This window comes from Rhodococcus ruitaii (assembly GCF_055230935.1).
This window is the reverse complement of sequence record NZ_JBUYWC010000021.1, coordinates 1-99,608: the sequence shown is the minus strand read 5'-3', so window position 1 is coordinate 99,608 and position 99,608 is coordinate 1. Positions and strand designations below refer to the sequence as shown.

Genomic DNA, 99,608 nt, shown 5'->3' with positions numbered 1-99,608 from the left:
AGTTTCGGTGGTTATAGCGATAGGGAAACGCCCGGTCTCATTCCGAACCCGGAAGCTAAGCCTGTCTGCGCCGATGGTACTGCACTCGTCAGGGTGTGGGAGAGTAGGTCGCTGCCGAACACCCGTTTGCGAAGGGGGACCCACTTGTATGGGTCCCCCTTCGTGCTTTTCATGAAAGGATTTTTCTGTGTCCGACAGTAACGGTGAACGTAGGTCCTTCCGAAGCGGGGGATCCACTCCGTGGTCGGGCCGGAGCGGCGACAACCGTCGGCGAGACGATGAACGCGGTGAAGACCGGAAGGAGGACCGCCGACCGTCTTACGGCGGAGCAGGTCGGCCCGTTCGTGGCCGCGACGACAATCGGGAGCGCGACCGTCGCGGAGACGATCGCCGAGGTGGCGATTCCCGCAGCGTTCGTCCCCACGGCGACCGTCCGCGCCAGGACAGCTCCGGTGCCGAACGGCGCGGTGGAGACCACAGGCGCGATGATGGTCAGGGGCGGCAGGGCTCCGCCTTCGGACGCAGTGAAGACCGGCGCGGGGGCCGCTCCGGGTACTCCGGACGCCCGAACCGTTCGTCCGATGACCGTCGCTCTTCGGACGAACGACGTCCTCGTGACGACACTCGCGGAGGCTACAGTGCTGAGCGTCGAGGTGCCGGGGACGAGCGTCGCAGCAGCGGAGGATCACCCCGTCGGCGAGGTGGAGAAGGCGGATTCGATCCCAAGGGTCGCGAGGGACTCCGGCCGCAACGTCGGGAGGCACGTCCGGACGAACCCGATCTTCCCGAGGACGTCGAGGCCTCGGAGCTCGATCCGTCCATTCGCCGCGACCTGCTGAGCCTGGACAAGGCGAACGCGAACGCTGTCGCACGGCACCTGGTCATGGCCGGACGTCTGATCGACGATGACCCACGGAGTGCGTTGTCCCACGCGCGTGCGGCTCGGCAACGCGCAGGTCGTATCGCGGTGGTACGTGAGGCAGCAGGAATCACGGCGTACCACGCCGGGGAGTGGGCCGAAGCGCTCTCCGAGCTTCGGGCTGCCCGCCGAATGTCGGGTGAAACCGGCCTGCTCGCCGTCATGGCCGACTGTGAGCGTGGCCTCGGCCGTCCCGAGAAGGCCGTCGAACTCGGTCGAGGTGAGGACGCGCGCAAGCTGACAGGCGACGAGGCGGCGGAGTTGCGCATCGTGGTCGCGGGTGCGCGGATGGATCTCGGTCAGATCGATCAGGCTGTAGTGACCCTGCAGACCCCTGATCTCGATCCGGAGCGGACCGGCACTCCTGCAGCACGCCTGTTCTATGCCTATGCCGATGCGCTGGTGGCGGCCGGTCGGACGGATGAGGGTCTGCAATGGTTCCTGCACTCGGCGGCCGCTGATCTCGAGGGTGTGACCGATGCCGAGGATCGGGTGGACGAGCTCACCGGAGACAACCTGTGAGTGCGCAGACCTTGCGTTCCCGGTACGACGTATTACTGCTCGACCTCGATGGCACTGTCTACCGGGGGACCGAAGCGGTGCCCGGGGCGCGCGAGGCACTCGGCGTCGGTGATCGCATGTTCTATGTGACGAACAATGCCAGCCGGCGTCCGCATGAGGTCGCAGAACACCTGCAGGAACTCGGGTTCGTCGCCGATACCGATTCGGTGGTGACCAGCTCCCAGTCTGCTGCGCGGATCCTGTCCGAGCGTGTCCCTGCCGGATCGAGAGTTCTGGTGGTCGGTACGGAGGCGCTCGCGGAGGAGATCGCTGCGGTGTCGCTCGAACCGGTCCGGTCGGCGGACGCGAAGCCGGTCGCGGTGGTCCAGGGGCATTCTCCTGACACCGGATGGCGCGTACTCGCCGAGGCGACCCTCGCCATCAGGGCGGGTGTTTTGTGGGTGGCGACCAATGTCGACTCGACACTCCCGACCGAACGAGGACTTGTCCTCGGCAACGGGTCGATGGTGGCGGCACTGAAATCTGCCACCGGCCGCACACCGATTGTCGCCGGTAAACCCGCGGCGCCCCTGCTCGAGGACGCGATCAGCCGGTCCTCGGCGACTCGCCCCCTCGTCATCGGAGACCGTCTCGACACCGACATCGAAGGTGCGAACGCTGTCGGCGCCGACTCGCTTCTGGTACTGACCGGAGTGAGCACGATCGACGATCTGCTACGTGCACCTTCGCATCAACGGCCCACCTACGTTGCTTCGTCCCTGGCATGCCTGGACACCGAGGAATCGGACCTGCGGGTGAAGCCCGGGCGAGGGTGGACGGTCGCCGTCGACGGCGGTGATCTGCACCTCGCATCCGCTGCACCCGGAGACGGCGCAGCGGATGCGGCCGACGAAATCATGGTTGCGCTGCGGGCCGTGCTCGACATCGCGTGGGCACACCCGAATTTCGGCGCCGTCCTGGGTCGGGACGAGGTCTCTCGCCGGGTGGTTGCTCAGTGGGGTGCGGCGACCTGACATCGGTCGTGCGATGTGTCCGCCGTATCGATCATGGACTAGCGTGGTCGTCGATGAGCATGCCGATTCCACGTCCAGGAGAACACCTTCCCGGCGCCGGCCCCGACGTCGATCCTGATGCTGTGCACGTCGAGGTCGACCGGTTGCTGGCGTGTGTCCAGGAGGAGGATGCCGGTGGCGATCCGGCTGCAGCGATCGGGCGTCAGGCGCAGCTGCTCGAACAGGCGCACGACGTGCTCGTCCAAGCGCTCTCGACCGTGGACAAGATCTGACATGGCGCGTAGAGCACGGGTCGACGCCGAGTTGGTGCGCCGCGGGCTGGCGCGCTCACGGGAGCAGGCACGCGAGTTGATCGCGGCGGGCAGAGTTCTCATTGCCGGAACAGTGGCGACGAAACCGGCGACCGCAGTGGAACCGAACACCCCTCTGATCGTCAACGATGTGGTCGACGAGGTGTCGTGGGCGTCGAGAGGTGCGCACAAGCTGCTGGGTGCACTGGAAGCATTCACCCCGTCCGGTCTGCAGATCTCGGGTCGGCGTTGCCTCGACGCCGGTGCATCGACCGGTGGGTTCACCGATGTACTTCTCCAGGGGGGTGCGTCCGAGGTCGTCGCGGTCGACGTCGGATACGGACAGCTCGTGTGGCGACTGCAGTCGGACGGACGCGTCCACGTGATCGATCGAACGAATGTGCGTAACATCGACGCCGAGACGATCGGGGGAGAGGTCGATGTCGTCGTAGCGGATCTGTCGTTCATTTCGTTGCGCCTTGTGCTCCCGGCGTTCGTCCGGTGCGCCGCGCCCGGCGCCGACCTGCTCCCGATGGTCAAACCGCAGTTCGAAGTGGGAAAGGATCGGGTCGGCAGCGGTGGAGTGGTACGCGATCCGGGGCTGCGGACCGAGGCAGTGTCCGAGGTCGCACGCGACGCGCAGAAACTCGGATTACGCACCTTGGGTGCGGTTGCCAGCCCGCTACCCGGCCCGTCGGGAAACGTGGAGTACTTCCTGTGGCTTCGGGCAGGAGAACCGGACACGGGAGACCTCGACGCGAGCGTGGTCGAACTCATCGAGCAAGCGGTGCAGGAAGGACCTCAGTGACAACAGGGTCGGGCGAAACGACGCCCGGGATGCCGGGCCGCGAGGTGCTGCTCGTATCACATTCGGGCAGGGAGGAGATCGCAGCAACTGCACAGCGGGTCGCGAAACTCTTCGGTGAGGCCGGAATCGTCCTGCGGGTCTTGGACGACGAAGCGATCAGCACCGGACTCGGGGCACTCGACGTTCCCGGCACAAGAATCCGGGTCGTCGAATCCGGCCCCGATGCAGCTATGGGGAGCGAGATGGTCATCGTGCTCGGCGGCGACGGTAGTTTCCTGCGTGCCGCCGAGCTCGCGCAGCAGGCATCTGTGCCGGTGCTCGGTATCAATCTCGGCCGGATCGGATTCCTCGCCGAGGCCGAGGCGGATCATCTCGAAGCAGCACTGCACCAAGTGGTGCGAAAGCAGTACGAGATCGAGAATCGGATGACGCTCGACGTGACGATCCGTGTGGACGATGTGATCGTCGACCGGGGGTGGGCGCTCAACGAGGCGAGTCTCGAGAATCAATCGCGGCTCGGCGTCCTCGAGGTGGTCCTCGAAGTGGACGGACGCCCGGTCTCGTCCTTCGGCGGGGACGGTGTGCTGATCGCCACCCCGACCGGTTCGACGGCGTACGCCTTCTCCGCGGGAGGACCGATCGTGTGGCCTGAACTCGAGGCTCTACTCGTGATCCCGAGCAACGCCCACGCGTTGTTCGCGCGCCCGCTGGTGACCAGCCCGAAGTCGATCGTTGCGGTCGAGACGCTGGCGGGCAGCCATGCCGGGCTCGTGTTCTGCGATGGACGCCGCACGCTCGAGCTCCCGGCAGGAGGGCGCCTCGAGGTTGTCCGCGGGCAGCATCCCGTGCGATGGGTACGGCTGGATTCGGCACCGTTCGCAGATCGGATGGTGCGCAAGTTCGATCTCCCGGTGAAGGGCTGGCGAGGAAGGAAACTCTAGGTGCTCGCAGAGATCCGGATCGACAATCTCGGTGTGATCACCGCGGCAAGTGCCCGGTTCGACGGAGGCTTGACGGTGCTGACCGGCGAGACCGGTGCCGGCAAGACCATGGTGGTGACCAGCTTGCACCTGCTGTCCGGCGTGCGTGCCGACTCCGCACGTGTACGGGTGGGGGCGTCGCGTACAGTCGTCGAAGGGCGCTTCAGTGTCGACGGGGGCAACAGCCACATCGAAAAGGAGGTGGCTCGGCTGCTCGAATCGGCAGGGGCACAACGCGACGACGATGGCAGCATCATCGCGGTGCGCACCGTCAACCGTGACGGAGGGTCCCGAGCGCACCTCGGGGGTCGCAGTATCCCGGTCGGGTTGCTTGCCGAGTTCACCGATCCGCTCCTGACGGTGCACGGGCAGAACGATCAGCTTCGCCTGCTGCGTCCCGATCAGCAGCGCGCCGCGCTCGACCGATTCGGCGGCAAGACGATCACGTCGCTGCGGGAGCGTTACCGCACGCACCGGCGGCAGTGGCTCGACGCGCGCGCCGAACTTCTCGACCGCACGCACCGAGCGCGCGAGTTGGCTCAGGAAGCAGACCGGCTGCAGTTCGGGTTGAAGGAAATCGAGGCGGTAGCCCCCGAACGAGGCGAAGATGCGCGAATCGTCGCCGATGTCCTGCGCCTGTCGGATCTCGATTCGCTGCGTGAAGCGGCGGCGGCCGCACACGGCGTCCTCGCTGGTTACGACAGTGTCGATGCGGGAGAGGCCGCGTCTGCGCTGGACCTGCTCGGCGAAGCCCGATCCCGCGTCGAAGGCAGTGATGATCCGGTGCTGCGCGAACTCGGTCCACGGCTGGCCGAGTCCATTACGGTGATCACCGATGTCGCTGGGGACCTCTCGGGTTATCTGGCCGATCTCCCGTCCGACCCAGGCGCACTCGAATCACTGCTGAGCCGCCAGGCGGAACTCAAGACGCTCACCCGCAAGTACGCCGCCGACATCGACGGTGTCCTCGACTGGGCCGACGATGCGCGCGAACGGCTGTCACGACTCGACGTGTCGTCCGGGGCGCTCGACAAACTCGCAGCCGAAGTGGACAGCGAGGCCGCGGCGACCGCCGACGCGGCCGGTGCGTTGACCACGGCGCGACGCAAAGCGGCAACGAAACTCGCGAAGGCGGTCAGCAAGGAACTGGCCGGGCTCGCGATGGGGCGTGCCGTGCTCGATGTGGACGTCCGCGATCGTGAGGCCAGTGCGGGGGATTCCGCGCCGCTGTCGGCCGGTGACCGCACGGTGCATGCAGGTGAGTCGGGTGTCGACGAGGTCGAGTTCCGTCTGGCCGCTCACTCCGGTGTCCCGGCCCTGCCGCTCGCGCGTAGCGCGTCGGGCGGTGAAATGTCGCGGGTAATGCTGGCACTCGAAGTGGTTCTCGCTGCCTCCGAGCGCGGCGCCACGATGGTGTTCGACGAGGTCGATGCCGGTGTCGGCGGCCGTGCCGCGGTCGAGATCGGTCGTCGTCTGGCGCGACTCTCACGCACGCACCAGGTGATCGTGGTCACGCACTTGCCGCAGGTCGCCGCGTTCGCCGACACTCATCTGGTCGTCGACAAGGTGGACGATGCGGCGGGTGTCGTGAGCAGCGGGGTGCGCGTCTTGACCGACACGGAGCGGGTCGCCGAACTGGCGCGGATGCTCGCGGGGCTCGACGACACCGAGACCGGCCGGGCGCACGCTGAGGAATTGCTTGCCATGGCACACGCCGAGCGGGAGAGCTGAGCAGGGGCGGCGGTCATCGCAGTGTGAAGCGACGCGAAACCGGTGTCGTCCGGCGCGCCTCCACAATCGCATCGCACCTCAGGCGCATCATTCTCACCATGAAGATGCCGGCGCTGCTGTCCCGCAACAACGAAACGCTGCCCGGAGTGAGCGGTATCGCCCGGGTCGACAAGAACACCGCGAAACTGGTGCGCCGGGTGGGCCCCGGCGACATCGTCGTTCTCGACGCCGTCGACCTCGATCGGGTCACCGCCGACGCCCTTGTGGAAGCGGGTGTCTCCGCGGTCGTCAACGCATCTGCGTCCATTTCGGGTCGCTACCCGAATCTTGGCCCGGAAGTCCTCGTCGCCAACGACATCGTGCTGATCGACAGTGTCGGGACGGACCTGTTCAAGAAGATCAAGGACGGCTCCAAGGTCCGGCTACACGACGGCGATGTCTACGCCGGAGAACGGCTGCTCGTCGAGGGCGACGAACAGACCGAAGCGGAGATCTCCGACCGTATGATCGAGGCCAAGACCGGTCTGGTCGACCATCTCGAGGCGTTCTCGGGCAACACCATCGAATTCATCCGGTCGGAGAGTCCGCTGCTCATCGACGGGGTGGGCATCCCCGACATCGACCTCGATCTGCAGGACCGGCACGTCGTGGTGGTTACCGGCGGACCCGGCCATGCGCAGGATCTGAAGAACCTGCGGCCTTTCATCAAGGAATACTCACCGATCCTGGTGGGTGTGGATTCCGGTGCCGATGCCTTGACCAAGGCGGGCTACCGACCCGACCTGATCATCGGCGACCCGGACGGAATCGGCACCGCTACCCTCCAGTCCGGTGCTGAGGTGGTGCTGCCGGCAGACCCGGACGGGCACGCCCCGGGACTCGAACGCATTCAGGATCTCGGGATCGGTGCGATGACGTTCCCCGCCGCTGGCACGTCCACCGACCTCGCGCTTCTCCTCGTCGACCATCACGGTGCGGCACTCGTCGTCACCGTGGGCAGTACGGTCTCGCTCGACGAATTCTTCGATCAGGGGCGCCGCGACACCAACCCGTCGGCGGTCATGACCCGACTGAAGGTCGGTCCGAAACTGGTCGATTCGAAGGCCGTCGCCACCCTGTATCGCAGCCGGGTCTCCGGCGGTGTGATCGCGCTGCTCGTCTTCGCGGCGCTGATCGCTGTGATCGCCGCGTTGGTCGTGTCCAATTTGGGTGGCGATGTCGTCGACTGGGTCACGACCTGGTCGGCCGACTCCGTCGAGTGGGTACGGGGTCAGTTCGAGTGATTTCGATGCGCCAGCACGCGGTGTCCCTGATCGCGGTGTTCTTGGCACTCGGACTCGGCGTCGTTCTCGGCTCCGGGCTGTTGTCGAACAGCCTCGTGGCGGGGCTGCGCGACGACAAAGCGGACATGGGCCGGGAACTGCAGGCGGAACACGACCGAGCCAACCGGCTGGACTCCGAACTGCGTGCCGCCGACGAGTTCGACGCGACCGTCGCGCCACGCGTGGTCCGAGACGAACTCGTCGATCGCACCGTCCTCATGGTGACCACCCCCGACGCCGATCCCGCCGATCTCGACGCGGTCACACGCACCGTTGCCTCCGCAGGCGGCACCGTCACAGGACGACTGTCGCTGACAGAGTCGTTTCTCGACGCGGCCGGCGCCGACATGCTCCGCACCACGGTCACCAACATCATCCCCGCGGGAGTGCAACTGCAGACCGGCGCCGTCGACCCGGGCAGTCTCGCTGGTGATCTGCTCGGTGCGGCGCTGCTCGTCGACCCCGCGACCGGCGCGCCACGCAGCACCCCGGAAGAACGTGAACTCGCGTTGTCTGCGCTCCGCAGCGGAGGGTTCATCACCTACGACGGCGCAATCGATCCCGCTCAGTCCGTCCTGATGCTGACCGGTGGTGGTGCCGAGGACGTCGACGGAGGAAACCGGGGCGCACTGATCGCCCGTTTCGCGGCAGCCGTCGACGCTCGGGGTGCGGGCGCCGTGCTCGCCGGACGCTCCGAATCGGCTGTCGGCAACGGTCCACTCGCTGTGGTCCGAGCCGACGCGGCACTGTCCGGAGGGCTGTCGACCGTCGACAATCTCGGCCGCGAAGCGGGACGGAGCACCGCGGTACTGGCTCTGCGCGAACAGTTCGACGGCGGCGCCGGCCGCTACGGCACGGGGCCCGGTGCAGCCGCCGTCACCGTCGGATCCACCGCGCGGTGACCGGACACAGAGTGTTCTCGTGTTGTGATGTCCACGGCTTCTGGGCCCACACTCGTGAGCCGGGTACGCCGCAGACGCCGCAGGTGTTACCGTGAAGTTCCGTGGGTCGGCAGGCCCCAGCTGTATCGTCTGAAGTCCAAAAGTCCTGCACCTGACGTCACGGGAGCTTCGTTGCCACAGTCACGCCAATCGCGTACCCCTACCAAGCACATCTTCGTCAGTGGGGGCGTCGCCTCCTCGCTGGGCAAGGGACTCACTGCGTCGAGCCTCGGCGCACTGCTCACCGCGCGCGGAATGCGCGTGACCATGCAGAAACTCGATCCGTATCTCAACGTCGATCCCGGCACCATGAATCCGTTCCAGCACGGCGAGGTGTTCGTCACGGAGGACGGCGCCGAAACCGACCTCGACGTGGGTCACTACGAGCGCTTCCTCGATCGCAACCTCAACGCCGACGCGAACGTCACCACCGGCCAGGTGTACTCGACCGTCATTGCGAAGGAGCGTCGCGGCGAATATCTCGGCGATACCGTGCAAGTGATCCCGCACATCACCGATGAGATCAAGCGCCGAATCCTGGCGATGTCCGCACCCGACTCCGAGGGCCACACGCCCGACGTCGTGATCACCGAGATCGGTGGCACCGTCGGTGACATCGAGTCCCAGCCGTTCCTCGAGGCTGCCCGGCAGGTCCGCCACGAGGTGGGCCGCGACAACTGCTTCTTCCTGCACGTATCGCTGGTGCCGTATCTCGGTCCGTCCGGTGAGCTGAAGACCAAACCCACCCAGCATTCGGTGGCGGCGTTGCGCAACATCGGTATCCAGCCCGACGCGCTCGTGCTGCGGTGCGATCGCGACGTGCCCGCGTCGCTCAAGGCGAAGATTTCACTGATGTGCGACGTCGACGTCGCAGGCTGCATCTCGTGCCCCGACGCACCGAGCATCTACGACATCCCCAAGGTGCTCCACACCGAAGGTCTCGACGCGTACGTCGTGCGTCAGCTCGGGCTCCCGTTCCGTGACGTCGACTGGACGGTGTGGGGAGACCTGCTCGATCGTGTCCACAAGCCTCGGGAAACCGTCGAAGTGGCCCTCGTCGGCAAGTACATCGATCTGCCCGATGCCTATCTGTCGGTCACCGAAGCACTGCGGGCGGGTGGATTCGCGCACCGCGCGAAAGTCAAGATCCGCTGGGTCGCCTCCGACGAATGTGAAACCGAGTCGGGGGCACAGGCGCACCTCGGCGATGTCGATGCGGTCCTCGTCCCGGGCGGCTTCGGCATCCGAGGTATCGAGGGCAAACTCGGGGCGATCAGCTTCGCGCGGTCCCGGAAGATCCCCCTGCTCGGATTGTGCCTCGGTCTGCAATGTGTCGTCATCGAAGCGGCCCGCTCGGTGGGTATCGCCGACGCATCGTCAACCGAGTTCGATCCGGAGACCACCGCGCCGGTGATTTCCACGATGGCCGATCAGGCACAGGCCGTCGCCGGTGAAGCCGATCTCGGCGGCACCATGCGTCTCGGCGCCTACCCCGCTGTTCTGGCCAAGGGATCGATCGTCGCGAAGGCGTACGGCAGCGACGAGGTATCCGAGCGGCATCGCCACCGCTTCGAGGTCAACAACGCCTACCGCGACCGGATTGCGCAGTCCGGGCTCGTCTTCTCCGGCACCTCACCGGACGGAAGGCTCGTCGAATTCGTCGAGTATCCGGCGGACATCCATCCGTTCTTCGTCGCCACCCAGGCACATCCCGAACTCAAGAGCCGCCCGACTCGCCCACACCCGCTGTTCGCCGGGCTGGTCTCAGCAGCACTGAAGTACAAGGCAGCCGAACGCCTGCCGGTGGACGTGCACGGCGACGACGGCAAGCGCAACTGCAACAACAACGCCGACGACTCCGCCGACGCCGTGGCATCGTCGTCCGGCAGCAGCGACGCGGGTTAGTACATGGCGCAGCGACATGAATTCCGGACCCTGTCCACGCGGCGCGTCTACACAGGTGCCATCGTGTCGCTGCGCGTCGATACGGTGGCGATGCCCGACGGGCACACCGCTCATCGTGAGGTTGTCGAACACTTCGGCGCGGTAGCGGTCGTGGCCGTCGACGACGAGGACCGGCTGGTCATGATCCACCAGTACCGGCATCCGCTCGGCCGACGATTGTGGGAACTGCCCGCCGGCCTCCTCGACGAGGCCGGCGAGTCGCCGCTCGGGGCCGCGAAACGTGAACTCGCCGAGGAGACGGGGCTCGCGGCGCAGCAGTGGGCAACGCTCGTCGACGTCGCTCTCTCACCGGGATTCACCGACGAAACGGTCCGCATATTCGTAGCCCGAGGCTTGTCCGAGGTGGACAGGCCGGAACCCGAACACGAGGAAGCCGACCTCGAGATCGTCCGGATCCCGCTCGCCGACGCCGTGTCGATGGCGTTACGCGGCGACATCGTCAACGCTACTGCGGTGTCGGGAATTCTCGCATGGGCAGCCGCGCACGCTGCCGGGACCGAACTGCGCCCCTCCTCCGCGCCGTGGCCCGACCGGCCCGTCGCATTCGCCCGCACCCGTGCGGGGGAGTGACGTCGGTGCTGGCGGGACAGCTCGACACGTACCTCGATCACCTCACCGTCGAACGTGGTGCTGCCGCGAACACACTGTCCTCCTACCGGCGCGATCTTGCCCGCTACCGGGACTACCTCATCGACTGCGGGATCGGCGATCTCGCTCAGGTCCGTGAAGAGCATGTCGCGGAGTTCGTGGCGGTGTTGCGTCGCGGCGACCCGGACCGGGACCGCCCGGCGCTCGCCGCCAGTTCGGTCGCGCGTGCCTTGATCGCGGTACGTGGTCTGCACCGCTTCACCGCCGCCGAAGGGCGGACCTCGAGCGACGTGGCGCGTGCCGTCAAGCCCCCCACCGCGGGACGACGTCTGCCGAAATCGCTCACCGTCGATCAGGTAGCGGCGATTCTCGAGGTGGTCGGCGGTGAGGCGGACGGTCCGCGTGGTCTTCGCGACCGGGCGCTGTTGGAACTGCTGTACTCGACGGGTGCCCGCATCTCCGAGGCTGTCGGGCTCGACGTCGACGACGTGGACACTGACACCCGCGCGGTGCTTCTGCGTGGGAAGGGCGGCAAGCAACGGCTCGTGCCTGTCGGGCGTCCCGCTCTCGCGGCGCTCGATGCCTATCTGGTCCGAGGACGGCCCGTCCTCGCCGCCGGACTCACCGCGGCGTTGTTCCTCAACGCCCGCGGCGGACGGTTGTCGCGGCAGAGCGCGTGGCAGGTTCTGCAGACCGCCGCCGAGCGAGCCGGTATCACCACCACGGTGTCACCGCACACACTCCGGCATTCGTTCGCGACCCACCTGCTCGACGGAGGTGCCGACGTCAGGGTGGTACAGGAGTTACTCGGGCATGCTTCTGTGACGACAACGCAGATCTACACGCTGGTCACCGTGGGTGCCCTGCGCGAGGTCTGGGCCGGTGCACACCCACGCGCACGCTGATCGGTGCGCTCCGAGAACGCGTGTCCCTCCCCGCAACGCGGCACCCAAGCGGTAGCGTTCATAGAGCCAGGGACGCGGTAGCGGTTCCGGATACGGAACGGTATCTGTCGGACAACCCGACGGTAACGATTTTCGCTCGCTGGACGCATAGTAGGACCTGGACGCACAACAGTAGAACGCAGAACAGGGGGAGCACCGATCGTGGGCACACCTCGGCCATCTGCCACAGCCAGCGCACACCTGAACATTGCACATGCGGTTGCACAGGACCGACCCGCGTCGGTCCGTTCCGTGGCCGACCACGGTCTGTCGGGCGAACGACGATCGCCGGTCGACGACCAACCCACCGACGGCACGACAGCGGATGCTACCGAGGCAGAACCGATCGGCGGTCCCGAAGCGCAGCCGATCGGAGACGTCGGCGCGGAACCGCTGGGCAACGCGGACCTCGGTCCTACAGGCCGCCCACGCCGACACGTTCCCGAACCGCCGGCACTGCCGTCGCACGGGCCCGCCAAGATCATCGCGATGTGTAACCAGAAAGGGGGTGTCGGCAAGACCACCTCCACCATCAACCTGGGTGCTGCGCTCGCCGAATGCGGACGCCGCGTACTACTCGTCGACCTCGATCCTCAGGGGGCACTGTCGGCCGGACTCGGTGTCGCCCACCACGATCTCGATCTGACCGTGCACAATCTACTGGTCGAACCCCGGGCGGACACCGACGACGTGCTGATCCACACGCACCTCGAGAACCTCGATCTGCTGCCCAGCAACATCGACCTGTCCGCGGCCGAGATCCAACTCGTCTCCGAGGTCGGGCGCGAGCAGGCTCTCGGCCGCGCCCTGTATCCGGTACTCGAGCGCTACGACTACATCCTTGTCGACTGTCAGCCGTCGCTCGGCCTGCTGACCGTCAATGCCCTGGCCTGCGCCGACTCGGTGCTCATCCCGATGGAGTGCGAATTCTTCAGCCTCCGCGGTCTGGCTCTGCTCAACGATACGGTCGCCAAGGTCAGAGATCGGCTCAATCCCCGCCTCGCCGTTGCCGGGATCCTCGTGACCATGTTCGACTCGCGGACGCTGCACGGCCGCGAGGTGATGTCCCGGGTGGTCGAGGTCTTCGGAGATCTCGTCTACGACAGCGTCATCTCCCGCACCGTCAAATTTCCCGAGACCAGCGTGGCCGGCGAACCGATCATCACCTGGGCACCGAAATCCGGTGGCGCCGAGTCGTACCGAACGCTCGCCCGTGAAGTGATCCACCGGGCCGGCCGCTGATTCGTGTCTGCTCCCACTCAGGACTCCGCGAAGGCGGGCTCTACCGCCGTTGCTGCTGTCACCGAGATCGTCGAGACCACCGATGAGGCTAGCGGCCGGACTCCGGAACCCGAGAGCGCCGACACCGGCGGATTCCGGGTGCGGCTCCGCAACTTCGAGGGCCCGTTCGATCTGCTCCTCACTCTGATCTCGCAACGCCGCCTCGACGTCACCGAAGTCGCGTTGCACGAGGTCACCGACGAATTCATCGTCTACACCCGGCAGTTGGGTCCTGAACTCGGCCTCGATCAGACCACCGAATTCCTTGTCGTCGCCGCGACCTTACTCGACCTCAAAGCTGCCCGCTTGCTGCCCTCCGGGGACGTCGACGACCCTGAGGATCTCGCGCTGCTGGAGGCCCGCGACCTGCTGTTCGCGCGACTGTTGCAGTACCGGGCATACAAGCAGATCGCGGAGCACTTCGCCGATCTCGAAAGCGCCGCGCTCCGCCGCTACCCGCGCGCGGTGTCCCTCGAAGAGTGCTTCGAAAATCTTGTGCCCGAGGTTGTTCTCGGAGTGGACGCACAGCGCTTCGCCGAGGTCGCTGCCGCAGCGTTCCGACCCACCCCGACCCCCACCGTCGGGCTCGACCACCTGCACGTCCCGACCGTGTCGGTGCCTGAGCAGGCCGCACACATCCTGTCCTTGCTGAAAGGTAGCGGCGTCGGAGAGTGGGTCGGCTTCGACGTTCTCACGGCAGACTGCGAGCACGGACTACTCGTTGTCGCGCGGTTCCTCGCACTGCTCGAGCTCTACCGCGAACGTGCCGTCGCCTTCGAACAACCCGATCCGCTCGGGCCACTCCGGGTGGCCTGGACCGGCGAGAACGACAACAGTGCCATCGACTTCGAGGAGGACTACGGGTGAGCAGCGGCATCCCCGACCCCGCACTGCGCGCGAAGGAGCAACTTGTCCCTCCTGGCGACGAGCGGGCGTGGGACGGCGAACTGCTCGACATGGCCGACGACGAGCTCACTGCCGCGCTCGAAGCGTTGCTCCTGGTGGTCGACACACCCGCCCCCGCAGGTCAGCTCGCCGCCGCGATCGGTGTCACCGCCGACCGCACCGAGCGAGCCCTCCGTGCGCTCGCCGCAGATCTGGACGCGCGCGGTTCCGGCATCGATCTGCGGTTCGCAGGTGACGGTTGGAGGCTCTACACCCGCCGTGACTATGCCCCTTACGTCGAGAAGCTCCTTCAGGGCGGGGCCCGCACCAAACTCACCCGCGCCGCGCTGGAAACTCTCGCCGTCGTCGCCTACCGGCAACCGGTGACCCGCAGCCGCGTCGGTGCCGTCCGCGGCGTCAACGTCGACGGAGTGATGCGTACCCTGCTCGCCCGCGATCTCATCGCCGAATCCGGCACCGATCCCGAGACCGGCGGCACCTACTACAGCACCACCGAACTGTTCCTCGAACGTCTCGGCCTCGCGTCGTTGAGTGATCTCCCACCCGTCGGCCCCTTGTTGCCCGACGTAGATGTGATCGACGACATCAGTGACAGTCTCGAAGCAGACCCGAGGTTTGAGAGAATAGGAAAGAACGCGCGCGTCGAGACACCCTCACACGCGGAGTTCGATCCAGAGAACTGACAGGAAAAAAGTGAAAAAGCCCGCTCGCCGTGATGGCACACCGGACCATAAACGAACCGTCCGCCCCGTGAAGGGCCGGGGCACAGGCAGATCCTCGTCCGACCGTCGGTCGGATCCGCGCGTACCGGATGCCGGGGATTCCGCTGCAGGGAAAACTACCGCCGGTAAGAAACCCCATCGGGGGCAAGGCGGCACCTCGCTGAACAAGCGTGGTAGGCCTGCCGCACCGAAGCCCCAGGCTCGCCGGACCTCGGCGACGCCGACCATCAGCAACGCCAAACCAGCCCGCCACCAGCGCGGCGCCTCTGAACCGGCGAAGTTGCCTGCCGGCGAGGGCGTGCGACTACAGAAGGTCCTCGCCCAGGCAGGCGTGGCCTCGCGACGAGCCGCCGAAGACATGATCGACGGAGGTCGTATCGAGGTCGACGGAGTCATCGTTCGGGAGCAGGGACTGCGCGTCGACCCCGAGAATGCGGTGATCCGCGTCGACGGTGTCCGCGTGGTCGTCAAGAAGGACCTCGTCCATCTCGTGCTCAACAAGCCCCGCGGATGGCAGTCCACCATGTCCGACGACCTGGGTCGCCCGTGCGTCGGCGACATCGTCTCCGAACGTGTCGCCGCGGGACAGCGACTGTTCCACGTCGGTCGACTCGATGCCGCCACCGAAGGTCTGTTGCTCCTGACCAACGACGGTGAACTCGCGCATCGGCTCATGCACCCGTCCTTCGAGGTCAACAAGACCTACCTCGCGACGGTCAAGGGTGTCCTCCCGCGCGGTATCGGAAAGCAGCTCAAGGAAGGTGTCGAACTCGACGACGGGCCTGCCAAGGTCGACAAGTTCGCGCTGCTCGAGGTGAACGAAGGCCAATCCCTCGTACGCCTGGATCTGCACGAGGGCCGCAAGCATATCGTGCGCCGACTTCTCGATTCGGTCGGTCATCCCGTGATCAGACTGGTGCGTACCAACATCGGTCCCGTCGCGCTCGGGGACCAGCGTCCGGGCACCCTCCGTGTCCTCGGGCGCAATGAGGTCGGCGGTCTCTACCAGGCGGTGGGACTGTGATCGGCACTACGGCGGGCGGAGTGATCGTCGCCATGGACGGACCGTCAGGCACCGGCAAATCCAGCGTGGCCAAACGGCTCGCGCGGCACCTCGGTGCGGCGTACCTCGACACCGGAGCCATGTACCGGATCGCGACGCTGCACGTACTGCGCCGCGGCACCGATCTTTCCGACCCCGCCGCGATCGCCGCGTCCGTCGCCGACCTGCCCTGGTCGATCGGCACCGATCCCGACGTCGAGGACATCCGGCTGGACGGGCAGGACGTGCACGGCGAGATCCGCGGAGCCGAGGTCACCGCGGCAGTGTCCGCGGTCTCCGCGGTTCCCGCCGTGCGGGTGTTGCTGGTCGCAGCGCAGCGGCGCCTGGGCGTCGCAGCGCACCGGGTCGTGGTCGAGGGACGTGACATCGGCACCGCAGTGTTTCCCGATGCGGACGTGAAGATCTTCCTCACCGCATCGGCGGAAGCACGCGCCCAGCGACGTAACTCACAGAACATCGCGGAAGGCCGCGGCGACGACTACGACGCGGTGCTCGCGTCGGTGCAGCGCCGCGACCATCTCGATTCCACGCGCGCAGTGTCGCCTCTGCGCGCCGCGGACGACGCCGTCGTCGTGGACACCAGCGGCATGAACATCGATGAGGTGACCGCGGCGCTGACCGCACTGGTCACCGAGCAGACGGGAGCGGCGCTGTGAGCGACGACGTCACAACGGAGTACACCAACGAGGGTTCCGACGGCACGTGGTCGGAAGAATCGGACTGGGATCTCGACTTCGAGACGGGAGACGACCTCGAAGAATTCGTTCCTATCCCGACCGTCGCTGTCGTCGGCCGCCCCAACGTCGGTAAGTCCACCCTGGTGAACCGCATCATCGGTCGCCGTGAAGCGGTTGTCGAGGATATTCCCGGCGTCACCCGTGACCGCGTGTCGTACGAGGCGAACTGGAGCGGCCGCCGGTTCATGGTCCAGGACACCGGCGGCTGGGAGCCCGATGCCAAGGGCATGCAGCAGTCGGTGGCGCGTCAGGCGGAGGTTGCCATGCGCACCGCCGACGCGATCCTCGTCGTGGTGGACGCCACGGTCGGTGCGACCTCCGTCGACGAGGCCGTCGCCAAGGTCCTGCGCCGGTCGAAGACCCCGGTGCTGCTCGTCGCGAACAAGGTCGACGACGATCGGGTCGAAGCCGAGGCTGCCGCGTTGTGGTCGCTCGGGCTCGGCCAGCCCTATTCGGTGTCCGCGACACACGGTCGCGGTACCGGTGATCTGCTCGACGACCTGCTCGAGAAGATGCCACCGACGCCGCGAGAGGGTACGAGTGGGGGAGGACCCCGTCGGGTTGCGTTGGTCGGCAAACCGAACGTCGGGAAGTCCAGCTTGATCAACAAGCTCTCCGGCGACGAGCGTTCGGTGGTGCACGACGTCGCGGGCACCACGGTCGACCCGGTGGACTCGATCGTCGAACTCGGCGGCAAGCCGTGGCGCTTCGTCGACACCGCCGGCCTGCGCAAGCGGGTCACTCACGCGTCGGGCGCCGAATTCTACGCATCGCTGCGCACCCGCGCGGCGATCGACGCCGCGGAGGTGGCGGTGCTGCTCATCGATGCGTCGGTGCCGATCACCGAGCAGGATCAGAGAGTGATCTCGATGATCGTTGAATCCGGTCGCGCACTCGTGATCGCATTCAACAAGTGGGACCTCGTCGACGAAGACCGGCGCTACGAACTGGGTCGAGAGATCGAACGGGATCTGCTGCGGGTCCCGTGGGCGGCGCGTGTCAACATCTCCGCCAAGACCGGTCGCGCCGTGCAGAAACTCGTCCCGGCGATGGAGACCGCGCTCGACTCGTGGGACAAGCGCATCTCCACGGGCCGGCTCAACACCTGGCTCAAGGAAGTGGTGGCGGCGACCCCACCGCCGATGAGGGGGGGTCGCCTGCCCCGTGTGATGTTCGCGACTCAGGCGGCGACGCGTCCGCCGACGTTCGTATTGTTCACTACCGGCTTCCTCGAAGCAGGCTACCGCCGCTTCCTCGAACGGAAGCTGCGTGAGGAGTTCAACTTCGACGGCAGCCCCGTCCGCATCTCCGTGCGAGTTCGGGAGAAGCGCGACCGTCGCAAGTAGACCCGAATTCCCGGAAATGGCGTTGACCAGCCGATTCGCCTTTCGGTCCGTTCCTGTTGTAATCTCAACGAGCGCTCGACGAGAGCGCGGACGGGCTGTGGCGCAGCTTGGTAGCGCACTTGACTGGGGGTCAAGTGGTCGCAGGTTCAAATCCTGTCAGCCCGACCGAAGTCGCCTACTCGAACCCTCGACATGCGAAGACATGTCGGGGGTGAGTGAGGCGAAAGGGGCGGCGAGTTTGACGTTGGGTTGTTCGTGATCGCCGGGATGCAACTGCGGTCGGGCAAGACCGGATCCGGCAATGAGGTCACGACGTATTTTGGTCGTGATTGATGTGCGCAGCCACGGCGTCGTGCGGATCGGTGACGTGCGGTCAGCGGGAAGCAACGTGTCGTAGGTATTTCTGCCCAGCAGCAGTGCTCCGCAGCGTTCATACCAGTGCACGACGGCTTGCGCGCAGGCGTCGTCCCAGGATTTCCAGAGCCACCGTGTTCGAACCCGTTCCTCCGGTCTTCATCCGGACTTCCGGGACTCTGGCTTACGCCGTCAAGCGTCGTAAAGAGATTCACGCTGAGTTTCATGCCATTCTGCCGTCTCACACACTGGCCCCTTGCCAGCCCAGCTCGGCCAAGGCGCAACATCGCAGACACCTCGACCCACTCGAGCATCGATGACCTCACTACCCTCATCGCACTATGGCAGGTGTTTGTCTGCCCAGCTCAACGCCGTGTGAAGCGCGTCGAGTCCGTATTGCAGTGTTGCGAGTTGATAGCGCGCAACGTCTTCGAAGCCTTCTGGAACCTCGAGGATGGCGGTGCGCTTCTGAAGCTGCTCGAAGCGTTCACGGTCGGCTCGGATGCGCTGACGGATGCGGGAGGCGATCGCCGGTCGTTCCTCGGCATCGAGGAGTCCGAGGAAGAATGCGCGTGGGAGTATCGCACCCTCCAGATCCGAGCCGGCGATATCGTCATGCATCCATCGGTGAAACTCTTCACGCCCAGTATCCGTGACGGCGTAGACCTTCTTGCCGCGCGATCCGTCATAGGACTCTACCGTGATTCGGTCGGCGGCAAGCAACTGGTCGAGGGCACGTTTGATGCTGCCGGTGCTGGCGCTGTAGAACAGCGAGACTCCGGATTCGAAGCTCTTCTTCAGCTCGTACAGGCTCTGCGGCCAGAGCATCAGCAGTCCGAGGATCACGTGCGACATGTTCACAAGTCTAATCTCTTGACGACAATTATTCTGTCTAGTAGACATATCTATTAGATACATAAGGGGGTTGTTCGTGACTCGTGACACCGCTATCCGGAAGAACACCAGGCGGCTCATGCGTGCCACCAGCCGCCGGTTCCCGGTGCCGCCGACGGCGCTGGTGTCCGGGCCTGACGTGAACCTCTCGGTCGGGGATCCGGATCAGCCGTTCTGGACAGCCAGCATCGACAAAGTCTTCATTGCCACGCTCATCGCCCAGCTCTTCGACGCGCGTGTCTGCACGCCCGATACGCCGCTGGGCGAACTCCTGCCCCGCGCGGACTACGGGTTTCTCCCGGCAGCACCCGGTGTGGTCAACGCTCGTGATGTGACCGTTGAGCATCTGCTCTCGCATACCTCGGGGCTTCCCGATATCCTGTTGCCTCCCAGGGGCCACCGCACCGAGTGCTCGATCGAGGCGATCGAAGCGCGCCCCGAGCGCATCTGGACACTGTCTGAGCTGCTGGAGCAGGCTTCCAGTCTTCCTCCGGTCGGGCCCCCGGGCGCGAGGTTCCTCTACAGTGATACCGCGTACCTGCTGCTGATCCGCATCATCGAGGAGGCCACCGGCAGCGGCTTCGGTGAACAGCTCTCATCGAACATCTTCGAGGTATGCGGCATGGAGACCGCATCGGCATGGGTCAATGCGGGCCCCGAGCAGCTGAAGTCCCTGCTGCCCTCTCTTGCCCCGTTCTGGTTGCGCACACCCGGTCTCGATATCCGGGAAGCGTTCGCGCCGAACCTCGCGTGGTGTAACGGCATGGGCGGACCGGCCAGTGCAATGGACCTGGTGCGGTTCCAACGCGCATTCCACGGTGGCGTCTTGTGTGACCGGGGCTGGATCGAGTTCTTCAGCAGACCGCGCCACCGGTTCACCGGAGGGGTGCACTACGGCGCAGGCATGGTCTGTCTGCGTTTCCCGGGATTCTTCCCGCTCCTGCGCGGATACCCGCAACCGGTCGGAGGACTCGGCTACACCGCAACCCACATGTTCTACTACCCGCGCCAGCGCACGCATCTGATACTGAACTTCCACTCCTACCGAAGGATGCCCGCCAGCTTCAACGCGCACATCCGACTGGCCCGCATGATCAGAGATTGCGGTTGAGGAAGGAGGAAATCATGACTGCATTCAGATCAGACGGCGATTCGTCGGAGGCCAGATACAGGGCGTATGTCGGCCCCGGCCTGTTCGCGGTGTGTGTGCTGCATATCGTCGTCGGGGTAGTTGATGCGGGTCCGATGCTGGTCGATGCCGTTGCTGAGGGCTGGTTTGGCGCGTTCATCGGTGAGCGCGCCCAGGTGCTGTGGTTCTCGATGACCGGTGCTGTCGGTGTTGTCGCTGGGCTGGCGATCACGTTCATCGAGCTTTCTGGTCGGCTGCCATGGGTGATCAGCATTGCGCTGCTGCTCGTGGCGGGAATCGGGGTGAGCATGGCCCCGACGTCGGGGTTCGTGCTCGTTTTGGCCGTGGCGGTTCTCGCTGTGGCGCGCTCCTGGCGCACCACACGCCACTCAACCACGGAGGGATCCAAGACGTTCCCATCGAAAAGCTGATAATGACCACCCCGGAACGCCCGTAGGGAGAGGTCATGAGCATGTTCACTTTCCGTCGCGGACTGCGCGCGGTGACGGCGATCCTGTTCACCGGCGTACTCGCTTTCTCGTACCCGGCCGCTGCGGCGGCAGCTGCACCCAGCGAGGATGAGCACGACCTGCGGGAACGCATCGAAACACTGGTCGATGGCCACCTCGGCACCACGACCCCCGGTGTCATGGTTGCCGTGGTCGATGCCGATGGGCCGGTGCTCTCAGAAACATGGGGCGTCAGCGACCCGGCGACCGGGTCACCGCTGACTCCGCAGACCCGCACCCCGGTCGCGTCGGTGTCCAAGGTCGTCACCGCACTGACCGCTCTTCAGTTGCATCATGCGGGGATGTTGGATCTGGATGCCGATATCCGTGATGCGCTGCCGGTGGAGGATCGGCGAGATGCCGCATTGGATGAACCGGTCACCGGGCGTCACCTGCTGACCCATCACAGTGGCCTGGTAGAAGCGCTGCTGCTGCACCCTGATCCCAGCACCGAAAATGGGGAGATCCTGCTGCATGCGTTGTCCGAGCATCCACCGCAGTTGGCACGTCCCTCCGGGGTCGGGCTGCACTACTCACCCATGCAGGGCTACGCCCTGCTCGGGGCGGCCATCGAGGAAGCCACAGGCGGAAGCTTCGAGGACGCCGCATCCGAGTGGGTGCTGGAACCTGTGGGTGCGACCAGCGCGAACTTCGACGGACCCAGACCGCAGGGGGGTGACGTGCAGATGAGCACCCGCGACAGCGAGGGTTGGGCACACACCGACTGGTTGGAGATCACCGAGCGGCCGTCCGCGTCGCTGACCTGGTCGACGCAGGACGCCACGGAGTTGCTGCATTCCCTGCTCTCGGGTGGCGGGCTGCCGGAGGAGGTGCTCGCCGAGGCGCTCGAGCCGACGGTGCGTCCCGCGCACGGGGGTGGCGGTCATACCCAGGTGTTCTTCGAGTCCTGGCGCTCTGATCTGCCGGTGCTCGAACACGCCGGTGCCAGCGGGCTGGCGTGGCTGGCGATCATCCCCGACGCCGATATCGGCATCTTCACGGCGGTCACCACAGAAGATATCGAAGCTGCGGAGCTCACCGACGCCATCGTGGACGAGGCCGCCCAATGGGCGATCGACACCGGCCAGGCCACCCCGGAGCCGCTGCCGGAGGAAGGCATGCCCACCATCGCCCCGGGGTGGGCTGCCGAGGTCGAGCCGGCCACCCCGGCAGGCACCTTTCACGAGCAACTTTTCGCGAGCCGTGGCCCTGAAGCACTCCTGCGCAGCATGACCGGTCAGATCACCGTGCGAGCAGCGGGCGATGATCTCGTGGTCGGGGACCGGCGGCTGTCTCCGACGTCCACGCCGGGGAGATGGTGCGACGAACACGGCTGTTTGGCCGGTGTGCGAACCAGTGACGGGTCGGTGCTGCTGCTGCGCGGCGACGGTGGGATGCTGCAGCAGACCCTGACCGAGGCCTCGTGGTGGACAGATCTGCGATTTGTCATCGGGGCGATCATCGGCACGGTCCTGCTGGCCGCGGTCGCCATCGCCGGAGCGCTGCGAGCGTGGTGGGTCCGTAGGCGAGACCGGAAACCGCCGGGAGCAGTCTCTCGCGGAACCGCACTGGCATGGTCGGCGGTTTCCCTGGCGCTGATCCTGGGCACGATAGGGCTGCTGGCATCGCCAATGACCGCCGACGCCGCCGCTTATGTCCATGCAGGCGGTGCTGCTGTCTGGACGCTTCGCGGCGGGACCGCGATCCAGCTGGCCATCGGTACGGTATGGCTGATTCTCGCGATCAGACGGTGGCCGAAATTGACCACATGGCGTCGTGTGCTGGCCGTTCCAGCCGCGCTGATCGGCATCGCGATGTCGATCCTTCTGGTGACCTGGGCGCTACCATCCCCATGACCACCGGGCGCACTTAATCGTCCCTGGTTTCATTGAGGGTGAGCCAGACATCCCGGGAGGACCACCCCGATCCATCATGGCGAACTCCAAATACCCCCCAAGAACTCCGTGAACGAGCGACCCGACTCGCCGTCGAGGCGCGGATCCGCCGCCTGGAGAAGGAGAACCGTGAACTACGCCAGTCGATGGAGATATTGCGTTCCGCCACAGCGTTTTTCGCGAAGCCGGAGTTCGTCCACAGGTAGCGGGCCCAGTACTTGTGCGCGCCGCGACTCCGTGCTCAAAGAACACATCATGCGCATCCACACCCACCCCCGGATGCGGGTCTACGGGATCCGTGAGACCCACGCCCAACTGGGCCGGGAAGGCCACGAGGTGGCCCGCTGCACCATCGAGCGGCTCTGCCGCGAACTCGGTGTCCGCGGCACCGTCCGCGGGAAATGGCCCCGGACGACGAAGCCGGCGCCGGAGACCGACAGGCCCCGTGACTACGCACAACCGCCGGCCGCGTCTGCGGCCTGAGTGCTGAACACACACTCAGCCTCAACAAGACTCGGGACTTGACACACACCGTGTCGCGGGAGACGTCGAAATGATGGGTGCCACCGCCGGCCACATCGTCGAGGCCGGTGTCGAATCCCGGGTTGGGCGCGGATTGCCGGACGCGATCAAGAACCTGGACGACGCCGCGACCGCCGCAGGGTGTTGACCGTCGCGGTGGGGAAAACTGGACAACTCTGTTCGAGGTGATCAAGGCCGACCACCGAAAGCAGGTCGGCGTGCCCACCGGGCAGTAGAGCGCACCGCAGCGTTCGAACAGGGCCGCTCGTGAGGTTGCGGGCGCCGGCAACCGGGCAGCACCACGGATGCCGTCGCGCTACCGACGAGCGGCGAATGTGCCGCCCGTGCTGCGGCGGACCGACCCTGGAGACACGCCTGTGATCCTCTTGAATGCCTTCGAGAACGCTGCTTCGGACTCGTAACCCGACCTCGACGCGAGTTCGGCGACCGTCGCGCCGTCCTGCAACGCGACGGTCGCCGATTCCATCCGCCATCGACCGACGTACCGCATCGCGGGTTCGCCGACCAGCTCGGTGAACCGCGCCGCGAACGCCGACCGCGACATCGCCGCTTCGCGCGCGAGAGACCCGACCGTCCACGGCCGATCGGGGGCGCGGTGGACCGCGGCGAGTGCACGTCCCACCTGTGGGTCCTGCAGAGCACCGATCCATCCACGCCGGGCCGCCGGCGCGGAATCGATCCAACTCCGGATTGCCATGATCACAAGAATGTCCGCCAATCGTGTGAGTACCGCCTCGCCACCGGCCTGCACGTGCTGCGCTTCCTCGGCCATCAACGACAACACCTGCGTCGGCGCGCTGTGCCTCGCCGACCCGGTCGTGTCCATCCGCACGACGGGAGGCAGCAACGCCACCAGACGTCGCGCAGTCGGATGATCGAACTCGACGACCCCGCACACCAGAGTGGACTGTTCACCACCTCCGCCGCAGCGCAGAACCGAGTAGTGGTCGCCGATCATGGTCTGGGGGAGTAGATCCACGCGCCCCGTACACCCCGTGCGGGGGATGCTCGGATCGCTGCGCATCAGGTGTCCCGCCCCGTGCGGCACGATGACGAAATCTCCGGGCAGGAGCTGTTCCGACGCCGAATCGGGGACCTCGAGCCACATTTCGCCCGAGACGACAAGATGGAAGCTCACGCTGTCGGCCACCGGTGGCATCTCCAGCGCCCACGGCGCGCTCAACTCCGACCGACAGTAGAAGCCGCCGCGCATGCGCAGCAGGTGAAGGGCCTCCGCGAGGCGATCGACCGGTGTCCACGGATAGGGCACGCTGTCGGTCTGCCGAACCCTCTCGATCGTCACGTGTCCACCCTCGCTGCTGAGTGCTCATCCGTCCAGTCCCGTAGGACGAATGAACATGGGCGTCGGACGGAAAGTCATAGAACGTCCTGAAAAACGTTCATACGGTGGACACATCATCCGGACAATCTCAGGAGAACTTCATGAAAGTACTCGTCGTCGGCGCAACAGGCGGTTCCGGCCGCGCTGCCGTGACCGCGCTCCTCGCCCGCGGGCACGACGTCACCGTCATGGTCCGCACATCCGACGCTCAGCACACATTCGGCGATCGAGTCCTGGGCGTGATCGGGGACGCCACCCGTCTCCAAGACGTCGACCGCGCTGTCCGCGGCCAGGACGCTGTCATCGTCACCCTCGGCATCACCGAGAACCCCGTTCGTGTACGGCTGCGCGGCCCGGCGCGTACTGCGCTCGACGTGCGGTCCACCGGGACCCGCAACATCATCGAGGCGATGCAGCGACACGGCGTGCGGCGCCTGATCGTCCAGACCACCTACGGAGTGGGTGACACCGACGGCCGGCTGCCGTTGCGTTACAAGCTCATGTTCTCGCTGCTTCTCGGGCCACAGGTCGCCGACACCGTGATCCAGGACCGCTTCGTGCACGAGAGCGGCCTCGACTGGACTCTCGTGCAACCGGTCAACCTGACCGACTCCACCGACGGCGGAGACGTGTTCACCTCGACCAGCGGCGAGCTCGCGGGCTGGCAGGTCGCGCGCAGCAAGGTCGGTCGGGTCCTTGCTTCCGCAGTCGACGACGAGGAGAACGTGAGGCGAACTGTGTCGGTGTCCTGAGCCGGGATTCGTCGAAAGGCTCCGCGAGTGAGCGTGACAGGACACGATGAGAAACGGCAATGCGATGAGAAACGGCAATGCGATGAGAAACGGCAATGCACAGAGTCCATCTGTGTAGTGCCGACTCAGCTTTCCTCCGACAGATCAGGAGCTCGCGGTGACCACTCGACTCAATCCGTACATCAGCTTTCGTGACAACGCGCGTGACGCGATCGAGTTCTACAAGACCGTCTTCGGCGGTGAACTCGAGATCAGCACCTTCGGGGAGGGGCAACCTACCGGCGACGCCGCGGTGGACAGCAAGGTCATGCATGCGATGCTCACTACCGACAGCGGTTTCGTGCTCATGGCCTCGGACACACCGCCCGGAATGGACAACACCCCCGGAACCAATTTCACCATCTCGCTGAGCGGCGACGATGAGGCCGAACTCCGCGGCTACTGGGAGAAACTCGTCGACGGGGGAACCATCACCATGCCGCTCGAGAAGGCGCCCTGGGGTGACAGTTTCGGGGCGTGCACCGACAAGTTCGGTGTTCCATGGATGGTCAACATCAGCGCCGGCTGATCTGTCGGGCACCCATCGGCCCGTGCTGGGCGCGGGTTCAACCGAGGCGTTCGTCCAGTTCGCGCACCAGCTTCACGGGTGCCGTCTCACGGAACGACATGTCGACCAGTTCTGCGACCTCCGCCCAGTCCACAGCGTCGCGGTCGAGATCGTAGCCGACCCAGCCCGACGGCCCCAGGTACATGGGCAGATACGTGTGACCTTCACCGAGCAGGGCGAGTCGTTCGTCGGCGTCGGGTTTGACGATCAACGACCGGGGAAACGCCGCGCGGGTGTCCTTCTCGGATCCGCCGTAGACCGCGAACGACGTCTTGGTGAAGAAGAACGGACGGCCGTGCGAGATCTTCTCCTGGGCACCGGGATACGCCAGGACGAGGGCGCGCACCCGGGCCAGCAACGGATCCGTCTCGTCGAACATGATCGGATGTGGCATGGACGCAGTTTACCTCCGAAGGGCCGAAATCCCCTCGCGGAGGAGGGGTTCCACAGCGTCTCCGAAGACGCTGAATCCCTCGCCCACGGTCTGGCCCTGCAGGAAGCGGAAATGGATCCCCTCGAGGATCACTGCGAGCTTGAAATAGGCCAGCCCCAGATGGAAGGCCATACCCGACAGGTTCCTGCCGCTCGCGTCCGCGTAGCGGGAAAGCACTTGGTCGTCGTCGAGGAAGCCGGGGGCACGCGACACTGTCGGCACCGGAACCGGCCCGTCCCTGCGCGCAAGCTGCTGGTAGACCATGAGTAGCGCGACGTCGGTGAGCGGATCACCGAGAGTGGCCATCTCCCAGTCCAGCACCGCTGCAACTCGATCGTGCTCGTCTATCAGCACGTTGTCGAGACGGTAGTCACCGTGCACGATCGTAGAGCAGCTCGTCTCGGGTAGCTGCTCTGCCAGCAAACGGTGGAGTTCATCGGCGCCTTCGAGCGCGCGGCTCCGGGATGCGTCGAGTTGGGTCTGCCACCGCCGTACCTGGCGTTCGAGGAATCCTTCGGCTCGGCCGAAGTCCTCGAGCCCCACCGCTGCCGGCTCCACCGAGTGGAGCGTTGCCAGGGTGTCGACCATCCGTTCGGAGATCGCACGCACTCGCTCCTGCCCGAGGGGTGCGAGTTCCTCGGCAGTACGAAATGCTGTGCCCTCGACCAGTTCCATGATGTAGAAGGGCGCCCCGATGATCTCGGTATCGGCACACAACAGGTAGGTACGAGGCACAGGTACCTCGGTTCCGGCGAGCGCAGTGATCACGCGGTGCTCGCGGGCCATGTCGTGCGCGGTTTTCAACACGTGTCCGAGCGGTGGTCGCCGCAGGACGAGTTCCCGCTTGCCGTCACTCACTCTGTACGTGAGGTTCGATCGTCCACCGCTGATCAGACGCGCGGTCAGAGGCCGGTCGAAGAGGTGGGGTGCAGCGGTCTGCAGGTAACTGCGGAGAAGCGCGGTATCCAGCCCCGTGGGGTTGGCGCTCACGGTGTCCTTTCCTGATTCGGTGTGGAACGACGGAATCGTGTACGAGGGAGCGTAGTCGGACTGGATACAGTTGTCCCCCATTCTGTTGCGCAGATTTCGGGCTGAACGGAATCCCAGTATAAACAGAAGTTCAGTGGGATAATGTTCGAAACATGCCCAAATCGAACGCCCTGACGTACACCACACTTCAGGACTCCCTCGCAGGCTTCGACTCACGGCGGACTCCACTCGAGGGGCGCCGTCACGCAGCCGTCGTCATCGCCGTCGTCGACGACGGGGCCGGCAACCCGGTCATGCCCCTGACACGCCGACCGACGAAGTTGCGTGCACACCCCGGCCAATTCGCTCTCCCCGGCGGACGCCTCGACCCGGGCGAGACACCCGAAGAGGCGGCCTTGCGGGAACTGCACGAAGAACTCGGACTCGACGCCACGCCGGACGCCATCGTGGGGCGGCTCGATGACTACGTCACCCGATCCGGATACGTGATGTCACCGTTCGTCGTATGGTCCGGCGCCGCAATCGCCGATCTGAAGCCGAGCCCCGACGAGGTCGACGTCTTGTTCTCGGTCACGGAGGCCGAGTTGGACAGCGAGCCTCGATTCGTCGACATCCCCGAATCCGACAAGCCGGTCATCCAGTGGCCGTTCCGCGGCCACCTCATTCACGCACCCACCGCCGCCGTGGTGTACCAGTTCCGTGAGGTCGCCCTCCACCGTCGGCACACTCGTATCGACGGACTCGAACAACCGGTGTTCGCATGGCGCTGACCACCTCGCGAGGATGCCCGCAGCCGGTATGAAAAGCTTGGCTCTCGGACCGCGTGGATCAGATTGGGGGAACGATGGGTGACGTGACGACATCGGACGACATCCATCCACGGGTCGACCGCATCTTCACCATCCCGAATCTGCTCAGTGTCGTGCGGCTGCTCGGGATTCCCCTGTTCCTCTACCTGATCCTCGTCGTCCACGCGGATGTGTGGGCACTTGTGATCCTTCTCCTCAGCGGGTTCACCGACTGGGCCGACGGCAAGCTCGCCCGTGTGCTGGACCAGGAATCTCGGCTCGGCGCGCTGCTCGACCCGATGGTCGACCGTCTCTACATCGTCACCACCCTCGTTGCGTTGGTGGCACGCGACCTCATTCCGTGGTGGATCGCTGCGATCCTGATCGGCCGCGAACTCGTTCTGGCGCCCACTCTCGCCGTGTACCGACGTCGCGGCATGCCCCCACCGGAAGTTCTGTATCTCGGTAAGGGCGCAACCTTTCTTCTCATGTGTGCGTTGCCGCTGCTGCTGCTCGACCTGGCGGTACCCGCAACATCCGCTGTCGCACACCCACTCGGTTGGGCCGCACTGATCTGGGGCTCGGCGCTCTACGTCTGGACCGGACTGCTCTACCTCAGCCAGGCCGTGTGGATTTCCCGTACCGTCCCCCGAACGAAGGACAGCCCGCCGAGTGAGTAGTCGCTGGGCGCAGATCCCCCGAAATCCGGTTCCGTCGCTGCTCAAGTCGCTGCTCGAGGACCACCTCGACCCCGGCTATGCCGCGGCTGCCGCGGACCGCGCGGCGGGCCGTGCTGGGTCATCGCCGACACGCACCAGGGTCTGGCTCGTCGTCGGCAGCATCCTCGCGGGACTCGTTCTCGGCGTCGCCTACGCCGAGAACGCCGATCGTGAACCGGGTGCCGACCAGACGCGCACCGAGATCCTCGACTCACTACGTACCAGCGACGAACGCATCGACACCCTGGTCGCCCACCGCGATGAACTGGCGGATACCGTCGAGCAGCGCAGCGCCGAACTTGTGGCCCACGATGCGCAGGGTGCGGCAATGCTCGACGAGTTGCGGGCGGCGCAGGTCGCTGCCGCGGCCGTACCTGTGGCCGGCCCCGGAGTCACGGTCACCCTTTCGGAGCCGTCGGGCCGGCCGAACCTTTCGGACTCGTCGGTACCCGACGACACCGGCAACACTGCGACGATTCTCGACCGAGACCTGCAGTCCGTCGTCAACGCACTGTGGGCAGGTGGTGCGGAAGCCGTATCGGTCGGCGATGTGAGGATCGGCCCCGGTGTGACCATCCGGCAGGCAGGGGGAGCGATGCTCGTCGACAACCAACCGGTGTTTTCGCCGTACGTCGTCACTGCAGTCGGGCCCCAGGCGCAGATGCAGACGGATTTCGTGGTGAGTGACGCATACCTGAGGCTCTCGGGCATCCAACAGCTCTACGGGGTAGGTTTCACGATCGCCGAGGGCGGCGAACTCGAACTACCGGCGGCCACGGTACGTACAGTCGAATCGGCTCGGGAAGCGGGGAATCGGTGAAGCACATTCGGCATGGTCATGCACTGTATGCAGTGCTGGCGCTCGCGATCGGCATCGCTGCCGGGATCGTGTTCAGTCCGCAGGTGCCCGACATGGTGCAGCCGTACCTGCCGATCGCGGTGGTTGCCGCCCTCGACACCGTGTTCGGCGGACTGCGTGCCTACCTCGACGACATCTTCGACGCGAAAGTATTCGTCGTCTCCTTCGTGTTCAATGTCCTGGTCGCCGCACTCATCGTGTGGCTCGGGGATCAACTCGGCGTGGGCACCCAACTCTCCACCGCCGTGATCGTCGTCCTGGGGATTCGCATCTTCGGCAATGCGTCCGCCCTGCGTCGTAGACTCTTCGGGGCGTGAGCGATGACCGAGGATCATCCCGAACTCATTCGGCGCGACACACCCGACCCGCAGCGCAAGCGTCGGGTGTATGCGGCCTTGGCGGCGTTGCTCGTGGTCCTGCTCGGTACGGCCATCGCCACTCAGGTGAAGAACACCGATCGGGGTGACACCCTCGACTCGGCGCGTCCTGCAGACCTACTCGTGCTCCTCGACAACCTCAATCGACGCGAGGCCGCGCTGCGTCAGGAGATCACAGGCCTCGAGCGCACTCTCGAAGGATTCGAGCAGAACGGTTCGGACGCCGCCCTCACGGAGGCCCACGCGCGTCTACAGAACTTGTCGGTTCAGCTGGGAACCGTTCCCGCGACAGGGCCGGGTGTGGTGCTGACGATCGACGACCCGCTCGGCGGTGTCGGATCCGAGGTCGTCCTCGACACGATCCAGGAACTACGCGCGGCGGGTGCGGACACGATGCAGATCACCGATGCCGACGGGGCATCCGTACGAATCGGTGTCGACTCGTGGGTCACCGGGCAGGGCGGCGATCTGACTGCCGACGGTCGAAAGCTCTCGGCGCCCTATACGGTTACCGCCATCGGAGACGGTCCGACGCTCGCGGCGGCGCTGAACATTCCCGGCGGTGTGGTGGACACGGTTGCTCGCCGCGGCGGGACATTGGCTGTCGAGCAATTTCCGCAGGTCGAAGTGCTCGCCTTGCGGGAGATCGAGCCACGCCAATACGCTCAGCCAGGAAACTGAAACAGACGTTCGTGCCGAATCGTCGCCCCCGAAAGGAACTGCCGTGAGTGAGTTCGAGACACCCGCTGATCTGCGATACACGGCGGAGCACGAGTGGGTACAGCGGACTGGGGCGACCACCGCCCGGATCGGTATCACCGACTACGCTCAATCTCAGCTCGGTGACGTGGTGTTCGTGCAGTTGCCGGACCCCGGATGCACCCTCACGGTGGGTGATTCGTTCGGCGAGGTCGAATCCACGAAGAGTGTGTCGGACGTCTACGTGCCCTTCGCTTCGACAGTTGCGGCTGTGAACGGTGACCTCGAGGCGAGCCCGGAGTTGGTCAACAGTGCGCCGTACGCGGAAGGGTGGCTCATCGATGTCGAGTCGAGCAGTGAGGCCGACCTCGACGCTGCCTTCGCGCAGACGCTCGACGCAGCGGGGTACAGAGCGATCACAGAACGGTGAGATCCCCTGGGTGATGTAGCCGTGACTACCTGCACCAGGGGCGTGCGCAGGGTACGGTCGGGTATGGCGTGTGCCGTGTCCGATCGTGGTGGTGTCGAAGGAATGACGACCATCCGGGAATACTCGGATGATCGAACGGATAAGGAGAAACGGTGAGCGAGAACGGCAACGCGGGCTACGAAGAGACCCCAGCGGAAACCACTTCGGTGTTTCGTGCCGACTTCCTGAACGAATTGGAGAACGCCGGTGCCGCTGCGACGACCGAGGCGCCGGTCTCGGGTGTCGAAGGCCTCCCGGCCGGGGCTGCCCTGCTCGTCGTCAAGCGCGGGCCCAATGCGGGGTCGCGCTTTCTGCTCGACCAGCCCACCACTTCTGCCGGGCGGCACCCCGACAGCGACATTTTCCTCGACGACGTGACGGTCAGTCGTCGCCACGCAGAGTTCCGTCAGGACGACGGCGAGTTCCAGGTCGTCGATGTGGGAAGTCTCAACGGCACCTACGTCAACCGTGAGCCCGTCGACTCGGCAGTGCTCGCCAACGGCGACGAGGTTCAGATCGGCAAGTTCCGCCTGGTGTTTCTGACCGGCCCGCGGGGCACTCAGGGCGCAGGTAGCTGATGACCGCTGCCCACCAGCCGGTGCCGGCCGGTATGTCGATCGGGTCTGTGCTCGATCGGCTCCGCCCGGAATTCCCGGACGTGACGATCTCGAAGATCCGATTTCTCGAGGCTGAAGGCCTGATCAGTCCGGAGCGCACACCGTCGGGTTACCGACGGTTCTCCATAGCCGACTGTGAGCGACTCCGGTACGTTCTCACGGCGCAGCGTGATCAGTACCTCCCGCTGAAAGTGATCAAGGAACAGCTCGAGGCGATCGACCGCGGCGCGGCGACGGTGGGAGCCGTCGAGGCTCGTCCCAAGCGGCCGCGTCAGCTCGCGGTCGCGCGGGGCGAGGTTTCTCCCGAGGATCTTCGTAGCGACCGTCAGATTCGAGTCGGGCGAGATGATCTGTGCGAGCGGGCAGGTATCGACACCGTGTTCCTCACAGAGTTGGTGGGCGCGGGGCTCCTCACACCGGGTGCAGCAGGGTTCTTCGACGACGACGCGGTGTTGCTGGCGCGGACGGCGAAGGCGATGTCCCAGTTCGGACTCGAAGTCCGGCACCTCCGTGCGTTCAAATTGGCGGCAGACCGCGAGGCAGGCCTTGTTGCTCAGATCGCTGGACCTGTCGCCAAGGGACGCGATGCAGGAGCACGCGAACGAGCGGAAGAGATGGTGCGTGAGTTGGCTGCGTTGTCCTTGACGCTGCACACGTGTCTCGTCAAGGCAGCAGTGCAGGGCTCCCTCGATCGTTGACTGTGGTGGCATGGTCGATGGATGGTCACATCTTCCGGATTCGGGTACCTGACGTACACGGAGGAGCGCACTAGAATTCAGGCAGTACGTGCCGGCGAGTACGACGACCGGTGGGCAGCGGAACGGAGGCGCCGCAATGAGCGAGATGAGGGTAGTCGGTATCCGAGTCGAGCAACCGCAGAACCAGCCGGTCCTTCTGCTGCGAGAAGCAGAGGGCGAGCGGTACCTTCCGATCTGGATCGGTCAGATGGAAGCAACTGCAATCGCGCTGGAACAGCAGGGAGTGGAGCCGGTGCGGCCCCTCACCCACGACCTGATCAAGAATCTCCTCGACGCGTTCGGCCATGCTCTGCTCGAGGTCCGGATCGTGGATCTTCAAGAGGGTACTTTCTACGCGGATCTCATCTTCGAGGGTGAGATCCGGGTCTCGTGTCGCCCGTCCGACGCGGTTGCCGTAGCTCTGCGCACCGGCGCGCCGGTGTTCGCCGAGGAATCGGTGCTGGCCGAAGCAGGCCTCGCGATGCCTGAGGAAAAGGAGGACGAGGTCGAGAAGTTCAAGGAGTTCCTCGAATCCGTCTCGCCCGACGACTTCAAGGCAACCGACGGCTGACATGGCCTTCCACCGGGTGGATCTGCCGGTGTGACCGAGCGGAAGTTGTTCGACGATGTCCGGTGACGAACCAGTGTAATGTCGAATGCTGCTTTCGTTGTCGGCGTGTTGCTACCCGATGTGAATCATACAAGGCGTACGCTTGGTTGATCCGTTACGGGATCAAGTCGGGTGACCCGGAGGATGTACGGGTTCGGATGCGGTGGGGGATCCGCCTGGTCGGTGGTGGCGAGGGACAACGGGGCGCGCGAGAGGAAGTCACACAGTGCGAGATCGGCCGCAAGGACAGCAACTCGGTGCCCATTCCGGCGACCGCGTGGCTCCGGTACCTGCAGCGGACACCTCCGACGATCTGCAACCGGGGCTGTTTCCCGACAACTCGGTGCCCGATGAGCTGGTCGGCTATCGAGTACCGATCGCATGTCAGATCGCAGGCATCAGTTATCGCCAACTCGACTACTGGGCGCGAACGAATCTGGTTGTCCCTTCGATCAGGAGCGCGGCGGGTTCCGGAAGCCAGCGACTGTACTCGTTCAAAGACATCCTGGTTCTCAAGATCGTCAAGCGACTCCTCGATACCGGCGTCTCGCTGCAGAACATCCGCGTGGCCGTCGACCACCTCCGGAGCCGTGGCGTGCGGGACTTGGCCAAGATCACACTCTTCTCGGACGGCACCACGGTGTACGAGTGCACGTCCCCGGAAGAGGTCGTCGACCTGCTCCAAGGCGGACAAGGCGTGTTCGGTATCGCGGTCAGCGGCGCGGTCCGGGAACTGACCGGCAGTATCGCGGACTTTCCGGCCGAGCGTGCCGAAGGATACGACGTCGAGGAGAAGCCCGAGGACGAACTTGCTTCCCGTCGCCGCAACCGCATCAATCGCCGCATCGGATAGATCTGGACCACGCCTCCGAGGAGGCAGGCCTCGACCGGCGCTCGTGCTCTAGAATCTATGTGCGTCGCCGTCTCGCGGGAGAGCCCCGGACCAACACGTCTGGGCGCCGAAGGAGCAACACCTCTCCGTCAATCTCTCAGGCATCCAGGACCGCGAGAGCTACGACGTCTCTGGAAAGCGGTGGGAGCACCCACCCGCCCACGGGGAAAGGTCCACCGACCGGGACCGAATCTCTCAGGCGCTCGCCCAGCGAGCTCAGGACAGAGGGGGAGGAAACGCCCGTGCCGACCGCGCACGTGCGACCTCGCCGATCAGCCTGGGAGCTGCGATGACAGATGCCATCACCTGGAGTTTCGCCGATCGTCATATCGGACCCGATACGCAAGGACTGCGCCGGATCCTCGACGTCGTCGGAGTCGATACGCTCGAGGAACTCGCCTCGAAGGCGCTACCCGCCGGTGTCCTCGACGCCCGTGAGGGTGGTGTTGCCGATGGACTCGGCATCCTGGACGCGCCGCTGAGTGAACATGAGGTCCTCTCCGGCCTGAAAACTCTGGCGTCCCAGAACGTTGTTGCTACGTCCATGATCGGGCACGGCTACTACGACACGCTCACCCCTCCGGTTCTGCTCCGCAACATCATCGAGAATCCCGCCTGGTACACCGCCTATACGCCGTACCAGCCGGAGATCAGTCAGGGTCGACTCGAAGCCCTGCTCAACTTCCAGACGATGGTTTCCGACCTGACCGGTATGGAAGTCGCGAATTCGTCGATGCTCGACGAAGCTACAGCGGCGGCGGAGGCGATGACGTTGCTGCGTCGCGCCAACCGCACATCGAAGAGCCCCCGATGCGTGGTCGACGCCGACCTCTTCACCCAGACCGCCGCGGTGCTCGCAACTCGCGCCGAGCCCCTCGGGATCGAGCTCGTCACCGCGAATCTTGTGGACGACGGGCTGCCCGAGGGTGACTTCTTCGGCGTGATTCTGCAGATCCCGGGTGCGTCCGGTCGGGTATTCGATGTTGCTCCCGTGGTAGACGCTGCACACGAACGCGGCGCGTTGGTTGCGGTGGGCGCGGACCTCCTGGCTCTGACACTGATGACCCCGCCCGGTGAGAAGCACGCCGATGCCTGCTTCGGTACGACCCAGCGCTTCGGTGTGCCGATGGGCTTCGGTGGCCCGCACGCGGGATACCTGGCTGTCAACGGTGTGCACACGCGGAATCTTCCGGGACGGCTTGTGGGTGTCTCGGTCGATGCCGACGGCGCTCCGGCCTACAGGCTGGCGCTGCAAACCCGCGAGCAGCACATTCGTCGTGAAAAGGCGACCAGCAACATCTGCACCGCACAGGTGCTTCTGGCGGTCCTCGCCGCGATGTACACGTCGTACCACGGCGCCGAGGGGCTGACCGGGATCGCGCGGCGAGTGGGTGCGCACGCATCTGTTGTCGCCGCCGCACTGCGCAGCGGGGGCATCGAGGTTGTTCACGACGACTTCTTCGACACCGTCCTCGCCCGGGTTCCGGGTCGAGCGGCGGAGGTGGTGGCGGCAGCGGCCGAACGCTCCGTCAACCTGTATCTCGTCGATGCCGATCACGTGTCGATCTCCTGTGACGAGGCGACGACGTACTCACACGTGGCGAGCGTGGCGGCTGCATTCGGTGTCGTCACCGACGCGGCGTTTGTCGACGAGCCCGTGTCCATCCCGGAGGGCCTCGCCCGAACCAGCGAATTCCTCCAGCATGAAGCGTTCACGAAGTACCGGACGGAAACCGCGATGATGCGGTACCTGCGACGGTTGTCCGACAAAGACCTCGCACTCGACCGCACGATGATCCCGCTCGGATCCTGCACGATGAAGCTCAATGCTGCAGTAGAGATGGAGGCCATCACATGGCCGGAATTCGCGCGTCTGCATCCGTTCGCTCCCGCGGATCAGACAGCAGGAATCCGGCAGCTCATCTCGAGTCTCGAATGCTGGCTCGCGGCGGTCACCGGGTACGACGCCGTCACACTGCAACCGAATGCCGGCAGCCAGGGTGAATATGCAGGTCTGCTCGCGATTCGGCACTACCATCTGAGCCGCGGTGACGACCACCGCGACACGTGCTTGATCCCATCGAGTGCGCACGGGACCAATGCCGCGTCGGCCGTCATGGCCGGCATGCGCGTCGAGGTTGTGGCATGCCGTCCCAACGGAGATGTCGACCTCGACGATCTGCGGGCGAAGATCGCGGACCATGCAGAGCGCCTCGCGGCGATCATGATCACCTACCCGTCGACCCACGGGGTGTACGAACATGAGATCGAAGACATCTGCGGTGCGGTGCACGCCGCCGGCGGGCAGGTGTACATCGACGGCGCGAATCTCAACGCACTCGTGGGTCTGGCGCGCCCGGGCAAGTTCGGTGGTGACGTCAGCCACTTGAATCTGCACAAGACCTTTTGCATTCCGCACGGTGGCGGCGGGCCTGGCGTAGGCCCGATCGGGGTGCGTTCGCACCTCACGCCGTTCCTTCCGGGCCATCCGTCGGCACCCGAGCTCGGTGGGGTGGGCCCGGTATCGGCTGCACCCTATGGGTCGGCGTCGATCCTGCCGATCACCTGGGCATATATCAAGCTCATGGGCGCATCAGGGCTGCGGCAAGCGTCACTTACCGCGATCGCCTCGGCGAACTACATTGCACGACGTCTCGACGAGTACTTTCCGGTGCTGTACACGGGAGCAAACGGGATGGTCGCGCACGAGTGCATCCTGGACCTGCGTCAAATGACCAAGGACACCGGTGTCACCGTCGACGACGTGGCCAAACGGCTCGCCGACTACGGATTCCATGCGCCGACCATGAGCTTCCCTGTGGCCGGAACGCTCATGGTCGAACCCACCGAGAGTGAGGATCTGAGTGAGATCGATGAGTTCATCGATGCGATGATCTCGATCCGCGGGGAGATCGACAGGGTCGGGGCGGGGGAGTGGGCGGTCGACGACAACCCGCTGCGCGGGGCGCCGCACACGGCGGAATGCCTGGTCGGGGAGTGGACTCATCCGTACTCCCGTGAGATGGCTGTGTATCCAGTGGGGAAGATGCGCGCGAAGGTGTGGCCTGCGGTGCGCCGGATCGACGGCGCACACGGCGACCGCAATTTGGTGTGCTCGTGCCCTCCACTGGAGGCGTACAGCAGCTGAATGCACCGAGGGTTGCGGGCGAGCGCCCGCAACCCTCGCGACCTTGAATCAATATTCAGAACCATACGGAAACACAATATAAACCGAATCTATTGGTGCAGACCCCACCTGACTCCCGTCTCAACACTCTGTGATCCCCGTGGGATTCAGGCGCGGCGGCGATGCTACTACTTCTGGGTGACGAGCTCGAGGATGGAGATCTCGGGCGGAGTCGCGACCCGGACCGGTGGACCCCAGGAGCCGGCCCCTTGTGATGTGTAGATGGCGGTGTCGCCGAAGTGGTCCAGCCCAGCGACAGTGGGATTTGCGGCGGCGACGATATATCCGAGGGGCCACATCTGGCCGCCGTGGGTATGCCCGGACAGCTGCAGATCCACACCGAGATCCTGTGCTTCGAGGACGTGCGCCGGCTGGTGAGCGGCGAGAAGGACGAAGGTTTCCGGTGACAGTCCGCCGACAGCGCGGGGGAGATCCGCCGCATCCGGTGCCGGCGCGGTGTAGTCGTGCACACCCGCCACCGCGATCTCGTCGCCGTTGTGTGTCACGGTGACGCTTTCGTTCCGCAGTGTCCGTACACCGAGGCCTTCCCAGTGGTCGAGCCAGGACAAGGCGTCGTCCGAGTAGTACTCGTGGTTGCCGCTGACCCCGTAGACGCCGAGTGGGGCACGGAGTTCGGCGAGGGGCGTGAGGTCGTCGCCCACGTACTCGATGGTGCCGTCGGCGAGGTCTCCGCCGAGAACGATGAGATCGGGCTGCTGTTCGTTGACCTGATCGACGACTCCTTGCACGAATCCGGCGCCCCTTGCCGGACCGACATGCAGGTCGGTGATCAGGGCGACGCGAAGTCCGTCGAATCCGTTCGGCAGGCCGGGCAGTGCAATGGTGGAGTGGACGAGTCGGGGATTGGCCGCTTCGATCAGCGCTCCGTAACCGATCGTGATGACGGTGACGGTGACGAGAGTGCCCGTTGCGATTCGCAGTACACGACGTGGCGCTGATGGCGAAGAGTCGGTTCGGGGGTATCTATCGGTGCGGAACCGCCGCACGAGCCTCGCCCCGAGACAGAACACTCCGATGATGAGGGTGCCGATGATCAGGTAGAGGCCTGCAGCGAACCAGCTGTACCCGAGGAAACCCAGTGGACGTGCCCATGCGGGGTCGAGGACGGTGCCGGTGACTGACGCGGCCAAGGCGACGCCGAGTAACGCGACGAGGGCGGTGTCGGCGGCGAGCGCGGCCCTTCCGGTAAGGCCTGGTGCCCGGACGAGGCGGCGATGGAACCAGAAAGTGATGAGCGCTAGGAACGTCCCCGCGACGAGTAGTTGGATCACGGTCAGGAGATGAGCTTTCGGAGTAGGGCGGTCAGGTCGTCGTTCACGGTGGTGGTGAGCGTGGAATACGACCCGCCGGTGCGGTCGGTGAGATCCTGCAGTGTGTCGGAATCGGTGACGTCGTCGCCGAGGACGACGACGTCGATCCGGACTCGTGAGGCAGTGTCGGTGAGGTCGTCGATTCTGTCGAGGAATCTTTCGGATGTGCCCGTGCTGGTGTCGTCGTCGCTGTCGAGGATCACGAGTATCGAGTTCGGCCTGGACGAATCGTAGTTGGCGACAGCATCGGCATATGCGGCGAGAATCGATTCGTAGACTGGCGCGGTCTCGGTGTTGTCTACTCTGCCGAGGGCGGTGGTCAGTGCTGCACGCTGCTCTTGGGTGAGTGCATCGCGTGCAACGGCGGTTCGGTAGGCCGACGTGTCGTCGAAGACGTACATCCCGACGATCGAGGTGTTCGGGGAACGGCGGAGGACGCTGTCGATGGCGGTTGCGGTGTCATCGAGTCGGGTGCTGCCTCCGATTGCTGTGGACATGGAGGTGGTGGTGTCGACGAGCACGGTGGTCTTGGTAGGTGGTTGGGGGTGGAGTCGGATGTCGAGGAGTGTGTCGCCGACGGCAGGTTCCGCGGCGATCAGGACGTCCGCGACGGGGGGATGAGTGACGTCGGAGGCGGAAGCATCGGGGGGAGTGCCGTCTTCGTCGCGGAATCCGTCGTCGAGGAAGCGCTGTCTCTGGTCAGGGTGACGTACGTAGTCGATGAACTGCCCGGCCGCCCGGGACAGTGTTTCGTCGACCCAGGGGGCGCTCGGCACCACCGCGGGGAAATCGGCGACGGGTGTGGCACCGGCGGGGAGGAAGCCGGTGAGGTCGTGGGCGTGTCCCTCGGTGACCGCGTCGTGCAGTTGTTTTTCCACTACGGGCACTGCGTGGATGGGGGAGTCGGGGGTGGTGTTCGCGGCGAGCGCCGTGAGTGCGTCCGCGGTGGTCGGTCCGGCGGCGATATCGAGTGCGTTGGCGCCGAGTGCGAGTTGGGTCATGGCGGTCACGGTTTCCGGGGATTCCGCTTCGCTCTGGGGCAGCGGCCCGGTGCCGGTGGTGGCGACGGCTTCGAGTGCGGGCACGGTGGCGTCACTGTCGGTGCCGGTGGGCAGCGCCATGCGTAGCGATTCCCACGGACCGAGACCGAGCGCGCTGAGGGATCCGGGGGTGGCCTGCAGTGACGGTAGGTCGTGCCATCCGACCCCGGCGGTGGTGAGTCCGTTGTGGAGGTCGGTGGGGGTGGCGAGGACGATCGGCGAGGTGGCGAGGGGGCGACGGTGTCCGGTCGCGCTCGTGCCTGCGCGGTCGGCGGCGCGGTTGTCGACCGGTACCCAGAGGGCGGGTGCGGGCCCGAGGTCGGGGCTCCACGTGTCGCCGGCAGCGAGCGCCGTGGCTGTCGTGGTCGACTCGGTGGCGGTGACGTGGGCAGTGATGCAGTAGTCGCGGATCACGGGTGCGACGTCGGTGTTCCACGTGTCGGCGAGGTCGGTGAGGGTGGGGGCGATGAGGGGGTCGGCGACGATGTGGAGTTCGGCGTCGCCTTCGACGCAAGTCCCGGCTGCTTCGGTGGCCTGTTCGTTGATTCGGTTGCGAAGTTGGAGCCAGCCGAGCACAGCGAGAACGAGAAGCGCAACGGCAACCAGAGCAACGACGACACCTGAGCTGAGGCCACGCGTGCCACCGGATCCACGATGTCGAGCCACTTGGATTCTCACCTCGTTTCGTTGTGGTCGTAGCTGATGTGGCCGGGCTCCAGCAGTCTAGTGACGCGCGGTGATGTCGGTGTGGTGCAAGTCGGAGTGGTGCGACGATGGGCCCCGATCCACGTGGATCGGGGCCCATCGTTTCGGTGTGCCGACGTTCAGGCGTTGGCGGACTTGTACTCGCGACGGCGGCGGTGCAGGATCGGCTCGGTGTAGCCGCTGGGTTGGGTGGTGCCTTCGAGGATCAGTTCCTTGGCGGCCTGGAACGCGATGTTGGTGTCGAAGTTCGGCGCCATGTTCCGGTAGGACGCGTCGCCTTCGTTCTGGCGGTCGACAACCGGTGCCATGCGTTCGAGGGAAGCGACGACCTCGTCCTCGGTGACGATACCGTGACGGATCCAGTTCGCGAGGAGCTGGCTCGAGATGCGCAGGGTGGCGCGGTCTTCCATCAGTGCGACATCGTGGATGTCCGGCACCTTCGAGCAGCCGACACCGGCGTCGATCCAACGGACGACGTAGCCGAGGATGGACTGGCAGTTGTTGTCGAGTTCTTCACGCTTCTCGTCGGCGGACCAGTCGGTGTTGTCGGCGAGCGGGATGGTGAGGATGTCGTCGACGGTGGCGCGGGTCTTGCCCTTCAAGGTGTCTTGCACCGCGAAGACGTCGACCTCGTGGTAGTGGGTGGCGTGCAGGGTGGCGCCGGTGGGTGACGGGACCCACGCCGTGTTGGCACCTGCCTTGGGCTGGCCGATCTTCTGCACGAGCATGTCTGCCATCAGTTCGGTCATGGCCCACATGCCCTTGCCGATCTGCGCCTTACCTTGCAGGCCCGCGGCGAGGCCGGTGTCGACATTCCAGTCTTCGTACGCGGCGATCCATTTCTGTTGCTTCATGGCGGCCTTGCGCACGACGGCGCCTGCTTCCATGGATGTGTGGATTTCGTCGCCGGTGCGGTCGAGGAAGCCGGTGTTGATGAACACGACGCGTTCGGATGCGGCTTCGATGCAGGCGGCGAGGTTGACCGTGGTTCGCCGTTCCTCGTCCATGATGCCGACCTTGACGGTGTTGGTGGGCAGGCCGAGGACGTCTTCGACGCGGCCGAACAGTTCGGTGGTGAAGGCCGATTCTTCGGGGCCGTGCTGCTTGGGCTTGACGATGTAGATGGAGCCGGTGCGGCTGTTGGCCAGCGGGCCGTGCGCATCGTCGGTGTCGAGACCATGGATGGCGCACAGACTGGTGATGAGGGCGTCGAGGATCCCTTCGGGGATTTCGTTGCCGTCGGCATCGAGGATGGCGGGGGTGGTCATGAGGTGACCGACGTTGCGGACGAACAGCAGGGACCGGCCGTGCAGTTCGAGATCCTTCCCGTCGAGTGCGGTGTAGACGCGGTTGCCGTTGAGCGTGCGGGTGTGGGTCTTGCCGCCCTTGTCGAATGATTCGGCCAGGTCGCCGCGGTTGAGTCCGAGCCAGTTACGGTAGCCGAGGGTTTTGTCGTCGGCGTCGACGGCAGCGACGGAGTCCTCGAAGTCCATGATCGTGGTCACGGCGGATTCGAGGACGACGTCCTTGACTCCGGCAGCGTCGGTGCTGCCGATGGGGGAGGCGGCGTCGATCTGGATCTCGATGTGCAGGCCGTTGTTGCGCAGCAGCACGGAGGTGGGGGCGCTCTTGTCGCCGAGGTAGCCGACGAGCTTGTCGGCGTCGGCGAGGCCGGTGACGGTACCGTCGGCGAGGGTGACGTTCAGTTCGGTGCCGTCGATGGAGTACTTGGTCGAGTCGGTGTGGCTGCCGGACTGCAGAGGCGCCGCCTTGTCGAGGAAGTCGCGGGCCCAGGCGATGACCTTGTCGCCGCGGACCTTATTGTAGCCGCTGCTCTTCTCGGCGCCGCCCTCTTCGGAGATGGCGTCGGTACCGTACAGCGCGTCGTAAAGCGAGCCCCAGCGGGCGTTGGAGGCGTTGAGAGCAAATCGGGCGTTGAGGACCGGAACGACGAGCTGCGGTCCGGCGGTGGAGGTGACTTCACTGTCGACACCGGCGGTGGTGATCTGAAAGGGCGCCGGGACAGGAACGAGGTAGCCGATCTCCTCGAGGAATGCCTTGTAGGCGGCTGCGTCATGGGCCTGTCCGCTCCGGTCGCGGTGCCAGGTGTCGATTTGTGCCTGCAGGTCGTCGCGCTTGGCGAGCAGGGCACGATTGCGGGGGGCGAGCTCTTCGACGATCTTGTCGGCGCCGGCCCAGAACGCGCCTGCGTTCACTCCGGTGCCGGGGAGCGCCTCGTTGTTGACGAAGTCGTAGAGCACCTTGGCGATCTGCAGTCCGCCGACGGTCACGCGTTCAGTCATTACCCTCACTCTTTCCGGTTGCTGTGCGCCCGGTGTTGTTGCGTTCCGGGAGCCGCACGAAAATTCACCATATATGTTACCCGCCGGTAGCTAAGGGCGTACGTCGGTTCGTGCGCGCAGGGCGGTGCATCGTTCGAGCAGGTCCTGTCTCAGGTCCGCGGCGCGAGAGGTGAGCGCCGACTGCTCGCGGACGTACTGTGCGCGTCCGGCGGCAGTCTCGATCGTGATGGGCGAGTAGCCGTAGTCGCTCAGATCATACGGGCTCGCGCGCATGTCGAGTTCGCGTGTCGCCGACGCGTGCCGAAAACAGCGCAGCAGCAGGTCCGAATCGACCAGAGGGGAGAGTTTGTAGCACCACTTGTATAGGTCCATACCGGCGTGCAGGCACCCGGGTTGCTCGCGGTCGAGTTGGTCGTCGCGGATCAGCGGTTCGATGTTGCGAGGTGCCGCGTCCGGGGTGAAGAATCGGTAGGCATCATAATGACTGCAGCGCAACTGCATTGATTCCACCACCGCATCGGTGCCGGCGTGACCGAGCCGCAGCGGCACCGCGGCATGCCGCACATCATCGTTGCTCGTGCGGAACACCATCGCCCATTCGTGCAGTCCGAAGCAGCCGAACTGGGCGGGCCTCGACCGGGTTCGCGCAAGCAACTCGGCGACGAACTCGACCATGGCGAACCGATGCTCGAGGGTGTTGGATCTCACGCGCACACCGGGCGTGCCGTCCACGACGACCCGCTCGTAGGCGGGATGGTTGCGGTACTCACGACCCGCGCCGAGCAGAACGGTGCCAAATCCGGGATGCCACCGCCGCAGCTGCGCGGGCCGGTGGTTGTAGTACGTGAACAGAAAATCGTGGACGGGGTGTTTCTCGTGCGACGCGCGCCGGCGCAGGTGCTCGGCGAGCAGCTCGTCGGCCTCGTGCCGATGTCGGTCGCGGCGCTCGGTCCATTGGTTCTCGGTGAGGATCACCTCGTGGTGGGCGGTCGGGGCCTCGGTCACTTCGGCGCGCCTCCTGTCTGGTTCCCTGTGCCCTCTCGTCGAGTCGTGACGGTTTGGTGAGGGTGTCCATTCTAATTCGGGGATTCATGGGTTGTCGTGCGGTGGGAATCGGGTGCATAGGGTGAGGTTGCACGTGGCTCGCATTCGTGGGCCCAATCGAGGAGGTGGGACGTTGGCCGAGCGCATCCGAAGCCAGTGGGAGGACATCACCGCGGCGGATCCGTCGCATTCGAACTGGTATGTCGAACGGTTCCGGACGATGGCGGCGCAGGGGCAGGACATCGTCGGTGAGGCCCGGTTGATCGACGCGATGCTGGGGCGGGGTGCGCGGGTGCTCGATGCGGGGTGTGGGCCGGGCCGGTTGGGTGGCTATCTGCACGGAGTGGGGCACGTCGTCGTCGGGGTCGATGTCGACCCGGTGTTGATTGCGGCGGCGGAGGAGGATCATCCAGGTCCGACGTGGCTGGTCGGGGATCTCGCGGAACTGGATCTGCCGAGTCGCGGTGTGGCCGCGGAGTTCGACGCGATCGTGTGTGCGGGCAATGTGATGACGTTCTTGGCACCGGCGACACGGCGGACGACGTTGGCGGGATTCTCACGTCATCTGACGTCGTCGGGGCGTGCGGTGGTCGGGTTCGGTGCCGGCCGCGACTACGACTTCACCGAGTTCCTTGCCGATGCGGCGGCCGGGGGTCTCACGCCGGAGTTGTTGTTGTCGACGTGGGATCTGCGTCCGTTCACGGAGGATTCGGATTTCCTGGTCGCGGTGTTGTCGCGGTCGGGGAGCTGATCAGGGCTGGGTGGGACTTCCGTCCGGTGCTTCTTCCGTACCCGGTGTGGTGACGGAGGGGGTCGGTGTGACGGTGCGGGCGAGCGCGAGGGCGGTCACGGCCATCACTGCGACGGCGGCGACGGTGATAGTGAAGCCGAGGCCGTCGGTGTCGAGGTGTTCGCCGAGCACCGTCATACCGAGGAAGACGGCGGCGAGGGGTTCGGCGATCGTCAGCGTCGGTAGCGAGGCGGTCAGCGGTCCGGCTTGGAAGGCGCGTTGCTGCAGGTACATGCCGGTGAGTCCGGCGGCGATCACCGCCCAGGTCTGCCACGACCCGAGGACGGTGAACACGCCGTGTTCGAACAGGTCGGTGACAGCGATCAGCACCGCGGCGGCGAGCGCGCACGCCACGGATGCTGCCGCGGTACCGGTCATGGCCGGGGTCGGTCAGGCCGGGACTTCGCTGTGGTCGCCGCTCCACAGGGTGTGGAACTTTCCGGGCTTGTCGGTGCGCTCGTAGGTGTGTGCGCCGAAGTAGTCGCGTTGGCCCTGGGTGAGTGCGGCGGGGAGGCGTTCGGCACGCAGCCCGTCGTAGTAGGACAGGGACGAGCCGAAGGCGGGGATGGGGATGCCGAGAGTGGTGGCGGTGACCACGACGCGCCGCCAGCTGTCGATGCCGGCTTCGATGGCGTCGCGGAAGTAGGGGGCGAGGATCAGACTGGGTAGGTGGGGGTCTGCGTCGTAGGCCTCTTTGATGCGGTTGAGGAACTGGGCGCGGATGATGCAGCCGCCACGCCAGATGGTGGCCATGGCAGCGCGGTCGACGTTCCAGCCGTATTCGACGCTGCCGGCGGCGATCTGATCGAAGCCTTGGGCGTAGGCGACGATTTTGGAGGCGTAGAGGGCGGCGCGGATGTCCTCGGTGAACTGGGCGGTGTCGGTGGGGGCGGCGCCGAGGGTGCCGGAGGTCAGGTCGCTGGCCGCGGCGCGCTGGGTCCGGGAACCGGACAGGGCGCGGGCGAAGACGGCTTCGGCGATCCCGGTGACGGGGATGCCGAGGTCGAGAGCGGCCTTGACGGTCCAGCGTCCGGTGCCTTTTTGTTCGGCGGCGTCGACGATCACATCGACGAGAGGTTTGCCGGTGGTGGCGTCGATCTGGCGCAGTACTTCGGCGGTGATTTCGATGAGGTACGACTCGAGGGTTCCGGTGTTCCAGTCGGCGAATACGTCGGCGATCGTTGCGGCGTCGTAGCCCAAAGCGTCGCGCAGCAGGTGGTATGCCTCGCCGATGAGCTGCATGTCGGCGTATTCGATGCCGTTGTGCACCATCTTGACGAAGTGTCCGGCTCCGTCGGGGCCGACGTGGGTGCAGCACGGGGTGTCGTCGACTTTGGCGGAGATGGCTTCGAGGAGGGGGCCGAGTGCGGCGTAGGATTCGGCGGGTCCGCCGGGCATGATGGACGGTCCGTTGAGGGCGCCTTCTTCGCCACCGGAGATACCGGCGCCGACGAAGTGCAGTCCGCGAGCGCGCAGGGCGGCTTCGCGGCGGATGGTGTCGGTGTAGAGGGCGTTTCCGCCGTCGATGATGATGTCGCCGGATTCCATGGCGTCGGCGAGTTCGTCGATGACGGCGTCGGTGGCGTCGCCGGCCTTGACCATGATCAGGACGCGGCGGGGCTTTTCCAGTGCGGCGACGAATTCGTCGATTGTTTCGGTGCGCACGAAGGTGCCGTCGCTGCTGTGTTCGGCGAGGAGAGCGTCGGTCTTGGCGATGCTTCGGTTGTGGAGGGCGACGGTGTAGCCGTGGCGGGCGAAGTTACGGGCGATGTTGGACCCCATGACGGCCAGGCCGGTGACGCCGATCTGGGCGAGGGGGGTATCGGTGCGTTCGACGGTCATGGGTACAGCTTCCCCCGAATCGAGGTGTGATCGAAATCGAATGGTGTCCGGGGGGTCGGTCAGTGGTGGAACAGGCGGGTCAGTTCGGTCAGCCACGGGACGGCGACGGCGACGGTGGGGACGATGAGGATCGCGGCGGCGGCCATGTAGGCGCATGCGGAGAGGGTGAGGTCGGGGCCGGGATCGGCGAGGCGGCGTACCCGCAGCAGGGTGGAGGGTCCGCCGACGGCGAGGGCGCCGGTCGGGGCGTGGGCGTCGGCGCAGGTGACGAGGGCTCGGGCGAGGGGGGTGGGTCCGGTGAGACGCACGGCGGAGTCGTCGGCGAGCATTTCGACGAGGAGCTGCACGGAGCCGAGTGCCGATCCGGAACGGACCCAGCGGGGGAATGCTTCGTAGACGGCGGTGAATGCTTCGAGGACGAGGTCGTGTCGGGCACGTAGGTGGGAGTGTTCGTGGCGTAGGACGGCGCTGAGTTCGTCGTCGGTGAGGTTGTCGAGAGTGCCTTCGGACAGGACGACACGGTGCCGGATGCCGGGCAGGCAGTAGGCGATGGGGTCGGTGCTGTCGAGGATCCGCACGTGGGGGAGGGTGCGGACGGCGGAGAGGTTGTCGCGGCGGTCGAGGAGGTCGACGAGCATGCGGTGGCGGGCTCGGCGGCGGCGGGTGCGGACACCGACGCGCACGATCGAGTAGATCAGGCGTCCGCCGATGAGCAGGGTGAGTGTGAAGACGACGATGTAGGTCAGCCACAGTGGGAGTCCGAGTGCGTCGATTTCTTCGAGGGGACCGGTGGTGGGGCGGCCGTCGTGGCCGGGGACGAGGAGGCGGCTGGCGATGGCCAGGCCGGAGCTGAACGCCGAGAGGACGGCGGCCAGGGCGATGGCCTGCCACAGCACCAGTGCGGCGCGTGGGTTGCGGTGTGGCCAGGTGGCGCGGGAGAGGAGCCCCGGCACCGGGCCCGCGAGGAGTAGCGCAAGTATGCCGAATACGAGCGCGGTGGTCGCATCCATGGAGTCGAGTGTGTCAGCTCGCCTTTCCCGCGGGTCGGTCGGTGCTGTGCTGGGTTTCGAGTTCGGCCAGTGCGGCGCGCAGTGCAGCTGCTTCGTCGGCGCCGACCCGGCCGACGAAGTGGACGAGTGCGGCGGTGCGGCCGGCGGTTTCGTCGGCCTGGTCGAGTGCGTCGACCATGAGGCCGGCGACAAGTTCGTCGCGGCCGTGGACCGGGAGGTAGCGGTGGGCGCGGTCGTCGCGTTGCTGGATGACGAGGTTCTTCTTCGCGAGGCGTTGAAGGACAGTCATGACGGTGGTGTATGCGAGGGAGCGCCGCGCGGAGAGTCCTTCGTGGACCTGTCGCACGGTCTGGGGTTCGGTGGAGGACCACAGGTGGTCCATCACTGCTCGCTCGAGTTCGCCTAGTGCTGCCATACCGTGATTCTACGGAGTCTCCGACATTCGTGCGTACTACCTAGGGTCGTAGCTTCTCGGGCGGGGTGTCGCCGCCCGTGGTGCCGTAGACGTGGCGGGTGCCGATGGGCACGATCAGGGGTCGGCCGGAGACCGGGTCGTCGATGACGGAGGCGTCGAGCCCGAATACGTCGTGGAGGAGTTCGACGGAGATGATCTCGGCCGGGGGGCCGGAGGCGATGACTTTGCCGTCGCGCATGACGACGAGGTGGTCGCTGTAGCGGACGGCGAGGTTGAGGTCGTGCAGGACCATCACCACGGTGCGGCCGAGTTCGCTGTGCAACTGGTCGACGAGGTCGAGGACTTCGATGGAGTGTGCGAGGTCGAGGTAGGTGGTGGGTTCGTCGAGCAGCAGGATGTCGGTGCCCTGGGCGAGGGCCATCGAGATCCAGGCGCGTTGGCGTTGGCCACCGGAGAGTTCGTCGACGGGCCGGTCGGCGAGGTCGGCGATGCCGGTGCGGGCGAGGGCGGTGGCGACGACGTCTTCGTCGTCGCCGGACCATTGCTGCATCCACGATTGGTGCGGGTGACGGCCGCGGGCGACGAGGTCGGCGACGGTGAGCCCTTCGGGCGCGGTCGGTGCTTGGGGAAGCATGCCGAGGACTCGGGCGACGTCGCGGGTGCGCATCGTGGTGATCTTGTGGCCGTCGAGTACGACGTGTCCGTCGCGGGGTTTGAGCAGGCGGCTCAGGGCGCGCAGCAGGGTGGATTTGCCGCAGCCGTTGGGGCCGATGATGGTGGTGACCACGCCGGTGGGGATCTCGAGGTCGAGGTCGTCGACGATGAGGCGGTCTCCGTAACCGAGTCCGAGATGTTCGGCGACGAGCCGCGGGTCGGCGGGTGCCGGGGCGTCTGCGGGGTGCGTGTCGAGGGGCTGGGCGTGGGTCACACTGACACCTTCCGGTTGGAGCGCACGAGCAGATACAGCAGGAATGGGCCGCCGAGCGCGGAGGTTACGAGGCCGACCGGCAGGGAGACCGGCAGGATGGTGCGGGCGATGATGTCGGCGCCGACGACGAGCGTGGCGCCGGTCAGCGCGGAGGCGATGATCGGGGGGCCGGCGGAGCGGACGAGCCGGAGCGCGAGCTGGGGTGCGGCGAGTGCGACGAAGCCGATGGGTCCGGCGGCGGCGGTCGCGACGGCGGCGAGCGCACAGGCGGCGATGAGGAGCATGCCCTGTTGGGATTGCAGGCGGATCCCGAGTGAGCGAGCGGTGTCGTCGCCGAGGCGCAGGGCGCCGATGGTGAACGAGGCGATGATCGTCCAGGTACCGATGACAGCGAGGGCGATGCCGGCGGGGATGACCTGACTCCAGCTGATGCCGTTGAGGGAGCCTGTCAGCCAGACCTGGGCGCGGGAGACGTCGTTGATGTCGGCGGAGACGAGCATCCAGTTGGTCAGGGCGATCAGCATGGCGTTGGCGCCGATGCCGATGAGCACGAGTCGGAATCCGTCGATGCCGTTCTTCCAGGCGAGCAGGTAGATCGCGGCGGCGGTGAGCAGGCCGCCGGCGAGGGCGGCCAGGGGCAGGCCGAGTGCGGCGAGGAGGCCGACGATGCTGCCGCCGCTGGTGACGACGATCAGGGCGACGGCGGCTGCGCTCGCGCCGGCGGTGATGCCGAGGATGTCGGGGCTGGCCAGGGCGTTGCGTGACAGGGACTGGGTGATGGCACCGGAGACGGCGAGGCAGGCGCCGACGACGAGCGCGCCGATGCCGCGGGGGAGTCGCAGGTCGAGGACGATGAACCGGTCGAGTCGTTCACCGCCGCCGAGGAGCACCTCGATGACCTGGGGGACGGACATCGGGTAGTCGCCGCGACCGAGCCCGACGCACAGGAGCAGGAACGCGGCGACGACGAGCAGGGTGCACACGAGCACGTGGCGGCCGCGCCACACCACGGAGAACCGGCCGACGCGGAAGGCGGGGCGGGCGGGTACGGCGGTGGAGAGCTGGATGGGGGTGCGGCGGCGGGGATCCTTGCCTGTGGCGGGTGTGGTTGCGGTGGGGATCTTCGTCAGGTCGGTCACAGCGACACCAGCTTCCGGCGGCGGACGAGGGCAATGAAGAACGGGGCGCCGACCAGGGCGAGCACGATGCCGACCTGCAGTTCGCCGGGACGCACGACGATGCGGCCGATGACGTCGGCGAGGACGAGCAGCACACCGCCGAGCAGGCCCGCGTAGGGGACGAGCCAGCGGTAGTCCGGGCCGGTGATGGCGCGGGCGATGTGCGGGACGATGAGGCCGACGAACGCGATGGGGCCGCATGCGGCGGTGGCGGCGCCGGTGAGGATGGTGATCACGGCGATGCCGATGACGCGGGTCAGGATGATGTTGGTGCCCAGGGAGCGGGCGACGTCTTCGCCGAGGCTGAGTACGTTGAGTCCGGGGGTGCTCGCGAGGGCGATGACGAGGCCGACGACGATGAACGGCAGGACCTGCCAGAGCACGTCCATGCCGCGTCCGGCGACGGATCCGACCACCCAGAAGCGGTAGCCGTCGAGGCTGGTCTGGTCGAGCAGGACGACGGTTTGGATCATCGCCTGGAGGAAGAAGGCGACGGCGGCGCCGGCGAGGGCCAGGCTCAGGGGGCTCGAGCCGCCGTTGCCGATGGAGGCGAACCCAAACACGATGACGCTGGCGAACAGGGAGCCGGCGAAGGCGAACCACAGGTACTCGGCGGGGGTGCTGGTGCCCAGCAGGTAGATCGAGAGCACCACGAACAACGCTGCCCCGGCGTTGATGCCGAGGAGGCCGGCGTCGGCGAGGGGGTTGCGGGTGTGACCTTGGATGAGGGCGCCGGCCACCCCGAGGGCGATGCCGACGAGCAGCCCGAGCACGGTGCGGGGGATGCGCAGGGAGTGGATGATCACGTCGGTTTCGGCGCCGTCGTTGACGAACAGTGCGTGGAACACCTCGGTGAAGGTCATCGGTCGGGCCCCGATCGCGACGCTGGCGAGCAGGACGAGCACGAGCATCACGGCGAGGGTGAGCAGTCCGAGGAGCCGCCTGCGGCGGATCCCGGCGACGCTGGTGTCCGCGGGCAGCGGCGTGAATCCGTCGTCGTCGGCGGTACGGGACGTGACGACCTCGGTGTGGCGGCGCAGCAGGGCGCGGCGGGCGCCGACGGGAGTGCCGGTGTCCGGGTCGCGGGTGATCAGGTCGGTCCAGGTCTTGCCGAGACTCGCGCCGGTGCGCCCTTCCCGGTGGCCGCGGTTCCACAGCAGCACTCCGGCGGTGGCGGCGAGTGCGGCGCCACCGAAGACGACGCGGTCGGTCTGTCCGCCGCCGTTGGCGTCGGCGAGGGTGTCGACGAGCAGTGCGCCGATGATCAGGGGGACGACGAGGAGGGCGAGGTCCAGCAGTTCCGCGACGACGCGCCGGGCCGTGGTGGGCGGTCCGGTCAACTCGATGGTCGTGGGTTCGGTGGCCGTGAGTTCTGGGGCGGGGGGTCGAATGGTGGCCACGTGCGTGGGGCGCTCCTCGTGACGGCGTGCTCGGGTAGGACTACTGGAGGTTAGGTTACGGAATCCTATTTTGGTCTGTCACCGGGTGGGGCTGACGGTAGTTGCGGTTTCGGTGTGGCGGGTTGCGCGACCCCCGCCCCGAATGTAATGGTTAGCCTTACCTAAGCGATCTGCTGGATTCCTGTCGACAAGAGAGGTGTCGGATGACGACTCTGCTGCTGCCGCCGACCACCACGGCTCCGGTCCCCACGTTCGACGACCGGAGCGTCCGCGCATTCGAGGACGGGAGCGTCCGTGCATTCGAGGACACCCGCACCCGCCTGCGGGCGCTCGCCGCGGGATCGCCCCGCGTCTACGCCGTGGCCTGTATCGACGAAGAACCCAAGCGCCGCTGGTGGAGCCTCGGCAGCGCCGAGCGCACCGAACGCATCGAACTGCTCTACCGGCGCTCCCTCGAGGATGTCGACGAACCGCGCATCGCCGCGGAGCAGGTTGCCGCTGCGCTCATCCACGCCGTCGTCGGCCGGGTGCTCGCCCCGCTTGCTCTCGAGGGGCGCGTGTGGGATCCCGGGCTCGACAATCTCTGGCTGCACCAGGACAGCGACGGATGCATCGACTGGGCCGGCGTCGCCGACGACACCCTGAGGGTCCTTCCGGGGGACCGGGCTGCCGCCGATCGTGCAGTCGTGGTGCTGCCGTGCGAGGAAGCCATGGCGGTGTGGACGGCACATCGCGCCGTGACCGCCCTGGCCGCGGTGTACGAGGCCGTGCAGCGATGCGCCCCACTCGACCGCACCCGATTCTGGGCGATGGTCGGACGCACGGTCGTCACCGGCGCATCGCAGCTGCCTGTCCTCGGCGGAGCCTCCCGGCGCGACGCGACGCGACGCGGCCAGCAGTTGCTCGATGCCTTCGTGGCCGCGGGCCATCCCGTGCGAGGCCTTGTGGGATTAGGTCAGCCTTCCCTATAGTGAAAGACACGCACCACCGGACCGCGCCGGAGTCCTGAGGGCTGCAGTGACTCCCGGTCCATCCCGACGGCGGGCCTCGCACTCACCACGCGAGGCCCGCCGCTCTGTTCGGTCACCTCCCGGGTGGCCGTCGGCCCACCCGCTGCGCAACAGTCGGAGAATGCGTTCGTGTCCTACCATCGTTCGACGGCCACCGGCGCCCGGCGGCCTCGATCGACCAGGAGAGTTCGCAGACATGACCGATCAGTCCACCCCGGACCGCGCCAGCACCTCACTCGACGCCGCCGATGTGACCGACCTCAACCGTGCGGGATTCGGAACAGCGCTCGGCCTCGAATTCCTCGACGTGACCGCCGACGGCGTCCGGGCCCGGTGGACGGTGACCCCCGACCAGCATCAGCCGTACGGCATTGTGCACGGCGGCGTGTACTGCGCGGTCATCGAGACGATCGCGAGCATGGGCGGCGCCGTCTGGTTCGGTGACCGGGGCAACGTCGTCGGTGTCAACAACAACACCGACTTCCTGCGCGCAACCAGAGAGGGTGTTCTCACTGCCGTCGGCACCCCCATCCACCGCGGACGCACCCAGCAGCTGTGGCGGGTGGTGATCACCGACGAGCAGGACCGCACCATCTCGCAGGGACAGGTGCGGCTGGCGAACATCGAGGACAGCACCCGCATCGGGCACTGAGGTGCGTCGGGCTCACCGTCAGCCGGCGGCCTTGCGGTCGGCCGACGGCGAGTCCGGGTTCGTCTCGCCGACGCCCTCCGTGCCCGTTCCCGCACCGTTCTCGTGGTCGCGGAGCCGCTCGATGGCGATCCGCGCGAAGACCTGTTGTTCGGTCGCCGCCATCTCGTTGCGTCCCGCAGAGAAGAATGCCTGCGCCCACGACAGCAACGTCGACATCTTCGATGAGAATCCCACCAGATACAGCAGGTGGATGAACAACCAGGCGATCCAGCCGAGGAAGCCACTGATCTCGAGTTTGCCGACCTTCGCGACGGCGCTGAATCGTGAGATGGTGGCCATCGACCCCTTGTCGAAATACTTGAACGGTGCCCGCTGTGACGGGTCCTGCCCCTCGAGCGTGCCCGCGATCTGCTTCGCCGCGTACCTGCCGCCCTGCATCGCGACCTGCGCGAGTCCAGGAAGCTTGTCGAGCGACATCATGTCGCCGATCACGAAGACATTCGGGTACCCCGGCAGCGACAGATCGGGTAATACTTCGACCCGGCCCGCCCGATCGATGCCGGCGCCGGACTGATCCGCAAGCTGCCTGCCGAGCGGACTCGCCGACACCCCCGCCGACCACACCTTGCACTGCGATTCGAGACGCCGTTCGGTGCCGTCCTTCTCCTTGACCGTCAGACCGTCGGCGTCGACCCCGGTGACCATCGCACCCAACTGGATCTCCACACCGAGCCCCTCGAGGGTTCGTCGAGCCTTCTTCGACAGCTTCCCGCCGTACACCGGCAGCACGTCCGACGCGCCGTCGAGCAGCACCACCCGCGCCCGCGTCGTATCGATACTGCGGAAGGTGCCCTTGAGAGTGCGATGCGCCAACTCCGCGATCTGGCCAGCCAGCTCCACCCCGGTCGGGCCCGCGCCCACCACCACGAAGGTGAGCAGCCGGGTCTGCTCTTCGGGGTCGTCCGACAACTCGGCCTGCTCGAACGCACCCAGGATCCGGCCGCGCAACTCGAGCGCATCGTCGATCGTCTTCATACCGGGCGCGAACTCGGCGAAGTGATCGTTGCCGAAATAGGACTGACCGGCGCCGGCCGCGACGATCAGCGAGTCGAAGCCGGTGACGGTACGTCGCTCCAGGAACTGCGACGTGACCGTCCCGTTGTCGAGGTCGATGTCGTCGACTTCCCCGAGTAGTACCTGGGTGTTCTCCTGCTTGCGCAGCACCATGCGCGTGGCGGGGGCGATGTCGCCGACCGAGAGGATGCCCGTCGCCACCTGATAGAGCAGCGGCTGGAACAGGTGATGGGTGGTGCGCGCCACCAAGGTGACGTCCGCATCGGCGCGGTCGAGGGCCTGCGCGGCGAACAACCCACCGAACCCTGATCCGATCACCACGACGCGATGACGAGCAGCTCCCACCGATTCGACGCTCATGCAAGCTCCTTCGTTGTTCTCGGTGCGTGCTCACGCGCGGTGCGCACCTCGACACTGCGGTTCGGATCCCAGTCTGTCAGCTCTCGGCGTCGCTCACAGTGCGATCGGGTCCGCCGAGCAATCCGTAGACGGGGTTGTGGCGGGCCGCGTGCCGCACCGCGTCGTTCGTCGCCGAGGTGTAGATCTGCACGGTTTGCAGCGACCGATGCCCGAGCAGCTGCTGCAACTCGACCATCGTCGCGCCGTTGTCGGCCAGCGACGTCGCGAAGGTGTGCCGGAGTGCATGCGCGAGTGCGCCACGTTTGCGTTCGGATTCGATACCCGCCCGCCGATACATGCGCCGCACCCGGTATTGCAGGGTGCCGCGGGTGATGCGCTGCCCGTCGGCGCCGACGAACAGCGGATCGGTGGGGGTGTGCCGCTCCCACACCGGCAGATCCGCGCGGTCGGCGAGCACCGAACGCCGCGGCGGCGGGAACCGGGCATAGCGCTCCTGCAGGTAGGCGGACACGATCGCCGTCCAGCTGTCTTCGAGAGGGATCTCTCGTTCGACCGCACCCTTGCCGTGCACCCGCAGCACCGGGGTGTCGAGCCCGCCGAGGATGTGCCCGAGATCCAGCGAGATCAACTCCTCCGACCGGATACCGGTGAGCAGCAGGGTCGCGACCAGCGCCAGATCTCGTTGCGGCCAATCCCGCGGCGACCCACTCGGGTGCTGTGTGTCGTGAGTCAAGGAGTCGACGAGTTGCCCGACGGCGGCCGGTTTGAAGGCCTTCGGGGTGTGCTCGGGGCGTTTCGGCTGGGTGATCGAGGCCATCGGATTGCCCTCGGAGAGCCCCTCGGTGACGAGAAAGTTGCAGAAGTTGTTCCATACCGACCATGCGCGCCGCACCGACGCCGGTTGGCGTTCGCGCGCGAACGTGGCGAACGCCGAACGCAGCGCGCGGATCGTGAGGTCTGCGATGGCCAACGTGTCCGGGCTGCCGCCGCGCGCCGCGGCGAGCGCAGCACACACCCCGTGTAGGTCGAGGCGGTAGGCCTTGACGGTGTGCGCCGAGCGTTTCGCGGTCTGCAGGGTCTCCAGGTATGACGCGATCCAGTCGAGGAGGCCCGGTTCGTCCCGGCTCGTCATCGGAATGTCCACCTTCCCGCGGTCGTACGCATGTGCGAATCCAGTGTGCCAGGCGGTGCCGACGTGTTCGGTGGGGCGGGTGGTTCGTGAGGTTCAGGATTGCCGGCCCACTGTGGAACCGGCACCCAATGAGGCAGCAGCGTGTCACGGTCACCGCGCGCCGCCGCGACCTGCGGGCCGGTCAGGAACAGCGCCGACGACAGATCGGCAGCGTCGAGGCGGGTATCGCGAAGATCCGCTCCGAGCAGATCCACCGCGGTCAGGTCGCAGCCACGGAGATCCGCACCGATCAGGCAGGCTCCGCGCAGATCTGCGCCACACAGCCGCAGGCCACGCAGCGACCGGCCCGCGAGGTCCGCGCCGGGATGCAACCGGGGATCGGGTTCGATGGCCGCGAGGTACGACGCGCGCAGTTCGGTGCTGATGTCGACGAGCAGGGCGCGCACCAGTTCGTGCAGCGTGTCCAGATCGAGAGTGAGCAATTCGGAGGCCTCGGACCGGGTGTATCCGGTGATCGTCGCGGCCAACTCAGCGGCGGCGGTGGCGTCGTCGGGGTCGAGGACGCGATCGGTTGCCTCGTGGAGGTACCAGAGCATCTCGTGCAACTGCTTCATCCTCGGGAACACCGCGCCGGTGAGGTGGGCGGGGGTCCGGTCGGTGACGGCTTGCCCGGCGCCGAAGCAGTCGAACACGGTGCAGCCACGGTACCCGCGTGGGAGCAGCGCCTCGTGGATCGTGCAGCCATGATCCGCGGCGAGGTGCGCGCAGGGCGTTCCGGCCGGCTTGTCGGTCGCGAACTCCGTGGATCGGGAGAATCCGAAGACGGTGCAGCACAACGCATAACACTGTCGACAGTCGCCGCGTAGCTCGGCGCGAGGCAGGGGGGTGCAGGAAGGGGTGGGCATGAGAACTCCGGGTGAGGGTGATTCCAGTGGAAGACGGACGCGGGGAACCCGGCATCGGGTTCCCACGCGGGGCACACGGAATCACCGCCGCTCGTCGGCGGCGCTCACGAGCGATACGAGAGTCTCGGCTCACGCACAACAGTTGATGTTCACTACCCGACACGCTATCAGTGCGGACACGGTCTCAACGGCGGCGGGTTTCGAGGAGTCGCAGCCACACTTCGCTGATCGTGGGGTAGGCCGGGACGGCATGCCACAGCAGACCGAGGGGCACCTTCCCGACGATCGCGACGGTGGCGGCGTGGACGAGTTCGGCGACCTCGGAGCCGACGAAGGTGGCGCCGACGAGGACATCGGTGCCGCGATCGACGACAAGCGCTGCGTGACCGGTGAAGTCGTCGCGGTGCAGGGCGGCCCCGGCGACGTCGATGTCGGCCTCGAGCACCTCGACGTCGAGACCTGCATCGCGAGCGGATGCGGCGGTGTGCCCGACGGAGGAGATCTCCGGGACGGTGAAGATCACCTGGGGGACCTGCCCGTGGTCGGCGCTCGCCCGGTAGCGGGAATCGTCCAGTGGGCGATTCTCGGCGCGGGCGGCGATGACGTCGCCGCACACCCGGGCCTGATATTTCCCCATGTGCGTCAGGGCGGCGCGACCGTTGACGTCACCGACCGCGTACAACCAGGTGCCGTCGACCCCGGTGACGGTGAGGTGGTCGTCGACGGTCATGTTGCCGGTGTCGAGGCCGATAGTGTCGAGGCCGAGGTGGTCGACGGCGGCGCGGCGACCGGTCGCGACGACGAGTTCGTCGACCTCGAGGGTGGTGCCGTCGGTCAACTCCGCGGTGACGGGACCACCGTGGATCATGCCGACGCCGGTGTCGCGGACGTCGCGGCGCGTCACCGAGGTCACTTCGGTTCCGAACCGCAGCCGGACGTCGCGGGTGTGCATCCGGTCGGCGACGGCATCGGAGGCAAACGGTTCGACCCGCGCGAGCAGGCGTGGTCCGCGGACCACGACGGTGACCTCGTCCGCGCCGAGTTGTCGTAGCCACGTGGCGGTTTCGCAGGCGACGACACCGCCACCGATCACGAGGACCCGGCGTGGGATCTGCTGCAGGTTCGTCGCATCGCGGGACGTCCAGGGCAGCGCGGCGCGTAGTCCGGGCAGGTCGGGGACGGTGGCGACGGTGCCGGTGGCGAGGACGACGGCGTGGCGGGCGTGCAGGGTGCGAGGGTGGTCGCCGTCGACGGTGACGGTGCGGGGTCCGGTGAGGTGCGCGTGGCCGCGGATCACGTCGATGCCGGCGGCGTCGGCCCACAGCACTTGGGAGGAGTCGTCGTGGCCGGAGGTGAACCGGTCGCGGCGGGTCAGGACGGCAGAGGTGTCGACGTGGTCGGCGGTGACGTGTTGTTGCACGCCGGGCATGTGCGTGGCGGTGGCGAGGACCTGGGTGGGGCGCAGCAGGGCTTTACTGGGCATGCATGCCCAGTAGGAGCATTCGCCGCCGACCAGTTCGTGTTCGACGAGGGCGGCGGTGCGGTCGGATCCGGCGATGGCGTACTGCGCGGCGTTCTCGCCGGCGGGGCCTGCGCCGAGCACGATCACGTCGAAGGTATCGGGGTCGGTGGAGGCGGAGTCGGACGGGTCGGAACTCACCTTTTCACAGTAGGTCGCTGCTGCGTGTTGCGGAGCCGTTCGGCCCGTTACCGCAGGTGCGGTGACTGTTCGTCGAAGATCAATCCCATCGGGGCGAGGACGCGCACGACCTGTTCGGCGACCTGTTCGGGGAGGTCACTCAACACCACCGAGTGCCAGGGGGTGACGACGAGGGGGAGTTCGACGGCGGCGAGGAATTCGGCGAGGCGGGCGGGGAGTACACCGCCGGGTAGGCCTCCGGCGAGGGTGACGGTGCCGTCCGGTTGGTCGAGCCATCCGATCGGTGGGTTCGGGGGCGTGGGTACGGCGACCGGGGTGTCGGTGGGTGCGGTGTCGGCGGGGGCGGTGTCGTCGAACAGGAGGTCGACGGCAGCGGCAGGGTCGGATCGGCGGGTCCCGGTGTCCTCGCCGGCGAGGGTCAGGGCCCATTCGTCGCCCGGTAGGGCGAGCAGTGCGCGATCGGGGGTCAGCGCGACGACGTCGCCGGTGCCGTCGTCGAGTCCGAGTGTCACGCCGGCGCTCGCGGTGGGCAGGCGGGTCAGTGCGGTGTCGGTGAGGGGCCGGATGTCGCGGAGTCCGCCGATGCGTCCACTGAGGGGGGACGCGAGCAGGTGCGGCAGCGCGGGGTGGTCCACGGTGAATCCGGCGTCGGTGACGGCGGTGGTCAGGAGCGCGGGGACACCGTGCAGGCGCAGGTGGGCGCGCGGAGTCAGGTGCAGGACGCCGCCGGCGTGGGTGTGCGCGAGGTCGGCGAGGGTCTGCAGTTGTGCGGCGGTCAGCGTTCCGGCGGGCAGATGCACGTCCACTGCAGTGCTGTCGTCGGTCGGGTTCGTCGCGGTCACACCGTCCAGTATCCGGATGGGGGAGCAGTCCACGGAACCGCACCGAAAAGACTTTCCTTTACAGGATGGGATAACTATATTCTCATCAATGAGAGTGCGGTACTCCACCTGTGGGGTGCCACCGAGACGAGAGGCGCTGCATGCTGCTCGAACCCACGCCCGACCAGGACTTCTTCCGCGACACCACCGCCCGGTTCCTCCAGGAACGCGCCCCGGTCGCGGTCCTGCGAGGCCTGCGCGACGACGCCGCCGGATTCGATGCGGGCTTCTGGCGTGCCGGGGCCGAGCTGGGCTGGACCAGCCTGCTCGTCGACGAAGCCCACGGCGGTGGCTCCATCAGCGACTCGGGGCTGATCGACCTGACCTTGATCGCGTACGAGTTCGGCCGGCACGCCGCGCCCGGACCGCTCGTCCCGGCGAATGTGGTCGCAGCGTTGCTGGGCCGGCACGGCAACCATCCGGACACCCTCGCCGGGTTGCTCGACGGCTCCGTCACCGCCGCGTGGTGCTCGGCCGAACCACCTCTGCAGGCCCGCGCCGCCACTGCCCCGCTGACGATCACCGTCGACGGCGACGACGTGCTCGTGCACGGCACCAAACGCCCCGTCGAAGCCGCCGGCACCGCCGAGGTGCTGCTGGTGACCGGCCGCACCGGCGACGGACTCAGCCACGTGCTCGTCCCCCGCGACACGCCCGGTGTGACCGTCACCGCGATGCGCTCGGTGGATCTGACCCGCCGATACGCGACGGTCGAGTTCGACGATGTGCGGCTACCCGCGAGCGCGCTGCTCGGCGCCGCGGGCGACGGCGGCGCCGACGACGAGCACGCCCGACATCTGGCGATCGTGCTGGGCTGCGCCGAAACCGTCGGGGCGCTGCAGACCGCATTCGACACCACCGTGGGGTGGGTATTCGACCGGTACTCGTTCGGCCGTGCCCTGGCCTCGTACCAGGCCATCAAACACCGATTCGCAGACATGAAGATGTGGCTCGAGGCGTGTCACGCGATCAGCGACACCGCCGCTGCCGCCGTCGCCGCGGACACCCCCGACGCGGCCCGCCTGTCGAGCGCGGCCAAGGCCTACATCGGCGACCACGCTTCCGATCTGATGCAGGAATGTGTGCAGTTCCACGGCGGCATCGGTCTGACCTTCGAACATGACCTGCACCTGTACACCCGGCGCGTCGCCGCGAACCGGTCCACCTACGGCACCCCGGCCGAACACCGCCGGATACTCGCCGATACCGCCATCTCGGCCGCCGCCACGTCGAAGGAGAACGCACAGTGACCCAGACCGAGGTCGAGATCGAAACCCTCGACGAGTTCCGCGCCCGTGCCCGCACCTGGATCCGCGCCACTCTCGCGCCCGCCGATCCCGCCGCACACGTCGGGGTGCTGCGCAAGGAAACCTCCGACGAGGACGAACTCGCCGCCGTCGTCCACGACCGCGCACTGCAACGGTCGATGTTCGACGCCGGGCTCGCCGGGATCAGTATTCCCCGTCAGTACGGCGGGCAGGGACTGACCCCCGCACACCAGCGGGTCCTCAACGACGAACTCGCCGGCTTCGAGTATCCGGCGCGCTTGCAGGCACCGACGTTCGTGCCGTGTGCGGCAGTACTGCTCGAGTTCGGCACCGAGGAACAGAAGGCGCGGCACATCCCGGCGATCCTGCGCGGCGAGGAACTCTGGATGCAGATGCTTTCCGAACCCAGCAGCGGGTCCGACGTCGCCGGCGCGGTGACCACCGCGGTGCGTGACGGCGACGACTGGATCCTCAACGGCTCGAAGATCTGGACCACCGGCGCCTGGTGGTCCGACTGGGCGTTGTGCCTGGCCCGCACCAATTGGGATGTCCCCAAGCATCGCGGGTTGACGGTGTTCATGGTGCCGTTGAAGGCCGAGGGCATCGAGGTGCACCGCATCGAGATGCTCAGCGGATCGAAGGAGTTCTGCCAAGAATTCATGACCGACGTGCGGATCCCGGACAGCGACCGGATCGGGGAGATCGACGCCGGCTGGACCGTCGGCACCCGCTGGATGTTCCACGAACGGCTGCTGCTGCGGTCTCCGTACGCAACGTTGCCGGCCGGCAGCAGCCGCGGCGGCTCCCGCACCGCGGAACTCCTCGAGGTCGCCCGCGACGCGGGCCGCCTCGACGATCCCCTCGCCCGTGATCTGATCGGCGAGGCCGACACTCTCGAACTGGTCAAGAACGCGCTGCAGCAGCGAGTCGGGCAGGCCATGACGACCGGCGCAATGACCGACCAGGCCGCGAGCATCCTGCGATTGATGTCCGGGGAAGTCGCCACTCGCCTCACCACGATCATCTACGAGATGACCGGCGCCGACGGCGCGGCGTGGGACACCGCGGACGGCGCAGTGGCCGAATGCGGCACCGATTTCCTCATGCAGCAGTCGTACACGATTGCCGGCGGCACCACCGAGATGGCCCGCAACACGATCAGTGAGCGGGTGTTGGGGATGCCCCGTGAACGCAGCCACGACCCGAACCTCGCGTTCCGCGACGTGCCCCGCAGCGCCCCGACCACCGGATGAGCTGTCGTCACACGCACACCGGTGATTGTTCCGTAAGGTGGGCGCATGCCTGATGGGGGAGTCACCACACCGACGTTCGCCGACCTCGTCGCCGCCCAGTACGTGCTGCTGAGCACGTTCCGGAAGAACGGCACCGCCGTCGCCACCGCCGTGTGGGCGGTCGCCGACGGGGATCGACTGCTGGTGTGGACGGCGACCGGTTCGCACAAGGTCGGTCGGCTGCGCCGCGATCCGCGCGTCACCCTCGCGGTGTGTGATGCCCTGGGTCGTCCGCGCAGCGCCGCGGTGCCGGGCACGGCAGTGGTGCTCGACGAGGCGGGCACCGAGCACACCCGATCCGCGATCATCGGCAAGTACCGGCTGTTCGGGTGGCTGACCGTCAAGGGCAGCCTGCTGCGGCGCGGCCGGTCCGGGACCATCGGATTGGCGTGCACCCTCGACTGACCCGCACAGTCGATATCGGAAAGCCGTACCCCCGAACACCCTAGGAGTATTGTGAGTGTCCACGATTTCACCGTCACCACCGCCGACGGCGGCACCGAATCCCTCGGTGTGCACCGCGGTAAGCACCTGCTGATCGTCAACGTCGCGAGCAAATGCGGCCTGACCCCACAGTACGAAGGCCTCGAGGCGCTGCACCGCGAGAAGGTGGCCGCCGGGCTGCAGATCCTCGGGTTCCCGTGCAACCAGTTCGGCGGGCAGGAACCGGGCACCGACAGCGAAATCCAGGAGTTCTGCTCGGTGAACTACGACGTGACCTTCCCCGTCTACGGCAAGATCGACGTCAACGGTGACGACGCGGCACCGCTGTACACGTACCTGCGTGAGCAGGCCCCCGGCGACTTCGGCCCCCACAACGGATTCCTGTTCGAGCACGTGAGCACGTCCAGTCCCGAAGCGATCGGCACCGACGAAGTGAAGTGGAACTTCACCAAGTTCCTCGTCGACCCCGAGGGTGCGGTGGTGCGCCGATTCGAGCCCACTGTCACCCCCGAGGAGATCGCGAAGGAACTCGCCGACCTGCTCTAGGATCGTAGGCTGCCGAGGGAAGCTGTGGGAGGCGGTGCCGCGGTGCGTCACACCTATCTGTCCCAATCCGTGTTCGTCGCTGCCGCAGGGCTTCCGGTGATTCCGGGCGTCCTGCGGCACCGGGTGCTGCGCGGCGCCGGAGTGCAGGTGTCGGCGCCCAGCCTGATCCACCGCGGTGTGGTGGTGCAGGGGCTGGGCCGGCTGCGGCTCGGCTCCGGGGTGTTCGTCAACTACGGGTGTTTCTTCGACACGGTCGCCGACATCACGGTCGGCGACCGGGTGTTTCTCGCCGATCATGTGCGGGTGCTCACCAGCAGCCACCGCACGGGAGGACGCGACCAGCGTGCAGGGTCGCTCACCGGTACACCGGTGCACATCGGAGACGGTGTCTGGATCGGATCCGGGGCGGTGATCCTGCCGGGCGTGACGATCGGGTCCGGCGCGGTGATCGGCGCGAACTCTCTGGTCACCGCCGACTGTGCCGCGAACGCGGTGTACGTCGGCAGTCCCGCTCGGTACCAGCGCGACCTACCCTGACCGCCCCGCCGGGCACTGTCACCTACCGGTCGGCACTGCACGACCGGCCGGCACTGACCGAAGACATGTGGAAATCGGGATCGACGATGTCCACCTGCAGCAAGGCATCGGCCCGCTCACCCGAACTGTTGAATCCCGAGGCGGATCACCATCGCCGTGACCACCACCAGCAGCACCACCCGCACGAACCCGGCGCCGCGCCGCAACGCGGTGCGCGATCCGAGCACCGACCCGGCGACATTGCACACCGCCATCGCCAACCCGAGCGTCCACCACACATGCCCGCCGAGCGTGAACAACACCAGCGCGCCCAGGTTCGACCCGAAGTTGAGGACCTTCGCCATCGCCGCCGAGGTGACGAACTCGCTGCCGAGCATCGCCGCGAACACGATGATGAAGAAGGTTCCGGTGCCGGGCCCGAGAATGCCGTCGTAGAACCCGATGACCGCGGCTGCCCCCACGACCACCACCACCGTGCGCAGCACGCTCGGTTTGTGTGCTGGCGCGGTCCCGAGGGTGGGGCGTGCCGTGACGAACACCGCGACCGACACCAGCACCACCATCACCAGCGGAATGAACACGTCCGGATCGATCAGCGACACCGAAGCCGCGCCTGCCGCCGCGCACGCCGCCGCGACGAGCGCGGCCGGGGCCAGGATCTTCCACTGCAACGGGATGCGCCGCGCGAAGGTGATCACCGCCGCGCCGGTGCCGAAGATCGCGGTGAGTTTGTTCGTCGCCAACGCCGCCTGCGGAGTGAGCTGCGGTGCGACGAGGAACAATGCCGGCAGCAGGATCAGCCCGCCGCCGCCGACCACGGCGTCGACCCATCCGGCGGCCGTGGCCGCCACCAGCAGTACGGCCCAGTCCGCGGCGCTCATCACGCCATTCGACCATGGCGAGCGGCCGGGTCGGCGACGAACCGCACGAGCTGTGGCGGGCCGGGAGCAAAAACGCGGGCCCATTCGTTGACCCGATAACAGCCGCTCACCCCTGTAGCAGACGGCCCTGTAGCAGACGGCGCGGCCGGCACCCGGAAGGACCGCCATGTACTTGTTGTTGTTCCTCGCCTACGTGGTCGCGGAGATCGCCGTGCTCGCCTGGCTCGGCTCCCTGCTCGGCGCGCTCACCACCGTGCTGCTGTTCCTGGGTGTGAGCGTGCTGGGCTACGCGGTACTCGCCTCCCGCGGACACCGCGCGCTGCGCAACCTGACCTCACTGCGCGGCGACCCGGCACCGAACCTCGATGTGACGCCGGAGCGGATGCTCACCGACGGAGCGCTCATCGGTGTCGGCGCCGCTCTGGTACTGGTACCCGGCCTGATCACCAGCATCCTCGGGATCGTGTTGCTGCTGCCCACCCGGGCCGTGCTGCGTCCGCTGGTGCACCTGATCGCGGCGCGGCAGGTCGCGCGGCACGGCGCCACGGTGCGGGGCACCCGCACGGTGGTGGTGGACGGGCAGGTCGTCGAACACACCGTGGTCGGGGCCGATCCACGCCTGACAGCGCCCGGCCCGAGCGAACCGGTGATCCCCAGCGACGGGGTCCTCGAGGGCGAGATCGTCGACACCCCGCCCCGCCGACACCCGTGACGAGGGGGCAGACTGGACTCTCGTGAGTTCAGCACCGCACACCCGACTGCTCGTCGGCGGCCGCATCTACAGTTCTTCCACCCCGGACGCGACCGCGATGGCGGTCACGGACGGACACATCGTGTGGGTCGGTCAGGACCGCCCGGGGAAGGCCTTGCATCCGGACGCGGAGATCGTCGACCTCGACGGACTGTTCGTCGCCCCCGGGTTCGTCGACACCCACATGCACGTCACCGCGCAGGGGTTGACGGTCGCCGACCGGAACCCGCTCGCGGTGGACCTGTCCGGCAGCGGGAGCCTTGCCGAGTTGGTGCGCCGAGTCGCCGAGTTCGCCGCTGCCCACGACGACGCCGTCATCTGGGGGCAGGGCTGGGATGAGACCACCTGGCCCGATGCTGCCCCGACCACCGCGGACCTCGATGCCGCGGCCCCCGGCCGTTCGGTGTATCTGGCGCGGGTCGACGCCCATTCGGCGGCCGCGTCGACCGCGCTGCGGGTGGGGGCGGAGGCCGCCGGACTCGACGGGTACGATCCGCAGCGGCCGTTGACCGGCGCCGCGCATCACGCGGTGCGCGGCGCCGCGCACGCGGCGCTCACACCGCAGCAACGCACCGCCGCCCGCGTCGCGGCCCTCGACGACGCGGCCGCACACGGCATCGTGGCGGTGCACGAGTGCGGTGGCCCCGACATCTTCGGCGTCGACGACTTCACCGAACTACTCGCCCTCGATCATCCGGTGCAGGTGCGGGGCTACTGGGGGCAGGCCGTCACCACCGCGGAGCAGGCGCACGCGGTGCTCGAGGACACGGGAGCGCACGCGCTCGGCGGCGACCTGTTCGTCGACGGCGCGTTCGGGTCGCGGACGGCGTGGCTGTCGGAGCCGTATCTCGATGCGCCGGACTGCTGTGGCCGCACCTATCTCGATGTCGACGCGATCGCTGCGCATCTGCGGGCCTGCACCGTCGCCGGCATCCAGGCCGGATTCCATGTGATCGGTGATGCCGCGACCGCCGCGGCGGTCGCGGCGATCGAGCAGGTCGCCGCGGAGTTGGGTGGGCCCGCCGTCGCGTCGTGCGGGCATCGTCTCGAACACGTCGAGTCGGTCACTGCCGCGCAGGCGCAGGTGCTCTCGCGGTACGGGATCCTCGCGAGCATGCAGCCGGGGTTCGATGCGGTGTGGGGTGGCCCGTCCGGGATGTACGCGCAGCGGCTCGGCACGGAACGCGCCGCTGCCCTCAACGATTTCGCGGCGATCGCCGCGACGGGCACCTCGTTGGCGTTCGGGTCCGATGCGCCGGTGACCGCGCCGCGCCCGTGGGCGATGCTGCGGGCGGCGGTGCATCATCGCACCGGCGGCAGCGGCATCTCGCCGCGTGCTGCGTTCGCCGCGGCGACGCGTGGCGCGTGGCGCGCCGGTGGGGTGCGGGACGGTCTGGCCGGCACATTGGATCCGGGGGCTCCGGCGTCGTATGGGCTGTGGGAGGCGGGGGAGTTGGTGATCAGCGCCCCCACGGACGGGGTGCAGCGCTGGTCGACGGATCCGCGCTCGCGGGTCGCGCCGCTGCCTGATCTGAGCCCGGGCACCGAGGATCCGGTGCTGGTGCGCAGCGTGCATCGCGGCCGCGTGGTGTACGAGCGGTGAGCGCCGCCCCGCAGGATGCCGTGCAGTCCGGGTGGTTCCGGCCGGGAGCGTCGCTGACGCGGCGGCTCGCCCCGGTGTCGGCGCGGTCGCTGGCCGCCGTGGGGGCGGGGCTGTTGCTGTTCGCGAGTTTCCCACCGCGGCCGTTGTGGTTTCTGGCGCCGGTCGGCATCGCGGTCCTGGTTGTCGTGTTGACGGCCCGGCCGATGCGGCGGAGGGCGGGGTTCGGGTACGGCTATCTCGCGGGACTGGGGTTCCTGGTGCCGTTGCTGCCGTGGATCGGGGTGTATGTCGGGCCGCTGCCGTGGTTGGCGTTGGCTGCGGCCGAAGCGGTGTTCGTCGGACTGTTCGGGGCGCTGGTGGTGCATCTGCGGTCGATGCCGGCGGCGCCGTTGTGGATCGCGGCGGCGTGGTCGCTGACCGAGTATCTGCGTTCGTCGGTGCCGTTCGGCGGGTTTCCGTGGGGCCGGTTGGCGTTCGGGCAGCCCGACGGATTCTTGGTGTGGCTCGCCGCCGTCGGAGGTGCCCCGCTGGTGTCGTTCGCGGTGGCGTTGATCGGCAGCGGCGCGGCCGCGCTCGTCCTCACGGTGCGGCGCCACCGGAACCGCCGTACGTCGGATCGCGGGGGCCTGTGGACGGCGGTGGCGTGGACGGCGGTGGCGCCGCTCGCGGCGGTGGCGGCGTGGCCCCTGCTCGTCACCGCCGATACCCCGGATTCGGGCGGGCACGAGGTGACGGTCGCGGCCATCCAGGGCAGTGTGCCGCGCCTGGGGTTGGACTTCAACGCGCAACGCAAGGCGGTGCTCGACAATCACGTCGCGCAGACCCTCGATCTGGCCGCGCAGGTCCGGGCCGGTCGGGTCGATGCCCCGGACGTGGTGGTCTGGCCGGAGAATGCCTCCGACATCGACCCGCTGCGCAACGCCGACGCCGCCGCCGACATCTCTGCCGCGTCCGCCGCGATCGATGCACCGATCCTCGTGGGCGCGGTCCTGGCCAACGGCGACGGCACCACCACCAACTCGGTGATCGTGTGGGACGCGCAGTCCGGGCCCGGTGAGCGGCACGACAAGCGGATCATCCAACCGTTCGGCGAGTATCTGCCGTATCGGTCGTTCTTCCGGTTGTTCTCCGAATACGCCGATCGCGCCGGGTTCTTCGTGCCGGGTGACGGGGACGGCACGGTGACTGCCGCGGGCATCACGATCGGGGTGGCCACCTGCTACGAGGTGGCATTCGACCGGGCGTTCCGCGACTCGATCGACGCCGGCGCGCAGCTGCTGGCGGTGCCGACGAACAACGCCACCTTCGGGGACACCGAGATGACCTATCAGCAATTGGCGATGTCGCGGGTGCGGGCCGTCGAGCACGGCCGCACCGTGGTCGTCGCCGCGACCAGCGGGGTCAGCGCGGTCGTCGACCCGGACGGTCGGGTGCAGCAACGCACCGCGTTGTTCGAGCCGGCAGCGTTGGTCGCGCGCGTGCACTTGCGGCAAGACGCTACGCTGGCTAGTCGGCTCGGACCTGTCCCGGAGCTCGCGCTCTGCGTCGGGGCCGTGGCCGCCGCCGGTGTCGCCCTCGTGCGCGACCGCCGGCGACGCGATGCGTCGGCGTCACAGCCCGACTCCGACGCAGCACCAACCCCGGCCGACGGCCGGTTCGACAGGGAGGACCATTGATGGCAGCGGCGACGCCGGCCGGGGACACGAGCGCACCGAGCGCCCGCACTCTGGTGATCATTCCGACGTACAACGAACGCGAGAACATCGGACGGATCGTCGAGCGGCTGCACGCTGCGCTTCCGCACACCCACGTGTTGATCGTCGACGACGGCAGCCCCGACGGCACCGGCGCGGTCGCCGACGAGCTCGCCGCCGCCGACCGTGGTGCCTCCGGCGCGGGGGGGCGTATCGAGGTGATGCACCGCACCGAGAAGAACGGTCTCGGTGCCGCCTACATCGCCGGGTTCCGGTGGGGTCTGGACCGCGGTTACACGGTGCTCGTGGAAATGGATGCCGACGGCAGCCACGCCCCCGAGCAGTTGCATCTGATGCTCGAGAAGGTCGATGCCGGCGCCGATCTGGTGCTCGGATCCCGGTATGTGCCGGGCGGCACCGTGGTGAACTGGCCGTGGCATCGGGAGGTGCTCTCCCGCGGAGGCAACATCTATTCGCGTCTCGCGCTCGGGGTGCAAGTCCAGGACATCACCGGCGGCTACCGCGCATACCGGCGGCAGGTGCTCGAGACGCTCGATCTCGACGCGATCGCTTCGCACGGCTACTGCTTCCAGGTGGATCTGGCGTGGCGAACACTGCAGGCCGGGTTCACCGTCGGTGAAGTGCCGATCACCTTCACCGAACGGGAGATCGGTGAATCGAAGATGAGCGGCAATATCGTGCAGGAGGCGTTGCTCAAGGTGACGTTGTGGGGGTTGCAGGCACGGATATCGAAGGGGCGGGCGCTGCTCGCCCGGTGGACGGGCCGCTGATGTTCGGTGTCGGCCGGGTGTCTCACCCCGGGTGAGCGAACGGGCCGCGCGCCACGAGGTCGGCTTCGACGCCCAGGTGTCCGCACAGTCGGCGGATCGCGGTGCAGTCCTGCACTACCGGTTGTGCGGCGGCCGCCGCGGCGGTGTCGGCGAGCATCGCCTGCCCGCCGAGGATCTGCTCGTGCGCCACGATCGCGGCCCAGGTGTCCATGTCGTTGCCGGTGAATGCTTCGATCCCGGCGGCGAGCGCGTCGAGCAACAGTTCACGTTCGGTGGCGTCGAGCTCCTCGAAGACCATCGTGAGCAGTTCCCCGGCCAGGGAGCTGTGGCACAGTTCGTCGCGGCGATGCACCGCCACGGTGCTGCGGTTGACCGGCTGCACCGTCTCGTCGCCGGTGAACAAGCCCAGGTACGCACTGATCGATGTTTCGGCGACCGTGGTGAACGCCAACCGGATCAACGCAGCGTGCCGCGGGTCGAGGGCATGGCCGAGCGCCTCATCGTGGGCGCGCACAGTCCGGCACGGTGGCAGCACCGCATCGGGCATCACCCAGCCGCGGCGGCGTCGGGTCACGGCGTTGGCGTTCTGATGCATCAGCGTGTGATATTGCTCGTCGACCATTGCCTGTAGCACCCCGAGGGTGATGGTGTCGTGCGGGCCGAGGCCGAACACGTCCGAGGTGATCAACCCGAATCCGGGATTGACGACGTGCTGCTCGATGTCGATGACGTTCTTGTTGTATGCGATCCAGGCCCACGCCCCGATCCGGGCGCGGTGGTGCTCGTCGAGCGCGTGATAGCGCGGGTGGCGGTGGAACGGGATCATCGTCTCGGGGAAGTCGCGCAGGGCCGGCTCGAACATCGCGTCGAGATCCGGCTCGTCCTTCTTGACCGCGGCACGGCGACCCCACGAGCGGGACAAGCCGCGGATCACGGCACTTTCGACGGGGTCGGCCGGATCGTGGCCGGGGAGTTCGGGGGGACGTAGCCGGGCCCGTACGGGTTCGACGGTGGCGGCGTCGGCGTGTGCGAGCGGATTTCGGACATCAGGATCGATCATCGCGACCCACCGTTCTCCTGGTCGGGTCCGGGTGCCGCGGAGGGCAGCATCGCCAGCAGTTGCCGACAGAGCGCACGATCCCGGTCGAGGCCGGGCCCGAGTGCGGTACCCGCGCGGGTCATGACCGTCTCGAACGCGTCGCTCCGATCGTCGTCGGCGGCCTGGTCGAGTTCGTCGAGGGCGTCGCGCAGTGCGCGGCGGGCCTGCGCTGCGTACGGGTTGGCCGCCTGGATGTCGTGGTACACCTCGGGCACCCCCGAGGCGACCCGTGCGAGGAGTGCGCGCAGCAGCATGTGCGGTGGCGGGGCGGTGGTGTCCGCGACGGCCGGTGGATCGAGGGTGTCGAGTGCCAATCCGAACGCGAGGACCGTTGCGTGGGTCAACGCCTGGGTGGTGGCGGTGACCCGGTCGTGTTCGTCGGCGCTGACCGATACGACGCGCGCGTCGTATCGGCGGAGTGTCGCGAGGAACCGTTCCACCGGCGGTCCGTTGCGGTAGACGACGGCGGCGACGGGCCGGCCCGCCATCCCCAGGGACGGCGCGAACATCGGATTGATGCCCAGAGCCGCACGGTGGGGTAGTGCGGCCTGGACGGCGTCCGCCATCCGTGTCTTGACGGACAGGGTGTCGACGAGCAGCGCGTCGGGCGGCAGCAGTGCCGCGAGGGTGGGCAGTGAGGCCAGCGCGACCGGTTCGGGGACAGCGAGTATCACGGTCGCGGCTGTCCGCAGCGCGGATTCCGCGGCGAGCGTCGGGGCTGTGATATCCGCGCGGATCGTCCAGTCATCCGAATCATCGTGTAAGAAAGCAGAATCAGTTGATTTCGGGTCGAGAGTGTGGACGCGGTAACCGTCTCGGCGCAGGGCTGCGACGAGCAACGCGCCGACGTCTCCGCGTCCTCCGGCGACGATGATCGGCCCGGTGACTGTGGTGGTCACCGTCGGGTTCCGTCTGCCAGCGACGCGGGGTCGGGTGTGCCGGCTCCACCGGCGTCGGGGTCGGCGAGGCAGCGGCGCATGGCGACGGCTTTGACGAGGGTTTCTTCGAGTTCGTCGTCCGGGTCGGAGAGGGCGACGATCGCGCCGCCGATACCGAAACTGACCTGGTGGTCGGTGGCGACCATGGTGCGGATGACGATGGACAGATCCACCGTGCCGGTCAGGGACAGGTACCCGAGCGCACCCGAATAGACGCCGCGGGGCCCGTCCTCGAGTTTGTCGATGATCTCCATCGTGCGCAGTTTCGGGGCGCCGGTCATCGAGCCGCCCGGGAACGCGGCCCGGACACAGTCCACCGCGGTCCTGTCCGGACGTAGGGTTCCGCGGACAGTGGAGACCAATTGGTGTACCGCGGAATAGGTTTCGACGTCGAAGAGGGTGGGTACGTGCACTGATCCGGGGGTGCACACCCGGGAGAGGTCGTTACGCACCAGATCGACGATCATCAAGTTCTCGGAACGGTCCTTCTCGCAGGTGCGCAGATGCTCGCGCAGGTCGGCGTCGTGTGCGGCGGTGGTGCCCCGCGGGCGGGTGCCCTTGATCGGTTTGGATTCGACGACGCGGTCCGTCCCGATCCGCAGAAACCGTTCCGGGGAGGCGCTGAGTACCGACAGCCCGGGGAAACGCAGCAGCGCGCTGTACGGTGTGGGGCTGATGCTGCGCAGGACCCGGTAGGTGCGCAGCGGATCGATGTGCCGGTCGACGGTCGCGGTGTTGGTCAGGCACACTTCGTAGGTTTCACCGCTGCGAATCTCGGCGAGACACTGGCCGATCAGCTGAAGATAACGGGGCGGCTCGTGCCGCACCCGGATCTTCTCGTCGCGATCGGCTCGCACGAGCGGGGGTGGCGCGGCGGCCGGCGCCGGGTCGGACAAGGTGGCGAGTACCGCGGAGGTGTCGTCGAACCATGCTTCGGTGGCCGCGTCGCCGGTGTGCTCACTGAGCGCGAGCAGGTGACAGCGTCCGGCTTCGTGGTCGAGGACGACCGCGCGGTCGGCGAACACCATGGCGGCGTCGGCGACGGGGGAGGTGTGCACCAGTTGCCCGCCGGTGTCGGCTTTGAGTTCGTAGCCGAGATACCCGACGTAGCCGAGCCCGAACGTGCACGGCAGGTCGTCGCGGGGAGCGACGCGGCGTTCGCTGAGCCGCAGGTCGAGATGGTCGAAGAACGTGCGGTGATAGGAGGCGCTGGTGCCATCCGAACGGTGTTCGCGCACCAGGGTTTCCGCGACGCTGTAGGTGACGAACTCTGCGCGGGGGCCGGAGGCGTCGCCCATGATGGTGAATCGGGAGTCCGGTTCGAGTGCGTCGCTGCCGTCGAGGAGGAAACTGTGCGGTCCCCTCGCGAACAGCGCCTCGTAGACCCCGTGTGGGTCGGGGTGGTAGTCGAGGGTGCGACTCTCGAGCACGAACCGCGTCGCGGTCGGTGCCGGGGTCGGTGCGGCGGTGTCGTCACCGGTGGTGCGTACCCGCGGTTCGGTGGCGGAACGGAAATTGTCGAGCAGTTCGAATCCGTAGTCGGTGCCGATGGATTCGGGATGGAATTGCACTCCGAACAGGGGGCGGTGGCGATGTGCGACGGCCATCGGTAACCCGTCGTCGGTGCGGGCGAGGACCTCGAACTCGTCGGGGACCTGCTCGACGATCAGTGAGTGGTAGCGCACGGCGGTGAACGGGGACGGGATCCCGGCGAACAGACCGGCTCCGGTGTGCAGAATGTCGCTGGTGCGGCCGTGCACCGGTTCGGGGGCGCGGACCACGTTGCTGCCGAACAGGTGACACAGCCCCTGATGGCCGAGGCACACTCCGAGTATCGGGACGGAGAGTTCGGTGAGGGCGCGGGCACTGATCCCGAAATCACGTTCGCGGTCGGGGCGGCCGGGGCCGGGGGAGATCACGACGTTGTCGAAGTCGAGGGCACGGACCTCGTCCCAGGAGGTGTCGTTGGTGACCACGAGTGGGACCGTGCCGTTGACGCGGGTCAGGAGGCTGTAGAGGTTGTAGGTGAACGAGTCGTAGTTGTCCACGAGCAGGGTGCGGACCCGAGGGGTGGACGAACCGAGATGTGACGAGGACCCCGCGTGCGAGGACCTGGGTTGGGAGGGGAACGCGGCCGCTGCCATGATGCGGTCAGCTCCGATGCTCGGTGACCGCGGTGGCGTCCGGCCCGGTGCGCGCGCCCCCGTCGACGATGAGATCCTCGACCCGGCACGCCTCACCGATCAGCAGGTCGTAGAGGGCACGCACGAACTCGGCGGACAGTCCGTGGCGGTCGGCGTAGTCGCGGGCACGGCGCTGCACGAGATGCATACGGCCCGGTTGCAGCACCGCGATGTCGTGTCGTTGTTTGAGTTCGGCGACGCGGGTGCACAGTGCGATCCGGTCGCGGACATCGTCGAGCAGTGCACGGTCGACGCGATCGAGTTCGACGCGCAGCGCCTCGAGCGCGGCCTCAGGGTCGGTGGCGGTGTTGGTGTCCCCGTCGGTGACGGTGTTGTTGTCGTTCACGTGCATTCACCTCCCGGGTGCTGCCCGACCGGACGATCGGTGCGTGATGTGAAGGTGGTGCCGCCGAGTTCTCGTCGGCGGGTTCGCCCATAATTGCACGCCGATCCGCACGGGGGCCCGCCATTTGATCTTTTTGTGGCGTGTCCGCGACCCGACCGGTCCCCGATCTCGGGGGAAGGAAATGCCGTTGCGAGAATCACTTCCCGCAACGGCATCGCCGGTGCGCACACCCGGGGCATGCATGCCGGTGGGTTGTTCAGCCGCGGCGCTTGCTCTTGATCAGGTCGAGGCGTTCCTTGAGCAGGTCCTCGAGGTCCTCCACCGAGCGACGCTCGAGCAGCATGTCCCAGTGGGTGCGTGGCGGCTTGGTCTTCTTCGGCTCGGGTGCGGCTCCCTCGACGAGGGTGCCTTCGAGTCCGTTCTTGCACATCCAGGTACCGGGAATCTCGGCTTCGTCGGCGAACGGCACATCGAACTCTTCGCCGTTGTCGCAGCGGTAGCGTGCCATCCGACGCGGCGCGAGATCGTGGTCGCGGTCGGTTTCGTAGCTTACCGCCCCGAGTCGGCTGCCTCGCAGTACACGATCTGCCATGGTGGTGTCCTCTCTCGTAATGCTCCGCCCGGTGGGTTCCGGCACCGACGCGGCGTGTGCCGGGCAGTACCCACGTCCACACCCTGTCAACGTCGGCGGGGCCGAATCCGTTCCCGAACCGGGACACGGCCGATCTGCCAGTTTACCGGCACGGTTTCTGCGCTCGGTAACGTGTCACCTCATGACCGGACGGGAACGCAGACCGGCGAGTTGTCTGTGGTGTGGGCGACCGGTGTCGGAGATCGGGACGGGGCGTCGACGCCGCTACTGCCGCCGGTCGTGCCGTCAACGCGCCTACGAACAGCGCGCCACCGCGGCGAGCGCGGGGTTGGCGGCCGATGCGGTGGTGTTGTCGTCGGTGGAGGCCGAGGCCCTGACCGATCGGGCGTTCGAGGTCCGGTGCGCCGCCGAAGACGTGGCGACGGCCGTCGACGAAGGTGCCGATCAGGTGGAGCTGCGCCGGTTGTGCGCCGACTTGGTGGAGTTGGCGCGGGCGGCCGAACGACTGCGCTGAGCGTGGTGTGCGGCCACCCGCCCGGTCCGGTCAGACGAAGAACCCGCCCATGGTGTACACGACCTGGCAGAATGCGCCGTTGACGTACTGCACCGATCCGAACAGCGCCGCCATGACGGGACCGGGTCCCGGTGCGATGGTCGTGGACAGTTGCGGTACTCCGCCGATTCGGTCGTCGAGGGTGGCGACACCGGCCCGGAAGTTCTCCATGTTCATCCACACGAACTTCAGGTCGGCGGCGGCGGGTTGGACGGGGATGGTCGGCTGCACGTGCACCTTCATCTCCCCGAACCCGATATCCGGATCGACATGCGGGCCGGGGTGCGCCCATCCGGAGGTCATGGCGAACGGGGTGAGGTCGCCGCCGCAACCTGGGCCGACCGACGGTGCAGGCGCCATGAACGGCTGCGGGATGTTGCGTGGTGGCGGTTCGAGAATCGTGGGGGTGCGGGAGGCGTCCACGAGCCGATCGAGGGCGGCGACCAGGTCGGGTGCGCCGGCGAGGTCCGTGCGCAACTGGTCCACGGGCACACCGCCGGCCGCCGGCTCGGCGGTGGCGTGGGCGGGGAGGGTGAGGGCGATCGCCGCAGCGAACAGGACGCCGAGCGAACGGGAAAACCGGCGACGCGACATCTTCGGGCTCCTTCAGGGTGCGAGTCGATGCGTCAGGCGAACGAGCGCAGGTGGGTGATGCAGGTGTGAGTCGAGTTTCGACAATAGGCACCCGGAACGATTTCCGTGTGATTTCGGCATGTGTCGTCACGAATGCGACATTTCCGGTCGGTGGGCCGAAGGGTGCTCGAATTGCGAATGACTCGAATTGTGGATGATGAGGTTCTTGTGCCCGGCGTGTATCCGCGGAACGCCTCATTCCGTCAGGCACGCATTACCGAGCGGTACCGCATTCGCTGCCGCCGGTGCAGTGTCGGCGCGAAACCGCAACGCCCCGGAACGAATGTGGTCTAGCTTGAACAGTACGTCCGGTCACACGGAACACGCACGACCGAAATAGGGGCTCCGATCGGGTACCGATCGGGATCAGGACGCGAAGTCGGGGCGCGCCGGTCACGGCCACATCGCTTCTCGGAGGGGTAATGTCGTTGCGATCTCATCAGTCGGCGCTGCCCGAAGGCGCCTTCCCGCTGTCGTCCGCGCAGCGGTCGATCTGGTTCGCGCAGCAACTCGCACCGCACGTGCCGATCTGCATCGCGCAATACATCGATCTACGCGGCGACCTCGACATCGATCTGCTGTGCCAGGTGTCGTTGACCGCCAGCCGCGAATTCGGATCGGCCTATCTGCGGATCGTCGAGATCGACGGCGAGCCGTATCAGTTCGTCGACGAATCCATCGGATCCGAACCCATCACCCGACTCGATTTCCGGGACGCCGCCGAGCCGCTGCGCACCGCTCAGAAGTGGATGGACGCCGACTACGCTCGACCGGTCGACGTGACCACCGACGTGCTGGTGAAGATGGCGATCGTGCAGGTGGCGGACGACCGGTACTTCTGGTACAGCCGCATCCACCACGTCGCACTCGACGGTTACGCCGCGATGACCATGATCAACCGCATCGCCGCGCTGTACACCGCGGCGCGCGAGGAGCGCGACCCGGAACCCGCGCGCGCCGCAGACCTGCGCACCCTCTACGACTGGGATCGGGACTATCACGCCTCCGCTCGCTACCTCTCCGACCGCGACTACTGGCTCGGACGGGTCGCCGGACTCGAAGACGGATCGACCCTCGCGCAGCGCGCCGCGCCGACGGCCGCGCAGAGCCTGCTCACCGGCACCGCACTACCGGACGACCTCGTGCACGCCCTGACCATGAGCGACGAGACCGCCGGCTCGTCGTCCACCGCCACGGTCATCGCGGCGTTCTCGACCTATCTGGCGCGGATGACCGGCCGCGACGACGTGGTGATCAACCTGCCCGTCTCGGCGCGCACCACGGCCGTCGTACGGCGCAGCGGAGGGATGCTGGTCAACACCGCCCCCTTGCACATCGGGTTCGCCGCCGACGACACCCGCCAGGATCTGGTGCAACGCGTCCAGCTGGAGCTCACCGGTGCGCTCCGGCACCAGCGATTCAGCCTCGAGGACATCCGCCGCGCCAACGGTGCCGCGGGGGATCCGGCCCGCTACGCCGGGCCGATGGTCAACGTCATGCTCTTCCACCAGGAGATCACCCTCGGGGACATCCGCGGAGAATTCCATATCATGACCTCCGGTCCCGTCGAGGACCTGCTGGTCAACATCTATCAGAGCGGAACCCCCGCGAAGACCTTCATCGACTTCCGCGGTAACCCGAATCGCTACGACCGCGACGAACTCGTCGACCATCACACCGCGTTCGTGGCGTTGCTCGACGAATTCCTGCGCGCCGACGCAGACACCCCGCTCGACCGGATCGACCCGGCCGGCGCCGACAGTGGCCGGCGGCGCCGGCACGCCGTGGCGACCGCGGAGTTCTGGCACCGCACCCTCACCGGCGCCCCGGAACAACTCCAGCTGCCGCGCACCACCCCTGCCGTTTCGTTCCCGGCCGCCCCCGGCACCGGCGACGACACGTTCGGCACCGTCGACACGACCCTCCCCGTCACGGCCGCAGCACTGGCCGCGTTGTCCGCCGACCACCACACCGACCCCTGGTATCCGGTGCTGCACGCCGCCGTCGCACTCGTCGAGTCCCGCCTGACCGCCCAGGAGGACACCGTCGTCGGACGACCCGGGCCCGCGGTGGTGTTGCCGCTGTGCGCGCCCGTCGACAGCGCGGAATCGTTCACCGCGCTGTGCACCCGCCTCGCAGCGCTCGACACCGCGGCCGCGGCCCACGCCGAGATCGACGCCGACGACCTCGCCGCCACCGGCACCGTCCCGATCCCCCCGGTGGTCCTGTCGGTCACCGCGCCGGCCGCGCAAACCCCCGCCGCACGGATCCCCGCCGCGCCGGACACGTCCGCCGCCTTGACTCTGCACATCACGATCACCGCCGACAGCACAGCGGTGCGCGCCGTCTTCCGCCGCGCCGCCATCGACGCCGACACCGCCGACGACTTCGTCACCCGGGTCGGCCGTGTCCTGATCGGTGCCGGCACCGACCCGGACTGCCCCGTCGGAGACCTGCCCTTGGTCGCCGAGGGCGAACCGGACGGGCTGCTCCCGGCGCGCGGACGCCCGGCGATGTCCCCGCAGCTGTGGCCCGAACTGCTGTCCGCGGTCGCCGCGATCGTCCCCGACACCCCCGCCCTCGTGTGCGGCGACCGATCGGTCACCTACGGCGAACTCGATCTGTGGTCCAATCGCCTCGCTCGCATCCTCCTCGACGCGGGTGCCGGACCGGAACGCATCATCGCGCTGGGAATCGCACGGTCGATCGAATCGGTCGCCGCATTGTGGGCGGTCGCCAAGGCCGGCGCGGCCTTCGTGCCGATCGACCCAGCATACCCACTCGACCGCATCGACTACATGCTCACCGATTCCGGTGCCGTGCTCGGTCTGACCACCGGAACACACCGGAGTCGATTACCTGCTCTGGTGCCCTGGCTCGAACTCGACGACCCCGCGCTGCGCGCCCGCATCGAGAACACCTCCGACGCTCCCATCACCGACGCCGACCGGCCCTGTGACCTGCGCTTCGACCACGCCGCCTACATGATCTACACCTCCGGCTCCACCGGCCGACCCAAAGGCGTCCTCGTGCCGCACCGCGGTCTGGCGAACCTGTCGGCGACCATGCACACTCGGCTCGCGCCGCCCCCCACCGCGCGGGTCTCGCACTTCTCGTCGCCGAGCTTCGACGCGTCGATCTTCGAGTACATGACCGCGTTCGGGGTCGGTGCGACCCTCGTGGTCGTCCCCGCCACCGTGTACGGCGGCGACGAACTGACCGACCTGCTCAACCGCGAACGCGTCACCCACATGTTCTCGACCCCCGCAGCGTTGGCGTCCCTCGACCCGGCCCGCCTGCACGCCGGATCGATCACCGTCGCGGGGGAGGCCTGCCCACCGGAACTCGCCGCGCGGTGGGCACCCGGACGGCGGATGTTCAACGCCTACGGACCCACCGAAACCACCATTGTCGTCAACATCACCGAACCGCTCGTCCCGGGGGAGACCGTCACCCTCGGAGCGCCGGTGTGCGGGGTCACCGAGGTGGTCCTCGACACCCGGCTGCATCCGGTACCGCGCGGGGTGGCGGGCGAGTTGTACGTCGGCGGTCCCGGCGTCACCCGCGGCTACTTCGACCGTCCCGGCCTGACCGCGACCCGTTTCGTCGCCGACCCCTACGGGCCCCCCGGCGCGCGCACCTACCGCACCGGCGATGTGGTGCGCTGGCACCACGGCGACACCATCGAATATCTCGGCCGCTCCGATTTCCAGGTCAAGATCCGCGGATTCCGCATCGAGCTCGGCGAGATCGATGCCGCACTGACCGACCACGACACCGTCGCGTTCGCCGTGACCCTCGGTCGCACCACCGCCTCCGGGGAGCCCCTCCTGGTCGCGTATGCCCTACCCGAGACCGGTCAGGTCATCGACACCGACGCCGTGCTCGAGCATGTGCGGCGGCGGCTGCCCGCACACATGGTGCCCGCGGCGCTCGTGGTGCTCGACCGCATTCCGCTGACCCCGGTCGGCAAACTCGACCGGCGTGCCCTGCCCGAACCGGTGTTCGGCAGCGCTTCGGACGGCACCGAACCGGTCTCACCCACCGAAACCACGGTGGCGCAGATCCTCACCGAGCAACTCGGTGTCGACCGGGTCGGGTTGGACGACAGCTTCTTCGACCTCGGCGGCAACTCCTTGGTCGCGACCCGGGTGGTGGCCCGGGTCAACGACGCTTTCGGCGCCGACGTGGGGGTGCGGACCCTGTTCGAGGCCCCCACCGTGCGGGCCCTCGCCGCGCACCTCGACACGAGCGCCGCCGCACAGCATTTCACGCGGGTGCCGCTCACGGTGCGGCCCCGGCCCGGTCGGGTCCCGGTGGCCGCCGCGCAGCGGCGACTGTGGTTCGTCAATCAGCTCGACACCGACTCCGCGGTCTACAACATTCCCGTCGCCATCACCGTGACCGGCAGGCTGGACGTCGCGGCGCTCACCGCCGCAGTGCAGGATCTGCTCGAGCGGCACGAGGCGCTGCGCACCGTGTTCCCCGCGACCGCGGACGGCCCCATCCAGCAGATCCTGCCTGCGGCAGATGTCGACCTCGATCCGGTCCCCGTCACTCGGGGAGACCTCGAGCGGACCGTCGCCGAGGTGGTCACCGCCGGATTCGACGTCACCGTCGACCCGCCGGTGCGGATGCGGCTGCTGCGCGTGCACGACGAGCACCACGTCGTCGCCGTGGTCGTACACCACATCGCCGCGGACGGCGGTTCCCTGGTCCCGCTGGCCCACGACCTGATGACCGCGTATCTCGCCCGCCGAGACGGGCGGTCCCCGCAGTGGGATCCGCTGCCCGTGCAGTACGCCGACTACACGCTGTGGTTCGACGACGTCCTCGGCGCCGTCGACGACGCCGCATCCCGGGCCGCGGCGCAACTCGACTTCTGGCGCACCCGGCTCGCCGGCGCCCCGGAGATCGCGGCGGTACCCACCGATCGGCCCCGGCCCCCGACCCAGTCGTTCCGCGGCGCCACCGTCGAATTCGGCATCGACGCCGATCTGTACCGCACGATCACCGCGGTGGCGCACGCGCACGGCGCCACCGAGTTCATGGTGGTGCACGCGGCGCTGAGCCTGCTCGTCGCGCGGCTGTCCGGCAGCGACGACGTCACCATCGGCACCCCGGTTTCGGGTCGCGGGGAACCCGCGCTCGATGACCTGGTGGGTATGTTCGTCAACACCGTCGCGCTGCGCACCGCGGTGCCGTCGGCGATGCCGTTCGGCACCTACCTGCAGACGGTCCGCGACGGCGACCTCGAAGCGTTCGCGCACGCCGATCTGCCGTTCGATGTCCTCGTCGACCTGCTCGCCGTGCCCCGGGCGGCGTCGCATTCGCCCCTGTTCCAGGTGATGCTCGCCTTCCAGAACAACGACACCGCGCACCTGGAACTCCCCGAACTGGCCGTCGACATCGACGAAATCGACACCGCCACCACCAAATTCGATCTGCACCTGACCGTCGAAGAGGTCGCAGGCCCCGCGGGGGGCGTCGACTCGCTGCGCGGCGTCCTGTCGTACGCCACCGACCTGTTCGATGCCGACACCGCCGCCGGATTCACCGATCGCCTGGTGCGGCTGCTCACCGCCGCGGTGACCGCCCCGGGCCGCGCCGTCGGCGACCTCGAGTTGCTCACCGACGGGGAACGCATCCGGGTGCTCGACGAATGGAACAACACCACCGCGGTGCTGCCCGCCGGCGACACTCTGATCGACCCGTTCCTCGCGCAGGTCGCCGCCACCCCGGACGCCCCCGCCGTCGTCGCCCGGGAACGCACCCTCGGCTACGCCGCCTTCGACGCCGCCACCACCCGGCTCGCCCGGGTCCTGCTGCGCCGCGGGGCCGGACCCGGCCGGGTCGTCGGCCTGGCCGTGTCCCGCTCACTCGACCTGCTCGTCGGTATGTACGCCATCGTCAAGACCGGCGCCGCCTATCTGCCGCTCGACCCCGAGCATCCCGCCGAACGCACCGCCTACGTGCTCGGTAGCGCCCGCCCCGTGCTCGTGGTGACCGTCACCGCCGACGCCGCCTGCCTCACCGGCTCCGATGTCGAGGTCCTGCACCTCGACACCCTCGACACCGACGGCGAATCTGCCGCGCCCCTGACCGGCGCCGAGCGCCGCGACTCCCACGGCGACGACCTCGCCTACATCATCTACACCTCCGGTTCCACCGGCCGCCCCAAAGGCGTCGCGGTCAGTCACCGCGCCATCGTCAACCGGCTGCGCTGGATGCAGCACACCTATCCGCTCGCCGGAACCGACGCCGTGCTGCAGAAAACCCCCGCGACGTTCGACGTGTCGGTGTGGGAGTTCTTCTGGCCCCTGCACACCGGGGCGCGGCTCGTGCTCGCCGCACCCGGCGGTCACCGCGACCCCGACCATCTGCTCGAGCTCATCGACACCCAGCACATCACCGTTGCGCATTTCGTGCCCTCGATGCTCGCCGTGTTCACCGCCGCCGCCGCGACCCGGCCGGGAACCGGCACCTCGCTGCGGCACCTGTTCGCGTCCGGCGAAGCCCTGCCCCCGGAAACCGCCGCCGCGACCCGCCGTGTCTTCCCACAGGTCGAGTTGCACAACCTGTACGGGCCCACCGAAGCCGCCGTCGACGTCACCGCCTGGACCACCGGCGACGACGACACCGCCACCGTGCCCCTCGGCGGCCCGGTGTGGAACACCCGCGCCTACGTGCTCGACACCCGCCTGCACCCGGTGCCGGCCGGGGCGGTCGGCGAACTGTATCTGGCCGGGGTGCAGCTCGCCCGCGGCTACCTCGACCGCGGCGGGCTCACCGCAGACCGGTTCGTCGCCGACCCGCACGGGCACCCGGGGGAGCGGATGTACCGCACCGGCGATCTCGCCGCCCGCCGCCGCGACGGCGCCTTGGTGTATCTGGGGCGCACCGACTTCCAGGTCAAGATCCGGGGGTTGCGCATCGAACTCGGCGAGATCGAACACGCCCTGCGCAGCCACCCCGACATCGCGCAGGCCGCGGTGCTCGTCCACCACCTCGCCGACGACGTGCTCACCGGATATGTGGTGCCGCACCCCGATCACAGCGTCGACACCGTCGCGGTCACCGCCGCGCTCGCGCAGCGCCTCCCCGACTACATGGTGCCCAGTACCGTGCTGGTGCTCGACCGGTTCCCGGTCGGCGTCAACGGCAAACTCGACCGCGACGCCCTCCCGGTTCCCGACATGTCCGCCCCCGACAACGCGTACCGTGCGCCCCGCACCCCCGTCGAACACCTCGTCGCCGACACCTTCGCCGACCTCCTCGAGGTACCCCGGGTGGGAGTGCACGACAGCTTCCTCGACCTCGGCGGCGGCTCGTTGCTCGCGATGCGGCTCGCCGCACGCCTGTCGGCCGCTCTCGGTGCCGACCTCGGGATCCGTGACCTGTTCGACAACCCGACCGTGGCCGCGGTGCTCGACCAGGTGCATCGCACCTCCGTCGACGCCCCCACCGGGGCGCGCCCGGCCCTCACCGCCGGGCCGCGCCCCGATCCGCTGCCGCTGTCCCCGGCGCAGCAGCGGATGTGGTTCGTCAACCAGTTCGACACCACCTCCCCGGCCTACAACATGGCCGTGGCGCTGCGCCTGACCGGGCACCTGGATCTGGATGCCCTGCGCGCCGCGGTCACCGACGTCGTCACCCGCCACGAATCGTTGCGCACCCGCTACCCGTTCGCCGACACCGGGCCGATCCAGGTGATCGTCCCGGCCTCCGCGGCGGCGCTGCCCGACCTCCCCGTCACCGTGATCGACGCCGCCGACCTCGACACGCACCTCGAGAAGATCGCCACCACCGGATTCGATGTCGCCGCCGAAATTCCCGTCCGCATCCGGGTGCTCGCGCTCTCCGCCACCGAGCATGTGCTCGTGATGGTGTTGCATCACATCGCCGGCGACGGGTTCTCCTTCGGTCCGCTGGCCCGCGACGTCATCACGGCCTACACTGCGCGTGCCGCGGGGCGCAGCCCCGGGTGGGTGCCGCTACCGATCCAGTACGCCGACTACACCATGTGGCAGCGCACCGCACTCGGCGACGAGACCGATCCGGGCTCACTGACCGCCCGCCAACTGCGGTTCTGGCGCGACGATCTCCGCGGTGTCCCCGAACTACTCGAACTACCCCTCGACCGGGCCCGTCCGGTACAGCAGAGCCGGCGCGGCGCCCGGGTGCCGTTCACCCTCGACGCTGCCACCCACCGCAGCGTGGTGGCGTTGGCGCGCCGGCACGACACGTCGGTGTTCATGGTGGTGCACGCGGCGCTGGCAGTGCTGCTCGCCCGGTTGTCGTCGACGTCCGACATCACGATCGGCACCCCGATCGCGGGTCGGGGGCACCGGGACCTCGACGATCTGATCGGCATGTTCGTCAACACCGTCGTGTTGCGCACCCGGGTCGACGACACCGAACCGTTCGCGGTGTTGCTGCAGCGGGTCCGTGACGACGACCTCGCGGCATTCGATCACGCGGACATTCCGTTCGAACGTCTCGTGGAGGTCCTCGATCCGCCCCGGTCGACGGCGTATTCCCCCTTGTTCCAGGTGATGCTCGAATTCCAGGACACCGAACGCCCCGACGTGGTGTTGCCGGATCTGACCGTCGGGGTACTCGATCTCGCGGCACCGCTGTCGTTGTTCGATCTGCAGTTGTCGGTCGCCGAACGGGTCGGCGACGACGGCCCGGCCGGGATTTCGGCGTACTTCACCTACGCCACCGACCTGTTCGACACCGACACGGTGGTGTCGTTCGCGGACCGGTTCGTGCGCATCGTGGACGCGGTCACCGCCGACCCCGCCGGGGCTTCCGGGGGTGGGCAACTCCTGGTCGGTGACATCGGCATCGTCACCGGCGCAGAACTGGCCGCGCTCGCCCCGGCCCGCGGCCGGCCCCCGGTGTCGCCGCAGCGGTGGCCGGAGATGCTCACCGACATCGCCGCGATCGTCCCCGACTCGGTGGCGTTGTCGTTCCGCGGCCGTGAGGTGACCTACCGGGAACTCGACGACTGGTCCACCCGTGTCGCGCACCTGCTCATCGACTCGGGGATCGGTCCGGAAACAGTAGTGGCCCTGGGTATTTCACGATCCATCGACTCGGTTGCGGCGGTGTGGGCGGTCACCAAGACCGGCGCGGCGTTCGTCCCCGTCGACCCCACCTACCCACCCGAACGCATCACCTACATGCTCACCGACTGCGCCGCCGCGCTCGGGCTGACCACCACCGAGCACCGCGACCGGCTCCCCGGCACCGTGCCGTGGCTCGTCCTCGACGACCCCGACCAGCGCGAACGCATCGCGGCAGCATCCACCACCGCGATCACCGACACCGACCGCACCATGGCACTACTGTTCGACCATCCCGCCTACCTGATCTACACCTCCGGCTCCACCGGCCGACCCAAAGGCGTCGTCGTCACCCACCGAGGCATGACCAACCTCAACGCCGAAGTCCGCGATCATTTCACCATCACCCACCACGCCCGCGTCTCACACCTGGCGTCCCCGAGCTTCGACGCGTCGATCTTCGAATACACCAAGGCGTTCTGCGCCGGCGCGACCCTGGTGATCGTGCCGCCCGACGTGTACGGCGGCGACGAACTCGCCCGACTGCTGCGCACCGAACAGGTCACCCACGCGTTCATCACCCCCACCGCCCTGGCCTCGATCGACCCGCACGGCCTCGACACCCTGCGCGTCCTCGTCGTCGCCGGTGAGGCATGCCCGCCGGAACTCGTCGCCCGCTGGGCACCCGGCCGGCAGATGTTCAACGGATACGGTCCGTCCGAGGCCACCATCGAAACCAGCGTCAGCCCGGCCCTGCACCCCGACGAGGTCGTCACCGTCGGCGGCCCCGCGCTCGGCTTCCACCAGGTCGTCCTCGACGACCGGTTGCGGCCCGTGCCCGTGGGGGTCGCCGGGGAACTGTACATCGGTGGGCCCGGCGTCGCCCGCGGCTACCACCGGCGCCCGGACCTGACCGCGGCCCGGTTCGTCGCCAACCCCTACGGGCCGCGCGGGGAACGGATGTACCGCACCGGTGATGTCGTGCGCTGGCGCGCCGACCACACCGTCGAATACCTCGGCCGCTCCGACTTCCAGGTCAAGGTCCGCGGCTTCCGCATCGAACTCGGCGAAATCGATACCGCCCTCACCGGCCACGACCATGTGGTGTTCGCACACACCGCCGGACACACCGCCCCCTCCGGCGACACCGTGCTGATCGCCTACGTGCTCCCCGAGACCGGCACCGACATCGACCCCGCCGCGGTCCGCGCGCATGTCGCCGCGCGCCTGCCCGCCCACATGGTGCCCGCCACCGTGGTGGTGCTCGACGAGATCCCGCTGACCCCCGTCGGGAAACTCGACCACCGGGCACTGCCGGTACCGGACCTGACCGGCACCGCCGGTGACTACCGGCCACCGGCCACCGACCTCGAACGCCTCGTCGCCGACATCATCGCCGACGTCCTCGGACACGAACGGGTCTCGGTGGACGACAACTTCTTCGACATCGGCGGAAACTCCCTGATCGCCACCCGCGTCGTCGCGCGCCTGAACACCACCCTCGGCACCGACGCCGGGGTACGGGCGGTGTTCGAGGCCCCCACCGTGCGGACCCTCGCCGCCCGTGTCCTCGACGATCACGGCGGGCACAGCCACACCCCGCTGCTGCCGGTGGCGCGCCCCGAACGGCTCCCGCTCGCCCCCGCCCAACAACGCATGTGGTTCGTCAATCAGTTCGACACCACCTCCGCCGCCTACAACATCCCCCTCGCGATCCGCCTCACCGGCAGACTCGACCCGGCCGCGTTGAACAGCGCCGTGGCCGACCTCCTGGATCGGCACGAGACACTGCGCACCTGGTATCCCGGCGACGAGCACGGACCCCGGCAGCTGATCTCCTCCACCGACAAGGTCCTGATCGCACTGCACCCCGAACCCCTCACCGACACCGACCTACCCGCCCGGATCACCGCACTGATCGGTGCCGGGTTCGACGTCGCCACCGCAGTGCCGGTGCGCGCGGCGCTGCTCGCGCTGTCCGACACCGAGCACGTCCTGGTCGTGGTGGTGCATCACATCGCTGCCGACGGTGCGTCGATGGCGCCGCTCGCCCGTGACCTGATGACCGCGTATGCGGCCCGCGCCCGCGGCGCCGCCCCGGATCTGCCGCCGCTGGCCGTGCAGTACGTCGACTACGCCCTGTGGCACCAAGATCTGCTCGGCGACCCCACCACGCCGGAGTCGATCGCCGCAACCCAACTCGGCTTCTGGCGCGACACCCTCGCCGACCTGCCGGAGGTGCTGCCGCTGCCCACCGATCGGCCGCGGCCACCGCAGCAGTCGTTCCGCGGCGCCGTGCACCGCTTCGACGTCGCCCCGGGCATCCACGCCGCGCTGGTCGACCTCGCCGCCGCGCACAACGCGACGGTGTTCATGACAGTGCACGCCGCCCTCGCGGTGCTGCTCGCGCGCTTGTCGGGCACCGACGACATCGCGATCGGCAGCCCCGTCGCCGGCCGTGGGCACCGCGCCCTCGACGACTTGGTCGGCATGTTCGTCAACACCGTGGTGTTACGCACCCCCATCACCGGGGCACTGTCGTTCAGCGATCACCTGCACCGCATTCGGGAGGTCGATCTCGCGGCGTTCGGGCACACCGAACTGCCTTTCGAGAAGCTCGTCGACGCGCTCGACCCGACCCGCGCCACCGACCATTCCCCGCTGTTCCAGGTGGTCCTCGAATTCGGCAACACCGAACGCACCCACCTGGAACTACCGGACCTGACCGTCGAAGCCCTCGACGCCGACATGAACGTCGCGAAGTTCGATCTGCAACTCACCGTGCAGGAGACCCCGGGTGGTGGTCTGCACGGCGCGTTCACCTATGCCACCGACCTGTTCGACGCGGAGACCGCCGCGACGATCGCCGACCGGTTCGTCCAGGTGCTCACCGCGGTGACCGACGATCCGCAGCGACCGGTCGGGGACCTCGATGTGCTCACCGACGACGAACGGACCGTCAGCGCGCGGACGGACGCGGCACCGACATCACCCACGAGCACCGACACCCTGCTCGATCTGTTCCGACGCGGCGCCGCACTCGACCCCGACGCAGTCGCGGTGACCGCCGACGACGGGCAGCTGACCTACCGGCAACTCGGCGACCGCGTCCACCGCCTCGCGCGGCTCCTGCTCGATCACGGAGCGGGCCCCGACACCCTCGTCGCCGTGGCCCTGCCCCGCACCCGCGACCTCGTCGTCGCGCTGCTCGCCATCCTCGACGCCGGTGCCGGATACCTGCCGATCGACGTCGCGTACCCGCCGGAGCGGCTCGCCTTCATGTTCGCCGACGCGCACCCGGTGTGCGTGCTCACCACCGCCGAGCACGCCGTGTTCATGCCCGACACTGCGCCCGAGACGGTGCTGCTCGACGAGCAGGCCGTGCTCGACCGGCTCGCGGCGCTGCCCACGGCGCCCCTGACCGGCGGCGAGCGACGCCCCGTGCACCCCGATCAGACCGCATACGTGATCTACACCTCCGGTTCCACCGGCCGCCCCAAAGGGGTGGTGGTGCCGCACCGCACCGTCGTGACCCTGATGACCGACACCCACCACCAGTTCGGGTTCGACCAGCACGACGTATGGACCCTGTTCCACTCCTACGCCTTCGATTTCTCGGTGTGGGAACTGTGGGGTGCCCTCGCGCACGGGGGACGTCTCGTCGTCGTCGACTACCACACCGCCCGCACCCCCGACGAGTTCCTCGCGTTGCTGCGCCGTGAGCAGGTCACCGTCCTGAACCAGACCCCGACGGCATTCCAGCAACTCGTCGAGGCCGACCGGGTCGCCGGGGGACCACCGCTGCCGTTGCGGTGGATCATCTTCGGTGGCGAAGCCCTCGATCTGGCTCAGCTCGACCGCTGGTACCGCCGGCACGACGACACCACTCCCACCTTGGTGAACATGTACGGCATCACCGAAACCACCGTGCACGTGACCGCACTGCCCCTGGACCGGGCACTCGCCGCGGACACGACCGCCAGTCTCATCGGCGCACCGCTACCGTCGCTGCACCTGCACATCCTCGACACCCGGCTGCATCCCGCCCCCACCGGCACCATCGGCGAACTGTATGTCTGCGGGGGGCAACTGACCCGCGGCTACCTGCATCGCCCCGACCTGACCGCCACCCGCTTCGTCGCCGACCCGAACGGTCCCCGCGGTGCGCGGCTCTACCGCACCGGCGACCTCGCGCGGCGCACCCGCAGCGGTGCCGTCGAATACGTCGGCCGCAGCGACTTCCAGGTCCAGATACGTGGTTTCCGCATCGAACTCGGCGAGATCGAAGCGGCCCTGGTGCGCACGGCCGGTGTGGCCCGCGTTGTCGTGATCGTGCACCACGACGAGCGCACCGCCACCGATCGTCTCGTGGGGTACCTCGTGCCGGAAACCGGGGCGGACCTCGACGTCGACACCGTGCTGGCGCAGGTCGCCTCCGACCTCGCCGCGTACATGGTGCCCGCCACCCTGGTGGTGCTCGACACCCTCCCGGTGGGAGCCACCGGAAAACTGGACCGCCGCGCCCTACCCGCCCCCGATTTCGCGGCGCGTTCCGCGGTGACGCGCGCTCCTGCCGGGGACCGTGAGGCGCAGTTGGTCGCATTGTTCGCGCAGGTTCTCGGTCTCGACACCGTCGGCGTCGACGACTCGTTCTTCTCGCTCGGCGGCGACTCGATCATGTCGATCCAGTTGGTGTCGCGCGCCAAAGCCGCCGGACTCGAACTGTCTCCGCGGGACGTGTTCGAGCACAAGACTCCCGCGGCGCTCGCCACGGTCGCCACCGCCACCGCCACCGCGAACGTATTGACGGAGCTGCCCGGCGGGGGGATCGGTGAGGTCCCGCTGCCCCCGATCGCGGCGTGGATGCTCGACCGCGGCGGCAGCTACGACCGATACACTCAGACGGTGCTGCTGCGGCTGCCGACCGAGCTGACCCGCGCCGTGCTCACCGCACTGATCCAGGTGTTGCTCGACCGGCACGACATGCTCCGCGGCCGCCTGTACCCGAATGCCGCCGCGCCACGCGGGGTCACGCTGCACGTCGACCCGCCCGGCGCGGTGCGCGCCGACACCGTGATCCATCGGGTGCCGGTCACCAGCGCCGCCGACACCGACGAATTCTTCACCCTCGTCTCGCACGAACTCGATGCCGCTGCGGACCGGCTCGACCCGTCCGGCGGGGTGCTGATGCAGGCGGTGTGGTTCGACGCGGCGGCCGGCGCCGGCCGGCTGCTGCTGGTGCTCCACCATCTCGCGGTGGACGGGGTGTCGTGGCGCATCCTGGTGCCCGATCTCGCGGCCGCGTGGGCGGCCGGTCTCGACCCGGACACCCCGGCGGCGCCGCTACCCCCGGTGGCGGGCACGTCGGTGCGCCGCTGGGCGCACGCCCTGACCGAGTCCGCGCACGATCCGGCTCGACGCGCCGAACTCGAATTCTGGTTCCGCACTGTCGATGTCGCCGAACCCCCGGTGGGGGACCGGCCGTTCGATCCGGCCGTCGACGTCAACGACACCGTCGCCACGGTGGAGTCGGTGCTGCCCACTTCGGTGACCGAGACGCTGCTCACGACGGTGCCCGACCGGTTCCACGGTTCGGTCGAACACGGCCTGCTCACCGCATTCGCGCTCGCTGTCACCGCGTGGCGCCGCGACCGCGGACAACACCAGCGCGAGGTGCTCCTCAACATCGAAGGACACGGCCGGGAAACGACCGCCGCCGACGGCGCCGACCTGTCCGGCACCGTCGGCTGGTTCACCACCATCCATCCGCTGCGCCTCGACCTGACCGGACTCGACCTCGACGACGCGCTCACCGGGGGACCCGCGGCGGGACGTGCCATCAAGGCAGTCAAGGAACACCTCACCGCGGTACCGGATCACGGGGTCGGGTTCGGTCTGCTGCGGTATCTCGTCGACGACACCGCCACCGAACTGGCGGCACTGGCCACCCCGCAACTCAGTTTCAACTACCTCGGGCGCCCCACCGTCGGCACCGACACCGCCACCGATGCGCCGTGGCTGCCCATCGGCGCGTTCGGTCGCGGCGGCACGCAGAGCCCCGACATGTCCGCCGCCGCGGTGATCGATCTCAATGCGGTGACCGTCGACGGACCCGACGGCCCGGTGCTGCGCACGTTCTGGTCGTTCCCGGCCGGGCTCCTCGACGACACCGATGTCACCGCCCTCGCCGCCCGGTTCACCGCCGCCGCGACGGCGCTGGCGCGGCACGCCCGCAGCCCGCACGCCGGGGGCCTGACCCCGTCGGATCTGCCGCTGGTACGGCTCGACCAGCCGACCCTCGACCACCTCGAGGACCAGTACGGTCCGCTCGAGACGGTGTGGCCGACCGCACCACTGCAGACCGGACTGCTGTTCCACGCGCTGCTCGCCGGGGACGACCCCGACGCGTATGTCGTGCAGCTCGTCCTCGACGTCGCCGGCCGGCTCGATCAGGCACGGTTGCGGCGTGCGGTGCAGATGCTGACGGTGCGGCACCCGAACCTGCGGGCCGCCTTCACCGCCGACGGCACCGACGGATATGTGCAAGTGGTGCCGACACACACCGAGGTGCCGGTCACGGTGGCGGACACCAGTGACGACCCGGATCCGGACGCTGCCGCCGACCGGCTGCTCGAGACCGACCGCACCACCCGATTCGACACCGCCGCCCCGCCGCTGCTACGGGTCACGGTCGTGCACCTCGGCTCCGACCGGCACCGGATCGCCCTGACCAACCATCACCTGCTGCTCGACGGCTGGTCCACCCCGGTGCTGATCCGCGAACTGCTCACGCTGTATGCCACCGACAACGACACGACGATCCTCGACCGGCCCCGGAGTTTCGGCACATACCTGGCGTGGCTCGCCGACCGCGACCCGGCCGCCTCGCTCGAGGCCTACCGCCGCGCGCTCACCGGGGTCGATCAGCCGACGCTGCTCGCCCCGCAGTACCGCGCCGGCGCCACCAGCGGCGTCTCCGAGGACCTCGACATCGACGTGGACGCCGAGCTGTCCGCGCGGATCGACGCGGTCGCCGCCGCACGCGGGGTCACGGTCAACACCGTGGTGCAGGTCGCGTGGGGGCTGGTGCTCGGTGCGCTCACCGGCCGTCGTGATGTGGTGTTCGGTGCAACCGTCTCCGGGCGCCCCCCGCAGGTGGCGGGGATCGAAACGATGGTCGGGTTGTTCATCAACACCGTCCCGGTGCGGATCACCATGCACCCCGGTGACACCGTGGGGGCGCTCATCGACCGGGTACAGGCCGAGCAGGCGGCGCTGCTCGACCATCACCATCTGGATCTGAACACGCTCGATCGGCATGTCGGTGCCGCCGTCCGGTTCGACACCTTGACCGTGTTCGAGTCCTATCCGGTCGACGCCGCCGGGATGAGCAGTGACACCGATATCGCCGGCATGCGCATCACCGGGATCACCGGCCGCGATGCGGCGCACTATCCACTGAGCATCGTCGCGCACACCGACACCGCGATGCATCTGCGGATGAAGTACCTGCCCGAGGTGTTCGACAGCCGCGAGGTGGCGGTCGTCGCCGACCGCATCATCGCGGCCCTGACCACCTTGACCGGCGACCCTGCCGCGCCGCTCGCGCAGCGTTCGGTGCTCACCACCACCGAACGGGGCGCGCTGACCCCGGTACGCGGCCCGGACGGGGGTTCGACGCTGACCCTGCCGGAGTTGTTCACCGCCACCGCGGCCGCGTACCCCGATGCGACCGGTGTGATCGACGGTGACGTCGCGGTCACCTATCACGATCTCGATACGCGATCGGATGTGGTGGCCCGCCACCTGATCGCCGACGGCGCCGGGCCGGGCACTGTGGTCGCGCTGGGGATCGCCCGCTCCGTCGAGTCGGTGCTCGCGATGTGGGCGATCACCAAGACCGGGGCGGCGTTCGTGCCGGTCGATCCGCGTTACCCGGCCGAACGGGTCGAGTTCATGCTCGCCGACTGCGGTGCGACCGTGGGGGTCACCACCGCCGCGCACCGCGGCGCGCTACCCGACACGGTGCGGTGGATCGACCTCGACACCCTCGGCCTCGGCAGCCGCGCGGTCAGCGTCGGAGCCGATGTCGCCGCCCCGATCACCGACGCCGACCGGCGGACACCGCTGCGCCTCGACCACGCCGCCTACCTGATCTACACCTCCGGTTCCACCGGCCGCCCCAAGGGCGTGGTGACCACACACCGCAGCCTGCACAATTTCGCGCTCGACCAGCGCGCGCGGTTCGGCGCAGGACCGGGCTCGAACGTCATGCACTTCTCCTCACCGAGCTTCGACGCGTCGATCTTCGAGTACCTGCTGGCCTTCGGATCCGGCGCCACACTCGTCGTGGTGCCCCCGGAGTTGTACGGCGGCACCGAACTCGGCCGGTTCCTCGCCGACCACGCCGTCACCCACGGGTTCATCACCCCCGCCGCCCTCGCCTCGCTGGATCCCGCCGACCTGACCACACTCGTCGACCTCGCCGTCGGCGGCGAAGCCTGGCCGGCAGACCTGCTCGAAGCCTGGGCGCCGGGCCGCCGCCTCGTCGATGCCTACGGGCCCACCGAAACCACGATCATGGCCGCGATCAGCGACCCGCTGCACCGCGACAGCACCCTGACGCTCGGGCCACCCCTGCGCGGGGTGCACGCCGTGATCCTCGACGAACTGCTGCGCCCCGTCCCCGTCGGGGTGCCCGGTGAGCTCTACCTCGCCGGGACCGGACTGGCCCGCGGGTATCACGCGCGGCCGGATCTGACCGCCGCCGCGTTCGTCGCCGACCCGTACGGGTCCGCGGGGGAGCGGATGTACCGGAGCGGGGATGTGGTGCGGTGGGTCGGTGACCCGGCCGGGCGGCTCGAGCTCGACTATGTGGGCCGGTCCGATTTCCAGGTCAAGATCCGCGGGTTCCGTGTCGAACTCGGCGAGATCGACGCTGCCCTGGCCACCCATCCCGACGTCGGATTCGCCGTGACCGTCGCGCACACCGCGCCGTCGGGGGAGACCGTACTGGTCGCGCACTGCCACCCGACCGTCCCCGGAACCCTCGACCGAGACAGCGTCAAACATCATGTGGCGCAGCATCTTCCCGCGTACATGGTGCCGGCATTCATCACCGTGCTCGACGAGATCCCGCTGACACCCGTCGGGAAACTCGACCGCAGCGCCCTGACCGTACCGGACCTGACCCGCTCCGGAACCGACCACCAGCCGCCTGCCGACGGACTCGAAACCGTCCTGGCCGAACACCTGAGTGAACTACTCGGACTCGACACCCTCTCGGCCACCGACAGCTTCTTCGACATCGGAGGCAACTCGCTGATCGCGACACGCGCCGTCGCCCGCCTCGGCGAACATCTGGGCCGCGACATCCCCGTACGCGCCTTGTTCGACCATCCCACCGTGCGGGACCTCGCAGCACACCTGAACTCCGCAGACAGCAGCCCCGAGCGCAGCGGACCGCACACCGGGCCGACCGCGGCGCCGCGCCCCGACCGCATTCCACTGTCCCCGGCCCAGCAACGCCTGTGGTTCGTCAACCAGTTCGACACCACCTCCGCCGCCTACAACATCCCGCTCGCGATCCGGCTGCGCGGGCACCTCTCCCGCGCGGCGCTCGGCGCCGCCCTGCACGACGTCCTCGCCCGGCACGAGGCACTGCGCACCGTGTACCCGGCCACCGCGGACGGACCCCACCACCGCATTCTCGCCGCCGACGACGTGCCGCTGACCCTCGACGTGGTCCCCGCCGCCGCCGACACGGTCCTGGCCGCGGTCACCGAATTCGCGTCGGCCGGGTTCGATGTCACCGTGGATGTGCCGCTGCGGGCCCGGGTGTTCGCCCTCGGCCACGACGAACACGTCGCGGTACTCGTGGTCCACCACATCGCCGCCGACGGTTCGTCGCTCGCGCCGCTGGCGCGCGACCTGATGATCGCCTACCAGGGCCGCACCCGCGGGGATGCTCCCTCCTGGACGCCGCTACCCGTCCAGTACGCCGACTACGCCCTGTGGCAGCGCGACCGACTCGGCGACCCGACCGACCCACAGTCCCTCGCCGACACCCAGATCCGGTTCTGGCGCGACACCCTCGCCGAGCTACCCGAGGTGTTGCCGCTTCCCACCGACAGGCCCCGGCCCCCGCAACAGTCGTTCCGCGGTGACGTGGTCCGCTTCCCGATCGACACGGCGCTCCATCAGCGGCTCACACAACTCGCCGCGGCGCACGGCACCACCGTGTTCATGACGATGCACGCCGCCCTCGCCGTGCTGCTCGCACGGCTGTCCGGCACCGACGACATCGCCGTCGGCAGCCCCACCGCCGGCCGCGGGCATCGCGACCTCGACGACGTGGTCGGCATGTTCGTCAACACCGTGGTGTTGCGCACCCCGGTGCCGACCGACGCGACCTTCACCGAACTGCTCACCGACATCACCAACCGCGACCTCGACGCCTTCGCGCACACCGACATCCCCTTCGAAACCGTCGTCGAGACCGCCGACCCGATCCGCTCGACCGCGCATTCCCCGCTGTTCCAGGTGTCCCTCGAATTCCAGGACACCCAACGACCCGCCCTGGAGCTGCCGGATCTGACGGTGCAGGGTGTGTCCCTGGACCCGACAGTGTGCAACTTCGACCTCGAACTGCTCGTCGCCGACGCCGACGGTGCCCCCGCGACCGGCACCGCAGAAGGCGGTCTCGAGGCGGCGTTCGTGTACGCCACCGACCTGTTCGACGCCGCCACCGTCGCCGGGTTCGCGGCCCGATTGACCCGACTGCTCGACGCCGTCACCACGCACCCCGACATCCCGGTCGGTGACATCGACCTGCTCACCGACCTCGAACACGCCACCCTGGTACCCGCGGCTGGACCGGACAGCGTCGGTGCCCGGTTGTGGCCGGATCTGCTCGCCGATGCCGTCGCCGTCGACCCCGCCGCCGTCGCGGTCGTCGACGGGGACCGCACCATCACCCACCGCGAACTCGACCACGCCTCCACCGCGCTGGCGCGGCTGCTCCTCGACCGCGGCGCCGGCCCCGACACCGTCGTCGCGCTGGCGCTACCCCGGTCGATCGATTCGGTGACCGCCGTGTGGGCCACCACCCGCAGCGGCGCAACGTTCGTGCCCGTCGACCCCACCTATCCCCCCGAGCGGATCGAGTTCATGCTCACCGACAGCGCCGCGACCGCCGGGATCACCGACACCGCACACCGCGGTACCCTCCCGGACACCGTGGACTGGATCGTGCTCGATTCCGACGAGCTCCGCGCCGACCTCACCACCCGCGACACCACCGCGATCACCGACGCCGATCGCCCGACCCCCCTGCGCCCCGACCACGGCGCCTACCTGATCTACACCTCCGGCTCCACCGGCCGCCCCAAGGGGGTGACCGTCACCCACCGCGGCCTCGCCGACCTCGCCGCCGAGGAACACGACCACCTGCTCGTCGAACCCGGCAGCCGCATCTCGCACCTGGCGTCCCCGAGCTTCGACGCGTCGATCTTCGAAATGATGATGGCGCTGTCCGCAGGCGCGAGCCTGGTGATCGTGCCACCCGGCGTGTACGGCGGCGACGACCTCGCCGCAGCGCTGCGCGCCCACCGCGTCGACCACGCCTTCATCACCCCCACCGCCCTCGCGTCCCTCGACCCGGCGCAGGTCCCCGACCTGCACGTGCTGCTCGTCGCCGGTGAACCCTGCCCGCCGGAACTCGTCGACCGCTGGGCCGACCGGCACCGCATGATCGACGCCTACGGACCCACCGAAGCGACCATCATGACCTCGCTGACCGACCCGCTGCGCGCGGGACGGCCAGTGACCATCGGCCGCCCGTCGCGCGGGTTCCGCTCCCTGGTGCTCGATGCGCGGCTGCGCCCGGTCCCAGTCGGGGTGCCCGGCGAACTGTATGTGGCCGGACCAGGTTTGGCCCGCGGCTATCACGCCCGGCCCGATCTGACGGCGGGCCGGTTCGTCGCCGACCCGTACGGGGAGGCGGGGGAGCGGATGTACCGCACCGGCGATGTGGTGCGGTGGGTCGGTGACCCGGCCGGACGGCTGGAACTCGACTATGTGGGCCGGTCCGATTTCCAGGTCAAGATCCGCGGATTCCGGATCGAGCTCGGCGAAATCGACACCGCGCTCACCGGCCACGACCACGTGGTGTTCGCGCACACCCTCGGCCACACCGCCCCGTCCGGAGAGACGGTGCTCGTCTCGTACGTGCGCGCCGCGGAGGGCGCAACTCCCGACCCGGTTGCACTGCGCCGGCATGTGGGCGACCACCTGCCCGGGCACATGGTGCCGACAGTGATCGTCGTCCTCGACGCCATCCCGCTGACCCCCGCCGGGAAGCTGGATCGCCGCGCGCTACCAGCACCGGACTTCACCACCCGCGCCGCCGAGGGCCGCGCCCCGGGCACCGACCTCGAACGCCTCGTCGCGGAGGTGTTCGCCACCCATCTCGGCCTGACGGACGTCTCCGCCGACGACAACTTCTTCGATCTCGGGGGCACGTCGCTGCTCGCGACCCGACTCGTCCCGGATCTGTCCCAGCGGGTGAATCGGCGGATCCCGCTCCCGGCGCTGTTCACCCACCCGACGGTCGCAGACCTGGCACAGCATCTCGGTGGCGACGCGGACAACGGCACCATCGACGACGCGCTGCGGGTGTTGGTGCCACTGCGGGAAGGCAGCACACCGGCATTGTTCTGCGTGCATCCCGCGGCGGGTCTGGCCTGGGGATATGCCGGTCTCACCCAGCATCTCGGCGGGGAACGCGCCGTGTATGGGCTGCAGCTGCCCACCTTGAGCGGCTCCGGCACCATCGACAGCATCCGCTCACTGGCCGTGCGTTACGCCGAGGAGATCCGCCGGGTGCAGCCACACGGGCCCTACCATCTGCTGGGGTGGTCACTCGGCGGAATCGTCGCCCACGCCGTCGCTGTCGAACTGCAACGCGACGGGGAGGTCGTCGACACCCTCGCATTGCTCGACGCGCACCTCAACGTGCCCGGAGGCGCGGTCCCGGCGGTCAAGGACATGCTCCGCGACCTCGGTGTCGCCGTCAACGGCGGACCCGACCCCAGCTACGAGGACGCACTCGAACTCCTCGAGGTCACGTTCGGGGAACTGTCGGGGCTGACCTCGCAGCATCTCGAGTGGTTGCACACCGGATCGGCGGCCGCGGCCCGCGCGGCGCGGCGGCATTCGCCGGTGACCTTCCACGGCGACGTGCTGTTCTTCACCGCCACCCGCTCCGCCGGGTCGGTGCCCGCCGTCGCGGCGTGGCACGACATCGTCGACGGTGAGATCCATCAGTTCCGCATCGACTGCGAGCACCACGACATGGTGGCACCGCCCGCCGCACAGGACATCGCTTCAGTGCTCATCGCGCGGCTCGAGGACAGCGATGCGACTGTCCGTCGCGGGCAGGGACGCTGGGGGATCGGGACGGAGATGTCGCGTTGAGCGGGGCGGGTGCCGGAGCTAGGTGTGGTCGATGAGAGACCCCAACGCTTCGAGGACCCGGTCGAGTCCGAACGCCCACGCGGCCTGGGGGCTGTAGGAGGTGCTCACGGCCTCCCCGGCGGCGGCGCCCACCCGCCGGGCGAGGGGGAATTCGTCGCCGACATACCCGGCGAGGCGCCGGTGCCAGGCAGCCCACACCTCGGCCATGTCGGCGGCCCGGGGGTCGGGGCGGCGCGCGTGCGCCGATGCGCGGGTGAAGTCCGCGACGAAGGTGACGGCGGCGTCGCGGTCGAGGTCCGTCAGCCCGGTGCGGTCGAACGCGTGGAGGTCGTGATCGTAGGCCGCGATCGTGCCCGGTCCCAGTGATGCCCGCTGGTCGGTGATGTCGAGCATCCACCAGTGCGCGGTGTACAGCGCGAGGTTCGCTTCGGCGACCTGCCGGACTCGGGCACGCCAGTCTTCGCTCGTGTAGGGGGTGCGGGGTCGGTCGGCGCGCGCGGCGTCGACCATGAGCACCAGCAGGTCGTCGCGGGAGCCGACGTGGGTGTAGAGGGCCATCCCGGAGACGCCGAGGTCCGCGGCGAGTCGGCGTACCGTCACAGCGTCGAGGCCTTCGGCGTCGGCGAGGGTGATGGCGGTCGAAACTGCTTGTGTCGTGGTGACTTTCGCTCGTGGTCCGCGGGTACCGCCACACGGTGCGTCGGGGTGATCGCGCCACAGCAGATCGATCAGGTCGCGGGCCATCGGGTCTCTCCTGAACTCGGGGGTGCATCCTCCGCAATAACTCTATACACTGAATAATGTATACGTTGCATAAGGTTTATCTACGTCATGGAGGTCACCATCGACATCACCGGCACCGCCCTGTCCCTCAACGTCGCCGACACCGCCGCGTCCGCCGATTTCGCGAAGGCGCACTTCGGATTCACCGAAGCCATGTCCGACGACGGATTCATCTCCCTGCAGCACCCGAGCGCGGGACTGAACATCGTCTTCCTGCGCACCGGCCTCGGCACCTTCAAACCTGCCTCCATTGCAGGTCCGGCCGGTCAAGGCATGCTGATCGCCTTCGTCGTCGCCGACCTCGACACCGAATACGCCCGCATCGCTGCCGCGGGCGCCACGGTGATCACCGCGCCGGAAACCGAGCCGTGGGGTGAGCGCTACTGTCAGTTCGCCGACCCCAACGGCATTGTGTGGCAACTTGTGCAGTGGGTCTGAACGGTCATCACGGTAACGCCTGGGACCGGGGTGGCTTGGGCAGGTTGTTCCAGGTTCAGGCTGGATCGACTCGATCCTCCGCTTGGGTGTCCGTGCTCGAAGAGCCGAGGACCATGATCGTGGTGGCATCCATGCGGTAGGCAGTCTTGACACGGGCACCGCGGCGAACCAGATCGTCCACGTCGTCGCGGTGCCCGAACTGGCTCTCGTGAAATTCTGTGCCCTCGAGGTCGGCACCGTCGAAGTTGACACCCCAAAGATCGGCGCCAGTCAAGCGCGCACCACGCAAATCAGCTCCAGACATATTCGCGCCGACCAGATTCGCGCTGGTCAGGGTGGCATAGTTCAAAACCGCCCCGCTGAAATCGGTGTTTTCGAAATGAGCATTGCGAGCATACATTCTCACGCAGCGAGCATCCGCCTGCTAGCGGACATGCCAACCTCCCTGTAGACGGACACGTTCGTCCCCGCTGACGGACAGCTGATCTCCCTATCGATGGACACGGGGACCGGCGGTGTGTCGGTCCCGACACGAACGCCCCTCCGGGG

At 67.8% G+C, this 99,608-nt stretch carries 78 protein-coding genes, 1 tRNA gene, 1 rRNA gene and 1 riboswitch; of the genes, 51 read left to right on the top strand and 29 right to left on the bottom strand.

Annotation, left to right across the window (positions count from 1 at the left end; genetic code table 11):
• Positions 1–3 precede the first annotated feature (3 nt).
• The 19 genes from rrf (at position 4) to ACZI8W_RS23545 (ending at position 18,243) form a co-directional block, all read left to right on the top strand.
• Positions 4–120 (top strand): 5S ribosomal RNA (gene rrf, locus ACZI8W_RS23635).
• A 67-nt stretch (positions 121–187) separates the two neighbouring features.
• Positions 188–1,441, top strand: a complete 1,254-nt coding sequence (locus tag ACZI8W_RS23630) for a tetratricopeptide repeat protein (protein WP_463370949.1) — start codon at positions 188–190, stop codon at positions 1,439–1,441.
• The gene (locus ACZI8W_RS23625) at positions 1,438–2,454 is read left to right on the top strand and encodes an HAD-IIA family hydrolase (RefSeq protein WP_463370948.1); all 1,017 of its coding nucleotides are present in this window, start codon (positions 1,438–1,440) and stop codon (positions 2,452–2,454) included. Before ACZI8W_RS23630 ends, ACZI8W_RS23625 begins: the two co-directional genes overlap by 4 nt.
• A 53-nt stretch (positions 2,455–2,507) precedes the next feature.
• A complete protein-coding gene (locus tag ACZI8W_RS23620; protein ID WP_463370947.1) occupies positions 2,508–2,726 on the top strand; it encodes a hypothetical protein in 219 nt (72 codons plus the stop codon).
• Position 2,727: 1 nt separating this feature from the next.
• On the top strand, positions 2,728–3,552 hold the full coding sequence (locus ACZI8W_RS23615) for a TlyA family RNA methyltransferase (protein ID WP_463370946.1): 825 nt from the start codon (positions 2,728–2,730) through the stop codon (positions 3,550–3,552).
• A 29-nt stretch (positions 3,553–3,581) separates the two neighbouring features.
• Positions 3,582–4,493 (top strand): NAD kinase, encoded by a 912-nt coding sequence (locus tag ACZI8W_RS23610; RefSeq protein ID WP_463370960.1) that lies wholly within the window; start codon positions 3,582–3,584, stop codon positions 4,491–4,493.
• Positions 4,494–6,263 (top strand): DNA repair protein RecN, encoded by a 1,770-nt coding sequence (gene recN / locus ACZI8W_RS23605; RefSeq protein WP_463370945.1) that lies wholly within the window; start codon positions 4,494–4,496, stop codon positions 6,261–6,263.
• Between the two features lie 98 nt (positions 6,264–6,361).
• On the top strand, positions 6,362–7,546 hold the full coding sequence (gene steA / locus ACZI8W_RS23600) for a putative cytokinetic ring protein SteA (protein ID WP_463370944.1): 1,185 nt from the start codon (positions 6,362–6,364) through the stop codon (positions 7,544–7,546).
• Complete coding sequence (locus ACZI8W_RS23595; RefSeq protein WP_463370943.1) at positions 7,543–8,487, top strand: copper transporter; 945 nt, start codon at positions 7,543–7,545, stop codon at positions 8,485–8,487. The genes steA and ACZI8W_RS23595 overlap by 4 nt, the downstream gene beginning before the upstream one ends.
• 171 nt (positions 8,488–8,658) lie before the next feature.
• Complete coding sequence (locus ACZI8W_RS23590; RefSeq protein WP_463370942.1) at positions 8,659–10,431, top strand: CTP synthase; 1,773 nt, start codon at positions 8,659–8,661, stop codon at positions 10,429–10,431.
• Between the two features lie 3 nt (positions 10,432–10,434).
• Positions 10,435–11,061 carry an NUDIX domain-containing protein gene (locus ACZI8W_RS23585; protein ID WP_463370941.1) on the top strand — a complete coding sequence of 209 codons (627 nt, stop codon included), beginning with the start codon at positions 10,435–10,437 and terminating at the stop codon, positions 11,059–11,061.
• 5 nt (positions 11,062–11,066) lie between these two features.
• A complete protein-coding gene (gene xerD / locus ACZI8W_RS23580; RefSeq protein WP_463370940.1) occupies positions 11,067–11,984 on the top strand; it encodes a site-specific tyrosine recombinase XerD in 918 nt (305 codons plus the stop codon).
• Positions 11,985–12,368: 384 nt separating this feature from the next.
• Complete coding sequence (locus tag ACZI8W_RS23575) at positions 12,369–13,265, top strand: ParA family protein (protein WP_463370959.1); 897 nt, start codon at positions 12,369–12,371, stop codon at positions 13,263–13,265.
• A 66-nt stretch (positions 13,266–13,331) separates the two neighbouring features.
• Complete coding sequence (locus tag ACZI8W_RS23570; protein WP_463370958.1) at positions 13,332–14,171, top strand: segregation and condensation protein A; 840 nt, start codon at positions 13,332–13,334, stop codon at positions 14,169–14,171.
• An 89-nt stretch (positions 14,172–14,260) separates the two neighbouring features.
• Positions 14,261–14,893 (top strand): SMC-Scp complex subunit ScpB, encoded by a 633-nt coding sequence (gene scpB, locus ACZI8W_RS23565; protein WP_463370957.1) that lies wholly within the window; start codon positions 14,261–14,263, stop codon positions 14,891–14,893.
• Positions 14,894–14,960: 67 nt separating this feature from the next.
• The gene (locus ACZI8W_RS23560; RefSeq protein ID WP_463370939.1) at positions 14,961–15,956 is read left to right on the top strand and encodes a pseudouridine synthase; all 996 of its coding nucleotides are present in this window, start codon (positions 14,961–14,963) and stop codon (positions 15,954–15,956) included.
• A gap of 32 nt (positions 15,957–15,988) precedes the next feature.
• A complete protein-coding gene (gene cmk / locus ACZI8W_RS23555; protein ID WP_463370956.1) occupies positions 15,989–16,651 on the top strand; it encodes a (d)CMP kinase in 663 nt (220 codons plus the stop codon).
• A complete protein-coding gene (der, locus tag ACZI8W_RS23550; RefSeq protein WP_463370937.1) occupies positions 16,648–18,078 on the top strand; it encodes a ribosome biogenesis GTPase Der in 1,431 nt (476 codons plus the stop codon). The genes cmk and der overlap by 4 nt, the downstream gene beginning before the upstream one ends.
• Positions 18,079–18,169: 91 nt before the next feature.
• Positions 18,170–18,243 (top strand) — tRNA-Pro (locus tag ACZI8W_RS23545).
• Between the two features lie 528 nt (positions 18,244–18,771).
• On the opposite strand, the gene ACZI8W_RS23540 is transcribed toward ACZI8W_RS23545, so the two are convergent.
• A complete protein-coding gene (locus ACZI8W_RS23540) occupies positions 18,772–19,287 on the bottom strand; it encodes a helix-turn-helix transcriptional regulator (RefSeq protein ID WP_463370936.1) in 516 nt (171 codons plus the stop codon).
• 76 nt (positions 19,288–19,363) lie between these two features.
• Here ACZI8W_RS23540 and ACZI8W_RS23535 point away from each other — a divergent pair, with 76 nt between their 5' ends.
• The 4 genes from ACZI8W_RS23535 (at position 19,364) to ACZI8W_RS23520 (ending at position 23,342) form a co-directional block, all read left to right on the top strand.
• Entirely contained in the window at positions 19,364–20,437 is a 1,074-nt protein-coding gene (locus ACZI8W_RS23535) for a serine hydrolase domain-containing protein (protein WP_463370935.1), read from the top strand.
• 14 nt (positions 20,438–20,451) lie between these two features.
• Entirely contained in the window at positions 20,452–20,886 is a 435-nt protein-coding gene (locus ACZI8W_RS23530; RefSeq protein WP_463370934.1) for a DUF6463 family protein, read from the top strand.
• Between the two features lie 35 nt (positions 20,887–20,921).
• Positions 20,922–22,820 (top strand): serine hydrolase domain-containing protein, encoded by a 1,899-nt coding sequence (locus ACZI8W_RS23525; protein WP_463370933.1) that lies wholly within the window; start codon positions 20,922–20,924, stop codon positions 22,818–22,820.
• A gap of 276 nt (positions 22,821–23,096) precedes the next feature.
• Positions 23,097–23,342 (top strand): IS3 family transposase, encoded by a 246-nt coding sequence (locus ACZI8W_RS23520; protein ID WP_463370932.1) that lies wholly within the window; start codon positions 23,097–23,099, stop codon positions 23,340–23,342.
• Positions 23,343–23,697: 355 nt separating this feature from the next.
• Here ACZI8W_RS23520 and ACZI8W_RS23515 read toward each other — a convergent pair whose 3' ends face one another.
• Positions 23,698–24,705: an AraC family transcriptional regulator gene (locus ACZI8W_RS23515; protein ID WP_463370931.1), complete on the bottom strand. Its 1,008-nt coding sequence runs from the start codon at positions 24,703–24,705 to the stop codon at positions 23,698–23,700.
• A gap of 140 nt (positions 24,706–24,845) precedes the next feature.
• Here ACZI8W_RS23515 and ACZI8W_RS23510 point away from each other — a divergent pair, with 140 nt between their 5' ends.
• Positions 24,846–25,496 carry an NAD(P)-dependent oxidoreductase gene (locus tag ACZI8W_RS23510; protein ID WP_463370930.1) on the top strand — a complete coding sequence of 217 codons (651 nt, stop codon included), beginning with the start codon at positions 24,846–24,848 and terminating at the stop codon, positions 25,494–25,496.
• Positions 25,497–25,653: 157 nt separating this feature from the next.
• Entirely contained in the window at positions 25,654–26,064 is a 411-nt protein-coding gene (locus tag ACZI8W_RS23505; RefSeq protein ID WP_463370929.1) for a VOC family protein, read from the top strand.
• Positions 26,065–26,101: 37 nt separating this feature from the next.
• Here ACZI8W_RS23505 and ACZI8W_RS23500 read toward each other — a convergent pair whose 3' ends face one another.
• Positions 26,102–26,497: an MmcQ/YjbR family DNA-binding protein gene (locus ACZI8W_RS23500; RefSeq protein ID WP_463370928.1), complete on the bottom strand. Its 396-nt coding sequence runs from the start codon at positions 26,495–26,497 to the stop codon at positions 26,102–26,104.
• A 9-nt stretch (positions 26,498–26,506) separates the two neighbouring features.
• Positions 26,507–27,526: a phosphotransferase family protein gene (locus ACZI8W_RS23495; protein ID WP_463370927.1), complete on the bottom strand. Its 1,020-nt coding sequence runs from the start codon at positions 27,524–27,526 to the stop codon at positions 26,507–26,509.
• Between the two features lie 152 nt (positions 27,527–27,678).
• On the opposite strand from ACZI8W_RS23495, the gene ACZI8W_RS23490 reads away from it, so the two are divergent.
• The 11 genes from ACZI8W_RS23490 to gcvP all read left to right on the top strand — a co-directional run bounded on the left by ACZI8W_RS23490 (position 27,679) and on the right by gcvP (position 37,441).
• Positions 27,679–28,296, top strand: a complete 618-nt coding sequence (locus ACZI8W_RS23490) for an NUDIX hydrolase (protein WP_463370926.1) — start codon at positions 27,679–27,681, stop codon at positions 28,294–28,296.
• A 74-nt stretch (positions 28,297–28,370) separates the two neighbouring features.
• Positions 28,371–28,994: a CDP-alcohol phosphatidyltransferase family protein gene (locus ACZI8W_RS23485; protein ID WP_463370925.1), complete on the top strand. Its 624-nt coding sequence runs from the start codon at positions 28,371–28,373 to the stop codon at positions 28,992–28,994.
• Entirely contained in the window at positions 28,987–29,853 is an 867-nt protein-coding gene (locus ACZI8W_RS23480; RefSeq protein WP_463370924.1) for a DUF881 domain-containing protein, read from the top strand. The genes ACZI8W_RS23485 and ACZI8W_RS23480 overlap by 8 nt, the downstream gene beginning before the upstream one ends.
• Positions 29,854–29,858: 5 nt before the next feature.
• Entirely contained in the window at positions 29,859–30,209 is a 351-nt protein-coding gene (locus tag ACZI8W_RS23475; RefSeq protein WP_463370955.1) for a small basic family protein, read from the top strand.
• Between the two features lie 3 nt (positions 30,210–30,212).
• Complete coding sequence (locus tag ACZI8W_RS23470; RefSeq protein WP_463370923.1) at positions 30,213–30,950, top strand: DUF881 domain-containing protein; 738 nt, start codon at positions 30,213–30,215, stop codon at positions 30,948–30,950.
• 43 nt (positions 30,951–30,993) lie between these two features.
• Positions 30,994–31,398, top strand: a complete 405-nt coding sequence (gcvH, locus tag ACZI8W_RS23465) for a glycine cleavage system protein GcvH (protein WP_463370922.1) — start codon at positions 30,994–30,996, stop codon at positions 31,396–31,398.
• A gap of 152 nt (positions 31,399–31,550) precedes the next feature.
• Positions 31,551–32,015: a glycogen accumulation regulator GarA gene (garA, locus tag ACZI8W_RS23460; protein WP_054713563.1), complete on the top strand. Its 465-nt coding sequence runs from the start codon at positions 31,551–31,553 to the stop codon at positions 32,013–32,015.
• Entirely contained in the window at positions 32,015–32,752 is a 738-nt protein-coding gene (gene ftsR / locus ACZI8W_RS23455; protein ID WP_463370921.1) for a transcriptional regulator FtsR, read from the top strand. The genes garA and ftsR overlap by 1 nt, the downstream gene beginning before the upstream one ends.
• Positions 32,753–32,888: 136 nt before the next feature.
• Positions 32,889–33,362, top strand: coding sequence for a bifunctional nuclease family protein (locus tag ACZI8W_RS23450; protein ID WP_463370920.1), 474 nt, complete (start codon positions 32,889–32,891; stop codon positions 33,360–33,362).
• Between the two features lie 265 nt (positions 33,363–33,627).
• Positions 33,628–34,254: a MerR family transcriptional regulator gene (locus ACZI8W_RS23445; RefSeq protein WP_463370919.1), complete on the top strand. Its 627-nt coding sequence runs from the start codon at positions 33,628–33,630 to the stop codon at positions 34,252–34,254.
• Between the two features lie 65 nt (positions 34,255–34,319).
• A riboswitch (glycine riboswitch) is annotated at positions 34,320–34,417 on the top strand.
• A 165-nt stretch (positions 34,418–34,582) separates the two neighbouring features.
• Positions 34,583–37,441 carry an aminomethyl-transferring glycine dehydrogenase gene (gene gcvP / locus ACZI8W_RS23440; RefSeq protein ID WP_463370918.1) on the top strand — a complete coding sequence of 953 codons (2,859 nt, stop codon included), beginning with the start codon at positions 34,583–34,585 and terminating at the stop codon, positions 37,439–37,441.
• Between the two features lie 167 nt (positions 37,442–37,608).
• Here the strand turns inward: gcvP and ACZI8W_RS23435 are convergent, their stop codons facing one another.
• The 4 genes from ACZI8W_RS23435 to ACZI8W_RS23420 form a co-directional block, all read right to left on the bottom strand.
• Positions 37,609–38,772 carry a metallophosphoesterase gene (locus tag ACZI8W_RS23435; RefSeq protein ID WP_463370917.1) on the bottom strand — a complete coding sequence of 388 codons (1,164 nt, stop codon included), beginning with the start codon at positions 38,770–38,772 and terminating at the stop codon, positions 37,609–37,611.
• 2 nt (positions 38,773–38,774) lie between these two features.
• Positions 38,775–40,517, bottom strand: coding sequence for a substrate-binding domain-containing protein (locus tag ACZI8W_RS23430; RefSeq protein ID WP_463370916.1), 1,743 nt, complete (start codon positions 40,515–40,517; stop codon positions 38,775–38,777).
• Positions 40,518–40,675: 158 nt separating this feature from the next.
• Positions 40,676–42,859, bottom strand: a complete 2,184-nt coding sequence (locus tag ACZI8W_RS23425) for a malate synthase G (protein ID WP_463370914.1) — start codon at positions 42,857–42,859, stop codon at positions 40,676–40,678.
• A gap of 90 nt (positions 42,860–42,949) precedes the next feature.
• A complete protein-coding gene (locus tag ACZI8W_RS23420; RefSeq protein ID WP_463370913.1) occupies positions 42,950–43,864 on the bottom strand; it encodes a 3-methyladenine DNA glycosylase in 915 nt (304 codons plus the stop codon).
• A 142-nt stretch (positions 43,865–44,006) separates the two neighbouring features.
• On the opposite strand from ACZI8W_RS23420, the gene ACZI8W_RS23415 reads away from it, so the two are divergent.
• The gene (locus tag ACZI8W_RS23415) at positions 44,007–44,654 is read left to right on the top strand and encodes a class I SAM-dependent methyltransferase (protein WP_463370954.1); all 648 of its coding nucleotides are present in this window, start codon (positions 44,007–44,009) and stop codon (positions 44,652–44,654) included.
• On the opposite strand, the gene ACZI8W_RS23410 is transcribed toward ACZI8W_RS23415, so the two are convergent.
• From ACZI8W_RS23410 to ACZI8W_RS23380, 7 genes are all read right to left on the bottom strand, one after another.
• Positions 44,655–45,071 carry a DMT family transporter gene (locus ACZI8W_RS23410; protein WP_463370912.1) on the bottom strand — a complete coding sequence of 139 codons (417 nt, stop codon included), beginning with the start codon at positions 45,069–45,071 and terminating at the stop codon, positions 44,655–44,657.
• 12 nt (positions 45,072–45,083) lie between these two features.
• On the bottom strand, positions 45,084–46,535 hold the full coding sequence (gene gndA, locus ACZI8W_RS23405) for an NADP-dependent phosphogluconate dehydrogenase (RefSeq protein ID WP_463370911.1): 1,452 nt from the start codon (positions 46,533–46,535) through the stop codon (positions 45,084–45,086).
• Between the two features lie 59 nt (positions 46,536–46,594).
• Entirely contained in the window at positions 46,595–47,545 is a 951-nt protein-coding gene (locus tag ACZI8W_RS23400) for a M56 family metallopeptidase (protein ID WP_463370910.1), read from the bottom strand.
• A gap of 13 nt (positions 47,546–47,558) precedes the next feature.
• Positions 47,559–47,960, bottom strand: coding sequence for a BlaI/MecI/CopY family transcriptional regulator (locus ACZI8W_RS23395; RefSeq protein WP_463370909.1), 402 nt, complete (start codon positions 47,958–47,960; stop codon positions 47,559–47,561).
• 40 nt (positions 47,961–48,000) lie between these two features.
• Positions 48,001–48,888 carry an ABC transporter ATP-binding protein gene (locus ACZI8W_RS23390; protein ID WP_463370908.1) on the bottom strand — a complete coding sequence of 296 codons (888 nt, stop codon included), beginning with the start codon at positions 48,886–48,888 and terminating at the stop codon, positions 48,001–48,003.
• Positions 48,885–49,955 carry a FecCD family ABC transporter permease gene (locus ACZI8W_RS23385; RefSeq protein ID WP_463370953.1) on the bottom strand — a complete coding sequence of 357 codons (1,071 nt, stop codon included), beginning with the start codon at positions 49,953–49,955 and terminating at the stop codon, positions 48,885–48,887. Before ACZI8W_RS23385 ends, ACZI8W_RS23390 begins: the two co-directional genes overlap by 4 nt.
• Before the next feature lie 68 nt (positions 49,956–50,023).
• Positions 50,024–51,457 carry a FecCD family ABC transporter permease gene (locus tag ACZI8W_RS23380; RefSeq protein WP_463370952.1) on the bottom strand — a complete coding sequence of 478 codons (1,434 nt, stop codon included), beginning with the start codon at positions 51,455–51,457 and terminating at the stop codon, positions 50,024–50,026.
• A gap of 212 nt (positions 51,458–51,669) precedes the next feature.
• Between ACZI8W_RS23380 and ACZI8W_RS23375 the strand changes: the two genes are divergently transcribed.
• The gene (locus ACZI8W_RS23375; RefSeq protein ID WP_463370907.1) at positions 51,670–52,437 is read left to right on the top strand and encodes a hypothetical protein; all 768 of its coding nucleotides are present in this window, start codon (positions 51,670–51,672) and stop codon (positions 52,435–52,437) included.
• A 235-nt stretch (positions 52,438–52,672) separates the two neighbouring features.
• On the top strand, positions 52,673–53,128 hold the full coding sequence (locus tag ACZI8W_RS23370; protein WP_463370906.1) for a PaaI family thioesterase: 456 nt from the start codon (positions 52,673–52,675) through the stop codon (positions 53,126–53,128).
• Between the two features lie 18 nt (positions 53,129–53,146).
• Here ACZI8W_RS23370 and ACZI8W_RS23365 read toward each other — a convergent pair whose 3' ends face one another.
• From ACZI8W_RS23365 to ACZI8W_RS23345, 5 genes are all read right to left on the bottom strand, one after another.
• Positions 53,147–54,562, bottom strand: a complete 1,416-nt coding sequence (locus ACZI8W_RS23365) for an NAD(P)/FAD-dependent oxidoreductase (RefSeq protein ID WP_463370905.1) — start codon at positions 54,560–54,562, stop codon at positions 53,147–53,149.
• Between the two features lie 76 nt (positions 54,563–54,638).
• Complete coding sequence (locus ACZI8W_RS23360) at positions 54,639–55,694, bottom strand: tyrosine-type recombinase/integrase (RefSeq protein WP_463370904.1); 1,056 nt, start codon at positions 55,692–55,694, stop codon at positions 54,639–54,641.
• Entirely contained in the window at positions 55,691–56,599 is a 909-nt protein-coding gene (locus ACZI8W_RS23355) for a pentapeptide repeat-containing protein (protein ID WP_463370903.1), read from the bottom strand. Before ACZI8W_RS23355 ends, ACZI8W_RS23360 begins: the two co-directional genes overlap by 4 nt.
• A 184-nt stretch (positions 56,600–56,783) precedes the next feature.
• Positions 56,784–58,259, bottom strand: a complete 1,476-nt coding sequence (locus ACZI8W_RS23350; protein WP_463370902.1) for a dihydrolipoyl dehydrogenase family protein — start codon at positions 58,257–58,259, stop codon at positions 56,784–56,786.
• 47 nt (positions 58,260–58,306) lie between these two features.
• Entirely contained in the window at positions 58,307–59,101 is a 795-nt protein-coding gene (locus ACZI8W_RS23345; protein ID WP_463370901.1) for a precorrin-3B synthase, read from the bottom strand.
• A 140-nt stretch (positions 59,102–59,241) separates the two neighbouring features.
• Here ACZI8W_RS23345 and ACZI8W_RS23340 point away from each other — a divergent pair, with 140 nt between their 5' ends.
• The 5 genes from ACZI8W_RS23340 to ACZI8W_RS23320 are packed head-to-tail and all read left to right on the top strand — an operon-like array spanning position 59,242 to position 63,227.
• Complete coding sequence (locus ACZI8W_RS23340; RefSeq protein WP_463370900.1) at positions 59,242–60,390, top strand: acyl-CoA dehydrogenase family protein; 1,149 nt, start codon at positions 59,242–59,244, stop codon at positions 60,388–60,390.
• Positions 60,387–61,661, top strand: a complete 1,275-nt coding sequence (locus tag ACZI8W_RS23335) for an acyl-CoA dehydrogenase family protein (RefSeq protein WP_463370899.1) — start codon at positions 60,387–60,389, stop codon at positions 61,659–61,661. The genes ACZI8W_RS23340 and ACZI8W_RS23335 overlap by 4 nt, the downstream gene beginning before the upstream one ends.
• 45 nt (positions 61,662–61,706) lie before the next feature.
• Entirely contained in the window at positions 61,707–62,105 is a 399-nt protein-coding gene (locus tag ACZI8W_RS23330; protein ID WP_463370898.1) for a PPOX class F420-dependent oxidoreductase, read from the top strand.
• Positions 62,106–62,156: 51 nt separating this feature from the next.
• Positions 62,157–62,690, top strand: a complete 534-nt coding sequence (locus tag ACZI8W_RS23325; protein WP_463370897.1) for a glutathione peroxidase — start codon at positions 62,157–62,159, stop codon at positions 62,688–62,690.
• A 42-nt stretch (positions 62,691–62,732) separates the two neighbouring features.
• The gene (locus tag ACZI8W_RS23320) at positions 62,733–63,227 is read left to right on the top strand and encodes an acyltransferase (RefSeq protein WP_463370896.1); all 495 of its coding nucleotides are present in this window, start codon (positions 62,733–62,735) and stop codon (positions 63,225–63,227) included.
• Positions 63,228–63,343: 116 nt separating this feature from the next.
• On the opposite strand, the gene ACZI8W_RS23315 is transcribed toward ACZI8W_RS23320, so the two are convergent.
• Positions 63,344–64,108 carry a TSUP family transporter gene (locus ACZI8W_RS23315; protein ID WP_463370895.1) on the bottom strand — a complete coding sequence of 255 codons (765 nt, stop codon included), beginning with the start codon at positions 64,106–64,108 and terminating at the stop codon, positions 63,344–63,346.
• A 166-nt stretch (positions 64,109–64,274) separates the two neighbouring features.
• Here ACZI8W_RS23315 and ACZI8W_RS23310 point away from each other — a divergent pair, with 166 nt between their 5' ends.
• The 4 genes from ACZI8W_RS23310 to ACZI8W_RS23295 are packed head-to-tail and all read left to right on the top strand — an operon-like array spanning position 64,275 to position 68,947.
• Complete coding sequence (locus tag ACZI8W_RS23310) at positions 64,275–64,820, top strand: FxsA family protein (RefSeq protein WP_463370894.1); 546 nt, start codon at positions 64,275–64,277, stop codon at positions 64,818–64,820.
• Between the two features lie 22 nt (positions 64,821–64,842).
• On the top strand, positions 64,843–66,462 hold the full coding sequence (locus tag ACZI8W_RS23305; protein ID WP_463370893.1) for an amidohydrolase: 1,620 nt from the start codon (positions 64,843–64,845) through the stop codon (positions 66,460–66,462).
• A 53-nt stretch (positions 66,463–66,515) separates the two neighbouring features.
• Positions 66,516–68,138 carry an apolipoprotein N-acyltransferase gene (lnt, locus tag ACZI8W_RS23300; protein ID WP_463370951.1) on the top strand — a complete coding sequence of 541 codons (1,623 nt, stop codon included), beginning with the start codon at positions 66,516–66,518 and terminating at the stop codon, positions 68,136–68,138.
• Positions 68,138–68,947, top strand: coding sequence for a polyprenol monophosphomannose synthase (locus tag ACZI8W_RS23295; protein ID WP_463370892.1), 810 nt, complete (start codon positions 68,138–68,140; stop codon positions 68,945–68,947). The genes lnt and ACZI8W_RS23295 overlap by 1 nt, the downstream gene beginning before the upstream one ends.
• Positions 68,948–68,969: 22 nt before the next feature.
• Here the strand turns inward: ACZI8W_RS23295 and ACZI8W_RS23290 are convergent, their stop codons facing one another.
• The 5 genes from ACZI8W_RS23290 to ACZI8W_RS23270 form a co-directional block, all read right to left on the bottom strand.
• Positions 68,970–70,007, bottom strand: a complete 1,038-nt coding sequence (locus ACZI8W_RS23290) for an AurF N-oxygenase family protein (RefSeq protein ID WP_463370891.1) — start codon at positions 70,005–70,007, stop codon at positions 68,970–68,972.
• A complete protein-coding gene (locus tag ACZI8W_RS23285; RefSeq protein ID WP_463370890.1) occupies positions 70,004–70,945 on the bottom strand; it encodes a prephenate dehydrogenase/arogenate dehydrogenase family protein in 942 nt (313 codons plus the stop codon). Before ACZI8W_RS23285 ends, ACZI8W_RS23290 begins: the two co-directional genes overlap by 4 nt.
• Positions 70,942–73,032: an aminodeoxychorismate synthase component I gene (pabB, locus tag ACZI8W_RS23280; protein ID WP_463370889.1), complete on the bottom strand. Its 2,091-nt coding sequence runs from the start codon at positions 73,030–73,032 to the stop codon at positions 70,942–70,944. Before pabB ends, ACZI8W_RS23285 begins: the two co-directional genes overlap by 4 nt.
• Positions 73,033–73,135: 103 nt before the next feature.
• The gene (locus ACZI8W_RS23275; protein ID WP_463370888.1) at positions 73,136–73,513 is read right to left on the bottom strand and encodes a chorismate mutase; all 378 of its coding nucleotides are present in this window, start codon (positions 73,511–73,513) and stop codon (positions 73,136–73,138) included.
• 256 nt (positions 73,514–73,769) lie between these two features.
• On the bottom strand, positions 73,770–74,105 hold the full coding sequence (locus tag ACZI8W_RS23270) for an RNA polymerase-binding protein RbpA (protein ID WP_463370887.1): 336 nt from the start codon (positions 74,103–74,105) through the stop codon (positions 73,770–73,772).
• 181 nt (positions 74,106–74,286) lie between these two features.
• Here ACZI8W_RS23270 and ACZI8W_RS23265 point away from each other — a divergent pair, with 181 nt between their 5' ends.
• Positions 74,287–74,619, top strand: coding sequence for a hypothetical protein (locus tag ACZI8W_RS23265; protein ID WP_463370886.1), 333 nt, complete (start codon positions 74,287–74,289; stop codon positions 74,617–74,619).
• A 30-nt stretch (positions 74,620–74,649) separates the two neighbouring features.
• Here the strand turns inward: ACZI8W_RS23265 and ACZI8W_RS23260 are convergent, their stop codons facing one another.
• On the bottom strand, positions 74,650–75,252 hold the full coding sequence (locus tag ACZI8W_RS23260; protein WP_463370885.1) for a hypothetical protein: 603 nt from the start codon (positions 75,250–75,252) through the stop codon (positions 74,650–74,652).
• Positions 75,253–75,713: 461 nt separating this feature from the next.
• On the opposite strand from ACZI8W_RS23260, the gene ACZI8W_RS23255 reads away from it, so the two are divergent.
• The gene (locus ACZI8W_RS23255; protein WP_463370884.1) at positions 75,714–97,838 is read left to right on the top strand and encodes a non-ribosomal peptide synthase/polyketide synthase; all 22,125 of its coding nucleotides are present in this window, start codon (positions 75,714–75,716) and stop codon (positions 97,836–97,838) included.
• 18 nt (positions 97,839–97,856) lie between these two features.
• Here ACZI8W_RS23255 and ACZI8W_RS23250 read toward each other — a convergent pair whose 3' ends face one another.
• The gene (locus ACZI8W_RS23250) at positions 97,857–98,582 is read right to left on the bottom strand and encodes a TetR/AcrR family transcriptional regulator (protein ID WP_463370883.1); all 726 of its coding nucleotides are present in this window, start codon (positions 98,580–98,582) and stop codon (positions 97,857–97,859) included.
• Between the two features lie 99 nt (positions 98,583–98,681).
• On the opposite strand from ACZI8W_RS23250, the gene ACZI8W_RS23245 reads away from it, so the two are divergent.
• Positions 98,682–99,059, top strand: a complete 378-nt coding sequence (locus ACZI8W_RS23245; RefSeq protein ID WP_463370950.1) for a VOC family protein — start codon at positions 98,682–98,684, stop codon at positions 99,057–99,059.
• 55 nt (positions 99,060–99,114) lie between these two features.
• Here the strand turns inward: ACZI8W_RS23245 and ACZI8W_RS23240 are convergent, their stop codons facing one another.
• Complete coding sequence (locus ACZI8W_RS23240; RefSeq protein WP_463370882.1) at positions 99,115–99,459, bottom strand: pentapeptide repeat-containing protein; 345 nt, start codon at positions 99,457–99,459, stop codon at positions 99,115–99,117.
• Positions 99,460–99,608: the final 149 nt, after the last annotated feature.

Excerpts from the sequence above, each read along its gene's own strand:
- ACZI8W_RS23620 (WP_463370947.1), top strand. The coding sequence starts at position 2,508 with ATGAGCATGCCGATTCCACGTCCAGGAGAACACCTTCCCGGCGCCGGC.
- ACZI8W_RS23615 (WP_463370946.1), top strand. The coding sequence starts at position 2,728 with ATGGCGCGTAGAGCACGGGTCGACGCCGAGTTGGTGCGCCGCGGGCTG.
- ACZI8W_RS23610 (WP_463370960.1), top strand. The coding sequence starts at position 3,582 with ATGCCGGGCCGCGAGGTGCTGCTCGTATCACATTCGGGCAGGGAGGAG.
- steA (WP_463370944.1), top strand. The coding sequence starts at position 6,362 with ATGAAGATGCCGGCGCTGCTGTCCCGCAACAACGAAACGCTGCCCGGA.
- ACZI8W_RS23585 (WP_463370941.1), top strand. The coding sequence starts at position 10,435 with ATGGCGCAGCGACATGAATTCCGGACCCTGTCCACGCGGCGCGTCTAC.
- scpB (WP_463370957.1), top strand. The coding sequence starts at position 14,261 with ATGGCCGACGACGAGCTCACTGCCGCGCTCGAAGCGTTGCTCCTGGTG.
- cmk (WP_463370956.1), top strand. The coding sequence starts at position 15,989 with ATGGACGGACCGTCAGGCACCGGCAAATCCAGCGTGGCCAAACGGCTC.
- ACZI8W_RS23540 (WP_463370936.1), bottom strand. The coding sequence starts at position 19,287 with ATGTCGCACGTGATCCTCGGACTGCTGATGCTCTGGCCGCAGAGCCTG.
- ACZI8W_RS23530 (WP_463370934.1), top strand. The coding sequence starts at position 20,452 with ATGACTGCATTCAGATCAGACGGCGATTCGTCGGAGGCCAGATACAGG.
- ACZI8W_RS23525 (WP_463370933.1), top strand. The coding sequence starts at position 20,922 with ATGAGCATGTTCACTTTCCGTCGCGGACTGCGCGCGGTGACGGCGATC.
- ACZI8W_RS23510 (WP_463370930.1), top strand. The coding sequence starts at position 24,846 with ATGAAAGTACTCGTCGTCGGCGCAACAGGCGGTTCCGGCCGCGCTGCC.
- ACZI8W_RS23500 (WP_463370928.1), bottom strand. The coding sequence starts at position 26,497 with ATGCCACATCCGATCATGTTCGACGAGACGGATCCGTTGCTGGCCCGG.
- ACZI8W_RS23490 (WP_463370926.1), top strand. The coding sequence starts at position 27,679 with ATGCCCAAATCGAACGCCCTGACGTACACCACACTTCAGGACTCCCTC.
- ACZI8W_RS23485 (WP_463370925.1), top strand. The coding sequence starts at position 28,371 with ATGGGTGACGTGACGACATCGGACGACATCCATCCACGGGTCGACCGC.
- ACZI8W_RS23470 (WP_463370923.1), top strand. The coding sequence starts at position 30,213 with ATGACCGAGGATCATCCCGAACTCATTCGGCGCGACACACCCGACCCG.
- ftsR (WP_463370921.1), top strand. The coding sequence starts at position 32,015 with ATGACCGCTGCCCACCAGCCGGTGCCGGCCGGTATGTCGATCGGGTCT.
- ACZI8W_RS23450 (WP_463370920.1), top strand. The coding sequence starts at position 32,889 with ATGAGCGAGATGAGGGTAGTCGGTATCCGAGTCGAGCAACCGCAGAAC.
- gcvP (WP_463370918.1), top strand. The coding sequence starts at position 34,583 with ATGACAGATGCCATCACCTGGAGTTTCGCCGATCGTCATATCGGACCC.
- ACZI8W_RS23425 (WP_463370914.1), bottom strand. The coding sequence starts at position 42,859 with ATGACTGAACGCGTGACCGTCGGCGGACTGCAGATCGCCAAGGTGCTC.
- ACZI8W_RS23410 (WP_463370912.1), bottom strand. The coding sequence starts at position 45,071 with ATGACCGGTACCGCGGCAGCATCCGTGGCGTGCGCGCTCGCCGCCGCG.
- gndA (WP_463370911.1), bottom strand. The coding sequence starts at position 46,535 with ATGACCGTCGAACGCACCGATACCCCCCTCGCCCAGATCGGCGTCACC.
- ACZI8W_RS23400 (WP_463370910.1), bottom strand. The coding sequence starts at position 47,545 with ATGGATGCGACCACCGCGCTCGTATTCGGCATACTTGCGCTACTCCTC.
- ACZI8W_RS23395 (WP_463370909.1), bottom strand. The coding sequence starts at position 47,960 with ATGGCAGCACTAGGCGAACTCGAGCGAGCAGTGATGGACCACCTGTGG.
- ACZI8W_RS23375 (WP_463370907.1), top strand. The coding sequence starts at position 51,670 with ATGACGACTCTGCTGCTGCCGCCGACCACCACGGCTCCGGTCCCCACG.
- ACZI8W_RS23370 (WP_463370906.1), top strand. The coding sequence starts at position 52,673 with ATGACCGATCAGTCCACCCCGGACCGCGCCAGCACCTCACTCGACGCC.
- ACZI8W_RS23365 (WP_463370905.1), bottom strand. The coding sequence starts at position 54,562 with ATGAGCGTCGAATCGGTGGGAGCTGCTCGTCATCGCGTCGTGGTGATC.
- ACZI8W_RS23360 (WP_463370904.1), bottom strand. The coding sequence starts at position 55,694 with ATGACGAGCCGGGACGAACCGGGCCTCCTCGACTGGATCGCGTCATAC.
- ACZI8W_RS23355 (WP_463370903.1), bottom strand. The coding sequence starts at position 56,599 with ATGCCCACCCCTTCCTGCACCCCCCTGCCTCGCGCCGAGCTACGCGGC.
- ACZI8W_RS23340 (WP_463370900.1), top strand. The coding sequence starts at position 59,242 with ATGCTGCTCGAACCCACGCCCGACCAGGACTTCTTCCGCGACACCACC.
- ACZI8W_RS23330 (WP_463370898.1), top strand. The coding sequence starts at position 61,707 with ATGCCTGATGGGGGAGTCACCACACCGACGTTCGCCGACCTCGTCGCC.
- ACZI8W_RS23315 (WP_463370895.1), bottom strand. The coding sequence starts at position 64,108 with ATGAGCGCCGCGGACTGGGCCGTACTGCTGGTGGCGGCCACGGCCGCC.
- ACZI8W_RS23310 (WP_463370894.1), top strand. The coding sequence starts at position 64,275 with ATGTACTTGTTGTTGTTCCTCGCCTACGTGGTCGCGGAGATCGCCGTG.
- ACZI8W_RS23295 (WP_463370892.1), top strand. The coding sequence starts at position 68,138 with ATGGCAGCGGCGACGCCGGCCGGGGACACGAGCGCACCGAGCGCCCGC.
- ACZI8W_RS23290 (WP_463370891.1), bottom strand. The coding sequence starts at position 70,007 with ATGATCGATCCTGATGTCCGAAATCCGCTCGCACACGCCGACGCCGCC.
- ACZI8W_RS23270 (WP_463370887.1), bottom strand. The coding sequence starts at position 74,105 with ATGGCAGATCGTGTACTGCGAGGCAGCCGACTCGGGGCGGTAAGCTAC.
- ACZI8W_RS23265 (WP_463370886.1), top strand. The coding sequence starts at position 74,287 with ATGACCGGACGGGAACGCAGACCGGCGAGTTGTCTGTGGTGTGGGCGA.
- ACZI8W_RS23260 (WP_463370885.1), bottom strand. The coding sequence starts at position 75,252 with ATGTCGCGTCGCCGGTTTTCCCGTTCGCTCGGCGTCCTGTTCGCTGCG.
- ACZI8W_RS23255 (WP_463370884.1), top strand. The coding sequence starts at position 75,714 with ATGTCGTTGCGATCTCATCAGTCGGCGCTGCCCGAAGGCGCCTTCCCG.
- ACZI8W_RS23250 (WP_463370883.1), bottom strand. The coding sequence starts at position 98,582 with ATGGCCCGCGACCTGATCGATCTGCTGTGGCGCGATCACCCCGACGCA.
- ACZI8W_RS23240 (WP_463370882.1), bottom strand. The coding sequence starts at position 99,459 with ATGTATGCTCGCAATGCTCATTTCGAAAACACCGATTTCAGCGGGGCG.